This is a genomic window from Corallococcus exercitus (genome assembly GCF_042231735.1).
Lineage (GTDB): Bacteria > Myxococcota > Myxococcia > Myxococcales > Myxococcaceae > Corallococcus > Corallococcus exercitus_B.
Map to the genome: position 1 here is coordinate 5,149,066 of NZ_CP102577.1, position 115,343 is coordinate 5,264,408.

Consider the following 115,343-nt stretch of genomic DNA (forward strand, 5'->3'; position numbering starts at 1 on the left):
TCTTCGCTGGAGGCCGCACGTGGACCGCACTTCTCCTGACCTGACCCGGCTGATGGACGCGCACCTCGCGCTCATCGCCACGGACGTCGAGCGCTGGCTCGCCCTGTTCGCGGACGACGCCGTCGTCGAGTTCCCCTACGCCCCCTCGCTCGGCACGCCGTCCCGGCTGGAGGGCATTGGCGCCATCCGCGCCTACTTCGCGCCCGTCACGAAGCACTTCCAGGGGCTCACCTTCACGAACGTCCAGCGCTACCCCGGCGCGGATCCGACGACGGGCTGGATGGAGGTGCATGGCACCGCGACGCTCCAGCCCGGGGACCTCCCCTACGAACAGGACTACGTGATGCGGCTCCAGGTGCGCGACGGCCGCATCGTGCACTACCGCGAATACTGGAACCCGCTGGCCGCGCCCCGGGGCACCTTCGAGCGCTTCGGCAAGGTGCGGTCATGACGCGCGTCCTCGTCATCGGAGCGGCCGGCAACACGGGACGTCCCATCGCGGCAGGGCTCACCGCGGAGGGCTTCACGGTGCGCACCGCCACACGCGACGCGCGGCCGCCCGTCGCCGCCGCCGAGCACGTGCGATTCGACTGGACGGACCCGTCCACGCATGGGGCCGCGCTGGAAGGCGTGGACCGGATGTACGTCCTCGCGCCCGGGCTGGTGGAGGACCCGTCCGCCGTCATGATTCCCGTCCTCGAGCGCGCGCTGTCCGGCGGCGTGCGGCGGGTGGTCCTGCTCTCCGCGTCCGCCGTTCCGGAAGGAGGCCCGGGGCTGGGGCAGGTGCACGCCTTCCTGCGCAAGCATGCGCCGGAGTGGAGCGTGCTCCAGCCCTCGTGGTTCATGCAGAACTTCATCAGCCCCGTCCACCATCACCACGCCGGACTCCAGCGCGACGGCACGCTGGTGACGGCCACCGGCCAGGGACGCGTGGGCTTCGTGGACGCGGAGGACATCGCGGCGGTGGGCGTCCGGGCGCTCGCGGATGACGTGTCCCATGACACCGCGCACGTCATCACCGGGCCCCAGTCGCTGAGCTACGACGACGTCGCGGCCATCCTGTCCCGGGTATCGGGCCGCCCCATCCGGCACGTGCAAGCGACGCCGGAGGAGGCCCAGCGGCACCTCCAGGCCTCTGGCATGCCGGAGATCTACGCACGGTTTCTCACGATGCTCGACGTGCGCATCCGCGACGGAGCCGAGGACCGCGTGACGGACACCGTGCTCCGGGTCACCGGGCGGGCGCCGCGCGACTTCGAATCATTCGCTCGCGCCCACCTGGGCATCCGGCGTTGAGTCCGTGTCCGTGCGCAGTGCCTCCATGCCCACGACGCTGATGACGATGCCGGCCGTGAACACCAGGAGGGCACCGACGATCATCATGGGCAGCTTCATCCAGAAGGGCGTGCGGTCCCACGGGCGTCCCGTCAGGAGGCCCGTGAGCCCCGCGATGACATAGGCGGCGCCCAGGAAGTACGTGGGCGCCACCAGGAGCTGGGCCCATCCGCCGCCGCCCACGTCCAGCCAGACCAGTCCCTCGATGATGACGGCTCCCAGCAGCACCAGCCCCGCGCCCTTCGCCAGGGTCCACAGCGCACGGCGCCGCACGGCTCCAGGCGTGAGCGGCTCGCCGGTGCTGCCCGTCTCGGCGGACAGCCGTTGCACCCCGTCCAGCAGGAGCTGCGCTTCGAGGCCAGGCTTGCTCGGCGGAGGCTTCGTCTCGGGGCGCATGTCCCACGAATCTACCGGCCTCCGCCGCCGCACGCCTTCCTGGCACGTGCCCACCCCAGCCCTCGCTGCCCTCCCGCGACGCCAGCAGGGCCATGACACGCCGCGTCCGCCCGGGACGACACCGGGTGGACGCATGCACGCAGGCCCCACCAGCCTTCCATTGCCCCGGGGCCGGCAATGCGCCTATGGGAGGGGCATGGCTGACGTGCCTCTTACCGCAGCGGACTTCCCGCCCCCTTCCGTCGAGGAGTGGCGCCGGCTGGTGGACAAGGACCTCAAGGGCAAGCCCTTCACGGTGCTCCAGTCGCCCCTGGAGGGCGGCCTGTCCCTCCAGCCCCTCTACACGCCCCAGGACGCCCCGGCGCCCACCGAACCGCCCGGCGTCGCGCCCTATGTGCGTGGCACCCAGCCCCTGGGTCACACCGAGGGTGGCTGGCTGCTGTGCCAGGAGTACGCGGGCCCCGACGTGGCCGCGACCGCCGAGGCGCTGCGCGACGACCTGGAGCGCGGCACGCAGGGCGCCTGGCTGCTGCTGGACGCGCCCCACGGCCTGGACGTGAAGGACGAGGCCACGCTGGCGCGGCTGCTCGCGCACGTGCCCCTGGACCGCACGCCGGTGCACCTGGAGCCCACGGCGGACGTGCTCCGTCCCGCCTCCCTGCTGCTGGAGGTGCTGGCGAAGAAGGCCGGCGCCGCGAAGCAGTCCCTGCGCGGCAGCCTGGGCATCGACCCCATCGCGGCCATCGCGCGCCACGGCGCCTCGAAGGTGGACGTGGCCCGGACGCTGGCGGAGGCCGCGCCCATCATCACGTCGCTGCTCAAGGACGCCCCGGGCCTGCGCGCGCTGCTGGTGTCGTCGCGCCCCTGGGCGGACGCGGGCGCCACGTCCGTGCACGAGCTGGCGTGGAGCATCGCCACCGGCGTGGAGTACCTGCGCGAGCTGGAGCGCGCGGGCGTGTCCCCGGGTGAGGCCGCGCGGTCCATGCAGTTCGCCCTGTCCGTGGGCGGGCAGTTCTTCCCCGAGATCGCCAAGCTGCGCGCGGCGCGGCTGCTCTGGTCCAAGGTCGTCGCCGCTTCGGGCGGTGCGCCGGAGTCGCAGGCCATGGCGCTGCACGCTCGCACCGCCAGCGCCACCAAGACGCGGCGCGACCCGTGGGTGAACATCCTGCGAGGCACCGCGGAGTCCTTCGCCGCCGTCGTCGCGGGCGCGGACAGCGTGAGCACGTCTCCCTTCGACGAGCCCCTGGGCACGCCGGACGAGCTGGGCCGGCGCCTCGCGCGCAACACGCAGCTCATCCTGCGCGACGAGTCCAGCCTCAACCGCGTCGCGGACCCCGCGGGCGGCAGCTACTACCTGGAGCAGCTCACCGGCGAGTTCGCCCGCGCGGCCTGGACGGAGCTCCAGCGCATCGAAGCGCTGGGCGGCCTCTCCCGCGCCATCGCGCAGGGCGACGTGGCCCGCGTCCTCATGGAGACGCGCGCCGCGCGCGACAAGGCCGTGCGCACGCGCAAGCTCCCCATCGTGGGCGTCAGCGAGTTCCCCCACCTCCACGAGGCCCCCGTGCAGCGCGAGGCCCGCGCCGCCGCGCCCACGCGGGCCGAGGGCGCCGTCACGCCGCCGCAGCCTGTCCGCGTGGCGGAGGCCTTCGAGTCCCTGCGCGACGCGAGCGACCGCTACCACGCGGCGCACGGCGTCCGCCCCCGCGCCTTCATGGCGAACCTGGGCACCGTGGCCGAGCACACCGCGCGCTCCACGTGGATTTCCAACGTGCTCGCGGTGGGCGGCATTGAAGCCGACGAGCACCACGGCTTCGCGGACGCGAACGCCGCCGCGGAGCTGTTCGCGAAGGCGGGGACGACGCTCGCCGTCCTCTCCGGCCCGGATGCCCTCTACCCGGAGGCCGTGCCCGCCTATGTCGCGGCCCTCAAGGCGAAGGGCGCCCGCACGGTCGCCGTCGCGGGCCGCCCCGGTGAACACGAGGCCGCCTTCCGCGCGGCCGGCGTGGACCTCTTCCTCTACGCGGGAGCGGACCTGTTCCAGCTCCTGAAGACGCTGCACACGCAACTGGGAGTGGCCTGATGCGCCCCACCGTTCCGGACTTCTCCCGCGTCGCCTTCGACGCCCCTGAAACCCAGACGCCCGCGCCAGTCGTCGAAAAGCAGCGCGCGCTCGCGAGCGAGGCCACGCGCTCCGCTGAACGCTGGGACACGCCCGAGGGCATCCCGGTGAAGCCGCTCTACACGCGCGAGGACCTGGAGGGCGTGGCGCACCTGGGCTCGCTGCCGGGCCTGCCGCCCTTCGTGCGCGGCCCCTACTCCACCATGTACGTGCAGCAGCCGTGGACGGTGCGCCAGTACGCGGGCTTCTCCACGGCGGAAGCGTCCAACGCCTTCTACCGCCGCAACCTCGCGGCCGGGCAGAAGGGCCTGTCCATCGCGTTCGACCTGGCCACGCACCGCGGCTACGACAGCGACCACCCGCGCGTCGCGGGCGACGTGGGCATGGCGGGCGTCGCCATCGACTCCATCAAGGACATGCGCATCCTGTTCGACCGCATCCCGCTCGACCAGATGAGCGTGTCGATGACGATGAACGGCGCCGTCCTCCCCGTGCTCGCGCTCTACGTCGTCGCGGCCGAGGAACAGGGCGTGAAGCCCGAGCAGCTCAGCGGGACCATCCAGAACGACATCCTCAAGGAGTTCATGGTCCGCAACACGTACATCTATCCGCCCGGTCCCTCCATGCGGATCATCGGGGACATCTTCAAGTTCACGGCGGAGCGGATGCCGCGCTTCAACAGCATCAGCATCAGCGGCTACCACATGCAGGAGGCCGGCGCGACGCAGGACCTGGAGCTGGGCTACACGCTCGCGGACGGCGTGGAGTACGTGCGCGCGGGCCTCGCCGCCGGCCTGGGCGTGGACGCGTTCGCCCCGCGCCTGTCGTTCTTCTGGGCCATCGGGATGAACTTCTTCATGGAGGTGGCCAAGATGCGCGCGGCCCGCCTCCTCTGGGCCCGCCTCATCAAGGGCTTCAACCCCAAGAGCGACAAGAGCCTGGCGCTGCGCACCCACTGCCAGACGTCCGGCTGGAGCCTCACCGCGCAGGACGTCTACAACAACGTCGTGCGCACCTGCGTGGAGGCCATGGCCGCGACGCAGGGCCACACGCAGAGCCTGCACACCAACTCGCTGGATGAAGCCATCGCGCTGCCCACCGACTTCAGCGCGCGCATCGCCCGCAACACCCAGCTCTACCTCCAGCTGGAGAGCGGCACCACGCGCGTCATCGACCCGTGGGGCGGCAGCTACTACGTGGAGCGCCTCACGCACGAGCTGGCGCAGAAGGCCTGGGGCCACATCCAGGAGGTGGAGGCGCTGGGCGGCATGACCAAGGCCATTGAAGCGGGCCTGCCCAAGCTGCGCATCGAGGAGGCCGCCGCGCGCACGCAGGCGCGCATCGACTCCGGACGCCAGGCCATCATCGGCGTGAACAAGTACCCGCCGGAGCGCGCGGACAACATCGAGATCCTCAAGGTGGACAACTCCGCCGTGCGCGAGGCGCAGATTGCCCGCCTGCGCGAGCTGCGCGCGGAGCGCAACGCGGAAGAGGTCCGCCGCCGCCTGGACGCGCTCACCGAAGCCGGCCGGCGCAACGAGGGCAACCTGCTGGCGCTGGCCATCGACGCGGCGCGGGCGAAGGCCACCGTGGGCGAAATCAGCGACGCCCTGGAGAAGGTCTTCGGGCGCTACGAGGCCACGGTGCGCGGGGTGACGGGCGTGTACTCAGCGGAAGCGGGACAGGCGCAGGGCATCGCGGAGGCGCGGGCGAAGGCGGATGACTTCCTGGCGCGCTTCGGCCGCCGGCCACGCATCCTCATCGCGAAGATGGGCCAGGACGGCCACGACCGCGGGCAGAAGGTCATCGCCACGGCGTTCGCGGACCTGGGCTTCGACGTGGACATTGGCCCGCTGTTCCAGACGCCGGAGGAGTCCGCGCGCCAGGCGGTGGAGAACGACGTGCACGTGGTGGGCGCGTCGTCGCTGGCCGCGGGCCACCTCACGCTGGTGCCGCAGCTCAAGCACGCCCTCAAGGCCCTGGGCCGCGAGGACATCATGGTCGTGGTGGGCGGCGTCATCCCGCCCCAGGACTACGACGCGCTTCGCGCCGCCGGCGCCTCCGCCATCTTCGGCCCGGGCACCGTCATCGCGAAGGCCGCCATCGAGCTGCTCGACAAGCTGGCCGCCGAGCAGGAGGCGGCATGAAGCTGCTGCCCGCGGACACCTACGTGGACGGCGTGCGCGCGGGCGACAGGGCGGTGCTCGCGCGCGCCATCACGCTGGTGGAGAGCGAGCACCCGAAGCACGCCGGGCTCGCGCAGGAGGTGCTGACGAAGCTGCTGCCCCACACCGGCAGGAGCCGCCGCGTGGGCATCAGCGGCGTGCCCGGCGTGGGCAAGAGCACCTTCATCGACGCGCTGGGCATGCACCTGGTGGGAGGCGGCCACAAGGTGGCGGTGCTCGCCATTGACCCGTCCAGCAGCGTCACGGGCGGCAGCATCCTGGGCGACAAGACGCGCATGTACCGGCTGGCGCGTGAGACGTCCGCGTACATCCGTCCCAGCCCCTCCAGCGGCACGCTGGGCGGCGTCGCTCGCAAGACGCGGGAGACGCTGCTGCTCTGCGAGGCCGCGGGCTTCGACGTGGTGCTGGTGGAGACGGTGGGCGTGGGCCAGTCCGAGACGGTGGTCGCGGACCTGGTGGACTTCTACCTGGTGCTGATGCTCGCGGGCGCCGGGGACGAATTGCAGGGCATCAAGCGCGGCATCCTCGAAGTCGCGGACATGGTGGCCATCAACAAGGCGGACGGCGACAACCTGCCGCGCGCCACGCGGGCCCGCGCGGAGTACCGCGCCGCCCTGCACCTGATGCGCCCCGGCGCGGAGCCGGTGGTCACCACGTGCAGCGCCATGGAGGGCACCGGCATCGACACGCTGTGGGCCTCCGTGGTGGACGTCGTCGCGAAGCGCGAGGCCTCTGGAGAATTGCTGCACCGGCGCACCCAGCAGCAGGTGGGCTGGATGTGGGCCATGGTGCACGACGGCCTGCGAGCAGCCCTGCGGGCGCACCCCGAGGTGGCCGCCCTGGTGCCCGGATTGGAGCAGGCCGTACGCGAAGGGCGCGCGACGCCCACCTCCGCCGCACTGCGTGTGTTGGGGGCGTTCCTGCCCCAATCGCAGGCCTGACAGGCAGCGTCGTTCAAAGGGCAACGCCTGTCTCAATCGCTTGCCGGGCCAGCACCGCACTCCTAGTGTACGGCCGTGCGACACCCCCAACCGACCACCGCTCCCCAGCCGTACCGGCCCCGCCACCACGTCCGCATCGTTACGGCCGCCAGCCTCTTTGACGGACACGACGCGGCCATCAACGTGATGCGCCGCCTGATGCAGTCCTCCGGCGCGGAGATCATCCACCTGGGCCACAACCGGTCCGTGGCGGAGATTGTCGACTGCGCCATCCAGGAGGACGCCCAGGGCATCGCCCTCACGTCCTACCAGGGCGGCCACGTCGAGTACTTCAAGTACATGATTGATTTGCTGCGCGAGCGCGGCGCGAACATCAAGGTGTTCGGCGGCGGCGGCGGCACCATCCTCCCCTCGGAGATTGAGGAGCTGCACCAGTACGGTGTCGCGCGCATCTATTCCCCGGACGACGGCCGCGCCATGGGCCTGCAGGGGATGATCGACGACCTCATCTCCCAGTGTGACTTCGAGAAGCGCCCGTCCGACTTCAAGGGCCTCCTGAAGCAGCCCCTCCCGCGCGAGCCGGAGCGCATCGCGTCGCTCATCACCATCGCGGAGAACTTCGCGGACGCCGGCGAGGAGCTGCGCACCGCGCTCCAGGCCGCCAGCGTGCAGGCCCCGCGCGTCCCCGTGCTGGGCATCACCGGCACGGGCGGCGCCGGCAAATCCAGCCTCGTGGATGAGCTGGTGCGCCGCTTCCTGGCGGACTTCCCGGACAAGACCCTGGCGGTGCTCTCCGTGGATCCGTCCAAGCGCAAGTCCGGCGGCGCGCTGCTGGGCGACCGCATCCGCATGAACGCCATCGACAATCCGCGCGTCTACATGCGCTCGATGGCCACCCGCCAGAGCAACCTGGCGCTGTCCCGGCACGTCGCCCACTCGATTGAGGTCTGCAAGGCGGCGGGCTTCGACCTCATCGTGGTGGAGACCTCCGGCATCGGTCAGTCGGACACGGAAATCACCGAGCACTCGGACGTGGCGCTCTACGTGATGACGGCCGAGTACGGCGCGGCGACGCAGCTCGAGAAGATCGACATGCTCGACTTCGCGGACGTCATCGCCATCAACAAGTTCGACAAGCGCGGGTCGCTGGACGCGCTGCGCGACGTGCGCAAGCAGTGGAAGCGCAACCACAACGCCTTCACGCTGAACGACGACGCGGTGCCCGTGTACGGCACCATCGCGTCGCAGTTCAACGACCCGGGCATGAACACGCTGTACCGGGCCATCATCGACGCGCTGGTGAAGAAGACGGGCGCGACGCTGGAGAGCAAGTTCGCCCTCACGCCCGGCATGAGCGAGAAGAAGTGGATCATCCCCCCGGAGCGCACGCGCTACCTGGCGGAGATCGTCGAGGCCTGCGAGGGCTACGACGGCTTCGTGCGCGCCCAGGCCGCCATCGCCCGGCGCATGTACCAGCTGCACGGCACCATCCAGGCCCTGCGCCAGAACGTGGGCAAGAAGAAGCTCGAAATCGTCGAGCCGAAGGACGCCGCCGACGTGGTGCAGGTGACGGAGCGCGTGGAGGGTGAGCCCGCGTACCTGGGTGACCTGGTGGCGCTGTACCAGGACCTGGAGAGCCGCCTGCACGCGGACTGCCGGCGCCTGCTGGCCGAGTGGCCCGCGACGAAGAAGCGCTACGCCGCGTCCAAGTACCAGTTCCAGGTGCGCGACAAGGTCATCGAGCTGGACCTCATCAGCGAGACGCTGTCGCACCTGCGCGTGCCCAAGATTGCCCTGCCCAAGTATGAGGACTGGGGCGACATCCTGACGTGGCTCCTGCGGGAGAACGCGCCGGGCGCCTTCCCGTTCACCGCGGGCGTCTTCCCGCTCAAGCGCGAGGGCGAGGACCCCGCGCGCATGTTCGCGGGCGAGGGCGGCCCGGAGCGCACCAACAAGCGCTTCCACTACGTGTCGCGCGGCCTGCCGGCGAAGCGCCTGTCCACGGCGTTCGACTCGGTGACGCTGTACGGCGAGGACCCGGACCACCGGCCGGACATCTACGGCAAGGTGGGCAACTCGGGCGTGTCCATCGCGAACGTGGACGACGCGAAGAAGCTCTACTCCGGCTTCGACCTGGCGGACCCGTCCACGTCCGTGTCCATGACCATCAACGGCCCGGCGCCCATGCTGCTGGGCTTCTTCCTCAACGCCGCCGTGGATCAGCAGTGCGAGAAGTGGATCCGCGCCAACGGCAAGGTGGACGAGGTCGAGAAGAAGATCGACGCGCTCTACAAGGAGCGCGGCCTGCCGCGTCCACGCTACCAGGGCGAATTGCCCCAGGGCAACGACGGGCTGGGGCTGCTGCTGCTGGGTGTGTCCGGTGACGAGGTCCTGCCGGCGGACGTCTACGCGAAGATTCGCGCGTCCACGCTCCAGGCCGTGCGCGGCACGGTGCAGGCGGACATCCTCAAGGAGGACCAGGCGCAGAACACCTGCATCTTCTCCACGGAGTTCGCCCTGCGCGTGATGGGCGACATCCAGCAGTACTTCATCGACCAGAAGGTGCGGAACTTCTACTCGGTGTCCATCAGCGGGTACCACATCGCGGAGGCCGGGGCGAACCCCATCTCCCAGCTGGCCTTCACGCTGGCCAACGGCTTCACCTTCGTCGAGTACTACCTGTCGCGCGGGATGCACATCGACGACTTCGCGCCCAACCTGTCGTTCTTCTTCTCCAACGGCATGGACCCGGAATACGCGGTGCTGGGGCGCGTGGCCCGGCGCATCTGGGCCAAGGCCATCCGGGACAAGTACGGCGGCAACGACCGGTCGCAGAAGCTGAAGTATCACATCCAGACGTCCGGCCGTTCCCTGCACGCGCAGGAGATTGCCTTCAACGACATCCGCACCACGCTGCAGGCGTTGCTGGCGCTCAACGACAACTGCAACTCGTTGCACACGAACGCCTACGACGAGGCCATCACCACGCCCACCGAGGAGAGCGTCCGGCGCGCGCTGGCCATCCAGCTGGTCATCAACAAGGAGTTCGGCCTGTCGAAGAACGAGAACCCCAACCAGGGCTCGTTCATCATCGAGGAGCTGACGGACCTGGTGGAGGCGGCGGTGCTCAACGAGTTCCGCGCCATCTCCGAGCGCGGCGGCGTGCTGGGCGCCATGGAGCGCATGTACCAGCGCTCCAAGATTCAGGAGGAGTCGCTCTACTACGAGATGCAGAAGCACGACGGCACGCTGCCCATCATCGGCGTGAACACCTTCCTGGATCCGAAGGGTTCGCCCACGGTGACGCCGCCGGAGGTGATTCGCGCGACGAAGGACGAGAAGGACTACGCCATCACGTCGCGTGACGCCTTCTGGAAGCGCAACGCGAAGACGGCGCCCGCGGCGCTGGAGGCGGTGCGCCGCGCGGCCCTGGACAACGGCAACGTGTTCGGCGCGCTGATGGACGCCTGCAAGGTGTGCACGCTGGGCCAGCTGTCCCGCGCGCTGTACGAGGTGGGCGGCCAGTACCGGCGCAACATGTGACGCGAGCACCACGGTCCCGGGCAGGTGTCCCGGGACCGCGGCGCGGGTTCATCAGGGGGCGTTCGTGCCCAGGTCTTCGAGTTGGAGGGTGTAGTGGCCCTCCACCCAACGCGCCGGCACGGACAGATCGCCGTTCACGCTCACGAAGTGCGTGGCCTGGGACGCCTTGAAGACCGTCACCGTGCGGTCGCTGCCTGACGGGCCGGGGGAAGCGCTGCCCGGCGCGGTATTCCAGACCTCGCAGCGCTTGTTGCCGTCGATGGTGCATGACGCCCGGTAGGAGTGACCGGCCACGACGCCCAGGGAGAAGAAGTCCCTGTCCCCGAGGACTTCGATCTTCCCCTGCACGGACGCCGTGCCCGCCGCGAGCGCGGTGGCGACCTGCACGGTGTCCCCGTGGTCCTCCGCGCCCCTGTCCCTCAGGACGCAGGTGTATGGCTGGGGGGTGGCCTTGTCCTGCTGGTCCTGGATGGCTGCGTAGAACAGGCCTCCCGGAGACTTGAAGGCCGTGGCGGCCTGGGTCTCCTCGAAGGTGCTGTTGTCCGTGACGCCGTAGCGCTGCCCGACCGGGTTGAGGATGGAGAGGTCCCAATACGGGGTGGGGAAGGTGCAATCGAGCGCGTAGACGTTGCCCGCCACCGTCTGGAAGGAGAGCAGGTCCCGCTCTCCCCAGTGCTCACCGGCGCCCACCAGGGGCTGCTCCGAGGGCGTATAGGGCGTCGCCGTGGCGAACAGGTCGCCGTGGTCGTCCAGGCCCTTGTCCACGAAGCGGAAGACGAAGGGCTCCGGGGAGGTCTCGTCGTACTGCCACGCCTCCACGGTATAGACAGCCCCTTCCGTGAGCCCCGACCAATGCCACGCGTAGGGTGCGAAGCGGGTGCTCTGGTTGGCGCCGTAGGCAAGCGTCTTCCCCGCCCCATCCCGCATGCCCAGGACGTGGTCCCCGACACCCGCTTCGACGATGAAGTCGTAGTGGTGCCCGGCCTGGGCAATGAAGGCGAACCGGAGCGGGTCATCCATCCCGCCCCGAGGAACGCTGTGGACCTCCGTCTCCGACGGCGTCAGCAGCGTGTAGCCCTCCGGGACGACCGCCGAGCCGGCGTCCGAGCCCGCATCCGGGTCGGTGCCGGCATCGGACCCGGCGTCCACTCCGGGTCCCGCGTCAGGAGCGGGGTCGTCCTTGGAATCACAAGCGCCCAGCGCGAACAGACAGGCGCCGAGCATGAAGGCAGACAGCGGGCGTTTCAGCATTGACATGGAATGGGCCTCCCCCTCTGAGGACGCCCACCCTATGCGATGGCTGACGCTCCGCCAAACATCCCTTCCCACTCACTCTCAGTACGGGCTCGACGTGGGGCGGATGATGATTTCACTCACGTCCACGTCCGCGGGCTGGCTGATGGCGTAGCTGATGGCGCGGGCGATGGCTTCCGCCGGAATCGCGTCCTTGCGGAAGTCGCGCATGTATTCACGCGCGGCCGGGTCGCTGATGCTCTCCGCCAGCTCCGACGTGGTGACCCCTGGCGAAATCACCGTCACGCGGATGTCCGCGCCCACCTCCTGGCGCAGCCCTTCCGAAATGGCCATCACCGCGAACTTCGTGGCGCAGTACACCGCCGCCGTCGGGCTCACCGCGTGCCCGCCAATGGAAGACAGGTTGATGAACTGCCCCGCCTTCTGACGCTTCATCACCGGCAGCCCCGCCGCGATGCCGTGCAGCACGCCCCGGATGTTCACGTCGATCATCCGGTTCCACTCGTCCACCTTCAGCTCGTCCAGCTTCGACAGCGGCATCACCCCCGCGTTGTTGATGAGCACGTCCAGCCGCCCGTACTCCTTCAGCGTGAAGGCCACGAAGGCGTCCACGTCCTCGCGCTTCGTCACGTCCAACGCCTTGTAGCGAGCCTCACCGCCCTTCGACCGCAGCTCGCCCGTCAGCGCCTCCAGCCGGTCCGTCCGGCGCGCGCCCAGCACCACCTTCGCGCCCTGCGCGGCGAGCAGGCGGGCTGTCGCCTCGCCAATGCCACTGCTCGCTCCGGTGATGGCCACCACCTTGCCCTGGATGTCCGTCGTCATCGCTTTCGTCCCCTGTGGAAGGCCCGGCGCGAAAAGGGCGCCGGGGATGAACGCACCCTCTCAAGGAGCGTGGGGACGGCGGTATCCGGATGCTCGCGGACTCTTGCCCATTCCTGCACGAGCGCCCGTCCACGCCAGGGGTTAGAACGGGCGTGCATGCCGACCGCCCGCACCGACTCCGCCCCGAGCCCGCACCTGTCCGAGCTGGCGAAGCTCCTGGAGCGCCACACCCCCACGGATGGCATCCACGCCACCGCCATCCCGCGCGTGGTGCTCATCCGCGCCTCCCGGCCCTCCACGCCGCTGCACGCATTGCAGGAACCGGCGCTGTGCATCGTGGCGCAGGGCCGCAAGCAGGTGCTCCTGGGCGAGGAGCTGTATGTGTATGGCCCGGACCAGTGCCTCGTCGCGTCGGTGGACCTGCCCGTCACGGGGCAGGTGGTGGAGGCCTCGCCCGCCGCGCCCTACCTGTGCTTCCGGCTGGACCTGGAGCCCGGGCAGCTGGGCAGCCTGATGATGGAGGCGGAGCTGGACGCGCCCGGCCCAACGGACATGGTGCGGGGGCTGGCGCTCGGCCCCGTGGGCGCGCCGCTCCTGGACGCGACGGCGCGGCTGGTGCGGCTGCTGGACACGCCGCGCGACATCCCCGTGCTCGCGCCGCTCGTCATCCGCGAGATCCTCTACCGCCTGCTGTCCGGGGAGAACTCGGAACGGCTGCGGCGCATCGCCGTGGCGGACAGCCGCCGGGAGTCCGTCACCCGCGCCATCCACTGGCTCAAGGAGCACTACACCGCGCCGCTGCGCATTGAACGGCTGGCGCGCGCGGTCCACATGAGCCCGTCCGCGCTCCACCACCACTTCAAGTCCGTCACCGCGATGAGCCCGCTGCAGTACCAGAAGCAGCTGCGGCTCCAGGAGGCCCGCCGCCTGATGCTGGCGCAGGCCATGGACGCGGCGATGGCCGGCCACTCCGTGGGCTACGAGAGCCCGTCCCAGTTCAGCCGCGAGTACAGCCGGATGTTCGGTGCACCACCTTCGCGCGACATCGCGAGGCTGCGGGAGTCCCTGGGCTCCGCCCCAGCGGCGGCGCGATAGCCCCCCAGTACCAATGGCGGACGTGGCGCATCGTTTCCACGTTGTGCCCCCCTTCCGGGCCGTGGCATCCGCCATCGCGCTGGAAGGCATGCCCGTGGGGAGGCCGCGATGTCTTCTGGTGAAGGTGGTGACTGGGGGCTGAAGCACACGGCGACACGGCTCGGCTTCGAGGAGCTGGAGCAGCTGGCCCGCGAGGAGCCGTTCCGGGACTCCGCCCTGCCCCCCTCGGGCAGCGCCGTGCGGTTCCTGCGCGTGCAGCTCATGCGCATCGCCGGGCACCTGGGGGAGCTGCACCTGCCGGACTTCAAGGAGGTGGTGGGCGGCGCCCTCCAGGCCGCGGAGCGCCCCACGCCGCTGCTCTTCGTCGCCCAGCTGCGGGAGCGGCTCGCCTTCGAGCGGACCAGCTCGCGGCTCTACGCGGGCCTGCTGGTGAAGACCCATGCCCTGGGCAGCTACCCGGGCGGCCCCTCGCCGGAGCGGCTGGTGGAGCTGCACAACCAGGAGCTGGACCACCTGAACCTCATCCGCGAGTGCGTCTACCGGCTCGGGGTGGACGCGCCCCAGCTGACGACGCCCGGGGACGGGGCCGACCCGCGGACGCATGGGCTCCTGCGGGCCGTGGACGACCCGTGCGCCACGCTCCAGGACGCGCTGCGCGCGGTCCTCATCTCCGAAATCCTCAACAACGCCGGCTGGTCGCTGCTCGTGGACCTGGCCCAGGAGCTGGGCCCGCCCGACCTGGTGGACGCCTTCCGCGAGGTCCTGCGCGAGGAGCTGCTGCACCTGGAAGAAGTCACGGGCTGGGTCGCCAACCTCCCGGAGGAGGTCCGCGTCGCCAAGGCGCGCGTCTCCACGGGCTGAGGCGCTTCACGCGCTCAGGCGTGCCGCCGCTGCTGCCGCAGGGGTTCGACCTCGCGGCGCAGCCGGGCCACGGAGAGGCTCAGGAACACCAGCATCCCCACCAGCAGCCCGCCGCCGAAGGCGAGCCCCAGCAGCCACGGCTGGAACGAGCGCACCAGCCCTCCGGCGACGCCCTGGCTGAAGGCGCCACCCAGCCGCGTCAGCGCCGCGTCCCGGCAGGCCACGGCCTCGGCGCCCTGGCGCCCCTCACACTCGGGGAAGACGGCGCCCAGCTCCTGGCGCGACTGCTCCACCATGGTGCTCGCCATCCGGCCCGCGGTGGCGGACAGGCTCTGGCCCAGCGGGCCCTCTCCCTCCGGCCCCAGCTGCCGCTCCAGCTCCGCGCTCAGCCCCTTCGCGACCTGCGAGGCCAGCGCCGAGGAGTAGGTCCCGAACCCCGAGCCCCCCGTGCCGGCTCCACCCGGCAGGCCCGCTCCCGGTCCACCTGGCGCGTTCGCCACCGGCCCTCCCGGGGGCACGTCTCCCGGCGCGGTGGGCGGGGTCTCCGGCCGGGTGACGGCATCCAGCATCCCGCGCGCGGCCTGCTCCGCGTTGCGACGGGCGACGGCGTCATCCGTGGCCTGGTCCTCGGCCGTCTTCTCCTTCTTCTGCTCCTGGATGGACTCGAGGGCGCCCTCGGTGCCCTGCTTCGCCATGTCGCGCGCGATGGCGCCACAGCCTGAGCCCCCCATGAGCACGAGCATCGCCAGCCCCACGGCCCTCACGTCCCGCATCCCGGCTCTCCCCGGCGGCACGGCTCCGCCATGAGTTCAACCTAGGAATCGGTGGTGCGCCGCGTCGTGGCGGAGGGAGAGGCGCCCCTTGCCTGCCTGCTGGCCACCTACACCGGCCGCCTTCGCGCGACCCGCTCCCGCACGGTGGCGATGAAGGCGGGCTTGTCCGCGCTCCCCTTCACGCCGTCGAAGTCCAGGTCCAGGTTCTCCGCGACGGCCCGGAGGTATTCCAGACAGGGCTCGTCTTGGGGCTGGGGCGTCTTTCCTTCCGCGAACAGCGGATGGCACGTGGAGCAGTAGTTGACCACCCAGACGCGCTCGTCCTCCGGAATCTCCAATGAGACGGGATTGCCGTCGCTCAGGTCCTCTTCGAACGGCTCGATGCGCCAGACGCCCGTGGCGTCGTCGTCATCCATGAGCAGCTGCCGGTAGTTGAGGCTGGGGACGAACTCCCATTCCCCCCAGTCGTAGCCGAAGGGCTGCGTCCGCGTGCGCCGGGCGCGGCCCCGGGCCTCCTCGAAGGCGTCGGCGTCCTCGGGTGCCTCGTCGGCGGCGAAGAAGAACAGGTCCAGGATGGCCTCGTCATCGCCAAAGCCCTCCTCCTCGCACTCGTCGCCGGTCTTCTCACCGCACACGAACGACGAGGGAGGACCGCAGACGCTGCATCGGTAGTCGTGGACGCCCATGGCTGGAAGGTTAGCAGGCCGCGCCGCACGGCTCAGTCGTCGTCATCGTCGTCGTCCCAGCCGCCACCGCCACCGCCGCCCCAATCGCTGTCGTCGGTGTAGAACCGGTCCGTGATGTTGAAGGTGCACGTCAGCTCGCCGCCGTCCTCATAGCGGTAGACGAAGCGGCCCTGGGCCTCGCCATCTCCCTGGACCAACCGGTCCAGCGTCAGCGTCCCCTCCACCGGAACGCCGGACGCGGCGGGAAAGCCGTCCGTGAAGGGGCCGACGTGCGCGCGCCACTCGCGGATCCGCGACAGGTCCTCGGACACCAGCGCCTGCCCCTGCCGCAGGAGCTTCACGGTCCACGCGCCGGCCGCCACCGTGGGCTCCCCCGGCATCAGGATGTCCACCCCGAAGCCCGCGAGCTCGGGGGCGCCGTCCGGTATGTACGCCAGGCCCAGCTGCGTGCCCTGCGTCCCGTCGTAGTGGGAGTACGAGGACATCACGGCGTTCGTGTCGATGGGCCACACCACGCTCTGGGCGCCGTGGGAGCCCCGGCATTCGCCCTCGGGTTTCGGAACGGCGTCACAGGCGGTGGTGGACAGGGCGCACGCCAGCAGCGGCAGCGCGGTGCGGGACAGGGTTCGAAGCATCCGCCCATCCTAACCAGGCCCCCCACCCCTCCCGTCAGTCCCACCGCGTCATTCGCTTGCGGCGACAATCACCTCGAAGGTGCACGTCAGCGCGCCGCCGTCGGCGTAGCGGTAGACGAAGCGGCCCTCCGCGGCCGACCCCGACAGCTCGTCCAGCGTCACCGAGCCCTCCACCGGGACCCCGGGCAAGGCGAGGTAGCCGGACGCCCCGCCGATGTTCCCCACCCACCGCGTCACCAGCGACGGCTCCGCGGGCACCAGCTGTCCCTCCCGGGAGCGGAGGTCCACCGTCCGGTCCTCCTCCACCCGGGCGCCCTCCACCAGGTGGATGTCCACGCCGAAGCCCTCCAGCACCGGCTCGCCGTCCGGCGTGTAGTCCAGGTCGATGAAGGTGACCGGCAGCTCGCCCTTCGCGGAGCGGTGCACCAGCGAGGAGTCCTCCAGGAGGGGCCAGTGCACGCGCCGTCCCTGATGCGTGCCCACGCACTCGCCCGAGGCCCTGGGCAGGTTGTCGAGCCAGTAGCAGGAGGAGGCGCAGAGGGCGCAGGCCAGCAGCGGCAGCACGGTGCGCGGCGGACGGGACATGGCTCGCATCCTAGCGGCAGGACCGTGGACGCGGCGGAGCCCGGGCTCCCCGCGGTTCCTGTCATCCGCGCGTCGCGCCTGGCCGTGGCCGCGCTGACCTCCCTGTCCCTGACGCTGGGCGGTTGCGCCCGCTTCCGCCGCGCGGGCAGGTCGTCCAGCGCCTCGTGGTGAGCGTCACGGGGGATGAGGCGCCTGGCCGCGCCGCCCTCCAGGCGGTGTCGGTGCCGTGGCGGGTGGCGCCGGCCGGGAGCCCTTGGCGCCAGACCTGTCCGACAGTCGGACAGGTTCGCGCCGCCTGGCCCCCCCCAGGCGCGGCTGTCCGGCAACGCGGCAGGACCGGAGGGCACGACCCGCCGGGCCGCGTGCCTCCGTATGAGGAGGCATGCGAGCCATGGACCTCCGTCGGACGCGGTACCTGCTGGGCGCCCTGCTGTCGTGGGGCGCCGCCGCCTGCCACGGGACGGACGGCCCCGCGTCGCCGTGCGAGGGCACGGACTGCGCGGTGCCCGGGCTCGTCCGGGCGTTCGAGCAGGGCACGCCGTCCTCGGCGGTTCAGCCGCGCGCGGGCTTCGGGGGACTCAAGGTGCGGCGGGCCTCCGGACGCACCTTCGTGCTGGAGACGACGCGGGACGCGGAAGGCCGGGACACCCGCCGGCTCACCGTGTCCGCCCAGGACGGCTCCCTGCTGTGGCGGTTCGACGCCGCGGCCGGAGAGTTCCTGAGCGACTTCACCGTGCACCCGTCCGGGGAGACCACCCTGGGCGTCGAGCGCACCGGCGCGGCGGCGGAGGCCTTCGACCTGGTGCGCCTGTCCGCGGACGGGCAGGTGCTGTCGCGGCAGCCGCTGCCCGCGCCCGCGACGGTGCCCGGCTCGGACCTGGGAGGCACCCTGCCCTCCCCCGCCTTCCGCATGAAGTCGCCCTGGGTCCACGCCCTCACCGACGGCTGGCTGCGCACGGAGGCGCGCGGCGAGGACGTGGCCGTGGCCTTCCTGTCGCTCGTGGCCGTCCCGGAAGGCGGGCCGGACACCCAGGAGCTGGCGTCGGGGCTGATGACGCTCCAGTGGACGGACGGGCGCTACCGCGAGCAGTGGACCCGCGTCCTCGACGGACGTCACTCCACGCAGCCGGCCGCCTGGGCCTATGACGAGTTCCGCTGGCGCGAGGCCCCGCTCCGGCCCCTGCTCGCCGTGGACGCGGACGGCCAGCTGGTGGTGGGCCGCACCTGGAACAGCTCCCGCTGCATGGCCTCCAGCCGCACGTTCAACGACTTCACCTCCGTGCACTGCCGCTCCGGTGAAGACGTCACCAGCCCGGTGGACACCGAACGCCAGCCCTTCGCCGTGACGGCCTTCACGCCCGTGGGGACGCGCATCGGGACGCACGTCTTCGTGCCCGCCCGGGCCGCGGAGTTCGTCGTCTTCGACATGGCGGTGCGCGGCGGCGAGGTGGCGCTCGCGGGCACCGTGGTGACGGAGGGCGCGGATGGCACCGTCCCCTACTACCCGTCCGCGCCGGGCGTGCAGGACCGGATGACGCCCTACGACGGCTACCTGGGCGTGCTGTCGCTCGACTCGGGCGCCCTGCGCTTCGAGCACCGCGTGGACACGGGCCGCGCGGACCACTTCTCCGCGCTGCGCTGGACGGACGCGGGGCTCGTCGCCGTGGGTGCCTCCGGGTGGGACCGATGGGACGGCGGCATGAGCATCTCGCGCGGCGCCGGGGCCCTGCTCTCGCTCGCGTCCGCCGACGGCCAGACGGTGCGCACACGGCGGGCCGGCCCCGAGGGACAGGGCCGCCACTTCCACCTGCTGGGCGTGGACGCGGACGGGGACTCGCTGGTGGCGGTGGGGCTCGCGGAGGCGCCGATGACGCACTCCGGAGACGGCGGCCACCTGGAGGCCATGACCTTCGGCGGGCTCGGCGTGGAGCTGCGCTGAGACACGCCGGGCGCCCCCTTCCGAGGCAGGGCGCCCGGAAGGGACTTCAGTAAGCCGGCGTCACGTAGCAGAAGTCAGACAGGAAGGGGCAGTCCTGCGCGCAGCTGGACGGCGTCTCCCCGTCGCAGCACACGCTGTCGCCGCACGTGGGCCCGACGAAGCCGCAGTCCTGCGGGCAGCTGTAGAGGTCCTCCGTGCCGAAGTCGCACACGCGGTCACCGCAATAGCCGCCGGGACTGCCGCAGTCCTGCGGGCAGTTGTAGCTGTTCTCCGTGTTGGGATTGCAGACGCTGTCGCCGCAGTAGCCACCGGGGCTGCCGCAGTCCTGCGGGCAGTTGTAGCTGTTCTCCGCGCTGGGGTCGCAGATGCTGTCACCGCAGACGGCGCACAGCCCGGCGGCGGACGCGGACGCGAAGCCCATGGGCGTCACGTAGCAGAAGTCAGACAGGAAGGGGCAGTCCTGCGCGCAGCTGGACGGCGTCTCTCCGTCGCAACACACGGAGTCACCACACGTGGGGCCCAGGCCACAGTCCTGCGGACAGTTGAAGGCGGTCTCCGTGCCGGGGTCACAGATGGAGTCGCCGCAGGAACCACACAGGGCCTTCTCCTGCCGCGCCAGCGTGGGCGCGGCGGTCTCCGGCTCCACCGTCCCTCCGCACGCCAGCAGCAGGCCCGATACCAGGGTCAGAAGCCCCATCTTCATTCCGTTCATGTCCGTGTCCTTGTGTTCCAGTCTTCCGCCCTAAGCGGGCCTGAGCTTGTTAATACGGAAGGCGGGCGGCACTCAAAGACAGAGGGCCTCTGGGTGCCTCAACGACCATGGGGTGACAGCTTCACGCGCGGACACGCCGCGTGGCCCTTGAGGGGAGGGACCCGCGGCATAGGATGCCGCGCATGACGACCTCCGCCTCCGACGCCTCGCGGCTGCTGGACCTGCTGTGGGAGCGCTACGCCTCCGAAGTCCCCTTCGCGCGCACCTTCGTGGCGCTGTCCGGGGGACGCTTCCGCAACGACCACGTCGCGTTCCGCACGCTCGCGCGGCCGGAGGGAGGCATCGCCCTGTTCTCACGCGTGTTCGAGCGGTTCGGCTGGCGGCCGGCCGGCACGTACACCTTCCCGGACGCGCACCTGTCCGCCATCTACCTGGCGCACCCGGAAGGACTGCCGCGCGTCTTCCTGTCCGAATTGAAGTCGGAGGAGCTGTCGCCGCGCGCCCGCGAGCTGCTCGCCGCGCTGCCGGTGGATCCGCCGCCGCCGGAGGACGTGGAGGCGCTCGCGGCGTGGTTCACGGCGCCGCTGCCTCCGGACGAAGCCGCGCTGCTGGAGCTGGAGAAGGAGACGCAGTACGGCGCGTGGCTGCTGGCCTTCGGCCGCAAGGTGAACCACTTCACCGGCTCGGTGGACGACGTGGAGGCATGGCAGCGGCGCATGCGCGAGGCGGGCGTGCCCATGAAGGCGGACATCGAGGGCGCGCCCGGCACGTCGCTGAGGCAGACGGCCACGCACGCGGCCCCGCTGCCCCTGACGCTCCGGGGTGGAGGCACGCGCGCATGGCCGTACGCGTACTTTGAAATCGCCCAGCGCTCGGGAGGGTTCGACGGGTTCCTGGGGCCACAGGCCCGCGCGCTGTTCGACATGACGAAGCGGGGCTGAGGCCGCGCACTGGCGTGTCGGCTCCGCGATGAAGGCCTCCATCCAGGGGGTGGGGCCTTCAGGCACGGTGGAAGAGAGGGCGTGTTGCGAGGGCGGAATCGCCTCTCCACCTTGCCGCACGAGGAGGCACACCATGCCCATGTCCCGACTTTCGCTGACGCTCGCCGCGGCCGCGGCGCTTTGTTTCTCCGCCGGCTGTTCCAAGAAGGGGATGCACAAGGAGGAGTCGAAGCAGCCGATGCCCGGCTCCGCCCAGTCCACGGCGATGCCGGCCTCGACGGATCAACGCTGCCCCATGTCGGTGCCGGGCACGCAGGTCCAGACGCAGGACACGTCCGACGGCGTGGCGCTCATGTTCACCACGTCCGACCCCTCGCAGGTGGCGGACCTCCAGACGCGCGCCCGGCGGATGCTGGACGAGCAGTCCATGCGCACCAGCGCGGAGACCCCCATGGACCTGGCGCAGGAGGAGGACCTGGGCGACACCTCCCTGGAGATGCAGGACGGCCTCGATGAGAGCGGCACCGGCGGCGGTGGCGACCAGGGCATGGCCGGGGCGCCCACCGTCCCCGCCAAGGCCGTGGCGACGGACACTCCAGAGGGCGTCACCATCACCTACTCCGCCCAGAACCACATGCAGAAGCGCCAGCTCATCGACGAGGTCCACGAGACCGCCCGTCAGCTGAAGGGCGGCCACTGCCCCGGCATGTAGCCATGTGCCGGACGCCGGGACGGTGGAGACACCGTCCCGGTGGAAGGCCCTACCGGCTGAACACCACCGTGAGGTTGTTGCTGGGCATCTCCACCACGCGCTCGCGCTGGAGCCCGTGCCGCTCGGCCTCGGCCGTCACCGCGCCCAGCTCGCGCACGCCCCAGGCCGGGTCTCGCGCGCGGAGCGATTCGTCGAAGGCGAGGTTGCTCGGCGCCGTGTCCTTCCCCTCCACGAAGTAGGGACCGTACAGCACCAGCCGTCCGCCCGGCCGCAGCACGCGCGCCGCGCCCCGCATCAAGCCCTGGCAGGCCGCCCACGGCGCGATGTGGATCATGTTCACGCAGAGCATGGCGTCCGCGTGCGCCGCCGGCCACGTGTCCGAAGCCGCATCCAGCAGGCGGGCAGGCAGCACGTTGGGCAGCTCCTCCTCCACGCGCCACGCGTCGATGCTCTCCAGCGCCGCCGGGTCCCCGTCCGTCGGCTGCCAGGTCAGCCCCGGGAAGGCCCGCGCGAAGAAGGCCGCGTGCTGGCCGGTGCCGCTCGCCACCTCCAGCAGCGTGCCCGACGCGGGCAGCACCTCCCGGAGGACGGCGAGCAGGGGTTCGCGATTGCGTTCGGTGGCGGGGGCGTGGCGCTTCATGCCCCCCCTCTTCCACACCCGCGCACGCGAGGAAAGGCCGCTCGCGGAAGTTTGCAATCACAGCCAACGGACGGACCGTGCGCGCGCGGGGTCCGCAACACTTTCCGCGTCCTGCCGACAACCTCCTGCCGTACCGCCTCATCCCCCTCGCAGGAGCAACCTTGACGTTCTTCAACCGGAATGTTTCACGCATGCTGTGCTCGGTGTCGCTGTTCGCGCTCGCAGGCTGCGGGCCGCTGGACGCGGACGCCCCTTCCCTCCCCGAGCAGGAGGTCGCCACCGCCCGGCAGGCGGTGTCCACCATCGCGTACCGGAGCAGCGCCACGGCGGGCGGCAGCACGCGCACGTCGCTGAGCATCGCGAAGCCCGCGGGCACGGCGGTGGGTGACGTGCTGCTCGCGCGCATCATCAACCGCAACAACGTGGCCGCGGTGGCGACGCCGCCCGCGGGCTGGACGCTGGTGCGCTCGGACCAGAGCGCGTCGCAAATCAAGGCGTGGGTCTTCTACAAGGTGGCCACCGCCTCCGAGCCGTCCACGTACGCGTTCACCCTCGACCTCGCCAGCTACATGGCCGGCAGCATCTCCGCGTTCTCCGGCGTGGACACGGCCAACCCCATCGACGCGCAGACGGGCCAGAAGAACGGCCTCACCGCCAGCTTCAACACGCCCGCGCTCACCACCAGCACCGCCAACGGCGTCGCGGTGTGGTTCGGCTCGCAGCTGTGGACCGGCGCCGCGTGCCCGGCGAGCCCCATCGTCCCGCCCGCGGGCTTCACCGAGCCCGTGGACACCTGCCTCGTGTCCTCGTCCACGGGCGTCATCTATAACGTCGCCTACAAGGACCTGGGCGCCGCGGGCGCGCAGGGCTCGTTCAACGGCTCGTCCCCCTACGCGGAGACGAACACCGCGCAGGTCGTCGCGCTGCGCGCGGCCAACGCCTCCACGTCCTGCTCCGTGGGGGACACCTTCTCCACCGCGTACACCACGCAGGGCACCGTGACGGCCCCCGCGCTGGTGGAGCCGTCCGGCCTGGCCGCCAGCCGCCTCACGCCGGGCGTCATCTACGCGCACAACGAGGACACCACCGCCATCGTCGCCATCAGCACCGCGGACGCGAGCACCAAGGGCACCTTCAACGTGTCCAACGTGACGCCCGCGGACTGGGAGGACGTCACCAGCGGCCCGTGCCCCGCCGGCCAGTGCATCTACATGGGCGACATCGGCCGCTCGAGCGCCAACTTCCCCACGCCGCCGTCCACCTTCGCCGTCTACCGCATCCCGGAGCCCAACATCGGCGCGGGCCAGACGAGCGGCAACCTCACCGCCGAGGCCTTCCCGTTCCAGTACCCGGACACGCCCAAGGACGCGGAGACCATCATGGTCCACCCCACCACGGGCGACATCTACATCGTCACCAAGTCCTACTCAGGCGCGAGCAAGGTCTACAAGTTCCCCCAGCCGCTGCCCACGCCGGGCACCATGAGCACGCTCGTGTTCGTGGCCAACCTCCCGCTGCCCACCACCACGGACACGAACTACGGCGCGGCCACGTCCGGCGCCATCCACCCGTGCGCCAACCGCTTCCTCTTGCGCACCTACCGCAAGGTGTATGAGTTCCGCGCCGCCCCCGGCGCCGCCTTCGAGACCGCGTTCGCCGCCGCGCCCGTCTCCCTGACGGACACCGTGGAGGGCCAGGGCGAGGCCATCGAGTACGACCCGACCGGCACGGCCTATTACACGATGAGCGAGTCCCCCTCGCCCTTCAAGCTCAAGCGCGTCGTGCGCCAGTAGCGCGCAATCGCAGTCAGTACGGAGGCCGCGTCCGGCACCACGCCGGGCGCGGCCTCGCGTGCGCCGTGAGACCTTCCGGCCCGCCTCGGCATGGACAACGGAATTGATGTTATTTCTCGTTTTCCATGTATAATCGCAGTCATGCGATGCTTTCGTTCCCATCTCGCGCGCGCCGTCGCGCTGTCCTCCTTGTCCACCTCGCTGCTCCTGGCCTGCGGGACGGAAGGGAATGGGCAGTCCTCCAGCGACGCGCTGCCCGGGCAGTCGCGGGCGCTGGCGGCGACGGGCCACAAGGCGTTCCGGGTGATGACGTACAACGTGCGGGGGCCGCTGGACACGGGCGTGCGCGCGTGGCCCAACCGCAAGGCGGCGGTCCTCCAGCGCATCCTCGCGAACAACGCGGACATCGTGGGCGTGCAGGAGGCCCAGGCGCCCTCGGGCGGGCCCAGCATCCCCGCGGACCTCATCGCGGGGCTGACGGGCACGGACAAGCCCTATGGCGTCCACAACCCGGGCGGCGGCAGCCCGAAGCTCATCTTCTTCAAGAAGAGCCGCTTCGAGATTGCCCCTGAAGTGGGCCAGGGCAACGAGGCGCTCGTGAATCCCTATGCCCCCAGCGCCACGTGCTTCAGCCACGCGGAAGGAAAGAAGATCTCCTGGGTGGGCCTGCGCGACCTGACGTCGGGCCAGGTGTACTTCGTGGCCAACACGCACTTCGCCTACGCGGCGGAGTGTTCGCTGGGGCGGCTCAAGGAAGCGGAGCAGCTGGCGTCGTTCCTCGCCACGAAGCCCGGCGGGCTGCCGGTCATCGCCCTGGGGGACTTCAACTCCGACGCGCAGGGGCAGTCCACGCCGGGGGAGGCCACCATCGAGAACCTGGAGGCCGGGGCGCGGCTGTTCCGCACCGCGCGCTTCGACGGCGTGACGGGGGTGGATGACGCCACGTTCAACAACGCATGGAACGGCTCCACGTCCACGAAGTGGAACCGGCTGGACTACATCTTCCACAACGGGGGCGCGCTCACCTCGTCCGCGCCCGCCATCGACCGGACGGAGAGCGGCGGCCTCACGCCGTCGGACCACTACCCGGTGCTCGCCACCCTTCGCCCCGCCCTCTTCTCCGCGGGCTCCACCCTGTCCCCCACGCCCAGCGGCACGTCCACGGGCACGCAGCTGTTCTTCGCGGACGTCACGGGGGATGGCTGCGCGGACCGCATCACCTGGAATTACGCCGTGGGCGAGGGCGAGACGTGGGTGGCGAAGTCGAAGTGCGACGGCGGCTTCGAGGCGGCGGTGAAGAACACGGGCGCGACCAGCGGCGTCGCCACCACGCGCTTCTTCTTCGCGGACGTCACCGGCGACGGGTGCGCGGACAAGGTCCTCTGGCGGCCCAACCTGGGGGACGGCGAGGTGCGCATCTACCCCGCGAAGTGCGACGGCACCTTCGGTGACCGCGTGGCCGTCACGCAGGCGGCCAGCACCCACGACGCCACGCGCTTCTTCTTCGCGGACATCACCGGTGACGGGTGCGCGGACCTGGCGCGCTGGAACCCCACGCAGAAGTCCGGCGCGTTCGACACCTTCGTGTCGAAGTGCAACGGCACGGTGTCCTTCGGCGCCGCGGTGACGAGCACGACCGGGGCGAACACCCACTCGGGCACGCGCGTGTACTTCGCGGACGTGGACGGCGACGCCAGGGCGGACCGCGTGCTGTGGAACCCGGACCAGGAAGGGGGCCGCACGCGCGTGTACCGCTCCACCGGCGCGGGGGCCTTCGCGCTGTTCTTCCTGCACGAGGCGGGCACCAGCGGCGTGGACACGTCCCGCTTCTACTTCGCGGACGTGGACGGCGACGGCAAGGCGGACAAGGTCTTCTGGCGGCCGGGCTTCCGCGAGGGCCGCATGCAGGTCTACCCCAGCACCGGCACCAACTTCGCGGGCAGCCCGGTGATGGACAACACCGGCTACAGCAACTCGGAGAACACCGGCTTCTTCTTCGCGGACATCGACGGCCGGGACGGCGCGGACAAGGTGTACTGGAACCCCAACAACTACGACGGGGACACCAAGGTGTTCCGCGCGCTGGCACCGTAGCGCCAGCACGCGGGAAGCGGAGCGCGCTTCAGTCCTGGAGGACGGAGTAGCCGTACGCGTTCGTGGACCAGGCGTCCGGTTCGTTCCCGGTGCGGGCCTCCTTGAAGAGGTCCTGGTAGCCGTGGCCCGCGCCCAGGGAGCGGGAGGACCACTGCACGAAGTAGAGTCCTCCGGTCAGCTCCCGCAGCGGTGACACCTCCGCCGGCAGGGTGAAGGGGGTGAAGCTGCCCACGGCCGCGGGGGCGGTGACGTACCATTCGAGCGCCGTTTCACCCTGCTGGGGAATCATGCGCACCGTCACGCTGTGCACGGCGGGGTCGGCGCTCCAGCGCAGCGTCAGCCCGGAGCGCGGTCCCGAGCCGGGCGCCGCCTCCGTGCCCGGCGTGGGCGAGGTGAGCGTCACGGGCGCGGGCAGGGCCAGCCGCGTGACGCCCTCGGGAGCCAGCGGCGCGTACGCGACCACCCGCCCGGACCCGGTCCGCTCATCGCTGCCCGCCGTCGCGACCAGCTGGATCTCCACGGTGTCGAACGGCGGCGTCCGGGCCATGGCGGGGACCTCGATGGGCGTGGCACCGGTGGTGCTCGTGGTGAAGAGGTGCTCCGAGCCGAGCGTGAAGGTGGCGGCGACGCTCGAAAGCGCGCCATAAGGCTGGAGGTTCGTCACCTCCACGGGCAGCCGCTGGTCCAACGGCCGGAGGGGGATGACCAGGTCGCTGACGGTCCGTCCCTCGCCCACGGCGATGTCCCGCAGCAGCCCCACCGCCGCGGCCTGTTCGGTGCCACCGGTGACGAGCAACGCCACCTGCCCGGCGGTCTCGCTCCAGACGTCGACGCTGAAGGTGCCATCCTCCTTCACGCTGGAGATCCCCGCGAAGCCCTTCCCCACCGCGCGCACCTGCGCCGGCGCGCCCGTGAGGTTCGTCACGCGGCCGGTGAGGGTGGCCTGCCGGCTGCCCCGGAAGCCGCCCGCCAGGAGGCCAAGGCCGGAGCGGACCCACACCTCCGAGCCCTCCACCCCCAGCGTCGTGCTCGCCCACACCTTGCCGTCGCCCACCATCACGACCGTGATGTCCTGCGGTCCGGTGATGGCCGCGTCATGGAACCGCGCGATGCCGTCACGGCCCAGCGGCTGACGGAAGCGGCTGCCGTCCCCCAGCAGGACGGTGATGCCCTGCATGTCGCCGAGCCCGGCGGTGAAGTCCCACCAGTCCGAGTGGACGATGAGGGTGGCCGGGCCTTTCGTGCCCGCATCCGGAGCCGGGTCGGTCTTGTCGCCACAGGCGACGCACAGCAGCACGGCGAGTACGAACAATCGATGCAAGGAAGGTCCCCCAGGGGAAGAGTGCCGCGTTCAGGGCCGGCCCCCTGACGCACGGGCGCGAACAAGCTGACTTCGTGCGTGAAGAAAAGCACTCCGGAGGGACCTGCCCCACAAACCCATGGTCCCAGGCCGTGGGACGCGCGCAGACTCCGCGTCCGACATGCGCGCCCTGCTCCTCGCCACCGTCCTGTCCGTGGTCCTCGGCTCCGCGTCCGCGCGGGCCCAGCCCCCTGCCCGTTCCTACGTGCTGCGCCCGGCACGCGTCTTCGACGGCACCACCGCGAAGCCCCACACGGGCTGGGTGGTGGTCGTCACCGGCGAGCGCATCGTCTCGGCGGGGCCCGCGCAGGGCCTGAAGGCCCCGGAGGGGGCGGAGGTCATCGACCTGCCCGGTGCGACGCTGCTGCCCGGGCTCATCGAGGGCCACTCGCACCTGTTCCTGCATCCGTACAACGAGGCGAAGTGGGACGACCAGGTGCTCAAGGAGTCCCTGGCGCTGCGCGTGGCGCGCGCCACGAACCACGCGAAGGCGGCGCTGCTGGCGGGCTTCACCACCACGCGCGACCTGGGCACGGAGGGCGCGGGGGACGCGGACGTAGGCCTCAAGCAGGCCATCGACCAGGGCATCATCCCGGGCCCCCGCATGGTCGTCACCACGCGCGCGCTCGTCGCCACCGGCAGCTACGGCCCCAAGGGCTTCGCCTCCGAATGGACGGTGCCCCAGGGCGCGGAGGAGGCGGACGGCGTGGACGGCCTCACGCGCGCGGTGCGCGGGCAGATGGGGCGCGGCGCGGACTGGATCAAGGTCTACGGCGACTACCGCTGGGGCCCGCGCGGCGAGGCGCTCCCCACCTTCTCCCTGGAGGAGATGCGCCTCATCGTGGAGACGGCGAAGAGCGGCGGGCGTCCGGTGGCCGTGCACGCCAGCACGCCGGAGGGCATGAAGCGCGCGGTGCTAGCGGGCGCGGAGAGCATCGAGCACGGCGACGCGGGCACGCCGGAGGTCTGGAAGCTGATGGCCCAGCGGGGCGTGTTCCTGTGCCCCACGCTGGCCGCGGGCGACGCCATGCTCCAGTACCGGGGCTGGAAGCGCGGCGTGGATCCGGAGCCCGAGTCCGCGAAGAAGAAGCGCGAGGGCCTCAAGGCCGCGCTGGCGGCGGGCGTGCCCCTGTGCATGGGTGGGGACTCCGGCGTCTTCACGCACGGGGAGAACGCGCGCGAGCTGGAGCTGCTGGTGGCCAGCGGCGTGACGCCCGCGCAGGCGCTCCAGGCGGCCACCTCCGGCAACGCGCGCATGCTGCACTGGGAGGACCGCATCGGGCAGGTGAAGGCCGGGCTCTTCGCGGACCTCGTCGCCGTGGAGGGCGACCCGACGCAGGACATCACCGCCGTGCGCCGGGTGCGGCTGGTGATGAAGGGCGGCACGCTGTACCGGCGCTGAAGGCGGCGTCAGAGCGGCGTGCTCACGATGCGCACGGAGCGCTCCTCCACGAAGTGCCGGCGCACGAAGTCCTTGAGCACCGCGGGCGTGAGCGGTGGCGGCGGCCGGAGGAAGCCCAGGTCCGTGCCGCCCTCCTGACGCGGCTCCGCTGCCTCGGACGCCAGCGCGTCCGCCAGCGCCGGACCCGCGCTCGACAGTCCGTCCACCTCGCGCCGTCCCCGCTGCGCCAGCAGCTTCTGCTCGGCGGCGGCGGGCGGGCGCTTCGCCAGCGAGTCGAAGGTCTCCTGCATCAGCGACGGAAGGAGGGAGCCGTCCAGCGAGCGCGTGTACGCGAACGCCAGGAGCAGGTCGTTGCCGCGCAGGTTGAGACAGCGCACCTCCACGCCGGAGACGATGGGCTCCTTGACGTGCACCGCGAGCAGCAGCCGCAGCTCCAGCAGCGCCGCCACCGCGCGGCACGTCGCCCGCGCCTCGTGGGGGAGCGAATAGCCCAGCGTCACGAAGGTGTTGGCCGCCCGTGTCTCCTGCTCCACCGGGAAGACGGCCGCCTCCAGCGCGGGCGCCACCCGCTCCTCCGCCAGGGCCGGCGCCAGCCGGTAGCCCTCGTCCACCAGGCGGCGCGCCTCCGCCTCGGCCACGGCGCCCGTGAAGACGAGCGAGATGTTGGAGGTGAGGTACTCCGAGGCATAGAACTTCAGCACGTCCTCGCGGGCAATCCGGCCGCGCGAGTTGCGTGAGCCGATGAGCGCGTAGGCGGCGGACACGCTGGAGAAGAGGGCTCCTTCAATCTGGCTGCCCAGCAGCGAGTCCTTGAAGTGGTACGTGCTCTCCGTCTGGATGATGCCCAGCTCGCGCTCCAGCCGCTTGCCGCCGGGGAGCATGGGGCTGGTCACCATGCGCAGCATGTCCCGGGCCAGCGGGACGAACGCCGCCGCGGGCGCATCCAGCATGTACACGGTGGCGTGCGACACGGTGTGGGCATTCAACGTGCCCCCGGCCGCCTCCACGCGCGCGCGCAGCTCCAGGCCCGGCAGGTCCTGGCTGCCGTGGAACACCAGGTGCTCCACCAGGTGCGCCAGGCCCTCCTTGCCCGGCGGATCATGCGAGGCGCCGGAGCGCACCACCACGCGCAGCGACGCGGTGTCCGACGCCGGCTGGGGCACCACCAGCAGCTCCGTGCCGTCCACCAACACCTCGGACGTGACGGCCAGGGCCGCGGCGGGCGGCGACGGGGCCTGCCCGCGCGAGGCCGCGAACCCCGGGGACGCGGTGAGCAGCAGGAGCCCGAGCAGCACGGGCCTTGGGAGAGAAGGGCGATGCATGGGTTATCTCCGCCGCGTCCGGGTGCCCGCCGTGGAGCGCAGCGGCACGACGCTGGGGGTGAACAGCAGGTGGACGCGGCGCTCCTCGCCCAGCCAGCCCCGCACGGTCTGCGTGAGGGACTCCGGCGTGAGCGAGGCCAGCGCGGACTCCAGCTCCGGCGAGTACCAGGCCGGCGCGTGCACGCTCGCCGCGAGCGCGAGCCCCACCTCCGTGGGACTCCGGTCGTCCGTGCGCAGCCGCGCGAGCACCTGGGCCCGGGCCTGCGCGAACTCCTCCGCGCTCACGCGCCCCTCGCGCACCGCCCCCACCTCCTCCAGCATGAAGGGCCCCAGGTCCAGCGCGGACGGGTCCCTCGCGGGCAGCGTCAGCACCAGCTGATCCATCCACGGCGTCAGCAGCACGGACGCCTCCTGCGCGTAGCCCACGCCCAGGCGGCGGAAGCGCTGCTCCAGCCGCTGGCCCAGCAGCACGCCCACCACCCGCGCCGCCGCGGCCTGCCGCGCGTCCCCCAGCTCGATGGGATAGGCCAGCACGTTGATGTCGCTCACCGCCGGAAGCTTGAGCGTCACCGGCAACTGGGGCGACAGCCGCGTCACCGCCGACGGCGTCCCGCCCTTGTGGCGGGCCACGGTGCGCCGCAGCGCCTCCGCGTCGAAGTCCCCGGCGGCGATGACCACCGCGTTGCGCGGGCTCAACGGTCCGGAGAGGTGGGCCGCCACGTCGTGGTCGGAGAAGGACAGCACCGCCTGCGCGTTGCGTGGCACGGGGGCCTTGAAGCGCGGCTCCGGGGAGAGCACCTGCGCCAGCACCGACTCCAGGAAGTCATCCGCGACGGTGAGCGAGGGGTCCTGCCCGGTGCGCTCCAGCGCGGCCTCCAGGCGCGCGCCGTCCACCTGGGGCGACAGCACCCACGTCAGCACGCGCTGCGCGAGCCGGTCGAAGTCCTCCCGGGGCGCGCTCAGCGTGAAGCCGCTCTGGCGCAGCCCCGTCGTCAGCGTCAGCGACGCGTTCGCGCCGAACAGCTCGCGCACCAGGTCCTCGTAGCGCCCGCGCTTGTTGGCCTCCAGCATGACGTGCTGGGAGGCCCGCGTGAGCCCCACCATGCCGCCCTCGTCGAAGCGGCCCACGGAGAAGAGCACGTGCAGCGTGGCGCGCCCCGTCCCGGGGCGGGGCGCCAACACCAGGCGCGCGTGCTCCGGTGACTCTCGCGAACGCCGCACCTCGAAGGGCGCGGCCGACGCCGCGCTCCAGGCCCAGAGCAGCAGCCACCCCCATGCCCACGCCTTCATGGTGCCTCCTGGCTTGCCTGCGCGCCGACGCCTGTCGCCGGGACCGCCACGTCCGTCCCCACCTTCACGCTGGGGCCCGCCACCGTCTCCTCCACCCGCAGGCCGTTGAGCCCCGCCCGCCGCACGGTGAGCGCGTAGCGCGCGGCGCCATCCGCCGTGTCGCGCCGGGGCCAGGCGAACCGCAGCCGCTGGGCCCACCACTCCAGCGGGTGTCCGCCGTACAGCGCCTCCTCCGCACCGGACGCGGAAGGGCCCGGGGCCGCCAGCGCCCGCTTCACCATCGCCATGTCCGCCGCGGATTCCCACCGCGCCTCCGGCGCCTCCTCCTCGTCCGGCCGCGCGCCCTTCCGGGCCACGGGGCGGACGCCGTCACGCACCAGCGAAGGCCGGCCCTCCATCCACCAGGACAGGTCCAGCCGCTTGCCGCGGGCGTCGTAGGTGCTCCACTGCCCGTCCCGCAGGCCGCGCGCGTAGTGGCCCTCGACGTGGGAGGTGCCGCTCGCGAAGGCGTGGGCGTAGGGGCCGTGGAGCTGGCCCCCCGCGTACGTCCTGCGCTCCAGCACGCGCCCGCCCGGGGTCAGGTCCTCCGCCACGCCCTCCAGGCGCCCCTTGCTGAAGCGGGCGCGGACCACCACCGCCGCATCCGGCGAGGCCTCGTCGCGGGTGCGCCATTCGCCCTCGGGCAGCCCGTTCGCGTATTCACCGTCCGCGAGCAGCCGTCCCTCCCGGTCCCAGCGGAACCAGGGCCCGTGGCGCTTCCCCTTCGCGAACGCCTCCTGGAGGACCAACCGCCCCCGCGCGGTGCGCAGCCACGAGGGCCCCTCCGGCAGGTCCTGCGCCGCCACGCAGCGCGACAGCACGTGTCCGTCCGGCGAGGACTCGCGCCGAGGGGTGGCACCGGAGGGACAGGCGTCCAGGTGCCACCGCGCCGCCACGAGCCCGCCCAGGACGAGCCCCAGCAGCGCCAGCGCTCCCGCCCCGGCCCACGGGGACGGCAGCGTCAGCGCGGGACGCGAAGCCACGACCCGGGACGTCCGGGGCCGGCCATGCTGTCCCCGGCTCAACTGGTGGAGCATGCCCTCGCGCAGCCACAGCGTCCCGCAGGAGGCGCACGGCACCACCGCGACGCCCTGGAACACCACCGTCGCGCACATGCCCCCGCACGAGGCGCACTTCGCCGGCCGGCCCCCGGGCTCCTCCAGCATCCGGCGCAGGGCCTCCGCGCTCAGACCGCGCTCGGTGAAGACCTGGGCCTGCTCGCGGGCGGTCAGCAGGTCTCCGTCGCAGGAGTCGCAGTGGGCCCCCAGCCGCCCCTCGCTCCGGAACAGCGGGACCGCCGCCGGGCAGTCCGGGCAGTCATAGCCCGCCTCCTGCCGCGAGGCGTCCATGGCGGGAGCGGCCACGGCGGGCTCCGCCTCCGCGCCACCCGCCGCCGCGTCGCGCCACGTCCACCACACGGCCCGCAGGAAGGCCAGCTGCAGGCCCAGGAGCACCGCGTCCGCGCAGAGCACGGCCAGGCCCCAGCGGGGCGAGCGTGTGTGGAACTCCCCGGCGAGCAGCAGGGACACCGCGACCTGGAGCAGCACGATGGCGGGCGCGCAGACCTTCAGCGCCCCCGCGCGGGCACGCGGCAGGGCGGCCAGGACGGAGGCCAGCCGGGGCAACCCCACCGGCAGCAGGCCCGCCACCAGCCCCGCCGCCACCGACGCGTGCCGGGACGCGGGAAGGGCGCCGCGCCCCCGGAGGCCCTGCGTCCCCACCGCCAGGAACAGGGCCCAGGCCATCCAGGGCATCAGCGACGCCGCGAGCGCCCAGGGCCGGGGCGGCGCGCTCCACAGCCACGGGCCCAGCACCCAGGCCTCCAGCAGCCGGGGCATCCACTCCGGCGAGGCCAACTGCCCGAGCCGCGCCATCCCGAACGCGCCCATGAGCAGCAGGGCCAGGTCCGCGGACTTCCGCGCGTCCCTTGCGCCGTTCCCTTCGACGGGAAGCTCCGTCCGCGCCTCGCACGCGGCGCACACCTCCCCTGGCGGACGCGCGCGACCACAGCGCCCACAGGCTTCCCCCTCATTGGCTTGTGAAGACATTTCCCCTCGGGATGAGACGGCGCGCAGTCTAATCACATCCCGCCGTCACACGGAAAACCGCCCTCCCCCTCGGCACGGCACCAGGGCAGGGATTGACCCGGCGAAGCCGCCTTGCCTATACGTCCGCGCTCGGAGGGGGACGGAGCCTGGGAGCCCGAGCCCTGATGTCTTTCAGGTCTGTCTTTGATTTCAGGGAAAAAACCATGTCATTGCTCAGCATCGCCAGGCCGTGGGTCATGGGTGCCACCTGCCTGCTGGTGGCGTCAGGGGTTCACGCCCAGGGGCGGAATGCTTCGCGCGCGTCCCATTGGAAGGCATTGCCCGGCACGAGCGTGAAGGTGGGGGACTCCATGAGTGAGGGCTCCGGGAGCGTGCTGCCGGACAAGCAGGCCTTCTGCCAGGACGCGAAGGCGGTGGTCCGCACGGTGGGCAAGGGCTTCAAGCCGCTCCGGGGTCAGGCCCAGCCTGGAAACACGGAGGACCTCTCCATCTGGGAGTCCACGAAGAACGTCCAGGACCTGCGCTGCTCCGTCTACCAGACGCGCGTCCTGGGGGATTACGTCTACTGCGTCCAGACGAACCAGGAGTGCGCCGCGGCGCAGGACCGCTTCCACCTGCTCTCCAGCTACCTGATGAGCACGTGCTACCCGGGCTGGAGCTGGCAGGACTCCCGGCTGAGCTCGTGGGACCGCCATTCGCAGCGCCGGATGGTGATGGCCACCAACGACGAAGGGCTGCGCATCTCGCTGGAGATGGGCCGGGCGAAGGACTCCTACTCCCGCTGTGACGTGACGCTCACCTTCGAGCTGCTCTGAAGCACGGCGTCCGCCAGCCCCGCCAGCAGCAGCACCGGAGCCACCAGCACCGCGCCGAACCAGGCCAGCGCGTAGACGACGCCCAGGCCCATTTGCCAGGGGCCGCCCACGACGGTCCCGGACAGCACGCCCACGCACTGACGCCCCCCGCCCAGGTGCAGCAGCAGGAAGAGCGCGCCCAGGCCCAGCGCGGCCATGACGAACGGGTGACGCCTCATCGGTGTGCCTCCAGGTGCGGCGCCCGCGCGAGGCGCCAGAGGGGTCCTTCGACGAGCGCGTAGAGCAGCACCGCGTCCGCGAGCGGGTTGCCCGCCGCGAAGCGCAGGCCGGTGTCGTCGTGCACCGGGAAGGCCGCGAAGTGGAGGCTGGTGAGCAGCCCGTCCAGCGCCTCCTCGTCATCGAACGCCGCCGCGCCCACGAGCGCGAGCCCGCTGGAGCCCGCGTTCGCGTTCACCCACGGAATCGTGGGCCCGGAGTCGAGGTCCTGCACCGCCCCCGCCTCCGAGGGCCACTCCCCCGCCCACGCGAAGCCCAGCGCCTGCCCCAGGAGCGCGGCGCGGGCCCGCTGGTACTGGTCGCGCGCGAAGTCCGCGTCCACCACCTGGAGCATGTGCGCGGCGAGCCACAGCGTGGAGCCCTCCGGTCCGTCCTTCGTCACGCCGTCGTAGGTGAAGCTCGACACGAGCAGACCTGTCCGACTGTCGGACAGGTTCTCCCGCGCGGAGGCCACCCACCGGGCAAGGAGCGCACCGTGGTCCCGCCCATCCACCCTGTCCGACAGGCGCAGCGCCGCGAGCGCCACCGTGTTGCAGAAGGTCCAGCCCTCGTCGGGGTAGCTCTCCGCCGCGAGCACCGGAGCCCGCTCCAGCTGCGCGGTGATGAGGTCCACGCGCTCGCGCAGCAGCGGCGCGTAGGCCGCGCGCGGTGCCACCACCTGGCGCGCGGCGAGCATCAGCGCCAGCTCTCCGTCCACGAAGAGGCTGCGCCCGGCAGGGTCCTTGAAGGGCCCCGCGTGCACGTAGGGCAGGAAGAAGGCCTCGTGCGCGCGCTGCTCGTCGCGCAGCGTCCGGGCGATGAGCGCGTCCATGACCTCCAGGTGCTCCGCCCTCCGCCAGGGCTCGGACAGCGCGAGGTTCGCGAACGACAGCACGGAGAAGGTGCGCACCATCAGGTCCCACTCCGGGTTCGTGCGGTGGAGCACGTCGCGCTCGGGGCTCGACTCCTGGAGTGAGAACGCGCGCTGACGCGAGGCCAGGGCCGCCGCCAGCGCCTTCCGGTCGCGGGGCTGGAACACGAGGTGCAACGACGGCAGCCACACCGCCACGGCCAGCACCAGCAGCACGAGTCTGCGTCGCATGCGCGGCAGTATCGGCGCGTCGCGAGGCCACCTCCCGGGCCCATGCGCCGGACGGTCGCCTCCGCGCGCTGAACGGTCGCGATCGCGAAAGCGCCATGTCCCAGTGCGCGGGGCCCGCGTGTCTCAAGGGCCATGAAGACATCCGGATGGACGGCCCTGACCGTCGGCGTGTTCCTGGGAGGCTTTGGCCTGGCGAGGCCTCCTTCCGCGGAGGCCTGCACCAGCGTGCCATGCGCCCCGTGGTGGACCCCCTTCCCGCTGCCAGAGGACGCGGTCGTGCCCGCGAACGTTCCGGCGCTGGTGATGGTGCCGCCCGCCTGGAACACCGTTGATGCCGAAAGCCTGCGCCTGCGCACGGAGGCCGGCACCGACGTGGAGGCGAGCCTCCTGCAGGGTCCTGACGGAAGCGGAGTCCTCATTCCGGCCGCTCCGCTCGTTCCGGGAACCGGCTATCGCCTGGAGGGGCGCAGCCCGTGCCTGGGGGATTCAGAGAAGGGAGCCCCCTTGTCGGCGACGTTCACGGCGGGCCCGGCGGCCGCGCTTCCGGCGACGTCGGGGACCCTTCAAGCCGGACCCGAGCAGCACGGCTCGTTCCAGGTCTGGGGCGGCGGCTCCTGTTCGGTGGGGGTGGAGGGCAGTCAGGTGACGCTGGGCTTCACGCCCTCGCCGGAGCTGGTGCCCTTCCTGCCGTGGGTGCACTGGACGCTGGTGGTGGATGGACGGACGTGGGCCACGGCCCCGCACGGGACGGTGGCGCCGGGGGGCACCCTGCTCTTCCTGGACCGGCTCAAGTACCCGCATGCGCTGCTCACCGTGTACTCGGTCTGCGAGTTCTCGCTGGAGCAGCAGCCCCCCTCGGACCAGGGGCTCGCGCCCGGAACGCACGTGGCCCTGCTGCGCCCGGTGCTCGAACAGTCCGCCACGCCGCTGCCGGCCATGGAGGTCTCCTTCGAGCTGACGTGTCCGAAGGAAGAGCCAGCGCCTGGACCCGAGGAGCCCCGGCACGAGGGGTGCTCGCAGGCGGGCGGAGGGCTCGCGGCGTTCGGGCTCCTGGCCACGCTCCGGCTCTGGCGACGCCGTTCCTGAGCGATGTCCCACTTCGCCGGACTCCGGTGTCTGATGAAGCAAATGCACGGACACGCCTGGACATGGAGCGCGGTGGGGATGTTCCTCCTGGGGACGGGGATGCTCGCGCCCCCGTCGGCGGAGGCCTGCGCCGCGCCCAACTGCCTCATCGACGTTCGCTTCCCCCTCCCCGAGGACGGGGGAACCGTTCCCGCGAACGTCCCCGGGCTGGTGGTGAGGCCGCCGCTGCTGGAGAGCACGGATGTCTCCACCCTCCGGCTGCTCCAGTCGGATGGAACGCCGGTGCCCTTCACGTTGGCGAATGGCGAACGCCAGACGCATGTCTTGGTTCCGAAAGCGCCGCTCGTGCCGGGCACGCAGTACCGCATCGAGGCGACGGGCCTCTGCCAGTACCGGGAGACGCAATCGCAATCAGCGACCTTCACCGCGGGCCCGGAACTGCCACTGCCCACGACGCTGGGCACGTTGAGCGTGGACACGCCGAGCCGGGGGACGTTCCCGGTGTATGGGGGCTCGAACTGCGGGAGCACGCAGGAGGGCGACTCCACCATGCTGCGCTTCACGCCGTCAGCGGAGCTGGTGCCGTTCCTGCCCTGGATGCACTGGACGGTGGAGGTGGACGGCCAGCCCTGGTCCTTCAGCAATCACCACGGGCTGACGTCGACGGGCGCGGACAACTACGAGAGTCACCAGTACGAATACAACCGGCAGCTGCTGTTCCTCTACACGGTCTGCACGCAGGGCAACCCGCCGCCGCCCGGCCTGGGCCTCACGCCCGGACGCCACCAGGCCACGCTCCAAGGGACGCTGGAGCACGCGGACCTCACGCTGCCGCCACTGAGCGTGGACTTCGAGCTGAGCTGCGCCACGCAGTCCGTGGACGCGGGCACGCCGGACGTGGATCCCATCAGCAGCCCGTCCAAGGGCGGCTGCACTCAGGCGGGAGGAGGCCTGACGGTGCTGGGACTTCTCGCCACGCTGCGGCTCTGGCGCGGCCGGAGGAGATAGCCAGGGCGCCCCTCCGCGCGAAGGCCAGGCCTCGGCACCTGAGACTGCCTCCGCCGGGCGCGGCGATAGCGTGTCCTTCATGAGTCCGCGCCGTCAACGCACTATGGCTGCGAGGGCATCACACAGGGCAAGCTCACGGAATTCGTCGCGCGAAAGGCCAAATCATGTCGGAGTTCCTGAAGCACGGAGACCTGGTCGAGCATGCTTCCATGGGGCTCGGGAAGGTCATTGAGGCTGACGAGGTACACCTGCACGTCTACTTCCTGGAGCAGGAGTCGCGCTTCGCGGCCAAGCTGAAGCGCAATCTTGTGGGCTCGCTGCTTCGGCGGGCCACGAGTCACGCGCATCCCGAACTAGACGCGCTTCCACTGTTCGTTCGCGACGGCGGCCGGTACCGCCTCGAGCAGGAGGTGATGACCTTCGACCAGGCTGTCGCGCGCTTCCGTCAAGAGTTCCCGGACAGTTTCGGTGATGCGAAGTACGCGCGAGAAGAGCGCAACTACAAGTGGAAGGCGCACGAGGCGCTGACCGCGGCTTTCGGCGACGGCAAAGGTCTGCGCCTCATCGCCGAAGGGCGGGTGCGCGAGGTCGTCGAGACAGCGCTCCACACCGAGCGCAAGACCAACCTGACGCATCCCCAGTTCGAGAAGCCGCGCATTGCTGACGCACTCGCGGACCCTGATGCCGCTGCGGCCTTCTTCACTGCGCTCTTCCGCCTCGTGGAGCTGCAGCGGCCGACGCAGCCGGCGTTCGAGGAACTGGTCCGGGCGATGGATGCACTTCCGACTCCTGGTGGACCGCTTGCTCGCTGGCCCACGGTGTCCATCTTCCCGGCACTCCTGCGCCCGGATGCATTCATCTTCTTCCGCCCGACCTTCACCCAAGAGGCAGCGGCACGGTTGGCCTACGAGCTGAACTACAAGCCCGAGCCGAACTGGCTGACCTACAAGTCCGTCCTTGGCTTCGCTGACGTCCTGCTCACGAAGCTCAAGCCGCTTGGCGCCAAGGATTTTGTCGATGTGCAATCCTTCATCTACGTGACGGCCAGCGGCGCTGGGTACAACAAGTAGCCGCAGCAGCGTCAACCCTACGTCCTCGCGACTCGTCCCTGAACGTCGCCGCGGCGCGGAGGGGACGATTCGGGCGTGGACGGAGCTGTCGGAACTTCGCGCGGAAAGCTAGACATCCCCCTCCAGCCGGACCAATTGGAGCAGCCGCCGGAAGCTCGCATCGTCGCCGTCGCTCTTCCATCGGTTCGCGAAGCGACACACAACTTGTAGGTTTCCGGCCTCATAGTGGCCAGAACTATCAATGCGGTCCAGGGAGCACAGAAGCTCAGGGTCGTCGCTCTCACCGTCGTACTGCAACCGCAGGCCTGTCAGGGCGCAGAGCCCGTCCTGGGAGTCGACGAGGGCGCTGATATAGCCCTCGAGTTCGTGTTGCGAGGCGAAGCGCAGTTCCTTGTTCTTCACTGTCCGAAGCACCTGCTGTCCGTTGGAGCTCGCCGTGGTGCCAATGGCCGTCATCGCCATGCGAACCACCGCCCTGCGTTTGCCGGTGAAGGCAGTGACCGCGCCCTTGCCGGAGCCTTGAGACCTGGCCTTCCAGGATGGGCGGCGGTGCCACGGCTCAATATCGTCGCCCGCGACGAGAGCCTCGGCATATGCCGCGTTGTCGCCAGACAACTCGTGGAACGTCCCCTGGATGAACAGGAAGTCGCGGGCCCGCGGGTGGAGGGCATTCCAACGTAGTGGGCTGCCTGTCTTGGACCGATTCGACCAAGGGGTAGCAGGCTTGTGCATGAGGAAGACGCGCTCGCTCAGGTGCGACGGACGGAGCTCCGTGTCGAGGAGGACGTCTGGTGCTCCCGGCAACGTCGTCGTCCACCACAAGTCATCCTTCTCATGGTGGAGCCATAGGTCGCCATTGGTCTCCGAGATGATGGTGGCGAGATTGTACCAACGCGAGGCAACGGCCTTTGTCGGGGTGATGCCCGTGGCCGTCTTCTTCGTCGCGAGGCACCGTGCGATGTAGCCTTCACGGTCCCGCGCGAGCCACAGCGGCCGGAGGTCCTCGTCCTCGAAAGTCGCGACCGTTGAGCGCCCAAGGCATGAAGGCCAGAGCCGGTTGGCTTGACCAAAGTTGGCGATGAAGACTTTCCTCACGACTGCTCCGAAATCAGGAACCGGCAACTCGGTAGTGGACGAGTACGGCCTGGCTGTAGAAGCGAGTAGATCGAGCGGCACTACAGACCACCCCGCCATGTCCACGAACGGCTTCATTGCAGGGATACAGGATGCACCAAGTTGCGGGAGGCCATGGGCATGGCGCAGACCAACATCCATGGCACTGGCATGTTCGCGATGGTCGGGGCGCTCGCGTGCTCGGAGGCCAACCCTCGCTTGAGCGACGCGCCGATCATCGCTTCAATGCTATTGCCAGCGAGCTCCTGACGAATCGGGGAGCAACAATGTCGGCAGGGAAAGCCGCCCTCCGGCCCGCCACTGAGAGTCTCCAGCACCTTCGTTACCGTCATTCGAAGGCGGGGGGTCACAACGGTACGTTGATCGAGACTCCATCCCGACCCGTGGCCCAGTCGCGCAGGTACTTGTTGAGCTCGCCGTAGAACGACACCGACACCAGCTCGGCCACGGAGAACAGCTCGCTGAGCAGCGCACCGACATTTCCGTTGTGCGTTTCGGCCGCGGCGGCGTCGACGTACTCCTCGAGGATCGAGTAGTGCCCCGGCCGCTGCGCGACGAACCACTGGTAACGCAACGTCCCCGGTTCCTCCGCGGCGGCGGAAGCCAACGCCCGGGCAAGCCGGATGAACTCCGGCGCATGGCCAGACCGCTTCACCCGAAACTCACACTGCACCAGGAGCGTCATCCCCTGAGGATAGGGCAGCCCGGCCTCAGGCCGGGAGGAGCTCCACCGGGAGCGTCCGGGGCCCGTGGATGGTGAGCCCCGGAAGCCACTCGATGTCCGGAGAGCGCAGCCGCAGGGCCCGGATGCGCGGGACGAGCGCCTCCAGCGCGAGCCGGGCCTCCATCCGCGCGAGCTGCGCGCCCAGGCAGAAGTGGATGCCGTGGCCGAAGGAGAGGTGCTGGCTCCCCTTGTCCCGGCCGGGAAGGAAGGCCTCCGGCTGCTCGAAGACGCGCTCGTCGCGGTTGGCGCTCCCCACCAGCCCCATGACCAGGCTGCCCGCCGGAATGGCCGTCCCGGACAGCTCCACGTCCGACGTCGCGACGCGGAAGGCGAACTGCGCGGGGGGCTCGCAGCGCAGCACCTCTTCGATGAAACGGGGGATGTGCGCGCGGTCCGCCCGGGCCTGCTCCAGCTGCTCGGGATGGCGCGCGAGCAGGATGGCCGCGTTGCCGATGAGCTGCGCCGTCGTCTCCATGCCCGCGGGCAGCAGCAGGAAGAGGAAGGAGAGGACCTCCGCGTCGGTGAGCCGCTGTCCCTCCACCTCCGCGCGCAGCAGGTCGCTCACCATGTCCTCCCCCGGCTGGCGGCGACGCGCGGTGATGACGCCCCCCAGGTAGTCCTCCATCTCCTTCACGGTGTCGCGGATGCCCGCGTGCTGCGCCGGCACCGCGGAGGTGATGAGGCCCATGTTCACCGACCAGCGCTTGAACTCGGTGAAGGTGGACGGCTCCAGGCCGAGCATCCGCCCGATGATGTTGCGCGGCAGCACGAAGGAGAAGGCGTCCACCAGGTCCACCTCGCGCTGGGCGACGGCGGCCTCGGCCAGCGTCTGGGCCTCGTGGCGCACCTGGGCCTCCAGCCGCGCCATGCCGGTGGCACCGAAGGCGCGGTTGACCATGGCGCGAAGCTGCGTGTGACGCGGCGGATCCCGGGTGACCAGCGATTGCGACACCGGATTGGGCCCCAGCCAGGGCGGCTCCGCCGTCGTCGCGAGCGCTTCGGAGGAGAAGCGCTGCGCGTCCTTCTGGACGGTGCGCACGTCCTCGTACCGGGCGGCGGCGTAGGCGCCGAAGGGGGCGATGCGGCAGAGCCCGGACTCCGCGCGCATGCGCGCATACAGGGCGTGGCGCTCCGCCTCGGTGGCGGGGGCGAACAGGTCGAACGTCTGCAACGGCGTCTCCGTGGCGATGCCCCCGTGGCCCGGACGGGCGGGGGCTCCACGAAGGGATACGGACGATGCCCCCGGGACTGGCTGCGCACGGGCCCGGGGGCAACGTCAGCACTACGGCCGCAGCCGGAGGAAGAACGCGTCGCTCGTGACGGACGTGCCGTGCCAGGCGAAGGGCGAGTAGCTCACGCCGTCCACCCGGGTCGTGTCCTGCAGGGTCGCGCCCAACAGCAGCTCCCCTGTCGTGAGCGCGGTGGGCAGCGCGGGGAGCGGGAGGTGGCGTGACCAGCGGTGGGTGCCGCCCGTCGAATAGCCCGCGTAGAGGGGGCCGCCACGCAGCGTGCCGCCCCCGAAGCTCACCGGGCCGCTCGTCTGCGCCCACAGCACCACCGTGCCGGTGCGGGTGACCGTCAGCCCGTGGGCGCTGTCGCCATGCGGCGAGCCCACGTGCCTCAGCCACACGTCGGTGCCCTCCCCCGTCAAGCGCCCCAGGAACAGGTCATCCGGCGAGCCGCTGTAGTCGGTGGGCACCTGGGTGTACGTCGTGCCCGCGAAGGTGAAGGCGCCCGTGAAGGTGCCGCTGAAGAACACGTCGCCGCCGTACGGGACCACCGCCACGGTGGCGCCGTTGGCACCGGCCCAGGCGCGCGTCCACACCCGCTCGCCCTCGGCGGTGAGCCGCGCCACGAAGGGCGTGGGCCCGCTGCCGCTCGGAGCCAGCTCCGTGCCGCCCGGCGCCGAGCCGCTGAGGTAGAGGCTGCCCGCGCTGTCCGCCGCCACCTCCAGCTGAGGCAACGCATCCGAGGCCGCGAAGGTCCGCGACCACGCATGCGAGCCGTCCGCCGCGAACTTCACCAGGTACAGGGCGAGGGCCCCCTGCGACCCCGAACCGTCCGAGCGCAGCGGCCCGCCGCCGAAGTCCACCTCACCGGAGAACCGGCCCGCGACGATGGGCGCGCCCCCCGGGTCCGTGGTGAGGCCGGTGGTCTCCAACATGCCCGGCTGGCCGCTGCCGTCCGTGGAGGCGAAGGTCCGCACCCACTCCGTCATCCCGTCAGGGGTCAGCCGCGCCACGAAGAGGCGTGCCCCCGCGGCTTGCGGCAGCGGGCCCGTGCCCAGGTCCGGGGCGCCGTAGTAACGGCCCGCCACGAGCACCTGGCCCGTCGGAGCCACCGCGAGCTCCGCCGGGAGGAACTGGCCGGCATGGCCCACGCTCCACGCCACCGAGCCGTCCTCGCGGTAGCGCGTCACCGCGAAGCCCTGGATGCCCGGCAACGGGCCCCCTCCAAACGAGGGCGGGTTGGCGCTGCCATTGGACACGTACGACCCGAGCGCCACCCATCCCCCGTCAGCGGCCGCCGCCGTGGAGGCCACCCGCTCCTCGCCCCCCGCGGACACGTGCCGCGCGCCCGCCACGGTGCCGCCCACCCGGCTGAGCCCCCGGTACGCGCACGTCGAGGCCGTGTACGAGAGGACGAGCTGCGGCCGGTGGAGCGCCGCGCCCTCGCTGGAGGTGACGGTCATTCCATCCGTGCTCTGGGGCCGCAGCGCGAAGCCGTAGCGCCCGTCTCCGGTGATGGCCGCCCTCACGTCGTACTCCACCCAGGTGTCACTGCTCGCGCTGCCCTTGTCCGCCAGCGGCGTGGCGTCCACCGCCGGGCGGCCCGTCCAGTCGAAGTCACCGCCGCTCCAGTTCGTCGTCGCGTGGACCGCCGGCGCGTTCCCCGTGCCCCCCGTCGCGAAGAAGCGCAGCCGCGCGCCCGTCAGCGTGCGCCCGCCCGTGGCCACGTCGAAGGACAGGTACGCCTCGCTTTCCGGGTCGCCGTCCGACGTGAGCGCCTGGCTGTCGGCGTTGCGCCGCGTGGGCTCCGCCTGGGACACCCAGGTGTCGAAGCTGGGAGAGACGACGACCGTCTCCGGCCCCGGGCAATCCTGGACGGTGAGGACCAGCCGCGGGTTGTTGCTGCCCGGCGCGTCATTCGCCTCGATGCCCGTGCCGTCGCTCGTGGTGGAGACGAGCGTGAAGGCATAGTCGTAAAAGTTCGCCTTCACCCACGAGGACACGTCGTACTCCACCCACGTGCCCGCGGAGACCGCGCCCACGTCCGCCAGCTTCCGCGTCAGGACGGCCGGCGCCTTGTTCCAGGTGAGCGAGGAGACGCTCCAGTCCGGACGCACCCCGTAGACGGCCGGGCCGTCCTTGCTGCCATCCACCACGTACACCCGCAGCTTCGCGGAGGTGATGACCCCGTCCACGCCCGACAGGGAGAAGCGCAGGTAGGGCTGACGCCGTGGCGAGGCGTCCGCGTAGAGCGTCTGCGCGGAGGGGAAGCCGGTGTCCGGCTGGGTGGCGTCCGCCATCGTGTCCGCGTACGCCGTGAGGGTGCGCGTGGTGGTGGTCGCCGCGAGCTCGGCCTGGCCCAGGTCGGGCGCCTCGCTGGGCGCGACCGGATCCGGCCCGCCCTCCAGCTCCGCTGGCTCCCTGGGCCCGCACCCCACCACCACCAGCGCCACCGCCGCTCCCAGCCACCCGCGTCTCGTCCCCATGGGCCCCTGCTCCCGTCGAGAAACTTCCAACGGGATGCGACTGCAGGGCCAATGCCATACCTGATTGCCCATGGGCGAACAGCCTGTCCGGGGCCCGGCCGCGAGGCGTGGCAACGGCCTGCCCAGGCCGGGAGCGCCGCTTGCCGTCCGCGAGGCAGCGCGCTTCCCTCGCAGGGCACGAGGGGGTCCGCCGACCTGGATTCAACTGCCAGGACGCAAGCAGCAGCGGCTGGCGGCCGAGCGCGCCGGGGGCAGATACTTCTCTGGGCAAGGGCCGTCCGACGGTATGAAGAATGGCCATGAGCAATGAGCACACGCCCGCCGAGCCCGAGGTCATGGAGCCTACGTTCTGGCGGAAGAACGGCTGGTCGGCCAGGGTCATCAAGAACGAAGAGGATGACGGCTGGGCGGTGGAGATCCGCAAGCAGGGGCTCTCCGAGCCCGCCCTCATCAGTCCGTGGGTGATGGGCCGCGACAAGAAGAACCCCAAGCCCTTCGATGCGACGGCGTTCGCGACCTTCGTGAAGACGGCCTCGGAGGTCCTGGACCGCTCCGCGCGACAGCGCGACCAGGCCATGACCAAGAAGCTCTCCATCGCCTGGGAGGGCCGCTGGTACGAGGTCCGGCTGGAGATGGTGGCCGATGAGTATGATCCCCACGCGCTGCTGTCGGCCATCGACGACGCGGGCGCCACCGTCGCGAAGCATCGCGTGCCGGTGAACTTCAAGTTCACCCGGGACGTCGCCAACGCCTGGGTGCGCGGCGGCTTCCTCGAGCCCTGAGCGGGCTCTCCGCTTCCTCCCGCGTCAGGCGCTCCGCCGTGCCTTCCCGCGCGCTCGCGCGGCGCCCAGCGTCTGGTAGAGGCTCAGCAGCATCATCGTCACCACGCGGGACGCATCGGTCCTGGGGCCTGTCATTTCGCGCGGCGGCCAGGCCATGCCCCGCGGCGCGGGGGCCGGGGTCCCCGCGGGAGGAGCCCGAGCCACCCAGTGCTCGCCCTCCATCACGACGCGCAGGTCCAACCGGTCCTGGGAGATGCGCAGCCGCTCCAGCGTCACGTCCGGGGGCAGCCGCACCGCGTCCTTCAGCGGCTTGAGTCCGGGATAGCGCTTCGGCTTCACGCGCAACCTCACCCGCAGCCGCGTGGAGCAGGACCGCACCCGGCTCCTCGGCTTCAGCTTCAGCCCGTTCTTGCTCTCCTTCCAGCGGAACAGCTTGCGCACCCGCTCCACCGCGGTCAGGCGCAGGCGCGTGCCATCCCGGAGCCGGCCCTGGAACGCCAGCCACGGATCGACGTAGTCCTCCACGGTCCAGCGTCCCTGCTTCCGCTCGCGCACGCGCTTCGGCTCCCGGTCGGCGTCATCAAGGACCAGCCGCAGGCCCACGGGCGCGCGGGGATCCAGGTCCACCAGGAGGCGGTGGACGAGCACGATCGCCAGGTCGGAGCGGCGCTCCTGCAGGCTGTCCTTCCACAGGAGCAGCCAGAAGCCGCGGAGGCTCTGGACGAGCCACAGCGCGACCCCCACCAGCCCCAGCGTGATGAGCGGGCCGTTCCCCACGTGCTCCGCCAGCACCTCGGACCGGGACAAGAGGGACGACAGGAGGAACGCAAGGGAGACACAGCCGAGCAGCAGCCACCGGCCCTGCACGCGACGGGCACGGGAGCGGACGCGGTGGAGCTGGCCCAGGTTCTTCAGGCCCTCCAGGTCCCGGAGCAGCTCCTGCAAGGGCCCCTGGAAGAGGTAGACGCGGTGCTGGAGGAGCCGATCGGCGTTGAAGGCCACGCGGGGCAGCGTAGGGAGCGCGCTCCGCCCCGGTCAAACCACCCGGGCGCTCGCGCTCCGGGCCTGATGAAGCAAAGCCCCGGCGATCCACGCTGGACGCGGGATCGCCGAGGCTCCATGCGTCCTTACTGGACGGCGCGCAGAGTGGGCTGCTCTGGCGTCAGCTCCGTCAGGAGCCGGTCGCCCTCGGTCTCGTCGATGGGAACGAAGCGGCCGAGGTCCGCCCGGTAGGCGTGAACCTGCGCCGCCCCGATGTCGAACCACCAGCCGTGCAGCCGCAGCGTCCCCGCCGCGAGCCGGTCGCGCACGATGGGGTAGGTCTTCAGGTGCTCGAGCTGCTCGAGGACGTTCAGCTGGGAGAGGCGGTCCGCATCCGGCAGCCCCGCGCCCACCTGGGTGTTCTCCCGCAGCGCCTTGAGCGAGGGCGTTCCGTGCGCGAGCCACTGCTCCAGGTTCGGCGAGCCGTTCACGGCGCCGCCGGCCAGGATGGCCTTCATCGCGCCGCAGCTCGAGTGTCCGCAGACCACGACGTCCTCGATGGGCAGGAAGCCCAGGGAGAACTCGATCGCCGCCGCCTCCGAGCGGTCCGCCGTGGACTGTCCGTCGCCCGCCGCGGGCGGCACGAGGTTGCCCACGTTGCGCACGGTGAAGAGGTCACCGGGGTCCGTGGAGACGAGCAGGTTCGGCACCACGCGGCTGTCCGAGCAGCTGATGAAGAGGCAGTCAGGGGATTGCCCCTTCGCGAGCCTCGCGAAGGTCGCCCGGTACGAGGGCAGGGTGTGACGCTGGAAATCGAGCAGACCTCTGATGAGCTTCTTCACTGAGCACCTCCGGAAGCGAGAGACGAAGTGTGATGGACAGGGGAGGAAGGAGAGAGCGCCGCGGTAGGCCCCGTGGCGTGAGCCGCACGCGAGCTGCGCCGGCTCCAGACGTCCTCGAGCGGCTCCATGGTCACGGTGCCGCCCGTCTTGCGATGCGTGTCAGCCCAGCTCTCGAGTGCCTCGAAGCCGGAGTGGTCGAGCGTGTTCACCGCCACGTCGACCTCCACCCTGGAGCCCGACGGAATCCGCGCGAGCGCCGTCGACAGCTTCGGCACCCCGACGAACGTCAGCGCTCCGCTGATGCAGACCTGCTGGACGCCGTTGACGTCGCGGGTCTCCACGCGCACCTGGCCCAGCTGCCACAGGAGCCGGAGGATGGCCGCGCCGAGCCCCAGACCGATGCCCGCGAGCAGGTTGATGCCCACGACGCCAGCCACGGTGATGAGGTAGACCGGCAGCTCGCCGCGGTGCCGGAGCTCCCGGATGTGGGCGAGGTTCACGAGCTTCAGGCCCACGTGCACGAGCAGGCCGGCGAGCACCGTCAGCGGCACGTAGGACGCGAGGCTCCCCAGCAGGGTGATGAAGGCGAGCATCCACACGGCATGAAGCACCGCCGACCAGCGCGTCTTCGCGCCGGCGTTGATGTTCGCCGCGCTGCGCACGATGACGCCGGTGATGGGCAGACCGCCGACCAGACCGGAGAGGGTGTTCGCCACGCCCTGCGCGAGCAGCTCGCGGTCGAGGTTCGCCCGCGGGCCCGTGTGGAGCTTGTCGGTCGCCACCGCGCTCAGGAGCGACTCGGCGCTCGCCACGAGCGCGAGGGACAGCACGGCCACGATGAAGGCGCCCCACATGGACGATTCAGGAAGGGAAGGCAGCTTGATGGCGGACAGCGCATCCGCCGCCAGCTGCACCCGGGCCACGTTCGCGTTCATCACCGCCGCGACCGCGGTCCCACCCACGACCGCCACCAGCGGCCCCGGGACCTTCTTCAGCCGCCCGTTCGGCAGGAACTGCCACGCGATGAGGATGCCCAGCGTGAGGAGCCCCAGCAGCGTGGCCGGCCCATGAAGGTCGAGGATCTGCCCGGGCAGCTCCCGCAGGTTGTTCCAGGCATTGCTCTGCGGAGAGCCGCCCAGGACGATGTGGACCTGCCCCAGCACGATGAGGATGCCGATGCCCGCGAGCATCCCGTGGATCACCGCCGGCGAGATGGCGAGCGCCGAGCGCGCCACCTTCAGCCCGCCGAGCGCCACCTGCACCAGCCCCGCCGCCGCCACCGCCGCGCACGTCACGGCGAAGCCCAGCTGCTGGATGAAGCCAAACACCATGACCGCGAGGCCCGCCGCGGGGCCGCTCACGAGCAGCGGCACGCCGCCCAGCAGGCCCACCACGATGCCGCCCACGACGCCCGCGATGAGGCCCGCCATGATGGGCGCTCCGGAGGCGAGCGCGATGCCCATACAGAGGGGCAGCGCCACCAGGAACACCACCAGCGAAGCCGGCAAGTCCGAGGCGAGGATCGCCTTCAGCGAGGGCCTCTCCTCCGCTGCTTTTCCACCCGAATTCATTGCTTGAGCTCTCCTGTCATCTGCCGAACCGCAAAAGGGCTCGAAGTGACAGGGGCCTACGCAAGCGTCGTGCCGGACCGTTCCGGGGCCTTTCCTCCTGGGGCGTGGCCCGTCAGAACCGGGGGATGAAAGAAATTTGAAGCCCGCGCCTCAAGCGATGAAAGACTTTTTAAGTCCGTCACTCCGAGGGGGAGTTCTCCTCCAGGCGGCGGAGGAAGGTCGGGTAGGACAGGCCCAGTGCGCGGGCCGCCTCCATGCGCCTGCCTCCGAGCTGCTCCAGCACGTGGCGGACATAGAGCCGCTCCACCTCATCGAGCGGCCGGGGTGGGCCCGCCACGGAGAAGGCGTTGGGGTCCACCGGGGCCGGTGAGCCGCCTCCCCTGGCGAGCGACTGCAGCTCGAGCGCGGGGCCGACCTCGAGCACGAGCGCTCGCTCGAGCACGTTGCGCAGCTCCCGCACATTGCCGGGGAACGGGTAGCTCAGCAGGCGCTCCTCCGCGGCGGGAGAGAAGGGAACCGGGCGCCGGCCGAGCTCCGAGCAGAGCTCCAGCACGAGCGTCCGTGCGAGCGGCAGCACGTCCTCGCGACGCTCGCGCAAGGGGGGCACGTCCACCCGGAACACGCTGAGCCGGAAGAGGAGGTCCTCGCGAAAGCGCCCGGCGGCGACCTCCGCTTCGAGGTCCTTGTTGGTGGCCGCCACGATGCGGGCGGTGCTCGTGAGCTCCGTCGTGCCACCGAGCCGCCGGAAGGCCCCCTTGTCCAGGAACGTGAGCAGCTTCGCCTGGAGCGCGAGCGGCAGCTCCCCCACCTCGTCGAGGAAGAGGAGCCCATCGCTCGCGAGCTCCACGAGCCCGCGCCTCGCCGTCTTCGCATCCGTGAAGGCGCCGCGCTCGTGTCCGAAGAGCTCGCTCTCCATCATCGTGTCCGGAAGCGCGGCGCAGTTGATCTGCACGAAGGCCCCCTGCTTCTGGCGCAGGGCGTGGAGATGGCGGGCGAGCACCGCCTTCCCGGTCCCGGTCTCCCCGAGCAGCAGGACGGGACTGCGCGGAGTGGTGGCGATGCGCTCCAGCATCGCCAGCGTTCGCTGCATCGCCGGCGAGCGGGACTCCGCCATCCGATGCTGTCCTTCGAGGACGCTCTCGGCCTGGCGCAGCCGTTCCTGGAGCTGCAGGTCGCTGGCCGCGCGGCGCGCGCGCATCACCAGGTCGTCAATCTCGACCGGCTTGCTCAGGTAGTCGCGAGCCCCCGCCCGGATGGCCTCGACGGCGCTCTCGATGTCGCCGTGCGCGGTCACCATCAGCACGACCGTCGCCGGAAGCTGGGCACGCAGCTCGGGCAGGAAGACGAGCCCATCTCCGTCCGGCAGCCGCCTGTCCAGCACGACGAGGTCCGGCGCCTCCGCGGCGAGCGCGGCGCGGGTCTCGTGCAGCGAGCGAGCAACCCGGACGCGAAAACCTTCCTGGCTCAGCATGGAGGCCGCGAGCGAGGAGAAGGTCCTGTCGTCATCGACGAGCAGCAGGGAGGTGCTCATGAAGCCATTTTCTCAAGTGGAAGGCGAACCGTGAAGCGGCTGCCTCCGGGCACGCGGGTGTAGGAGACGCTTCCTCCATCATGCGCACGGATGGCCGTGCGCACCATCGGAAGCCCGAGCCCGATCCCCCTCGACCGGCCCACCGCGAAGGGCTCCCAGAGCCGTGGCTCGAAGGCCGGGGGCACGCCGCCCGCGTTGTCCTCCACGACGAGCACCACCTCCGCGCCCGCGCGCAGCAGCCGGACCTCGACGCGGGGCGTGGGCTGCTGGCCCGTGTCATGGGCCACGGCGCCGGCCTCGACGGCGTTGCGCATGAGGTTGTCGACAGCGGAGACCAGCAGCGTCGGGTCCCCCTTCACGAAGAGCCCCTCCTGGAGCGTGGTCTCGATGGTGACGTCCGCGGCTTCCGGCAGGAGCTTCACGGCCTGCAGCGCGTCCTGGACGAGCAGGTGCATCTCGCAGCTGCGCCGCTGCGTGGACTGGGGGGAAGCAAAGCTCAGCAATGAGCGGGCAAGGTGGCCCAGCCGGTCCGCCTGGGAGCGCAGCGCCTGGACGGGCAAGGTCGTCTCCCCTCCCTTCGCGCGGATCATGCTGAGCGCGGCCTGCATGCTGTTGAGCGCGTTCTTCACCTCGTGGGCGATGAGCGAGGAGGCCGTGCCGAGCGCCGCCATCGTCTCCTGGCGCCGCAGTTGTTCTTCGGCCGCCACCAGCGAACGGTAGGAGCGGCGCAGCAGCACCGTGAAGAGGAGGAGCACTCCGCCGAGCAGCGCGGTGTGGAAGCCGAGCTGGCCGAGGTAGCGGTTCTTGAGGACCGCGCGGTCCTGCGCCTCGTCCTCGAGCACGGCCAGCAGCATGCCGGTTCCGGGGACGAGCGCCGCCGCGCCGAGGAGCCGCGTGCTTCCGAGCGTCACGGGCCCGGGAGCGTCCACCAGCGGGCGAAGGTGGGTGGCGAGCTCCGGCTGGCGCAGCAGTGGCGGGGGCATTGCCGGGAGGAGGAGCCGGCCGCGCTCGCCGAGCAGGGCGACCATGGACTCGCTCTTCCCGCGAGGGGTGGGCAGCAGCTCGTTCGCCGTCGCGAGCTCGCCCAGGAGAAGGCCCACGACACGCTCGTCGCGCACGATGGGGACCGCGACCGCGACGAGCCCTCCGCCTTCCTCGTCCAGCAGTCCGACCGAAGCCACCCGCTCCGTCACCATCCGCCGGAACCACAGGCGCGAGGGGAGCGGAGTGCGCCCGAGCGGCATGTCCACCGGGTCGCTCCACATGCGCTCGCCGCTCAACGACACCAGCGCGACGCCTCCGGAGAAGAGCGAGGTGTGGCCAAAGGCATTCTCGAGCAGCGCGACCTCGGGTGCCGCGGCGCCATCCTCGGGCTTGAGCGCCGGGTGCTCCGCGAGCCGCTGCAGCTCCGAGCGCAGCAGTCCGAGGTGCGCGCCCAGTGCCTGGGCCTGGAGGCCCGCGCGGTCCGACAGGTGAACGAGCAGCTCGCCCTCCGCCGCCTTCACGTCCTCCCGGTAGGCCAGGAAGGGGCTCACGAAGGCGGCGCCCCAGAGGAGCATCAGACCGACCACGGCGGACCGGCCCGCTTTTCTCTGCGTGCGAAGCAGCTCGCCCGGTGGGGGCACGAGAGACGTCAGGGTGGGATGGGCCTGAGGCGACGACATGCGCCCATCATCAACACATTTCGACCCGCACAGCAGTCGCTCATGGAGGCCGCGAGAGGAATCGCTTGAGCGTCATGCCCCCGGCTGCCCGGCGAGGAGGGTGTCTGGCAGGAGGTTGAAGTTGTCGCGGCGCTCGTCGGCATGCGCCAGGCGATGGAGGAACAGGGCGACGCCTGCCGTTCCGGTGCCGAAGTCCAGGGTGAGCCGCGTGACGTCCTTCCCGGGGAAGGCGACGCCGGCCCCCTGCTTCACGCCGAACAGCGCGGTCAGCTGGCCTGCGTGCCGCGCCTGCTGCAGGTAGCTGGACTGGCCGGTGAACCGATACAGGTCCAGCAGGAAGTTGCCCAGGCCCGCCATGCCATGAAACAGCCCGGGAGTGGCGGCATAGGTCCGGGCCGCATCCGGGGCAATGCGCTCCAGCAGGCCGCGGTACCGCTCGTCCCGCGTGACGTGCCAGAAGCGCACCAGCGCGGTGCCCACCCCGGCCGTCCCCTCATACCAGTCCGGGCACGACTCCGGCGCACCGCCCGCGCCGGCCGGCCGGCGCATCATGGCCAGATGGGTGCCGGGCTCGTCCCACAGATGGGTCAGGTCGTGGTCCAGGGCCGCCGTGCCGGTCTTGAGGAACCGGCTGTCGCCAGTGGCCAGGCTCAGGTAGAGCAGGAAGAGCCCGATGCCCGCGGCGCCCTTCGCATAGCCGAGCCCCACGGCCCCATCCCGGTCGGGCCAGTAGACGCCGGCACCCTTTTCAATCCGCGTGCGCAGCAGCTGCTCGCCCACGGAGACGGCATCGTCCAGCCACTCCTGGCTCCCGGTGAGCCCGTGGAAGCGCAGGCACGCCAGCCCGTACCCGGCGGCCCCGTGGAACACGTCGGCCGCGTCCCGGAGCAGCGGGTGGTTCCGGGCGGAACGGAGGGTCTGGAGGGCGACCTCCCCCAACCCCATCTCCCAGAGTGCCCACGCCACCCCGGCGGACCCCACGTAGAGGCCAGGCGGGTACCGGTCCGGTGCGGCGGGCTCCGAGAGCATCCGTACGGTGATGGCCCCGGGCGCCGAGCCCGTCAGGCGGGCCAGGGCATACCCGATGCCCGCGGCACCGTACGCCAGGCTGAGCGGGTGGGCCGCGAGGATGGGCGAATCCGCCGGAAGCAGCCGGTCCGGGGGGCGCGGGTCGGCGCTGGCCCGCAGCGCCGTGATGGCGGCCTGGAGCGTGCCCTGGAGCGCGTCAGGCTGCGTGGGCTGGGGCTCGACAGGGGGCCGAGGCTGAGCGCCCGCCAGGCCCGCACCGGCGCGCTGGCCCAGCACCTGGAGCACCTCGGCGGCCGTGGGTCGCTGGGCGGGGTCGGGGTCCAGGCAGCGCAGAATCGTGTGTTCCAGCGCGTCGCCCAGGCCGATGCCGTCAGCGCCCAGGGCCAGGAAGGGCTGGGCCCGTGACGGGTCGAGCCGCGTCAGGGCGCCGCTCCGCGGCCAGAGCGTATCGGCCAGCAGCGTCCCCAGCACATGCAGGTCATCCGCGGGGGCCCGCCCCCCACCCGCCTCCCGGGCCGTGTCCAGGTTCCACACCCGCACCCAGTCGGCGTCCAGGTCGGTCACCACCACGTCCTCCACCGTGACCGGCCCCAGCACGAACCCGCGGGCGTGCATCTCGTCGAGCCCTGTCGCGAGGTTGGAGGCGATCTTGCGGAACTTCGCCGCGAACGCCTCCTGCCTGGCACGGGGCCCCTGCCCTCGCACCAGCGGGTTCGACGCCGCCGCGTACTCCTCCAGCGAGAGCCCGCGGATCCGCTCTTCGACCAGGAACAGGTGCTCCCATTCCCAGAAGAGGTCGAGGGGGGCGGGCGTGAAGCCCGTGTCCTGAAGCTCCTGCAGGAGCCGGTACTGCCGCTTCAGGCGCTCGACCGCGTCCAGCCCGTCCGCGTCGAGGCCCGCATGCGGCCGGGCCTCCTTGATGGTCACGGCCGCCTCGGTCTCACGGTCGAGTCCGACATAGACGCCGCCGGACACCGCCGACCGCATGACCGACCGGATCAGATAACGGCCCTTGTTGAGGCTGATGCCGTCTGACTCCTCGTCGGGCACGGCCTTGTCCGGAAACGGGTCGGAGAGCCAGGGCGGCGGGCTCCACAGGGGGGCGCGCTCATCCGGCACGAGCGTGCCGTCGGGTGCCTCGAGCATGGGCTGTCGCTCGCCGGTCACGCGCAGCACGGACACCCCGGGTCCGGGAAAGCCGCCGTACCGGTAGTGCACGACCTTCGAGTCCCGGAACCGCTTGCCTGACAGGATGTACGGCCCGTCGAACTCCCGCAGGGCGGTGTGGAGGCGCTCGAGGACCTGGTGGAACCGCGCGTCGTCCACCGGGTAGAGGCTGATCACCCGGCCGCCCGACTCCCTCGGCCAGGCCTGCCCGGTGACCCGCGTGACCACCTGGCGGTCCAGGGGGAACTGGAGCGCCACGCCGAGCTCCCCGCAGAGCGTGGCCGTGCGGTGCAGGATGGCTTCACAGTTGCTGGGAGTCGCCGAGAGCTCGACCACCCAGCCCTGCCGGGGCAGCCGGACTCCGGGCGGCTCCGACAGGTACCAGAGGTCATCCTGGCGGATGGGCCAGGTCGGGGGCAGGACGGCACGGACGACGCGCAGCAACGCATCGCCGGGGACACTCAGGTCGAATGCAGCGGGACTGCCCAAGGTTGTGGCCTCCTGTTGGTGTTACAGCGTGCCCCGGCCCACGGCCTGTCCGCCGTCCAGGGCGACGAACTGGTGCATGGTCCAGGCGGCCTGCCGGTAGGGCGAAATGGCCGCTGGCTCCGCGCTGGCATGGACGTAGACCCAGGCGTTGCGCTCCCAGGGGCTGGCGCTGGCGGCCAGCACCTGGTGCCCTCGGCGCAGATGCTCCTCCAGCGAGAGCTGCGTGTCGCCGGCCGGCTGCCGGCCATTGCGCTCGAACCACTCCGCCAGCGGCGGCGACTCCTCGGGGCGCCCGAAGAGGATCAGGTTGCTGTTGCCGTGCCGCTGGGCGGACCACTGGTCGGCCTGGACCACCGGGAAGTTGCGCCCCCAGAGGGTGGCCACCAGCCGCTGCACCTCACTGGTGGTCATGCCCGAGCGGGGCACGATCGCCAGGGTCTTCCGGCGCATCCAGTAGGGCATGAAGCAGTTGCGCATGCAGCCGGGGAAGGGCCTCGGCTCCTCCCATTCGGCCAGCAGCCGCGCCGGGTCCGCCTGGAGGCCGGTCACGACCCGGTCCACCACGTCGCCCACGTCGCACACCCCGTCGCGCTCGGCCGCGACCACCTGGGCGTAGAACCAATAGATGGGCTGGAACGGCGTTCCCAGCCGGCAATCATCGCGGGCGGGCGGAGTCTCCATGCCCTGCTGGACGAACAGGCGTGAGACAAAGGCATAAATCGTGAAGCGGCGCACGTGGGAGAACCAGTCGCGGGTGCCGCGGACGCTCGGGTCGACCCAGGACTCCACCAACCGGTACAGCTGCTGACCGGACTCGTTCACCGCCTGCCGATGCGGCTCCATCCGCCGGGACACCGCGCCGCCCAGCACGTGGTACAGCAGCCCCCGGGTCAGCTCGTGGCCGACCTGCTCCGGCCGGTTGCCGGAGGGCGGCTCACCAAAGAAGAGATGGACGTGCTCGTCCGGGCCGTGGCCGCCGCGGACGGCATACCGCTCTTCCCACGGCAGCGACCGGAGGGGCACGAAATCAATCCGCTGCGGCAGCGGAACGGCGGCATAGCGCTGCATCCAGCTCACCGCATCGGCGCCGGGCAGGTGGGCGGCCCAGGGGCGCTCGGGCGCTGGCAGGGCGCCCATGACCGTGTCGAACCCGGAGAGCCGCCAGTGGTCCCGCAGGGCCGAGGCATAGGCGGCCAGCAACGCCTGGGGGTCGCGCGGCAGTCCCAGCGGCTGAGCCAGCGGATCCACCGGGACCTTCGCGACCAGCGCGTCCGGGTAGGGATTGACTTGCTTGAACTCAGGGAACGGCCCGTGGTGCAGCCCCAGTTGCAGGGCTTCGTTGGTGCCGAAGCCGTTGGCCTGCAGCAGCTGGGTCATCTGGACGGCCGGGTGATCCATGGGGGGCTGCGACTGCCGCCACGCCTCACAGAGCGCGCCGACTTCAGGACGCAGCTGCCGGCTCAAGCCGGCCAGCCCGAACTGGGCACCGATGTATTCGAGGTGAGCAATCGTTGTCAGAACGGGTGTCAACATGGGTTCTTCGTCACCTCAAGACGACCGGGCCGGTAGGAAATATCATGCAACACCCGGTCGGCCCCTGCCAGCGGCCCTCCGCCCCCTTGAGATTGCTGAGCGTCCCAGGCCGTCCCCGCTGGGCTCCGAACGCCGGCCCGCCCGGAGGCGGGTGACCTCAGAGGTGCTCGCGGATGGCCTGGTACCAGCGCTCCGCCATCTTCTCCTCACCGATGAGATTCGGATGGACCCCGTCATACGTGTCCGTGGAGGGGGTGAAGTCGGTCCACTGGTCCACCACGTAGACAGGCGACTCCTCCGTGCTCTTGGCCGCGGCCAGCAAAGGCATGCGCTGGTTGAGGGACTGGAGCTTCAGCGCCAGCATGGCGCCCGCGGTGGGGATGACCTGGGCCAGGAACACCTTCACCCGCGGGTTCACCACGCGCAGCCGGTCGATGATCTGCTCCAGCTCCGACACGGTGCTGTCCTCTGTCTGGTCATGGTACGTGTCGTTGGTGCCCAGGTGGATGAGCACCAGGTCGGGACGCGTGCTCGCGGCCCAGTTGGAGATGTTCGCGAGCACCTGATCCGTCCGCCAGCTCCAGTGGCCCTCATGGTCGCGATCGAACGAGGCCGAGGAGCAGGTGTTCTCCCCCAGGTAGCCCGTCGACAGGGTGCCCACGAAGTCCGCCCTGTAGCCCCTCCGGATCAGCTTCCGCCAGAGCTGGCACCGGTAGCTGCCGTACCCTGCCGCCCCCTGGGTGATGGAGTCGCCCAGCGGCATCACCTTCTTCGGCGACAGCACGACGCCCCCCGCCGCCTCCGTGCGCACCTCCTCCGGCGAGTCCCCCTCCAGTGACTCTTCTTCCAGTGGACCGCTGCAGCCGAGCATTGCCAGCAGCGCCACGCCCAGCGCGCACCACACCTGATTCATCCTCCGATGCATCAGAAGCCCCCCTCCAGGAAGTCCTGCTCATGAATCCCATCAAATGCAGAATCGCAATCAACCCTGTTTCAATGGAATACCGCCATTCCTGGAACGAGGCAGGGATGTAGAATTGAAGCCACTTCGCGTGCGCCGGCTGCTCGCGGTGTTGCTCCCGGGCACTGCGCTCGCATCGCGGTGCGCGCCTTCTCGTACGGGGTGAAGCTCCACCCACCGCACGTCAGCACGGTGGACAAGCCCCGGCGGACGGCGGTGATGTTCAGCCAGCGGAAGCGGAGGCGGGCTGCCGGTACTCCCCCGCAATGGCGACGCCGCCAGCCCCCCCATGAGAGGGGCGCTGGCGGCGAGCGCTTTTCAGATTACTGGATGGCGGTGACGACCTGGGCCTGGCAGGTCATGGGGTCGACGAAGGTCTGCGACGTGCTGAGCGAGCAGAGGGCGCCCTGGTTGCCGAAGGCGGCCTGGTTGATGGTGCCCGAGCAGACGCCGTTGGTGACGGTGAGCGTCAGGATCCAGCGGCACGTCTTCGCGGCGCCGGTCGGATCCGCCGGGTTGGTCGTGTAGTAGTAGAGCTGGGTCAGCGGCGTCAGCAGGGGGGTGATCATCTGGAAATAGCCCGAGAAGGCGGGCGGCGCGACGGGGGGCAGCGGGGAGGGCGGCAGCGGATTGGGCGTGCCCGTCACGGAGTAGCCGGCGAAGGTGTTCACGCCGGTCCAGTTGGAGATGTAGAAGTCGTTGATGGTGGTCGCCGGGCGCAGCGACGGGTTTCCTTCCAGGCGGCCCGAGGGAAGCTGGAAGGTCTCCTCCTGAACGACGCTCACGTAGTCGTGGCGCGCGGAGAGGAGGTCTTCGACGCCGTACTGCTCGGCGAGCGCGACCGACGGCATGAGGGACAGCAGGGAGGCGGCCAGGAAACGCTTCACGTTGCTCGTCATGGGTCTTGTCCTGTGGTGTCTGGTGTTGGCCGGAGCCAATTCCTTTCTAAAATTGGGATTATCTGCAAATCAAATCGAGTCTTGAAATTCTGAAAATTCCAGCAGATGCAAAGGTTTTCCATCCGGTTGACTGCCCATGCCCGGAGTGCGCCTCTAGGGGATTCCCCCAGGGTCGTCCGGGTGTGATGTGATTGACCCGCCCTGGGTCTATCGGCGGGAGGGCGGCCAGGCATTGCATGTCCGCGCTCGGCTTGTCGGAACGAAGGGGCATCAGCAGCTGCCCGGGGGACGTGACGCGCGTTACCCGGCCCGCTATGTCCTTGCGGCGTGAGCACTCCCCTCCTCACCCTGTTGGCCCTCCTGGGCTTCGCCGCGAACTCGCTGCTGTGCCGCGCGGCCCTCTCGGATGGCGCGGCGCGCAGCATCGACGCGGGGTCGTTCACGCTGGTGAGGCTTGCGTCGGGAGCGCTGGTGCTCGCGCTGCTGCTGCGGCTCCGGCGGGGCGGCCGCGGGGCGCCGGGGCACGGGAGCTGGGCCTCCGCGCTCGCGCTCTTCATATACGCGGCCGGCTTCAGCTTCGCGTACGTGCGCATCGGGGCGGGCGTGGGCGCCCTGCTGCTCTTCGGCTGCGTGCAGCTCACCATGCTCACGGCAGGGCTCGCGCGCGGTGAGCGGCCGCGCGCGCTCGAGTGGGTGGGGCTCGCGGTGGCGCTCGCGGGGTTCGCGGGGCTCACGCTTCCTGGAGCGAGCGCGCCGGATGCGCTCGGCGCGGGGCTCATGGCCGCGGCGGGCGTGGCGTGGGGCATCTACAGCCTGCGGGGGCGTGGGAGCACGGATCCTCTCGCGGCGACGGCCGGCAACTTCGTGCGCGGCGTGCCGCTGGCCCTGGCACTCGTGGTGCTCACCCGCGCGCTGGACGCGGCCCCCCACCCGTCGCCGAAGGGGCTGCTGCTCGCGGTCACCTCAGGCGCGCTCGCCTCGGGCGTGGGCTACAGCCTCTGGTACGCAGCGCTGCCCCACCTGAGCAGCGCGCGCGCGGCGGTGGTGCAGCTGTGCGTCCCGGTCATCGCGGCGGTGGGCGCGGTGCTGCTGCTCACGGAGCCCCTCACCCAGCGGCTGCTCCTGGGCGGCACCGCGCTGCTCGCGGGCGTCCTGCTGAGCCTCCATGCAAAGCAGCGGCCGCCGGCGAATTACTGACATGGGACAGCGGAATTGTCGCGCAATCCCAAACATCGGGGCCGCTCCGCGCGCAGCTTTCCAATGGCATCATGATTCCCTGACAAACCTTGACCCGCATTCTCGTATGCTGTTGCATCAGCGTCTCACCTCGAAAAGGAGTGCCACATGATTCTCCGTGGGTTCGCGATGTTCGCCGTCGTCTCCATCTTCGGAATGGGCTGCGGTGGCGCTGAAGTGACGGACGGTGCCGAGAGCGGGATGCAGCAGCCCGCTCAGGCGTCCTCCGAGCTCCTCAGCAGCTGTGAGACGCTCCAGACCCGCCGCTGTACTCCGGGCGCGGAGACGGGCTGCCAGTGGGCCAATGGCACCTTTGGCGAGTGCTTCTGTCAGGAGATCCCCGCCAACAAGTGGGTCTGCCTGAGCAACTGACGTTCCTGTGGCAACCGCCTCTGACGGGGAATTCCTGTCAGAGGCGGAACAGGCTCACTCAATGGCTGGCGGCTCGGGCTCCAGGAGGTGCGGGGGCTCTGACTCTCCTTCGTCCCGGAGCCGGAGCACGCGGTCGATGCGCGCGGCGGCGCTGATGAGGCCGAGGTGGCTGAAGGCCTGTGGGAAGTTCCCCAGCTGCTCGCGCGTCAGCGGGTGGATCTCCTCCGCCAGCAGGCCCAGGTGGTTCGACGCCTCCGCGTGCGCGACGAAGACGTCCTCGGCCTCCTGGATGCGATTGGCCAGCGCCAGCGCCTCCGCCAGCCAGAAGCCGCAGAGGATGAAGCCTCCCTCCGGCCCCCCTACCCCGTCATCCATCCGGTACCGGCGCAGGAACGGGCCCGCGCCCAGCTCCGCGCGCAGCCAGTCCAGCGTCCTCAGGATGAACGGCTCCGTCCCCCGGAAGCAGCCCACGATGGGCAGCAGCAGCAGCGCGGCGTCCGGCTCGTTGCCTCCGTAGACTCCGACGAAGTGCTTGCGCGCCGGATCCACGCCGTTCTGCAGGATGTCCGCCCGGATGACGTCCGCCAGGGCGGCACTGGACTGCTCCAGGGCCGTCTCCCCGAAGAGCCGTGCCAGGTGCTGTCCCCGGCGCAGGGCCAGCCACCCCATGAGCTTCGAGTGGACGTTGTGCCGCATCTCCCGGCGCGGCTCCCAGATGCCGTGGTCGGGCTCGCTCCAGCGGCGGGCGGTGGTCTGGATGACCGAGCGGAGCAGCCTCCAGGTGCGCAGCGGCAGCCGCCCGCCGGAGCGCTCGTAGAGGTACGCCGCGTCGAGCAGCGCGCCCGCGGTGTCGAACTGGAACTGGTCCCTGGCATCGTTCCCCAGCCGCACCGGCCGCGAGCCCTGGAAGCCGGCCAGGTGGTCCAGCTCCCGCTCCGGCGGCACGGAGGCACCGTCCAGCGTGTACATCACCTGGAGCGGGTCACCGCGCTGCAACGTGTCGCGCACGAAGTAGAAGAACTCGCGCGACTCCCCCAGGAAGCCGAGGAGGTTGGTGGCGCGCACCGCCATCGCGGAGTCGCGGACCCAGCTGAAGCGGTAGTCCCAGTTGCGAGGCCCTCCAATCCACTCGGGGAGCGACGTGGTGGGCGCGGCCACCATCGCGCCCGTGGGGCCGTACATCAGCAGCTTCAGCGCCAGCGCGGAGCGCAGCACGTGGTGCCGCCACGGCCCTTCGTAGTGGAGCTGTTGCGCCCACTCGCGCCAGGCCTGGCGCGTATCCCTCAGGTGGTCGAAGGGCCGGTACGCGGCCAGCGGCTCCGGCCGGTCGGAGTCCCATGACAGGATCATCCAGCGCCGCTCGCCCGGCCCCATCCGGATGCGCGTCTGGAGGCCCGTGTCTCCCCGGCAGGGCTGGCCGCGCAGCTCATCGCAGGGCCGCCACTCCGCCTCCCCGCTGAGCACGGCGACCAGCCGCTCCCCTCCCGACCCTCGGGCGACCAGGCCGTGCTCCTCCCGCTCCACGCGCGTCCGCGACGCCCCGTAACCGAAGCGCGGGTCGAAGACGACGTTCAGCTCCACCGGGCCTTCCAGGCACTCGATGCGCCGGTGCACCTCGTGGACGGTGGAGCGCGGGTCGTTGGTCCACGGCATGTAGTCGATGATGCGGATGGCCCCCTTGCGCTCGAAGCGGAACAGCGTCTCCAGGACGTTGGTATCCGGGTCGTAGCGCTGCAGGCTCTCGAAGGGCCACACGACGGGGGTGATGCCGGTGATGCCACCCTTCTCGTCATCGAGGATGCCCGCGAAGACGCTCGGGCTGTCGAAGCGGGGGAAGCAGAGCCAGTCGATGACGCCGTCCGGACGGACGAGCGCACAGGAGCTTCCATCGCCAATCACCCCGCGGCCCGCGAGGGGGACCTCCCGGTAGGACGCCGGGTTGGTGAAACGGAAGGGGCGGGCCATCCGCCTGGCGGCGCTGTAGAGGTCCATGAGCAGGCGTGTCGCGGGACAGGAGCGCGACCTCCCGCCCTCAAAGTAGCGACCCCCGCGGCGGCCACACCCGGCACCCCACCCACGCAGGGGGCCCCTCCCTGCCTCCGCTCCAGCTCGCTCCTCTGCCCCTCACTCAGCTCCAGCCGGCGCATGCAGGTTCAACCCGCGACACCGACGAATTCACCCGAGCCGTGAATCAGACCGCCGCCTTCAGCGTGCGGTAGTCGATGACGTTCGGGAGCTTCCCCGTGCGATGACTCCGCGGAATCTCCCCCGGCTTCTTCGGCGCGATGGTGACGCGCAGCTGGCCCGCCTGCATGTCGTGTTGGATGGCGGGAAACCGCGCGGTCATCACCTCCAGGGCCCGCGAGGGCTCCAGCCGCTCGGCCTCCACGTTGAGGACCATGTGCGTGATGTGCCCTTCTGCCTCCAAGACCGCTTGGATGACCGACGCACCCTCGGCGTAGAGCGGCTCGCAGAGTTCGTGGAACCACACGTGCACGCTCGGGGCGAGCTTCATGAAATCGCCGCCGCGTCCCACGAACTCGAACCTGCGCGCTTCCTGGCCACAAGCGCAGGGGCCTTCCACCCAACGGCCGAGGTCCCCGATGTCGTAGCGCACGAGTGGAAACGACGTGCGGTAGAGCGATGTCAGGACAATCCTCCCCACCTCGCCCGGCCCCGATGGCCCGCCGTCGTCGTCGACAATCTCCACATGGTTGAAGTCATCCATCACATGATGGACCGTGCCCGTGCAGTGCTCGCACTGCACGCCGTACATCAGCGCATCCACCGATGCCATGATGGACGAGAACCGCTCGACGCCGAAGGCCTTGCGCAACCAGCTCGCGTCCTCACGTACCAGTCCCGTGCCACCATAGAGGACGAGCGGAATCTTGAGCTCCGGCGCCAGCTCGTGCGCTTTGCGCAGGGTCGACATGAAGGCGGTGGGCTGGATGAACATGGCCCTGGGCTTGAACTGCCTCGCGACACGCACGAAGAACTCAGGAGAGACATGACTCCCCACGGGAAGGCTGCGCGCATTCGCCGCGAGCAGCTCATGCTCCAGGGTGATGAGCCCACCGTAGAGCTCCCCGGCCGCGAGGCAATTGAGCACCTGGTCGCCGGGCCTCACGCCCACCGTTCGGAGCATCGCGACGCCCGCACGCACCATGCGGCGCATCTCGTTGCCCGAATAGATGGCGTATTTGGGGTCTCCCGTGGTGCCGCCCGTTTGCAGGACGAGCCCGCCAGGTTCGACCTCCGCCTGCAATAGCATCGGGTCCGTGGCCGAGAGCCTCTTGTACTCTGCCTGGGTGGTGATGGGGATCGCGCTCAGCGCACCGCGCTCCGCACTGCCCGCGGAGATGACGTCACGATAGTAAGGCGCCTTGCGCGCGGTCTTGAGAAGTCTTTGCAGAGTATGCATTGTTGTTTCCATTGTTGGCGGAGAGGGTATGGGTGTGTTCCGGTCACCCGGCCGGTTGATTCGCGGGTTCAGGGGGGACCTCGGGCTCGGCGATGGGTTCTCCCAGCAGCGTCTCGCCGTCGAAGTTGCGACGGTGCAGCATGAGGGTGATGGAGAGGTAGACCGTGGCGAGCGCCGCGATGCCCCCCAGCCCCACGGCCTCGCTGACCCCGAGCCCTATCGACGTCGCCCACACGGAACCCGCCGTGACGAGCGAGATGACCAGAAAGCGAAAGCCTGAGATGCGCCCTCGCTGCTCGGCCGGCATGCGGCCAAAGAGCTTCGAGTTGAGCAGGGCAGTGGATGCGCCAATCACCCCACCGAGTACGAAGAACGCCACCAGCGCCATGCGCCAGTCCTGGGTGGAGGCCGCGACCGCGAGCGAGGCAACTTGAAGGGCTTGAAAGAGCGGGAGGTACTTCTCGCGCAGATAGGTCTTCAAAAGAAGGAATGAGAAGAGCGCACCGCCGGCGAACGCGCCGTCAAGAACCGATAACCACACCGAGTTCCCGCCGAAGCGGCTGTTGACGATGGGCACCAGGGTGAGGTTGACGCAGGCCATGACGGGGAGGTCTCCCGTCGAGAGCAGGATGTGGCTGAGAAGCCCCCGCTTCTTCGAGAGTGTGACGCCCAGCTGGTACCAGTCACGCACCACCTGGACGAGCCCCAGGGCCTTGGCCGTGCCACGCGCGGGCCGTGGCACGCCGAGCGAGATGAAGAGCGCCGCCGTTACGCAGAAGAGCAGTGCGTCCGCGACGAACACCGCCGCCGTGCTCATCCTGATGAGCATGACGCCCACGAGTCCCACGCCAATGAGCTGGCCCACCTGCAGGAGCGTCATGAACAGCGCGGAGAACCCCGCCTGTTCCTCCTTGGGCACGACCGCCGGCACGATGGCGAAGGTCGACGTGCGATAGAACTGGGAGCTGATCTTGATCAGGATCGAAAGGCCGGTGATCAGCACGACCTGGCTCTGCATGCCCGACAGGGCCGCGATGACCACCAGCACAGCCGCGCGGAAGATGCCGGCGAGCATGCTCACGCGACGTGCCGACATCTTGTCTACGATGGGCCCCGCGTAGATTTGCGTGAATACCCCCAGGACATACTCGAAGCCCAACACGAGCGCGAACGCGCCGACCGCGCCCGTCTTGTCGTAGAGGTACTTGCCGAGCGCCAACGTGTGCATGCCATCGGCGATGTTGGCGAGGAGCGTCGCCGAGAGGAGCTTGTGCGAGTCCTTGAACTTGAAGTGTCCGGCCATCAACCGCCCCCCTTTCACACCGGAATGACTCTCACTTCGTCGCAGATTCTGCGCACGAGCGTTTCCACCTCGCGGCTGTCCTGTCCCTGGACGATGCCCGCGGTCGCCACTTCCCAGTACTGGTGGGTCACGGACTTGAGGAGCGGGCGCTCTTCGTGCGTCACGGCGAGCTTCACGATGTTGCTGGAGCCGGCCATCCAATCCGGAAACTCGACGCGGGCATGAGCGCTCTCGAGCTGGTGCCCTGGGATGCAGAACCAGCCGAACCACGGTCCCGAGTCCTTGAGGAACGGTGTGCTCCGTGGCTCGCCATCGTCGGGAATGCCGAGCAGCCGCCGTTGCTTGCGCAGGAGGACCTTGATCTCCTCGGACGGGATGTGAAGCCCCGTGCTGGCCTCGGTGGTTGGGATGATGTCGCCGCCACCGGCGCGGTTGGCCACTTCCATGAAGACGAGGCCGCGCGGGCCCTCGATCACTTCGAGGTGGAAGGCGCCGTCCGTGATCCCCACCGCCCGCAGGCTCGCCGTGAAGAAGGCGCGGTAGTCCTCCGAAAGCTTGAACTGCATGGAGCCCAAAGGCTTCCCGCCGACATACTCCAGCGGAGTGTTGATGTAGCGGCTTGCGACCATGAGGAGCGGCGCCCCGCCCTCCGACACACCGTCGACGTGAAGAATCGTGCCTTCGACGTACTCCTCCAGATCGCCATCCTGGAAGTACGTGTCCGCCTCGGGCGAGGTCAGGAGGAAGTCGATGGCTTCCTGCGGCGACTCGAACCGGTGCACGCCAACGCTGGACGCGCCAAGGATGGGCTTGAGGATCGTCCGGCCCTGCCACGCCAGGGAGTCGCGGAGCGAGGCGAGTCGGCCGCGGTCCATGCCGCGCAGGTCCACGAAGTCTGGCGCACGAACCCCCGCGCCGCGCACGAGCGTCTTCATGAGGACCTTGTCCTTGTACTTGAGGAGCTCCTCGTAGCGCGGGCCCGGAACGTTCAGGTGCGCGCGCACTCTTCCGGCCTCGTGGAGATCGAACTCCGAAAGGGCCATGACCCACTCATAGCCATCCTCGGGCGACACCTCGCGGCAGATCTCGGTACTGCGGCTCTCGATGCCAGGAATCACGATGCGCGTGGCCGGCAGCCCGGGCGGAAGGTCCGCCATGCGGTGTGGCGCGCCGATATAGGTGATGTCGTGCGCGTCGTGGTCGAGCGCGCGGTGGTATTCCATCTTCCGGTACGGCACCGTGTGCATGACAAGAATCTTCATGAGGGGGGGTCTCTCCAAAAGGTTTCAGAAGGTGATCAACGATGCGCCCCACGAGAAGCCCACGGCGCTGGAGACCGTGACGATGTTCGCCCCGGGCTGGAACAGGCCATGGTCCAGACCTCGACGCAGGGCGAAGGCGACATCCGTTGTTCCCAGATGCCCGCAGGTCTCGTAGCTCAAGCAGGACTGCTCCTCACGAAGGCCCAAGCGCTCCAGGGTCTCCGTCACCAGGCGGTGGTCGCCCTGGTTCATGAAGAGAAAGTCGATGTCTTCGCGCCCCAGCTTCGTCTCGCGAAGAAGCCGCTCCACGAGCGAGGTGATGTAGCGCGTGTACTGGCCGTGCAGGCTTTCAGGGTGCTGGATGCGCGTGTATTGAATGCTCTGGCGAACCTGCTCGGACCCCAGCGCCCGTGAGCCGCCCCAGGAAAGCCTGTAGGCATCGACGTAAGCGGAGTCCGTCGCCAGAACGGTACGCACGAGTCGCATGCGTGGCGCGTCGCGGTCGCAAAGCAACGCGCTCGCCGCATCGGCGAAGTTGAACATACTCCGGGCTTCCGGGTCGGCAGGGTCGACATAGCGCGAGAGCGTGTCGGCGCACACGATGAGCGCGCGCCGATATGAGGGGTTTGCCGCCATGAGGCCATCCACGAGGTGCAACGCGAGGTTGAGCGAGTTGCATGCGTTGCCGACCTCGAAGCAGTACGCATTCGTGGCACCCAGCGCGGCTTGCACCTTGGCCGCGGGCGACCAGAAGAGGTAGTCCGTGAGCCCGGTCGAGGCATACACAATCAAGTCCACCGACGCGGGCTCGAACGGGGCCTGGCGCTGGAGGTCTTCCACCGCCGCAAGCGCCAGGTCGAGTGGATGCTGCTCCCTCGCGACAGGCTTCTCCTTGAGCCTGAGTTGCTCCCGGAAGAAGGCGAGCGGGATCCCCGAACTCGCCGCCAGTTCCTCCGCCGAGACTTTCGTCGGCGGAAGCACCAGACCAATGCCTCGTATGCCCAAGCCCATGGACTCCCTCTTCACTCGACCGTGATGCGGAACATCGTCCGCGGGATGTTCGGGTCCGTCGGTGCCGCCGCATGGATGAGCGAGGGGTTGTCCCAGAGGAGGATGTCGCCGACGCGCCACTGGTGGCGGTACACCCTGTCCTCGCTCGTCATGTACTCGTGCAGATACGCCAGCAGGTCGGCGTTTTCCTGCGCGTCGAGGCCATTGATCCTCAGGGTGTAGCCTTCGCTTACGAAGAGCGCGGGCCGCCCCGTGAGTGGATGCCGCCGGACGACCGGATGCTCGACGTCGGGCACCTTGACCTTGAGCTGCTCGTTGATTTCATGGAGCGAGAAGCCGACGTCGGCGGCCGTGGCCTTGTAGCGTTTCCGGATCGTGTGGACGGCCGTCTTGTTGTGCAGCTTCGCCTTGAGGCTGCCGTCGAGCTCGTCCCAGGCCCTGTACGCCGAGGAGAACAGCGTGTCGCCGCCCGAGGGTGGGACCTTGATGCTGTAGAGCATCGTCGTGTTCGCGGGACTCTGGATATAGGACGAGTCCGAGTGCCAGAAGCTTCCGACGCGTGCCACGCCCAGTGGCTTGCCGTCCACCGTCTCGTTGGAGGTGATCAATATCTCCTTGAACTCCGGATGAAGGTAGTTGGAGAGCAGGAACGGTTTGATCGTGCCAAGGCCGCGGGCAAAGTCGACGAGCTCCCGCGCCGAAAGCTCCTGGCCGCGGATGAGGAGCAGCTGGTGCTCCAGAAGAAGCTGCCTGAGTTCGTCACCGGCCTCCTGGGCATGGCGCACGTCGAGGCCCAGGACTTCAGCGCCGAAGTGATTGTTCAGGGCGATTGTGGTGAGGTCCACGGTGGATTTCCTCTCGCGCGGCTTCAGCTTGCGCAGGCGTGGGTGGGGTTGGACATGACGTCGGCCAGCGCGTCGACGAACGCGCGGACGTCATCGGGAGAGTGCTCCGAGGACACGATGACGCGCAGGCGCTCCTGCCCCTTGTTGACGCTGGGGAAGTTGATCGGCTGCACGTACATGCCGTACTTGCCGAGCAAGCCGTTGCAGATCATCTTGCACTTGAACGCATCACCGATCAGGACAGGGACGATGTGACTCTGGCTGTCCATGACCGGAAGCCCTCGCTGCAGCAGCCCCTGCTTGAGCAGGGCAACGTTCCTGAAGAGGTTCGTGCGCTCCGTATTGCTTTGACGCAGATGGCGCACCGCGGCCAGATTGCCGGCAAGCAGCATTGGTGGAAGCGAGGTCGTGAAGATGAAGCCAGGCGCCACCAGGCGGATGGCATCGATGAGCTCGGCCCTTCCCGCGATGTAGCCGCCCGTGCCGCCGTAGGCTTTGCCGAAGCCGCCCTGGATGATGTCGATCTCCCCGGCCATACGGCAGTCCTCGGCCACTCCTGCGCCACTCTCGCCGAAGACACCTACGCCGTGGATCTCATCGAGATAGATCATGGCGTTGTAGCGGTGCTTGAGGCGAACGATGTCGGCGAGGGGCGCCACGTGGCCGTCCATCGAGTAGATGGACTCGATCACGATCATCTTCGGCGCGGCGTAGGGAAGCGCCTGGAGCTTGCGCTCCATGTCTTCGATGGAGTTGTGCTCGAAGATGACCTTGCGCAGCTTGCTCTTGCGGATGCCTTCGATGATCGAGCGGTGGTTCTTCTCATCTGAAAGAAGAATCAGCTCCGGCATGAGCTTGGCGAGGGCGCCGAGCGTCTCTTCATTGGCCACGTAGCCCGTGCTGAAGAGGAGGGCAGCCTCCTTGCCGTGCAGGCGCGCCATCTCCTCTTCCAGCGCGGCGTGGTACACCGTCGTGCCCGAAATGTTGCGCGAGCCGCCCGAGCCCAGACCGCACTTGGAGAGTGTTTGCTCCGCTGCCTCGAGCACGAGGGGATGGCGACTCATCCCCAGGTAGTCGTTCGAGCAGAAGACGTTGATGCGGTGCACACCCTCTATTTCGTGCGTGAAGGCATACGGGTAGGCTTCGTTATCGCGGTGCAACGGGAGGAAGTCTCTGTAGGCTCCTTCCGCGCGCAGGCGCTCGATGAGACCGCGGGCGGCTCTTGCCATCACTTCATCGGTAGAGTCGTGCGGCTTGTGCGCGGACGCGAAGGTGGCTTCATCGCGAGAAAATGACATCCTTGCCTTCTTGTTCAGGGTGGTTTCGCATCCGGGGGCGATGGGTGTGGCCTGGAGATAGGGGCGGACCACTCGCCTCTGGTCGTGAGCCATGCCTGCGACCCCGCAAAGCCAGGGGGCCGCTCACTTGCGGACGAGCAGTTCCTTGTTGATGAGTTTTCCCCGCTGACGCGCCTGGCTCAGGCACTCCAGTAGTTAGAAGTGCCGGGGGGAAAATGTGACGGCTCGGGCGCCCTGGCTGGGGCCGGTGGACGAGCGCATCACAGGTGAGCAGGCGGCCCGCCCACCGCATGGGCAGAGAGCTCGCCCATGCCAGAGGTCAGAAGGGCTGGTCGCGGGAGGGACGGCCCTCAACGGGCATCCCCCGCACAGCTCCCAGCGAGCGCTGCACATGGACTCAGGCCGCTTCGATGCGGACGCAGGACGTGCCTACTCCCCGCTGTTCCGGACGGTGGGGGCCCGCAGGGGTGTGATGAAGCCCGAGTAGGCCATCCGGTTCGGTGAGCAGCGCCCGGGGTTGGTCACCTTGTCCGGCGTGGCGTTGCCCGTCATGGCGGTGATGACCTCCTGCGGCGCGGAGGTGGGATGGGCCTCCAGGAAGAGCGCGACGATGCCGGTGACATGCGGGGCGGCCATCGACGTGCCGCTCAGCGCTCGGGTCGCCATGTCATCGCTGGCCCAGGCCGAGAGGATGCCCTCGCCGGGCGCGAAGACGTCCACGCAGTCGCCATGGTTGGAGAAGGACGCCCGCCGGTCCACGCTGGTGGTGGCCCCCACGGTGATGGCCTCGGCGGTGCGCGCGGGAGAGCGCTTGCACGCGTCCTGGTTCTCGTTGCCCGCCGCCAGCACATACGTCACGCCCAACGCGATGGAGCGGCGCACGGCATCGTCGAGCACCGCGTCTGCCCCGCCGCCCAGGCTCATGTTGGCCACCGCCGGGGACTGGTGGTGCTCGGTCACCCAGTCCACGCCCGCCACCGCGCCCGCCGTCGTCCCGGAGCCCTCGCAGTCCAGCACGCGCACGGCGTGCAGCGACGCGCTCTTGGCAATGCCATACACATTGCCGCCCACCGTGGCGGCCACATGGGTGCCATGGCCGTTGCAGTCCACGCCGTCGCGGCCGTCGTCGACGGCATCGAAGACGATGTCCGCCCGCCCGGCGAAGTCCTGGTGCGTGGGGCGCAGGCCCGTGTCGATGACGTACACGTGCACCCCCCGGCCCTGCGTCTGGTACTGGTAGAGCTGATTGAGCGGCAGGTCGCGCTGGTCGACGCGGTCAATCCCCCACGTCGCATCGGACTGGCTCCCGGCAAGCGTCACCACGCCATTCTGTTGCACGTACTCCACCTCGGGCGCGGAGGACATGGCACGGGCCTGCGCCTCGCTCATGCGCGCGGCGAAGCCCCGCAGGGCGTGCGCGTACACGTGGAAGGCCTTGCCGCCGAAGCGCTCGGTCAGGAGCCGCGCGACCACCACCGGCGTCGGCGCGGCGTCCCCTTCCCGGGGCTCCTTGAGCACGACGACGTACTCACCGGGGACCGGCTTCGCGACCCTGAGGAACTTCTCGCGCACGGGTGTCTGGACGGACGCGGAGCCACGGCAGGGCGTGTCATCGGGTGGCGGGATGGGATTGCCCGCGCTCTGGCACGCCGACAGCAGGAACAGCACGCAGGCGGACGCGACCGTCCGCGACAGGAGCTTCAGCGACATGGGTTCCCCCCGGGGGTGGCACTGGCACGGCCTTCCCAGTGAAGTAAACGCCTTCTGACCCAAAGCGGTCCCTGCCCCGCGGGGCCGCGAAACGTACGCTGTAGGAAGAGGGTGCTGGCGTCCCTGACGGCTCCCGGTGGGGTGCGTGCCCTCCTGGAGCACCTGGGACCGTCCACGCTGCCTGGGAGGCGCGGAGACACGTCCTGCGCGAACGCAACCGCGTCCCAATCCACGCCGTCACGGGTTAGATTCCGCGCCGTGCCTTCCGACACCATGCCGTGCGCCGGGGATATCGCGCAGGTCCGTCACCGCCAGTACCTCGTCGAAGAAGTGATCGCCCCCGAGGGTGTCCGCGAGGACCACACCCTGGTCCGCCTCACCTGCCTCGACGACGATGCCCAGGGTCGCTCGCTCTCCGTGCTCTGGGAGCGCGAACTCGGCGCGCGCGTCATCCGCCCCGCGCAGGGCGGGCTTGGGACGCCCACGGGGCTCGACGAGCCGCGCCGCTTCGCCGCCTATCTCCATGCACTCAAGTGGAGCTCCGTGACGGCCACGGACGCCCGGCTCTTCCAGGCCCCCTTCCGTGCCGGCATCCACCTGCTCGACCACCAGCTCTCCCCCCTCAAGAAGGCGCTCGAGCTTCCTCGCGTCAACCTGTTCATCGCGGACGACGTGGGCCTCGGGAAGACCATCGAAGCGGGACTCGTGATGCAGGAGCTGATGCTCCGCCAGCGTGTGGACCGGGTGCTCATCGTCTGCCCCGCGTCCGTGACGCTTCAGTGGCGTGATGAGATGGAGAAGCGCTTCGGCCTCCATTTCGAGATCTTCAACAGCGAGTTCGTCTCGCGGCGCCGCCAGGAGCGCGGCTTCCAGGTTCCCGTCTGGGGCACTCACTCGCGATTCATCGTGTCGTACCAGACGCTGCGTCGCAGCGAGTACTTCGAGCCGCTCAAGACGCTGCTGGAGGAGAAGGGCCGCCACAAGGCGATGCTGGTGCTCGACGAGGCGCATGTCGTCGCACCAGCTTCCGCCAGCCGGTACGCCGTCGACACCGAGACGACCCGCAGCATCCGCTCGCTGGCGGACCACTTCGAGCACCGCCTCTTCCTGTCCGCCACGCCCCACAACGGCCACTCCAACAGCTTCTCCGCGCTGCTGGAGATGCTCGACCCCCAGCGCTTCACCCGGGGCACCCGCGTGCGGGAGTCGCAACTGGCGCCGGTGATGGTGCGCCGGCTGAAGAGCGACCTGCGCGCACTGGGCACCGCGCAGCAGTACCCCGAGCGGCAGGTGCTGGGCGTGCGCCTGACCCATTCCGCGGGGCGCTGGAGCGCCGAGTGGCCCGGCCCCGATGGGAAGACCTTCGAGCGCCGCGTCGACCTCGGCGAGGGGTCCACCGCCGAGCTGGACCTCGCCACGAAGCTCGCCCGCTACACGCAGCTCATGGCTCCTGGCTCGACGAAAGGCCGGCTCGTCTTCATCAACCTGCAGAAGCGCCTCCTCTCCAGCGTGGAGGCCTTCCACCGCACGCTGTCCGTCCACGCCGCTGCCTTCGGGGCGGGCGCCCTGGCTCCGGGAAGCCGCGAGGCCCCTGGCGACACGCTCCCCGAGGAGTACGGCGAGACGGACGAATCCCTGGAGCTGGCCTTCGAGGAGGACATCCGCGAGGCCAGTGAGGGCCTGCCGGTGGACATCCAGGCGCGCCAGCTCCTCGACGACATGCTGCACGTGAGCGCGAAGCACCGCACCGGGCGGGACGCGAAGCTGCTCGCGCTGCTCCAGTGGATTCGCGAACACCTGTGCCCGCTCACCCGGGGCGCCAACTGGAAGCCCCGCCGCGTCATCGTCTTCACGGAGTACGGCGACACGCTTCGCTACCTCAAGGAGCAGCTCACCGCCGCCTTCGAGGGGACGCACCGCGGGGAGGAGCGCATCCGCACCATGACCGGCGGGCTCGACGACGCGAAGCGCGCAGAGGTCCAGGAGGCCTTCAACGGCCCGCTGGACGAGTTCCCCGTGCGCGTCCTGCTCGCGACCGACGCGGCCCGCGAAGGCATCAACCTCCAGGGGCACTGCGCCGACCTCTTCCACTTCGACCTCCCCTGGAACCCCTCACGCCTCGAACAACGCAATGGCCGCATCGACCGCACGCTGCAACCAGAGCCCGTCGTGCGCTGCGGCTATTTCATCTACGCCCAACGCACCGAGGACGCGGTGCTCGACACCGTGGCTCGCAAGGTGGACACCATCGCCCGCGAGCTGGGCAGCCTGGGCAGCGTCCTGATGGACCAACTGCACGAAGCCCTCTCCTCGGGCATCACCCAGGACACGCTCGAAAGCCTCGAGCGGGCCGCGACCTCCACCGGCACGGAGGTGGCGAAGCGGGAGCTGGAGTCGCAGCGGGAGCTGCAGGCCCTGCGCAAGGAGCTCGACGCCATCGGGGAGATCCGCGACCGCAGTCGTAAGGTGATGGACTTCGATTCCGCCCTCTTGCGTGACGCGCTGGACGTGGGCTTCGAGCTGGCGGGTTCGACCCGGCTCGTACGCGAGGCCGTCACCGAGGAAGGAAAGCCGCTGGAGGCCTGGAAGGTGCCTGCCCTACCCGCGTCCTGGAGCCGGACGCTCGACAGCATCCGTCCCCGCCGGGAGAAGGACGAAGCGCCATGGGTGTGGCGCAAGCGCCCGCTCTCGCCCGTGGTCTTCGAGGCGCCCCAGGGCGTGGCCAGCAAGCTCGCGCACCTGCACCTGTCCCATCCCATCGTGCAGCGCGTGCTCCAGCGCTACCTGGCGCAGGGCTTCTCCGCGAACGACCTGAGCCGCGTGACGGTGGTGAACAGCAAGCGCGACGCCGTGGCGCGCGTCATCGTCTTCGGGCGGCTCTCGCTCTTCGGCGCGGGAGCGGCGCGGCTCCATGACGAGGTGGTCTCCGTGTCCGCGAAGTGGCTCGACGGCGGCGGCAGGGGGCACCTGAAGCCCTTCGGCGAAGAGGCGGACCGTCGGGTCATCGAACAGCTCGAGGTCACGCTGGCCGAGGCACCCGAGCTGTCGGCGACCTCCAGCGCGGTCCAGGCCCGGCTCCTGGCCAGTGCGTCTTCTGACTTCGCGGCGCTCTGGCCTTCCGTCGAAGAGGAGTCGTCGCGGCTGGAGAAGGCCGCGCGCAAGCTGCTGGCCCAGCGCGGTGCGAGCGAGGCGAAGGCGCTGACGCAGATCCTCCTGACGCAGCGGGAGACCATCCAGGAGGCGCTGGGGGCACAGCTGGAGCTCAAGCTCACCGTCAAGGACGAGCTTGAGCAACAGCGGCGCGACAGGGGCCACCTGGAGCAGCGCCTCGCGGCCCTGGCGAAGGAGCTCGACGAGCAGCCGGAGTCGCTGAAGGCCACCTATGACGTGCGGCTGGCCCGGCTGACGCCGGTGGGAATGGTGTACCTGTGGCCGAGTTCGCGATGAAAACCGGGCGGGAAGCAAGCGTGAGGGCAGTCCATGAGTGACGTCGAACGCCGCTACCACGAGACGTGGCTGGGCATGGCGCAGCCCATCGAGGGGCTGGTGGTGTCGGTGCCGGTGCTGGAGGACGCGCAGTGCATGCAGCGGCTGCCCGTGACGGAGCAGCACAAGCTCATCGCGCTGGCCGGCACGGAGTCGCCCCGCGTGAGCGACGTGCCGCGCTTCCTGCGCGAAGTGCTGGGCTACCCCGACGGCGCCTTCGTCACGGCGTTCCCGGAGGACTTGCGGCTGGACATCGTGGAGGGGCAACAGACCCTCGTGCCCACGCGGGGGCTCCTGCGGCGTGGCCCGCCGCCACCGAAGCCGGAAGGCCTCCCTGACGACTCCACGCCCACCAGCCGGGCCGGCGAGGGCTTCGTCCTGCTGACGTGGGAGCTTCCGCCGGGCCTCGACCTGGACGCGAAGGAGGCCGTCACCGGCGCCTGGTTCTACGGCCCCACCGCGAAGTTCGAGCGGCTGCTCCGCGCGGCCCGGGTACCGGTGGGCCTGCTCTTCAACGGCGTCTCCGTGCGCCTCGTGTACGCGCCCCATGGCGAATCCACGGGCCACCTCACCTTCCGCTTCGCGGACCTCGTCACCGCCAGCGGCCGGCCGCTCTTCGACGCCATGGTGATGCTGCTGCACGCGCGGCGGCTCTTCGGCGTGTTGCCTGAACACCAGCTCCCCGCGCTGCTTGAACAGTCCCGCCGCCGTCAGGCCAACGTCACCGAGGCGCTGGCGGAGCAGGTGCTCGAAGCGCTGAACCTGCTCCTCGCGGGCTTCGAGTCCGCCGCCGAGCGCGACGGCACGAAGTCGCTGGACGACGCCCTCGCGCGTGGGGAGGACCACGTGTACGGCGGGCTCCTCTCGACGCTCCTGCGGCTCGTATTCGTCCTGTACGCGGAGGACCGGGGGCTGCTCCCCGTGGACCAGGAGCCCTACGCCGAGGACCTGTCGGTGAAGGCGCTGTACGAGCAGCTGCTTGAAGATGCCGGCCAGCATCCCGATGCGATGAACCGGCGCTTCGGCGCGTGGCCGCGGCTGCTTGCGCTGTTCCGCTGCATCTTCTTCGGCGCCTCGCACGGGAAGCTGCACATGCCGTCGCGACGCGGGCAGCTCTTCAACCCGGAGGCGTTCCCCTTCCTGGAGGGCTGGAGCGTCGGGGGCGCGCCGGTGGAGGCGCGGGCCCGGGCGGAGGTGAAGCCGCCGTCCGTGGATGACGAGACCGTCTACCGGGTGCTGGAAAGGCTCATCGTCCTGGAAGGCCAGCGGCTCAGCTACCAGTCGCTCGACGTGGAGCAGATCGGCTCCGTGTACGAGGCGCTGATGGGCTTCCACGTGAAGCGACTGACGGGCGCCGGCGTGTGCCTCAAGCCATCCAGGGTCTGGGTTTCCGCCGACGAGGTGCTGGAGCAGCCCGCGAGCCGTCGCGGTGCGTGGCTGGAGGACGAGGGCGGGCTGGATGCGAAGGCGGCGAAGGCCGCCGCGAAGGCCCTGGAGCAGGCGAAGACCGAGGCGGACGTCCTGACGGCGTTGGAGCCGTACCGGGTCAAGGGCATCGACACGCGCCGGCCGTTGCAGCTCGTGTTGCAGCCCGGGGCCGAGCGCCGCCGCACCAGCAGCCACTACACCCCGCGCAGCCTCTCGGCGCCCATCGTGCGCCGCGCGCTGGAGCCGTTGCTGAAGGCGATGGGGGAGCAGCCGGCGTCCGAGCGGCTGCTCAACCTGAAGATCTGCGACCCGGCCATGGGCTCCGGCGCGTTCCTTGTCGAGGCCTGCCGCTTCCTCGCGGATCAGGTCGTCGCCGCGTGGACGCGCGAGGGTGTGCTGAACGGCGCCCCCAAGGACGAGGACGTGGTGATGCGCGCGCGCCGGTTGGTGGCGCAGCGCTGCCTGTACGGGGTGGACAAGAACCCCTGGGCGGTGAACCTCGCGAAGCTGTCGCTGTGGCTGGTGACGCTGGCGAAGGGGGAGCCGTTCACCTTCCTGGACCACGCGCTGAAGTGTGGCGACTCGCTCGTCGGGCTCGACCTGGAGCAGATCCGCGCGTTCCACTGGGATACGGGGAAGCAGAAGCAGTACGACCTGGCGCAAGCGGTCTTCACGAAGGCGCTCTCGGTGGCGCTCGCGAAGCGGCAGGCCATCCTCCAGCTCGCGCTCGACCTGGAGCAGCCTGCGGTGAAGCGGCCGATGCAGCTCGGGCTGGATCCGGCCAGACAGAAGGAGAACCTGCTCCGCGACGCCGACGAGGCGCTAGAGCCGGTGAAGCGCATCGCCGATGCTTGCGTGGGGGCGTTCTTCGCCGGTGATTCGGACAAGGAGCGTAAGAAGGAGCGCGTCCGGCGGCTCGATGCGCTCGGTGCATGGCTCGCGACGGCGGAGGGTGGGGTGCCCCCGCCCATGCCGGAGGCTGTGCGAGGGTTGTCATCCCCTGGCTGGGCGTTCCACTGGCCGCTTGAGTTCCCGGAGGTGTTCCACGGGAAGCGGCCGGATCCGCTCGACAAGGAGCAGAGCAACAAAGTGGCGTGGGTGGATGGCTTCGTCGGCAACCCGCCTTTCGCAGGAAAGAACGGCATCAGCGATGCGGGTGGAGAAGGCTACCTCCCGTGGCTGCAAATGATTCACGAAGGCGCGCATGGCAACGCCGACCTTGCCGCGCACTTCTTCCGCCGCGCCTTCCATCTGCTCGGCGCGCACGGGACCATTGGTTTCATTGCCACCAATACCATTGCACAGGGAGACACGCGGGCCACTGGGCTCAAGTTCCTGGTAGACCATGGCGCCCAGCTCTACGAGGCCGTGCGGTCGATGAAATGGCCGGTGCCCGGGGCCAACGTCGCGGTGTCGGTGGTGCATGTGGCGAAGGGCCATGTCTCCGACTTTCCTCTGGAGCCACGGCTTGATGGCCACCCCGTGGACCACCTGAACTCACGGCTGCGCGGCAAGCCGGAGCAACCTGATCCAGTGGCGCTCAATGCCAATGAGAGCAAGAGCTTTCAGGGCAGCATCGTCCTCGGCATGGGCTTCGTGCTCAGCCCACAGCAGCGAGCGGAGCTGGTCGCGAAGAACCCGAAGAATGCCGAACGTCTCTTCCGCTATATCGGCGGAGAGGAAATCAACTCCGACCCCGACCCTCGGCTCGAAAGACACGTCATCAACTTCGGGCAGATGGAATTGGAGGAAGCCGAGCAGTGGCCGGACCTGCTTCGCCTTGTGCGAGAGCTGGTGAAGCCCGAGAGGGACAAGGTAAAAGACAAAGGCGCGAAGCAGTTCTGGTGGCAGTTCATCCGGCCTCGTCCTGAACTCTACCAAGCCCTCCGCCCCCTCGACCGCTGCCTCGCAACCAGCATCGTCTCGAAGCACCTGATGTTCAGTTGGCTGGCAAGCGCCAACGTTTTCTCGCACAAGGCACAGGTGTTTCCGGTCACTCATGACCGTTACTTGACGCTACTCCAGTCGCGCATCCACGAGGTCTGGGCACGGCTTCTCTCGTCAACAATGCGAGTGGACCTCAACTACTCCGCCTCCGACTGCTTCGAAACCTTCCCCTTCCCCCCAGAACTGGCATTCACCGAACTCGACGCCCTGGGAGCACAACTCGACACCGAACGCCGCGCGTACATGACGGCGAACGGCGTGGGCCTGACAACGACATACAACCGACTGAAGGACGACACCGTGACGGACCCAGCGGTGCAGTCCCTGCGCACGCTACACGAGGCGGTGGACCGCGCGGTGCTCGACGCCTATGGATGGACCGGCGTGCAGGTGCCCCCGTACTGCGGCGCCACCACGGCCCAGCTTGAAGCCTTCGAAGACGACGTCCTCGACCGCCTCTTCGACCTGAACGCCCAGCGCGCCCGCGAAGAAGCCCTCCTCGGCGCCGCCACCGCCAAAGCCAGGAAGCCGCGCGCGAAGAAGACCGCCTGACTTGCACGGGAAGACGACCATGCCCCATCACCAGGCCACCCGCTGGAAGTCCGCGCGCCTGTTATGGGCCAGTGCCCTGCTCATGGCCTGTGCCAGCGGCCCCCACCGCTCCGCCCGCGAGGACTTGCGCCTCGACACAGAGACCGTCGCGAGCGTCCGCCATGCCGCGGCCCTGTCCGCGAGGATCACCACCACCACTGCCACCCGGGCCGCAGCCTCCGAGTTCATCCAACGCGTCCCACTCCTGCTCACCCTGCTGAAGAGTGACAACGCGGTGGGGGAACTCGAAGAGCGCCTCGCGGAGTGCGCCCGGCTGGCCGAACGACAGGTCAACGCCCGCTTCTTCGGCAACCGTCCCCCGACACGCGAGGAGTGCGGCGAGGAGGTGGAGCAGGACGGCTGCGTCAAACCCATCACCCGGGCCATGCAGCTCGGCCTCCAGAAGCACGTGCTCGCCCTCCAGTGCGCCCGCGAGGTGCTGGAAGAACGATGGCCCGCGCCCTTCAGCATCGAGCAGCGCTATCGCTACTATCCGAATGCCGGAATCCTGGAGACCATCAGCCGCGAGCAGGAAGCGCGCCTCATCGCCCAGGGCTGTACCCGTGAACTCTGGCGCACCCTCAAACCCGACCTCGTCCTTCATGCGGACCGCAACCTGCTCAAGGCCGCGCTCACCCTGGACTTCAAGTTCCCCTGCCCTGCCTCCAATGAGCCGCGATGGACACCCTATGGAGAGCACAGTGCCTATGCCGGCAGGAAGCAGGGCGACCTCTACAAAAAGGCATTGGGAGGAGAGGCCATGCTCATCTCGCCCAGGAAGGGAGTCACTCCGTGAGAGAAAACCTTCCCGTCATCCGGCTGCGGTACAGGGACGGCAGCATCGCGGCCCGCGACGGCGTTGTCCTGTCCTTCTTCCTCCACCGGGACCACCAGGAGGTGGCCCCCGCCGTGTGGCGCGCCCTGCAAATCTATCTTCGTGCAGTCCCTGCCAATTCACTGAACTGGTATGACTCGGATGATGGCGACACGGCCCGACTCGACGACAAGGGTTGGGAGGTCATCCGCGAACGGTTGCTTGAACGTACATGGGGAACCGCCTGGACCGCCGAGTTGTCGGGGAATGACAGCCAGACCGATGGCTACCATTTCGAGTACTACGGCCGGAAGCTCGATGCGCCCACAGGGTTCATCAAGACGGATCCCACCACCGGGGTGTCCTTCGCCGTCCCTACCGAGTACCTGCTGGAGCATGGCCCGGACGCGCTGCGCGCCCTGGCCTTCAAGCTCGCGTGGGAGCTGCCCTTCAGCTTCGGCTATGCCAGCCTGGCCGTCGTCGCGGCACGCGCCAACTGGGTCGCATCTCAGGGGAACGACCTTGCCGTCCTGCTCGACCGATACCTGGGCGTGGACCGCTACTTCGTGGAGGAGATCAGCGACTACATCGGCACCGGCGCCCGGGGGGCCTCTTGGCTCACCTTCCTCGGCCAGCCCTTGCTCGGGCAGCTCGGCGGCGTCGAGGGCCTGCGGCGCGCACTGCCCTTCCCCGAAGTCGCCCTCCTGTCCCTGGACAGCCAACGCCTGATGATTTCCCTGGGCGAGTGGCCTGACGCCATCGACACCCACAAGGGCCCCATCCCCCCGCAGTACCGGGCGCTGGCGAAAGTCCTGGAGCCCTTTCTCTACAAGGACCGCGACCACGGCGTCCCCCCGGAGGAGACCTTCATGCACCAATGGCTCCGCCGCCTCTGCCGGTGAGCTCTCCCGCCCGGGTGACATCTTGCGAGGAATACGGCGTAGACTCGACGCGAAATGACGACGTCGAGCGGTGGCGCTGGGGCGGTGCGGTCGCACCTTATCGATGCACTGGAAGCGGAACTCGTGGGGCCCTTCCGCAAACCTCCGGGAGCCGCGGTGTCGGACGCGCCGGAGGTGCTCCGCGTCTCTCCGTCGCGCTGGTACCTCACGGGCTTCCTCGTCCCCCTGGACCAGGGGGAAATCGAGGACGAGCCCGACGAAGAGGACGACGAGCTGGGTGCGGGCGACGACGTGGACGACGAGGAGGCGTCCAAGGCGGACCCGACCGTCAAGAAGGTGCGCCACCTTCCGGCCTCCATGGGGCTGACGGTCTTCACCCCGCCCGCGACCCGGCAGCTCACGGCGCACGTCTGCTGGGCCGACTACCAGCAGATCGAGGTGGGGGACCGCAAGCACTGGAGCCGCAAGTTCCACCAGCGCACCCTCCCCGTGCCCATGGACGACGCGGCGCTTCGCCTGGGGGTGGAGGTCCCGGACAGCCGGGGCCTGCGGCTGGAAGGCCGCGTGGAGAAGACCCCTGACGGGAACCTCGCCGCCGCCGTCTTCCTCGTGAACGCGCGCCCGGCTGCCCCCACCAGCAACGCGCGCGACACGGCCTATGCCTTCCAGACCCACCTCGCGCTGGAGTGCGCCGAGGGCTTCATCGGCCGCCAGGATTCGAGCGACGAAGAGAGCCCGGATCGCGATGACCGCGTGAACGACCTCCAGTTCCGCGACCAGCGGGAGTGGGCGGTGGGCCACGGCGTGTCCGTGCGCGTGGACGCGGCGGCCCTGCCCGTGCGGCGCGTGGAGACGGACTGGCTGCCGCGCGTCGAGGTGCTGCCGGTGGAGGCCCGCAAGCTGACCGACGACATCGTCGGGATGGAAAAGCTCGCCACGCTCGCGACCCCCGCGGAGGCGGAGGTGGCGCTGCTCCCCCTGGTAGAGGCCTACCGGAAATGGATCGGAGAACAGGCGTCCATCGACGTGGGCAGCATCCACCGGCAGGAGACGCGGGATGACCTCGTGCGCCGCGCGTACCTCGCGGCCAGCCGCATCGAGGAAGGCATCCGGTTGCTGGTACGAGAGCCGCTCGCCTTCGACGCCTTCCGCTGGATGAACAGCGTGATGGCGCAGGCCGAGCGCAAGGCACGACCGGACCGCGCCCCCGGGTGGCGCCTCTTCCAGTTGGCCTTCATCCTGTTGAACCTCCCGTCCGTGGAGGACGAGGCGCACGCCGACCGCGAGCAGGTGGAGCTCATCTTCTTCCCCACCGGCGGAGGAAAGACGCAGGCCTACCTGGGCCTCATCGCCTTCACGCTGCTGCTGCGCCGCCTGCGCGGGCAGTCGCGTGACGACAAGGGCCTGGGGGTGGCGGTGCTGCTGCGCTACACGCTGCGGCTGCTCACACTCGACCAGCTCGGCCGCGCCGCGACGCTCATCTGCGCGCTGGACGTGCTGCGCCAGCAGGAGCCGAAGCGACTGGGGGACGTCCGCTTCTCCATTGGCCTGTGGGTCGGCCGCTCCGCCACGGCCAACACGCTGGAGCAGGTCGCAACCCAGCTCACCGACTACAAGAACGACAACAGTGTCCGGGCCCAGTCACCCTTCCCGCTCGCGACATGTCCCTGGTGTGGCGCCGACTTCGAACGGGACTGCTTCATCCTGCGGCCGTCCAAGACGAAGCCCGACGAGGTGCTGGTCGGCTGCGCGAACATCGAGTGCGCCTTCAACCTGGGCCGCAACCCGGAAGGGCTGCCGGTGCTCTTCGTGGACGAGCAGATCTACCGGGAGCTGCCGTGCTTCCTCGTCGCGACCGTGGACAAGTTCGCGCTGCTGCCCTGGCGGGGTGAGACGGGCCTCCTCTTCGGCCGGGCCCTGGGCCGCACCGGCAAGCGCTTCGTGGGGCCCTGCGATGCCGCGCCCGCGCTGAGAGCGGCCCTCGTGAAGCTGCCAGGGGGGCTGCGGCCTCCGGAGCTCATCGTGCAAGATGAGCTGCACCTCATCTCCGGCCCCCTGGGCTCCATGGTGGGGCTCTACGAGGGGGCGGTGCTGACGCTGGCGCCCCGGGCCAAGCTGGTGGCCTCCACCGCGACGGTGCGCCGCTCCGAGCAGCAGGTGGGCCGCCTCTATGGGCGGACCGTGGCGCTCTTCCCGCCGCCCGGCGTGAATGCCTCGGAGACGTTCTTCGCCTCCGTGGGAAAGAAGGGCGCCCGCCAGTACCTGGGGGTCGCCGCGCCGGGCCGGGCCATGAAGGCCACCCTCCTGCGCGTCTACGTCAGCGTGCTCGCCGCCGCCGCGCGCGGCGAACAACTTCAAGGCAAGGCGGATGCCGACCCGTACCTGACGCTCGTGGGCTACTTCAACAGTCTGCGGGAGCTGGGCGGCATGCGCCGGCTCGTCGAGGACGAAGTGCGGCGGCAGGTGATGAACCGGGTCCAGCGCCGGCCAGAGGACTTCGGCAAGGAGGCCCCCCACCCCTGGTACGAGGGGCGGACCCTCCGCGGTGAGCCCATCGAGCTGACCAGCCGGGAGAAGACCGCGGACATCAAGGCCGCGAAGAACCGGCTGGACCTCACGCACGACCAGCCCCAGGGCATCGACGTCGTGCTCGCCAGCAACATGATCTCCGTGGGCGTGGACATCGACCGGCTGGGGCTCATGGTCGTGGCCGGTCAACCCAAGACGACCAGCGAGTACATCCAGGCATCCAGCCGAGTGGGCCGCAACGCGGACAAGCCAGGTCTCGTGGTGACGTGCCTCAACGCCGCCCGGCCGCGTGACCGCAGTCACTACGAGCGCTTCGGGAAGTACCACGAGTCGTTCTACCGCGCCGTCGAGGCCACCTCGGTGACGCCCTTCTCCGCCCCGGCGCTCGACCGTGGGCTCGCGGGCGTGGTGGTGGCATTGGGCCGGCTGCTGAACACCGCCATGACCGCCCCCCTCGAGTGGAAGTCACTCCAGGCGCACCGGAGCGAGCTGGAGGCGAAGCTGGAGGAGCTCGCGAAGCGCGCCGGACGGAACCTGCCCAAGGAGGAGTCCGAGCGCGCCAGCGGCATCGTGATGCAGCGCGCACGCAGCCTGCTGGACTCGTGGCACACCCTCATCGAGCAGGCGAAAAAGGACGCCGCCCAGCGCGCGTACTCACGTCTGGACCCGGAAGGGAAGGGCTACAGGGCGCTGCTGCGCACCGCCCTGGACAACCCCGATGACGCCCCCACGCAGGACGAACTCAAATTCGAGGCGCCCCTGTCCATGCGCGACGTGGAGCCCGCCGTGCACTTGTGGATCCAGAGGCAGCCGCTCGGCGGCTACCGAGCCCCGAAGGCAGCGAAGGAGGAGGTGACGGATGGCGAACCCTAGGAAGTGGTCGAAGGCCCGGTCGACGAAGCCCCCGGACGGCCGCATCCGCCAGAGCCAGGTGGTGTCCACCTTCGGTCCGGGCAGCATGCTGGACCTGGTGGATGACGCCGTGCTGGTGGGCGGGCTGGACTTCTGGCGGCTCAAGGGAAGCGGGGAGATCGTCAACGAGCCGCGGCTCCTGGAGATCGTGGAGCCGCTCTTCCAGCGCAACAAGTGGCCGCTCAGCAAGGAGGCCCCCTTCCGCAAGCCACCCGCGGGTGACGAGCGGGAGGCGTCGGAGGGCTGCGGCATCCAGGTGTATGAGTTCCCGCGCTGGTTCGTCTGTCAGAACCCCCGGTGCCGGGCCATGGTCAAGGCGAACAGCCTGGAGCGGGTGAACCAGACGTACCGTCATCGGTGTCCGGGCGTGGAGTCGAAGCCGGAGCGCTGCGTGCCCGTGCGCTTCGTCGCGGCCTGTCGGCGCGGCCACCTCGCGGACATCGACTGGCCCTGGTGGATGCACGAGCACGCGCCCTGCGACGCCCCCCAACTGAAGCTGGAGGAAGGCGTCTCTGCGGACTTCAACGACATCCAGGTGTCCTGCACGACGTGCGGCAAGCGTCGGCGTCTGGTGGACATGACAGTGAAGGACCAGCAGCACCGCTGCGGGGGCGAGCGGCCCTGGCTGGGTCTTGAGGCGAAGGAGCGCTGCGAGGAGAAACAGCGACTGCTGATCCGGACCGCCAGCAATGGCTACTTCGCGCAGACCACGAGCGCCATCACCATCCCCGAACCGGAATCGCTCCAGCGCAAGGTCCGGTCCGTCTGGAGCGTGCTGCAGGTCGCCACCGCGGAAGTGCTCCCCGCCTTCCGCAACATCCCCAACGTGAAGGAGGCCCTGGGGGACGCCACGAACGAGGCGGTACTTGAGGCCATCACAGCGGAGCGGGAGAACAGGCCCGAAGATGTGCCGGAGATCCGGACCGCCGAGTGGCTCCAATTCCTCTCACAGCCCGAGGAGAAGCCCGGCGAGATGCCGAAGGACCGCTCCGAGCTCTTCTGGGCCCGGCGCATCGCACGGCCCAAGGGGCTACCGTCCCAGGTCGAGCGCGTGGTGCTGGCAAGGCGGCTCCGCGAGGTGCAGGCGCAGGTCGGCTTCACCCGCCTGGAACCGCTGACCAAGGACCTCCAGGGCCGCTACGACCTGGAGGTGGAACTCGCGCCCCTGTCGTTGCACCGGGACTGGGTGCCCGTCACGGAGATGCAGGGAGAGGGCGTGCTGTTGGTGCTCAGCGAAGAGCAAGTGCACAAATGGGAGCTCTCCGAACCCGTGCTGAGGCGAACCCAGGTGCTGTTCAAGGCATGGGAGCGTTGGCAGAAGCATTCAAAGTCGAAGCTCCCCTTCCCGGGCGTCCGGCTCTACCTGCTCCACTCATTGGCGCACCTGTTGATGACGGAGGTGGCACTGGAGTGTGGCTATCCCGCCAGCTCCATCCGCGAGCGGCTGTATTGCGCGCCGCATGACGCGGCCGTTCCCATGGCGGGCATCCTGTTGATGACGGGCACCACGGGGACGGAGGGCACCTTGGGCGGGCTGGTGGAGGAAGGCCGGCGCCTGGGGCGGCACGTCTCACGGGCATGGGAGGCCGCCCGCCTGTGCTCCAATGACCCGGTCTGCGCGCACCACGACCCGGTCGGCCGCGACGACCGCAACCTGGAGGGTGCCGCCTGCCATAGCTGTCTCTTCGTTCCCGAGTGCTCCTGCGAGCGCTTCAACCAGTACCTCGACCGCGTCCTCGTCGTGCCCACGCTAGGTCACGAGGACGTCGCCTTCTTGAAAACGCCGTGAACCTGAGCCGCTTCTCGACTTCAGACCTGGAGCGGCTCCAAGCGGCGCTCGCGGGCCACCGGCTCTCGTTTCCCCTGTCGCGCCTGGGAATCCAGGGCGAGGGGTTGGAGCTGCTCGCGGACGAAGCGCTGGCGTTGAATGCGCTCGGGCGCGACGCGGCCCTCGCCGTGCTGGACGCGGTCCTCGCCGAGCGGCGCAATGGCACTCGGCGGCCCGAGCTGGTCTGGACGGGTCCGGAGTCCCGCTGGAGCGGGGCCCGGGACACCGCCGTGGTGCTGGCTGACCTGTTCCGCGGGGCCACGACCACCGTCCTGCTGGCGGGGTTCGCGTTCGACCACGCGGCGGACGTGCTGAGGCCTCTTCACGAAGCCATGCAGCGGGGTGTGAGCTGCCGACTCTTCGCCGACGCCCCTGTCGCCACCGGGTTCCTGCGAGAGCACTGGCCGTTTGGCCCGCCCTTCCCGGAGCGCTACGGCTTCGCGCCCGCGAAGGGCGTCTTCGCCAGCCTGCATGCGAAGTGCGTCGTGGTGGACGGGCGCCGGGTCTTCGTCACGTCCGCGAACTTCACCGACCGCGGTCAGACGCGAAACGTCGAAGTGGGCGTGCTGCTCGACGATGCCCATCTGGCCGCGGTGCTGGAAGCCCAATTCTTCACGGGTGGATGGTTCACCCGGGTTTCTTGAAGGGTGCCCCCTTCAGCTCGGGGTGCTCGAAACGTCCGTTGGCGTCGCGGCCTGCGTCTCCGTGTGACGGGGCAGCCAGACGTTCCCTCACGCGGGGCGGAGCTGAAGCCGGAAGAGGCAGGTGAGCCGCCTTTGGCAGCGACGAGGCAGGAGCGCACGCCGCCGCTGGATGGGGCCGGGCTGCTCAAGCAGGAGCTTCGCGCTGGACGTGTTCGCGTGCGGCAGGTGTGGAGGCAGGCTTGAGGGGCCATCCCCGGGGCCACGTTGGGATCCACGCGGTGTCAGTCGCGACGCCTCCCTGCCGTCTTGAAGCCTGACACGGCGGCCGTGGTCCCCCAGGCGCTCTTCGGCTAGGGTGCTCCTCGTCCCCGGAGCCCATGAGATGTCTTTGAGAACACGTTCGCTGTCTGCCTTTCTCGTTTCTTGGTGTCTGTTCATGGGCTCGGGGTGCGAGTCCACTCCGGATGAGCCGCTTCCCCTGCCGGACGCGGGCTCGAGCGTGGATGCGGGAGGCGACGCGGGGCCGGATGCCGGTGTGGACGCGGGGTCGGGTGCGGACGCGGGGGCCGATGCGGGCCCGGACGACGGGACGCCCGAGCAGCCCCCTCCGCCGGGCGTTCCGGAGGGCCACACGTTCCTGCGCCCGTCCGCGACGCGCGTTCACACCGTGGCGTGGACGGACCCCCAGGTCACGCTCCGCTTCGCCTTCCTGGGACAGGCCGGGCGGCACTACGACTTCCTCATCGAGGCGTACCAGCGGCGCATCATCATGACGTTGAAGGACCCGTCCGGAGCCGTCCTCGAACGCCGGGAAGGCGGCGTCGCGATTCCGCCCCTGACCACGCACTGGTCGGGGTTCACCCTGGAGGGCTTCTACACGCTGGAGGTCTCGACGGAGCCGTTCGAGTTCCCCCGGGACCTGGTCTTCCGCCTGGTGGATCAAGGGCCGGACGCGCACGGTGACCTGCTCACCACGGCAGCCCCCTGGGCCCCCTCGGAGCAGCCCCTGGTGGGGCAGGGAGAGCACCCGGGGGAGCGCGACGTGTTCTCGTTCTCCACCGTGGCGGGCCACGTCTATTCGTTGGGCTGCGACTTCTCGCACCAGGGCTGGTGGCTGTCCTTCTTTGATCCGGTCCTGGACTACGGCGTCAGCTGGGTGAACGGCGCGGACTTCACGGAGCTGCAGGCCTCCACGGCCTTCAAGGCCCCAGCGGAGCGGTTCGTCGCCATCGTCCAGGCCAACAACTCCCTGGGGGCCCCGTCCCCTTCCGCCTACCAGTGCCGGCTGAAGGACGAAGGAGCGGAGGACCACGGTGAGCGCATGGAGACCGCGACCACGCTCGCCGAGGGGACGGTGTCCGTCGAGGGGCGGCTCGACTTCCGTACGGACTTCGACGTCTTCGCGCTGAGCGTCCAGCCCGGACACCACTACCGCGCGACCTGCGCCCCCGGCGCCACGCCGCCCGACTGTCGGGTCCTCGCGGCGGCGCCGGGCGGCGAGTTCGAGGGGTTCAACGACATCGTCCTGGCCTTCAAGACGGAAGGAACCTCCCACTACGTGGGGGTGCAGGGGGACCTGATCCTGCGGGCGCGGTGGACGTCCGCCCCCTACACGCTCCGGTTCGAGGACCTGGGCCTGGACGACCACGGCGACACGCGGCAGACCGCGACGCCGCTGACCGGACCGTCGCAGACCGTCACCGTGCACATCTCTGAGTTCATCGACGAGGACTACCTCTCCTTCGAGGCCGTCGCCGGGGGGCGCTATCGCCTCAGCGGCGACTGGAGGGACACGTCCACCGGAGCGCAGCTGTTCTCAACGCTCTACGATGCGCAGGGGCGCTCCATCCGGGCACCCGGGCAGCACGTCGGCTCGCGCTGGGTGAAGGAGTTCACCCTGCCCACGGCGGGAACCTATTACTTCGCGATGAGCGTCTCCCTGCAAGAGAGCTTCATCGACCACACGGTCCTCTTCGAGGTCCTGGACCCCTGACATGCCCATTCCAAGAACCCCTGTCATGAACGTGAAGCAGCAGTGGCTGTCTGTCTTCCTCCTGTCCGCCGGGCTCGTCCTCGGTGCGGGCTGTGATTCCACGCCGGAGCCTCCGCCGCTCGTGCTCGACGCCGGCACGGACGCGGGGGCGGATGCGGGCGTGGACGCCGGTCCGGATGCGGGGAGTGAGCCGGAGCCGGACGCGGGGAGCGTCGCCTGCGCGGACGACGGGCCGGTCGGGGACGCGGGCGTGCCGGATGGCGCCACGCTGCTGACGCCCTCGGACGAAGTGCACACCCTCACCTGGCCACCCGGAGGGGGCGTTCCGCTGCACTTCGCCTTCGTCGCCCAGGGATGCCGGCACTACGACCTCACGGTGGAGCCGGGGAGCCTGGGGTACTCGGTGGTCCTGCGGGATGCCGCCGGCACGCGGCTCGACTCCGCCGACCAGTACAGCGACGACACCAGCTTTCCCCCCAGCCCGCGGCACTGGTCCGGGCTGAAGCACGGCGCCGTGCACACGTTCTATCTGCTCCCGAACACCAGCCAGCCTCGCGTGCCGTTCCAGTTCCGCCTGGTGGACCGCGGGCCGGACGACCACGGGGACCTGTTCCTCCGGGCGACACCCTGGACGCCGTCGGAGAAGCCCTTCACGGGCTACACCGAGCACTGGCGCGAGCGGGACCTGCTGTCGTTCGAGACCACCGTGGACCACGTCTACGCGCTCGGCTGCGCCTTCCCGAACCCGTCCTGGGAGTTGCGGATCCTCGACAGCCAGCAGAAGACCCAGGGCAGCGCGTATGACCCCAACGACCGGGAGACCGAAGGCGAGGCCCGCATCAAATCCCTGGGAGGCACCTACGTTGCCTCCATCCAGGGCAACTCCTTCGATGATCCGTCCCGCCCCTACACCTGCGTCCTGAACGACCTGGGGCCGGACGACCACGGGGACACCCCGGAAGCGGCCACCCCGGTGCCGGCGGGCACCGCGTCCGTGCAGGGGAAGGTCCAAGCGCCCGGAGACCGCGACGTCTTCGCCCTGTCCGTCCAGCCCGGGCACCACTACCAGGTGTCCTTCACCCTCACGGGGCAGAGCCAGGGCTCGATCCAGGATGCGGCGCCGGGGGGCCCGTTCGGCACCCATCCCGCTTCCGCGGGCATCCCCACCTCGACGTCCTTCAAGGCGTCCCAGGCGACGCACTTCGTGCAGATGACGGGCGCGCCCGCGCTCAACGCGAAGTACGTGACGGGGAACTACACGCTCCAGGTGGAAGACCAGGGCCTGGACGACCACGGGGACACCCTGGACACGGCGACGCCCATTCCGGACGGTCCCCAGACGCTGTCCTTCCGGATCGCCAACGTCATCGACCATGACGTCTACACGTTCCAGGCCATCGCCGGACGGCGCTACCAGCTCGACTGTCCCTGGAAGGTGTCGGGCGCGAAGCACCGGCCGTCGGTGGGCTTCCTGGACGCGAAGGGGGCGCGCCAGGCGTCCACCCTGGAGGAGCGGGACGACGTGCGCTGGCAGGCCGTCTACACCGCGCCCCAGAGCGACACCTACGCGCTCGAGTTCCGGACGGACTCCATCACGTCGCCGGGGACGGTGCTGGGCGACATGGCCTGTCGCTTCGAGGCCCTGGCCCCCTGAGGCACACCACGCCCCGTGAAGAACAGCGTCACTCAATGGCTGGCGGCTCGGGCTCCAGCAGGTGCGGGGGCTCTGACTGTCCTTCGTCCCGGAGCCGGAGCACGCGGTCAATGCGCGCGGCGGCGCTGATGAGGCCGAGGTAGCTGAAGGCCTGTGGGAAGTTCCCCAGCTGCTCGCGCGTCAGCGGGTGGATCTCCTCCGCCAGCAGTCCCAGGTGGTTCGACGCCTCCGCGTGCGCGACGAAGACGTCCTCGGCCTCCTGGATGCGATTGGCCAGCGCCAGCCAGAAGCCACAGAGGATGAAGCCTCCCTCCGGCCCCCCTACCCCGTCATCCATCCGGTACCGGCGCAAGAACGGGCCCGCGCCCAGCTCCGCGCGCAGCCACTCGAGCGTCCGCAGGATGAACGGCTCCGTCCCCCGGAAGCAGCCCACGATGGGCAGCAGCAGCAGCGCGGCGTCCGGCTCGTTGCCTCCTTAGACTCCGACGAAGTGCTTGCGCGCCGGGTCCACGCCGTTCTGCGGGATGTCCGCCCGGATGACGTCCGCCAGGGCGGCGCTGGACTGCTCCAGCGCCGTCTCCCCGAAGAGCCGTGCCAGGTGCTGTCCCCGGCGCAGGGCCAGCCACCCCATGAGCTTCGAGTGGACGTTGTGCCGCATCTCCCGGCGCGGCTCCCAGATGCCGTGGTCGGGCTCGCTCCAGCGGCGGGCGGTGGTCTGGATGACCGAACGCAGCAGCCTCCAGGTGCGCAGCGGCAGCCGCCCGCCGGAGCGCTCGTAGAGGTACGCCGCGTCGAGCAGCGCGCCCGCGGTGTCGCGCGTGGACAGTGGAGCGCGGGTCGTTGGTCCACGGCATGTAGTCGATGATGCGGATGGCCCCCTTGCGCTCGAAGCGGAACAGCGTCTCCAGGACGTTGGTGTCCGGGTCGTAGCGCTGCAGGCTCTCGAAGGGCCACACGACGGGGTGATGCCCGTGATGCCACCCTTCTCGTCATCGAGGATGCCCGCGAAGACGCTCGGGCTGCCGAAGCGGGGGAAGCAGAGCCAGTCGATGACGCCGTCCGGCCGGACGAGCGCGCAGGAGCTTCCATCGCCAATCACCCCGCGGCCCGCCAGGGGGACCTCCCGGTAGGACGCCGGGTTGGTGAAACGGAAGGGGCGGGCCATCCGCCTGGCGGCGCTGTAGAGGTCCATGAGCAGGCGTGTCGCAGGGCAGGAGCGCGACCTCCCGCCCTCAAAGTAGCGACCCCCGCGGCGGCCGCACCCGGCACCCCACCCACGCAGGGGCCCCCTCCCCGCCCCCTCCGTCCCGCCCCGTAGACCCTTCCTGGAAGCAACGGAGGGCCTGACCGATCCCCATTGGCGTGGTGCGCGACAGCGAGACGCTCAAGCGAGGACGTGCTCCAAGTGAAGGACCTGCAGGGCATCGAACTACGGCCGGACATGCGGCTGTCGAAGCAGCAGCTCTTCATCTCCAGCGGACACACCCCACAAAAACCCACACTGCGGTCATCGCCCACGGACGTCAGCCCACGTGGCCTTGGGTCGGCCCAAGCGCGCAAGGACGCCACGCTTCGCCAGGAGGTACGCATAAGCAGGTCTGCGCGGGCCTCCTGCGCAATCAGCAATGGGATGGCGGTATCGGCGGAGTACGAAGGGCCACTTTCGATCCCTGGTCTCAGGAGCAACACGGCCGCCGAGCGACAGCGCCCAGCCCAGGAGCCCCAGGGCCTCCGCGGAGCCTCGCTTCATGTCCGCGCCCGGGCGCATGCGGCGGAGGGCATCGAGGTGCGGGGGCAAGGGGCAGAGAGCCATTCGCGCGGGAGAAGGCGTCAGGAGCCATCCCGGGAGCCAGCCTTTCGGAGGAGTTCCATTTCGCCCCACCCGGGTCCAATCCTGCTCAAACCTTGCCGCTTCCCTCTGAGCGCAGACACGGCAGTCATTGACCACCCGGGTCAGACAAAATTCATCTTTACAGAAATTCACGAATTTCAGATATGTGGCCGGGAATTGATTGAGCAGTACAGATCTGCTCAATCGCACTCAACCAGGCCATGCATGGCCATGGAGGTAGCATGGATGTTCGTTTGTTGATGGGGCCTGTGGGCGCTGTCCTGGCGGTCGGCTGTGGCGGTGCGGGAGTGGATGGAGATCCGGCCCTGGCGACCCTTGGGCAAAAGCTGGAGTTGTTTCGATACTCGGCGACCGCCACGGCGAGCGCGACCAACGAAAACTCCGCCCTGTTCCCGCTCTTCCTGTCCGCGAATGAGACGGTCATGATCGGCACCTGTGGCCTCACGGAGGCGACTCCCGACCCCTTGGGCGGAAACATCCTCCGACTCCAGGAGCCGTCAGGAGCATCCGTGACGTCCTGGGGGGTCTTCTCCCCCGGGAGCGGATGCCTCGTGCCGTCGCGCATCTCGTACACCGCCCCCTCCTCGGGGACCTATACGGTCTGGGCAGGCTGCTCCGCCAACACCGCATGCAGCGGCACGGTCGCGGTTTCCCGGCGCAAGGGCGTGACGCCCTACAGCGCGAGCATTACGAACTCAGCCCGTCAGAACACTTTCAACAAGCAATATTACTTTGACGGAGGTGAAACCATCCGCGTGAGCACCTGTGAGAGCAATGCCCTAGGGGCTTCCGTAGGCAATGGCAATACCTACCTGCGGCTCTTCCAGCAGGTCGCGGGCGTCTACTTCGAAGTGGCCAGCAATGATGACGCCGCAGGATGCGGCTCCGCCTCGGAGCTGATCTACACGGCTCCCGCAGCTGGCAATTACCAGGTGCGCGCAGGGTGTGCTGGAAACACGGCCTGCAGCGCTAATTTCGCTGTCTACAGTGAGTAGTGGGACCCGACTCTCACCCAGGAGAATTCCATGAGCACCATGCAAGGATTTCGCAAGTCAATCCTCGTTGTCGCGGGACTCACGTGGGCCTGTAGCGCACAAGGCGACAGTGGCGCGGAGCAGCCGGTCCCCCAGCCACAGCAGGAGGCTCCCCAGGAAGCGCAGCCAGCCGCCGGAACCTATTTCCTCGCGGTGGATGCCAGCACCTACAAGGCCGGGGCGGCAGTCAACGTCGCGTGGTCCGCGCCGGCCACCCACTCCACGGGAGACTGGGTGGGGCTCTTCAAGGTGGGAGACTCCGGTGGCGCCTGGCTATCCCGGAAGTACGTCTCCTCCGGAGCCTCCGGACTGCTGACGTTCTCCGCACCCGCCCAGAGCGGGACCTACGAACTGCGCTACATGCCGGAAGGCAGCACGGCCAGCGCCAGCATCAGCACCCCATTCACCGTCAGCCTGACGGCAGGAAACATCGTCCTGTTCAGCAATTACGAGGGTGGAATCTTCACCCTGGTGATCGACCAGAACCTGCCCAACATCCAGGTTGGTATCGTCTCATATCATCCGACCGCTGTGACATTGACGGGCCCTTACGTTGGAAACGTAAGCAGCGTCCAGGTCCGTTCCTACTTGAGTGGCTCGTCCGTACAAGGCATTGATGCCAGCAGGGTGACGTTGTTGCCGGCGGAACCGGTGACAGTCGAGCAGGCCTATGCGAGTAGCCAGATCATCTGCAGCACTGGCCTGCGCATCAACACCTGGTCCAACAGCTGCAATACGACCACCCAGATCGAGGAATACTTCATGTCGAAGTTTGGTGAAGTATCGCTCTTGACGCATATGACAGGGTATCAAGCTTTCACCGGTTCCATTCCGCTGTCGAAGGCGCGGCTGAACATGGTGGTCGTCCGCGAGACGCCGAACTTCGATGTCGCCGTCGCCGCCGGGCAGCCTTCCGGGGTGGTGAGCCTCACCGTGGACGTGAATGCCACTGTGGGCTCGGCCTCCCCGCTCCGGCCCGCGCTGACCACCGGGGCGCTCGCTGCCGGCTCCATGGTACGAATCAACAACTACGCCAACATCATAGGTGCAGGTGGCGCTGGTGGTTCGGGAGGCAATGGTGGCGGAGGAGGCCAGCCGCGAACCTGCAGCCGTGATGGCCAGGCTGGAGGAGCCGCCATCGTGCTCACGGTTCCCACCACTCTCAACAATAGGGGCAACATCTGGGGCGGAGGCGGTGGCGGCGGTGGCGGTTCGGGCTGCAATGTCAACGCCGGTGGAGGCGGGGGCGCAGGGTTTGCTGGCGGTGCTGGAGGCGCAGGGGCGTCCAGTCTCAGCCCCGCGGAGGAGCTGGCTTTCTGTGGCCAGGACAATGGCGCCCGCTCGGGTGTCGCGGGACGCCCGGGAAGCACCACGGGTGGCGAGGGAGGCAAGACGGGCGACCAGGGCGGCAACGGCGGGATGGGGCCAGGGTCGTTCACCATGGTAGGCGGCGATGGTGGGGGCTATGGTCAGCCCGGTCAGCCACCCTCGGCCTGTGTGTTTCCTTCCTCGGGCGGTGCCGCGGGTGCGGCCATCAAGCGGAATGGCTTCACCGTGAACGTCTCTGACGGTTTGTATGACACTGGCGGTGGGCGCCTGCGGGGGCCCGTCCTCCCGTAGCCTCCCAGGGATGGCGCTTCGCGGGTCTGCCGCGAAGAACGAATGGCCCGGCCCCTGTCTGATTCGCAGGCGGGCCGGGCCGTCCGGGACACGGCTCCGAATGTCCTTCATCCGGCCGCAAGCCCCCGGGGCACCGTGGACTCGCGGCGAGGCATGTAGGCGGGATATTGGCCATGTGGAGAGTGAGGGCTGGAGCGGAGGAGCCGAGCAGTGCCGCTGGCGGGGGGCCGCCGGAGCAGTGAGCCAAGCGGGTGGAAAAACCGCTTGAGCCCCATGGGTTACACGCCGGCCCAGGCGGCCCGCCCATGAGGTGCGCGGCAGGGGCTTGGCGATCGCGCAGATGATCCCCGCCGCAGCGGTCCCTGGCGAGCAGGAGGCACTATCGGCGGGGACCTCCCACGAAAAGCGTCAGCGTGCCCCTGGGCTCGATTGGGCCGGCCTCCTCAAACGCACGTTCTCGCGCGCGGCGTCTCACCCGCCCTCCTGGCGCCCGCCTCAACCCCACTGCGTCCGCTCAGCAGGGGGGCCAGTCCTTTCCCATCCTCGTCCCAGCCTCCACGAGTGACCGTCACCGCCCCTGATACCAGTTGATGCCCGCCAGCAGATTGAAGGCCAGGCCCTTGCGTGTCCCCTCCGGGACACTCGCGGTGCCGTAGTGGCCTCGGCCCTGGACGTCCACGACGAAGCGCCCCGCTCTGAAGACCTCGAAGCCGGTCCCGAGCGTCACGGACGGGCCCAGGTGGAACTTCCCCTCGTCCTTGCTCTTCACATCGTAGAAGGCGGGCGCATCGAGCGTCAGTCCGACGCCGCCCATCACCCACCACCGGTCCATCAGCCAGAACTGGAGGGAGGGAATGGCGCCTTCGAAGCCCCGGTCCCGCTCCCTGCCGGCCCCCGTGTATCGGTAGATGCTGCCGGGAAGGTGCAGGACCAGCGCGGTGTCGTGCCGGAGCATGGCGCCAATCTTCAGGTTCGGAAACGACGCGGAGAGCTCCATCCGGGCTGGCACCGCGCCCACCGCGGTCCGGATGGAGGAGACTCCGAACGCCGCTCCGAGCACGAGCCCACTTCTTCCCTCCTCCGCCCTGACACGCGTGGACCCGGCAACGCTGACGCACAGGAAAAGCCACACCCACGCTGACCTCATGACTGCCTCCTCTTCCGGCGCGAGCGGCATTGCCGGCATGAAATGTAAATACGACTAACATCCGGGGATGAAAAGGAGCGGACAGCACACCGCTTCCGCTCCAGGGCACGACGATCCATGTTAGTCACACTCACATCGATAACATCTGCTCCACTGGGTGAGCAAGCAAGAAGGAGGTCGGCGGTGGCGCGCAGGAGCAGCAAGACGGAACCGGAGCGCAAGGCGGACGACGCCTACCATCACGGACAGCTACGGACAGCGCTCCTGCAGGCGGCACTGGAGACGATCGCCGCGCGCGGCGTGGACGCCGTGAAGATGAACGAGCTCGCGCGCCGCACGGGGGTCTCCGTGGCGGCTCCCTTCCGGCACTTTCCCAACCGGCAGGCCCTGCTGGTCGCGCTCGCGGAAGACGCCGCACAGCGGGTGCAGGCGCGGATGGAGGCAGCGGCCCACGCCCACGAGGATCCGACCGAGGCCCACCGCGCGCGCGGGGTGGCCTACGTCCGGTTCGCGGTAGAGGAGCCCGCCTACTTCGCCGTGCTCAGCCGGGCCGAGGTGATCGCCGCATCCCCCGTCCTGCAGCGGATGTCAGCGATGAACATCGAGGCAATGGACGTGATCCTCGGGAGACGGCGGGGCGGAGAAGCAACGCCCACGCTCGTGCGCCGCACGTCGGGCGCCCTCGCGGCCCAGGCACTCACCTTCGGGCTGGCCCGCATGATCGTCGAGGGACTGCTCGGTGACATCACCCCCGAGCAGGCGGAGCGTCTTGCCTACGAGGTCACCGGGGTGCTGGGGGAAGGGCTGTAATTCCTCCGTCACCGTCAGACCCGTTGCCGGTGGGCTCCGCCGGAAGCGGTGGAACCGTCTACCCGACTCCGCGCGAAGGGCATGTGGGAGCCGGGGGGCCGCGACTCGCCCGGCCGGTCCGCGATGCCCTCCGCGAGCTGAGCGTTGGCTCAGTTGCCCGGGAACGCGGACTTCATGCCCGTCCTGCGCTCGCGCCCAGGGTGACGAGCAGCTCGTCCAGTTGCTGGAACGTCTCGACCAGCGCCTCCGCCGCCCCGCCGGCAGCGTCGAGAGCTTCCTTCGAGGGGTAGAGCTCGCTCACGACCAGCAGCGTCTTGCCCTCTTTTTCCTCGAAGGTCACCGTGGTGACGGACGCATTGTCACCACCTTCCTCATTGGTCCAGACGAGGCGCGAGTGCGGTGTCACTTCGGTGTACGTACCGAAGAACGCCATCCCCTGGCCGAACACCAGACGGTACTTGCCCCCGGTACGAACATCCATCTCGCAGGAAACCAGGGTCATTCCCATCGACTTCGGCACCCACCACTTCTTGAACAGCTCAGGCTGTGTCCACGCCTCGAACACGATGCGTGCCGGAGCATCAAAGGTTCGCGTGACGACGGTCTCACGCTCGGACTTCCGTTCCACGGTCGTGCGGTTCTTCATGGGTGTGGGCTCACTCTCTCTTCTTGCGTCCATCGGCCTGTTCCTTCCGTTTCAATTCCTCGACAACCTTGTCCAACTCGTCGAAGCGGGCGTCCCAGCGCTGGCGGTACCTCTCGAGCCATGCCATCTCTTCCTCCAGTCGGCGCGGGCCGATCTTGCAGGTCCGCACGCGCCCGACCTTCTCCGTGATCACGAGCCCGGCCCGCTCCAGGACACCGACGTGCTTCTTCATGCCCGTGAGGGTCATGTTGAACTTCTCGGCGAGGTCCGTGATCGAGGCCTCCGCACGCCCGAGCTGCTCCAGAACACCGCGTCGAGTGGCGTCGGAGAGCGCGGCGAACGAAGCATCGAGGCCGGCATCTACACACTGAACCATATGGTTCAGTGTCTAGCAGGCGGATAGCTGGCACGCAAGGGTGGTCAGGGCGCCGCAAGGGCCTGAGCTGGGCCTGTGGCTTGCCTTGAACGCCTCAACACCCCGCTGCCTGGGGTGGCCCTCGCGCCGGGGCCAGCCTCGCACCTGCAGTGGCCAGGCCCAGGTGCTTCACAATCGCGCGCACCCCTCGTGCTCCCTTCACGGCCCGCCAACACCCTCAAGCCGGTCTCCACACCTCACGCAGGTGAACACATCCAGGACGAACGTCCTGCTTGAGCAGCCCGGCCCCGTTCACTTGTCGCAGGACGATAGTCGCGTTCGATCGCACATGGACACGCTTCGACGTGCATCGCTGGAGGGTCACGCTTCGAGTGCTCGAGAACGATCTCATCCTGCGGCTTTGCCGGCTGGATGATGACGACCGCCGCTGTGCACCTCGCAGATGCCTCGTTCTGAGGTGGCGCTCGGGGCGGCCCGATCCGCTGGGTTCTGGTCGTGGCCCTGCCTCGCCCTGGAGGATGAAGCTCTTTCCCGCTGGGGGGCTTGATGAGGGGACACCGCTCCGTCGCGCTACTCCTGCTGGTTTGGCTGACAGGCTGTGCCTCTGGGCGCGTGGTGCGCTTGGAAACGGGCCAGGGGCCGCCGGTTGTCTTCACACCTCACAGCGGCGAAGCCGGACCGGTGGAGCTGGAGCGGCGTGAGTTCAAAGCGGCCGTGGCGAGGCTGGCGCGGGGCGTGAGGCTCCCGGCCAATCCCCAGCAGGCCGCGCGGCGCCTGATGGGGGTGGACGCCCGGGGCGGCACGTACCTCTTTGATCCGCGCACCCGGCGAATGACACCAATGGAGGGGGCTGCACTGGCCTCCGACATGCCGCCAGCGGAGGTGGAGCTGACGCGGGCATATCTGCGTTGGTGCGAGCGCACCGGGCGCAAGGGCGACTGTCTGCGTTTGCTGGCGGAGAGTCCCACCGTCACTGGAGACGGGCGCTATGCGCTGGCCATGGCCATGGCTCAAGGGGTTGTCCTGGAAGAAATGCTGGATGCCTTCAAAGGCATGGCCGACCCGCACGCGGCGCTCTCGGCGGCGCTCTGGACCATGACCTTCTATCTGGTCCTCTGGTCGGTGCCCGAGCCTGCGTCCAAGGGCCTGGCTGCCGCGATGACGGCGACAGCCATTGTCTATCTCGGGGTGGACACCTTCTGGACGCTGATCGCGGGCTTCAAACGGCTGGTGGAAGAGGCGGACCGGGCCACCACGTTTGAGGAGCTCCGCGATGTGGGTGAGGGCTACGGCAAGGTGATGGGTCGGAACGCGGCGCGAGCCTTCGCGCTGCTGGCGACGGTGGCCATCGGCAACACGGCCGCGGGTTTCGCCTCGAAGGTGCCAACACTGCCCGGTTCCGCCCAGGCGGCGGCGGTGGCTGGGGGCCGCGCGGGTATCCGCCTTGCCGCCGTGGGCGAAGTGGGAGCGGTGGCGGTGACGGGCGAGGCCGTCACGGTGGCACTCGCCCCCAATGCGGTGGCCATGACGGCACGGGCCATGGGGGGCACTGCTGCCGCCCCGGTGGATGCGGAGGGCCACGACCACCACATCGCCACGAACAAGTGGTGGAAAGCCACGAACAATGAAGGCCCGTGGTCACCCCGGTTTCAGGAGATCTTCGACAGGGCGGGCATGTCGCTGGACGACCCAGCCAACATCGTCCGCGTCAAAGGTCACAAGGGGCCCCACCCACTGGCGTACCATCAACGCATCTTCCGGCGCCTGGACGCAGCAACGCGAAACTGCCGCACGATGGAGCAGTGCCGCGAAGTGCTGACAGCGGAACTCGACAAGTTGGCGCAGGACATTGCCGCTCCCGGCACCATCCTCAACAGACTGGTGACGGGAGCATAGGGGCGACACAATGGTCCGCATGCCCAAGCGTTACTTCGACCTGAGCGACGACATGAGCATTCCAGGCCGGTGGCTGCTCGGCGTCCCTGCTGACCTTGAAGGCAGAGCGTTGAGTGAACCATGGGTGTTCACTGACGGGACTCCTATTGACGCTCCGGGCCGCTTGATGCTCCCGATGTATCTTCCCGGAACAGCGCTCGACTTCTCGCTAGCAGCCCGCTCAACACCGGTAGTCCACGCCAAGGTGGCATCCGTCTTCGCGGACCTTGCTCCCGATGACGTGCAGCTCTTTCCCGTAGAGGTCGCGGGCCAGTCTGAGCAGTTCTGCATTCTCGTGGCAACCAAGCTGATTCGCTGCATTGACGACAAGGCCACCGAGGAGATCCTGATGTGGACGCCGGAGGACGGGCGCCCGGAGAAGGTTGGAGAGTACCGCGATGTTTGGGGAATGCGGATTGACGCTTCGCTGGTAGGTGACGCGAAGGTGTTCCGCACCTGGGGCTGGCCCATCGCGTTGATCGTCCGAGAGGAAATCCGCGACGCACTTGAGCGCATGGGCGCCACGGGAACGAAGTTTGAAGAGGTTTAGAGCCTATTTCGGCAGGGAAGAAGGTCGGCCACCTGCCGGGTTGAAGAGGCCAGAGACCGGCTGCTGCTCATCTCCGCGCTGGCGCAGGTGCTGCTGACGCTGCTGGGCGCCGCGGGCGAGGCACTCGGCTACGACAAGCACTTGAAGGTGAACACCGCGAAGCCTTCGGGCTTATCTAATTCAGATGAGGGGATGCCTCAGGCCACCCTCCGCTCGTGACAAACGCTCCAGCGCCAGCGTCATCGCCATGTTGGTCGAGGATCTCCAGCAGCGCCCGAGCAGGGCACGGCACGGCCCCGGGGCCCCCGCTTGGATGCGGGAGCCCCGAGGAACGGCGGCCTACTTGCGGAGCTTGAACAGCAGCACGTCGGAGCGCCGGGACTGCGGCGTGTACCAGGTGCCGTCCATCTCGAGCGCCTCCTTCAGGTTGCCCGCCACCACGACGCCGTCCGGGGAGGACGCGAGGTGGAGCCCATACACGGACGTGAGCCCCAGCACGCGGACCCACCGGGACTCCAGCCCGGGACCGAAGGCCGCCAGCGTGGGCCGGGGCAGTTCGCCCTGCCGCCAACCGACGTCGCCCAGCCCGACGAGGTTCCCCGCGCCGGACTGGGTCGTCACGATGTTCCCGGCCCCGTCCACCACCATGTCCGTGAACCCGGAGTGCGCGAACTGCCGTAAGCCCACGTCCCCACCCGCCGCGGTGAGCACGCCCACGAATGCATCCCGGGTCCCTTCGTATTCCTCCGGCTCGCGGCTGACGTACTGCTGACCTGCGAACGACAGGTACCCGTTGAAGTTCCCGGTGAAGGCGATGCGCTGGTCGGGCAGCACGCCCACGGAGGTCACCTCGCCGTACCGCACGCTCATCACCCGCGCCCAGCCGAAGTCGCCCCCCACTCCATACCGGGCGACGAAGCCTCCGCGCTCCGCGACGGTGCCGCCACCGAAGTCGGTGTTGCTGCCCGCGTGGCCGCCCACGAGGACTCCCTCGCTGGCGTCCACGGCGACGCTGTTGGCTCGCGTGCCCACCAGGGACGTCCCGACCAGCGCGCGCGACCAGAGGTGCGCGCCGTCCCACTGGAGCTTCAGAACGTAGGAGTTCGGGTACGTGTCGTCGTACGGGAACGCCTTGCCCGAATACAGCGGCCCATTGCCGAAGTCCGTGTAGCCCCAGAACGTGCCGACGACCACCGCGCTGCCGTGCGCATCCGTGGCCAGGTCGAGCACCTCCATCGGGTTGTCGTAGTAATTCTCCGGATCGCTCGGGTCACCGAACCAGGCCCGGAAGCCGCGCGTCCAGTCCACCGTGCCGTCAGGCGTGAGCTTCATCACCACCATGCCGGAGCCCTGGGGCAGCGGCCCCTTGCCCAGGTCCGGTGCCCCGTTGTAGCTGCCCGCGACCAGCACGTTGCCCACCGTGGTCACCACCACCTTCTCCAACAGCACTCCCGCCTGCGGGAAGGAGCGCGTCCACGCGACGGCGCCATCCGCCCGGTGCAGGGTGACGGTGTGGCCCGACGGGACGGCCGGTGTCCCCGTGCCGTAGAGCCGGGTGACGACCGCGAACCCGCCATCCGGCGCGGGCGCCACGTGCCGAGGGGCCTCCGCCCGCGCGCCTCCGTCCTGACGCACCCAGGCCGTGGTCCCCGACGGCTTCGTGCCCCGGTACGAGCAGAACGGACTGCTCTCATACGTGACGACCAGCCGGGGCGCGCCCCCGATGATGTGGCGCGCTTCCGCGTCCGTGGAGACGAAGCCCACGCTGTTGGTGCTGTCCGGCAGCAGCGCGAACGCGTACGTCCCCGAGGCCGTGACGGTGTTCGTCACGTCCAGTTCCACCCACGCATCCCGCGCGACGGCCCCCAGGTCCACCAGCGGCTCGCCCACTGGCGCCGGGCGGTGGTTCCAGTCCGTCGTCGCCCCGTCGAACGTCGACGCCCGGTAGAGCCGGGGCCCGTTGCCCGTGCCATCAATGGCATACAGGCGCAGCGCCACCCGCTGGACGCGCTCCGGCCGCAGCTGGACATCAAAGCGGAGGAAGGCCTCCGCGCGGGGATCCCCGTCCACCCGCAGCGAGGCGTGGTGCTGGAACTTCTGGTCCGGCGCATCCGCCGCGGCGTAGGTGTCGTGCAGCGCGCTGACGGGGACCTCGACGTACTCCGTGCGGGTCAGGCACGCGTCCGCCGGGGCCGTCTTCGCCGCGCCCGTCCAGACGAGCAGCCGGGGACGCAGCGACGCATCCGCGCTCTCCCGCGAGTAGAACGTCACGCCGTCGCTGGAGGTCGGGTACAGCCCGAACGTCACGTCCCCGTTGCCACGCACCAGGTCCGTCACGTCGTAGTCCACCCAGCTCCCCGTCGCGAGCCCCTGCGCGTCCTCCACCGGGCTGCCCGTGCGGGCCGGCCGCGAGCTCCACGTGACGCTGGCCTCGCTCCACGGCAGCCCCGTCAGCGCGTACACGGCCGGGCCGTCATCCGACCCCGAGCTCACGTACAGGCGCAGCACCGCGCGCTGCACGGCCTCCGTCAGCCCCTGCACCGGGAAGCGCAGGTAGGCCTCCTGCATGGGGGCGCTGTCCACCTTGAACGTCGTGGCGCCGCCCTGGGCCGTGCCCGGGCTCTCCGCGTCAACGAACGTGTCGCCGCTCGCGCTGAAGGAGACCGGCGCGCCGGAGAGCGTGAGCGGCGCGGGCGGCGGCGGCGGGTTGTCCGCGGCGGACTCCACTGTGAGGACGAGCTGCGGCTTGTACTCGAAGGACTCGCTCGACCCGAACGTGAGGCTGTCCGTGCCCTTCGCCGAGAGGAGGAAGTCGACGCTGTAGTAGCGGCTGGGGATGTACATGCCCGACACGTCGAGTTCCACCCAGGTCCCGCTCCTCACGGGCCCCTCGCTCGAAGTGAGCCAGGAGTCGCTCCAGTACGGCCGGGTGTTCCACGTCACGCTTTCGTCCCAGATGTGCACGCCCGGCGAGTCGTGCACGGCGACGCCCTGGGCCGCGTTGTTCATCGCGAACAGGCGCAGCCTCGCGGACGTCACCGTCCCGGCAACGGGGAGCTCGGCCCCGGAGAAGCGCAGGTACGTCAGCGCCTCGGGGGTTCGCGAGACCTTCAAGGTGGAGGAAGCGCCGAAGCTCGTGTTCGGGGACGCGGCCTCCACATGCGCGTCCTCCGTGGGCGTCAGGACGACCGTCCGCGTCGTGAGCGCCGCGCGCTCCGTGCTGACGGTCTCCGCCCCTGGCTCACGTGAATCTTCTTCCGCTGTCAGTGGCGTGCCGCACCCACTCAGGGTCGCGAGCGCCATTCCCATTCCCCACAACATCCCTGCGACTGTCATCCGTCTCACGCTGACTCTCCCTCTGGGACCACGAGGGGAGGACATGAGCAACAGGTGAGCCAGACATTGGGGCCGTGGCCGCTCCTGGTGGGAGGGCAAGGACGATGAACGTCGTGAGCAAGGTGCTTGAGAATCCCGTGGCGGGCTTCGTGCGCTAGACAGCCTCCTTCCGAGAATCCAGGCTTCATCCTGCCTGGACCCGCGAAGGAGCCTTGATGCGTTTGACCCTGCTGAAATCCTGTCTCACGGTGTTGCTGTTCTGTGTCACCGCCTGCGGTGGAAGCCCGGGGCCCGAGACGCCTGCCGCCGAGGAAGCGGGCGAGCACGTCCAGTCCGTGCTGTCCCCGCCGGCACCACCGGCCAGCGGAAACATCGTGGACAGCACCGCGTACCTGGGCCCGGTGTCCCTGCCCGGTGCGGTGCAAGCCCAGTTCACCACCAATCCCCAGGCGTTCTCCTTCAGCTTCCAGGCCCCCGCCGGCAAGACGCTGCGGCTGGAGGTCACGCACCTGGGCAGCTCCATGTACCTGGACACGGGCCTCTTCGTGTACGGCCCCAAGGACGCGAGCGGCAGCTACGGCGCCACCCCCGTCGCCCAGGACGATGACTCCGGATATGGACAGCTCAGCAAGATCGCCGCACTCACGCTCGCCCAGGGCGGCGAATACCTGGCGGTGGTGAGCACGGGCACCGGCGCGGGCAAACGGTTCCGCCTGGAGCTGGGGGACCCCGCGGCGGCGCCGGCCAGCTACACGCTCCACCTGGGAGAGGAAGCGCTTCCGCCCGACATCCACGCGCTGGAGCGCGAGGCCTACTGGGGCTGCGATGGCGGCTGTGACGGCGAGCTGCACGTCTACGCCTTCCCGTGGAGCTACGCGGGCGAGCCCACGCTCGCCATGGCCACGCGCACCGCCCAGGTGCAGCAGCTCCTCGCGGACTACTGGCTCTCCCCCACCGGCGTCATTCCGTACGCGGACCTGGAGCCGCGCATGGAGATCGCCTACCAGCGGCTGCACCCGGCGCTGCTCTCCACCTACGGGAACGGGACGGAGGACGTGCGGGTCGCCACGTACGAGAGCGGCTACGGCGGCGGCATCTTCCGCCTCTTCGTCATCCTCTTTCCCCAGTCCCACAAGGTCGTGACGCTCTGGCAGGACCACTGGTTCTAGGCACCCGCGGCCGGGCCTCCCTGGGGTAGGGTGCGCGCGCGATGGCGCTCCCTCTCGTCCACATCTACTGCGACGGCGCCTGTTCGCCGAACCCCGGCCTGGGAGGCTGGGGGGCCATCCTCATCGCTCCCGAGCGCAAGGACTACCGCAAGGAGCTCCAGGGCTCGGAGGCGGACTCCACCAACAACCGGATGGAGCTGACCGCGGCGCTCGTCGCGCTGAAGGCCCTGAAGATGCCGTGCCGCGTCCAGGTATTCACCGACTCGAAGTACGTGTGCAACGCCTTCGAGGCGAAGTGGCTGGACTCGTGGCAGGCCAATGGCTGGCGTACGTCGGGCAAGAAGCCCGTGTCCAACGCGGACCTGTGGCGCGAGCTGCTGGAAGCCGTCCGCGCCCATCAGGTGACCTGGCACTGGGTGCGGGGCCACTCGGATGACGTGGAGAACAACCGCGCGGATGCGCTGGCCGTGGCGGCCCGGCTCGAACTGGCGGCCCGGCTCGGACGGTAGAGAGGTCCCCGCGCCATCATCCCCGAGCCCCCGCCCGCCCCTGCCGCCCCTCACTCGCGGATCAGATCATGGACGGGCTTCCCGTCCTGCCCCACGCCATCCAGCCGCACGAAGTCGACCGAGAAGGGCCAGGACGTCTTCACGAAGACGTGCTCCAGCCGGGCGACGCTGTTGCCCATCTTCGTCCACGCCTGGACCTGGCATTTGCCGTCGACCCGCGCGGTGGTGATGTCGATGGGGCGCGAGGGAAAGGCCCGCAGGCGCACCCGCACCCGCCAGCCCTCCGCGGTGGTTTCGACCGGCTGCGGGTCCTCCAGTCCATACACGGGCTGCTCGACCTCCAGCAGGTCCTCCACCTCCGAGGCCCCGCGCTCCAACATCCGCCAGTACACCTGCACGGGACGCGTCCCCACGGGGCGGCAGGCCTCGTCCAGGCGCAGGGCGTAGTGGACCTGGTTCCGGTTCTCGCTCCGGGTCAGGAAGAAGGCGGACTGCGCTGGGAGGGGCTCTCCGGCCGCGGAGGCCAGGGTCGCGACGGACGTCAGCGCGACGGCGGCGAGGTTGCTGAGCCCGAATCGAGAAAACACAGGGGTCCCCCTTGCATGGCGGAGTGACGGCGGTCGCCCGTGGGGGCCGTCTCGGGATGACGAACACCCCTGGCCCCTGGAACTGTCACTCGGCCAGCACACTATTTCACCGAACGCGACGCAGGCTACTTCGGGTGCTGCGCTTCGCAGGGGAGGCGGAGATTCGCCGCATCGGCCATCGCACCGGGATTCTTCCACGCGGCGGAAGAGTCCCTGCCGGGCGGTGGGGATTCAGTCAGCGGACGCCGCCTCATACATCTCTCCTCGACGCCCAGACCAGGGCCGACGGCGGCACTTCGGCTCGCCGTAGCAACGAGGAAAGCTCATGAACTCCCACCAGAAGGTCGCCATCATCACGGGCGCATCGCAGGGCATCGGGGCAGGGCTCGTCGAGGGTTACCGGGGCCGCGGCTACCGCGTCGTCGCGACCTCCCGCTCCATCAAGCAGGGCAGCGACCCGGAAGTGCTCGCCGTCGCGGGCGACATCGGCGATGCCTCTACCGCCGAGCGCGTGGTCAACGAGGCCATTGCGCGCTTCGGGCGCATCGACACGCTGGTCAACAACGCCGGCATCTTCATCGCCAAGCCGTTCACGGACTACACGGCCGACGACTTCACCGCGATGCTCAAGACCAACCTCGGTGGCTTCTTCCACCTCACGCAGCGCGCCCTCGTGCAGATGGTGAAGCAGGGCTCCGGCCACATCGTCAGCATCACCACGCCCTTCGTGAACCAGGCCATCGCGGGCGTTCCGACGGGGCTCGCGAACCTCACCAAGGGCGGCATCAGCTCCGTGACCCGCGAGCTCGCGGTCGAGTTCGCCGGGAGGGGGATCCGCGTCAACGCCGTCGCCCCGGGCTTCATCAAGACCCCCATCCACGCGCCGGAGTCCCACGCGTTCTTCGCCACCTTGAACCCCGCGAAGCGCATGGGCGAGGTCAGCGACGTCACGGATGCGGTGCTCTACCTCGAGGGTGCCAGCTACGCGACGGGGGAGATCCTCTACGTCGACGGCGGCCAGAACGCCGGTCGCTAAGGGAGCCTGCCATGCCCATCGTCACCATCCAGATCACCCGTGAGGGCTCCGGCCCCGGCCGGGACTCCGTCACGCCCGAGGAGAAGGCCCGCCTGATTGCAGGCACCAGTCAGCTCCTGCTCGACGTGCTGAACAAGCCCCTCGACTCGACCTACGTGGTCATCCAGGAGGTCGAATTGGAGGACTGGGGCTGGGGCGGCTTGCCGGCGCTCGAGTTCCGCAAGCGGCGCGCCGCGGGCACGTCGTGAATCCCCTCAGCCCAGGAAGGCCTGGGCCTGTACGGAGAGCCTCGAGAACTCGGCGCGCAGGCGTGGCACCGCGAAGTCCATGAAGGCGCGGACCTTGGGCACCGAGATGCGACCCTGCGGAGTGAGGAGGTGCACGGGGAGGGCTGCCGGCTCGGCGTTGCGCAGGAGGACCTTCAGCGAGCCATCCTGGACGCGCTCCGCCACATGGTACGTGTAGAGCCGGGTCACGCCATGTCCGCCCACCGCGGACGCGAGCGCGGCCCGCACGCTGTTGACCACGAGCCGCGGCTTGAAGTGCACGGAGCGGGAGACGGCACTCCCGGCGGCTGGCGGAAACACCCACGCATCGTGCCCGAAGTGCGTCGTGGTGATGATCCGGTGCCTGCCCAGGTCCGCCGGCTCGAGGATGGGCGGATGCCCGGCGAGGTAGCGCGGCGATGCCACGACGACCCGCTTCACGTCGCCCCCGACACGGACGGCGACGAGGGAGGAGTCGGGCAGCTCGGCGACGCGCATCGCGACATCGATGCCTTCCTCGACGAGGCTGGCGTACCGGTCGAGCAGGACGAGGTTCACCGAGACCTCGGGGTAGGCCTCCAGGTAGGCGTCGAGGATGGGCCGCAGGATCTCCTCGCCGCTGATGGGTGGCGCGCTGATCGTGAGCGTCCCCCGCGGAGCGACGCGCTCGCCCGCGGCGCTCAGCTCGGCCTCCTCGAGATCCGCCAGGATGCGGCGACACGCGGACGCATAGCGCTCACCTGCCTCGCTGAGCTTGAGCGTGCGGGTGGTGCGGTGCAGCAGCTCGGCGCCAATGTGTTGCTCCAGCAACGCGATGGCACGGCTCACGGCGGCTGGCGAGCGCGCGAGCCGGCGGCCGGCGCCCGCCAGGCTGCCCTCGTCGAGCGCCGCGACAAACACCTTCATCGCCTCGATGCGATCCATGTCCCCTCTTCCGCGGCGCAGGATGCCCCTCATCCGTGGGGGCCCCGCGGCGAGCGGGTGACGGTGTACCGCAGGTCACCCCGGGCCTCCACGCAAGGACGGGTGGGTCACAGTGCGTCCTGCTTGGGGCTTCCTATCGCCTTGTCTTGGAGCCGGGTGCCACGTCGATGTGCCCCTTGCAGCCCTATCGGGTACACCCCTGCTCAAGCCGCCTTCCCCTGAAGAGGCGGCAGGCGACGGGCCACTGCTACTGCGGACTCAACACCCCGCGTTCTGGGTGGCCCCCGCGCTGGGGCCAGTCTCCCAAGCAGCGTGGGCAGGTACAGGTGCTCCAGGAGAGTACGCACCCCACCGGAAGCCGTCAGATACGCCAGCACCCTTAAGCCTGCCTCCACACCTGCCGCACGAGAACACGTCCAGCGCGAAGCTCCTGCTTGAGCAACCCGGCCCCATCCAGACGCGGCGTGCGCTCCTTCCGCCACGCGGACTACCGCGAGCGCTGCCGCGTGGAATGTCTCTTCAATCGCCTGAAGCAGCGCCGGCGCGTGGCGACGCGCTACGAGAAGCGCGCCGCCAACTCCCTGGCGATGGTTCTCATCGCCGCCATCCGTCACTGGCTCTAGTTTGCGGACACGGTCTAGACTGAAGCGATGTGGCGCCGGTATCCCCAGTGGCTCGATGCGGGCGAAACCGACGGAGATCCGCTCGGGGCGCCGATGCTGTGGCCCGACGGGCGTCACATCGCCGCGAACGGGCGCGGGCGCATCTTCCTCTGGAGTCTGGCGACCGGTGAGTGCACGCGGGTCCTGAAGACGGGCGCCATCTGTCGGAATGGAGAGCCCTGGTTCCGGCTGGCGGGTGAAGCCGAGCTGGGCCGCGTGCTCGAGGCGTACAAGATCCGCGGCCTGGCCGTCTGGGACTCCAAGGACTGGCGACGCGTGCAGACCTTCGAGGGCCACGGAGAGGAGGTCCAGGCCGCAGCGGTCGTCAGCGAGGACCGCGTCGTCTCCATCAGCGCCGACAGCAGCGCGCGGCTGTGGGACGCATGGACGGGCGAGAACCTGCGCACGCTGGAGACCGGACCGCTCTACGCGCTCGCGCATGCACCCGCCCGGGGCCTCGTCGCCGTGGGCGGAAGCAACGGCGCCGTGCACCTGCTCGAAGCCCTCACGCTCAACGTCCGCGCCCTCTTCCACCTGCGCATGGCCACCGCGCGCCATGAGCCCCTCGGCGCCGAGCGAAAGGAGCAGCTCGGCATCGTGCGGAACCGCCCGTCGCACACCCTCCGGGCGCTGGCCTGGCACCCCGACGGAGAGCACCTCCTCTGCGGGTCCTGGGACTTCGTGGCCCGCATGTTCCACAGCAGCACCGGACGCGTCGTGCGGCAATGGCAGGGCCATGCGGACGGGGTGGACTTCGTCGCGGTGGAGCCCTCGCGCGGGCTGCTGTGCACCGGGAGCTCCGATGGCACCGTGCGCGTCTGGTCGCTCGACTCCACCGAGTGCCTCGCCGTGCACGACGTCGGCCACGCCGACCTGGGCGGCCTGCTGGTGCACGACCGGACGCTCTACGTGACGTGTCAGCGGGAGCTGTTGTCGGTGCCTCTGGACTAGCGCAGCGCCTTCCCTCCGGGGGAGCTGTTCAATGGCGCGTTCGGCTTCCGTGAAGCCATCGCCTCCTGGGAGGCCACCACGCCCACGGGCACCTGGGTGGAGACGCTCGTGCGCGTGCAGGTGGGCGGCGCCTGGACGAAGTGGTTCAGCCTGGGTGTCTGGGCTTCGGACGCCTCCACGGTGCAGCGCCACTCGGCGGACTCGCAGGCGGACACCGTGGCGAGGGTGTCCATCGACACGCTCATCGTCACCGCGAAGAAATGACTGGTATTACGGCGGTCACGGCAACTGGCCCTTCAACACCGCGTACGCGGCGGGCCAGGGCTTCCAGGCGCACGTGGCGCGCTTCACGAGCTTCGCTCAGCTGGAGCCGTGGCTCTCCGCGGGAGTGCCCGTCATCCTCAGCGTCGCGTGGGGCAAGGGCGAGCTGACCGGCGCGCCCATCCCCTCCACCGCGGGCCACCTCCTCGTGCTCGCGGGCTTCGACGCGGTGGGCAACCCCGTGGTGAACGACCCGGCGGCCGCCAGTGACACCGCCGTGCGGCGCACCTACTACCGTTCGGAGCTGGAGCCGCTGTGGCTCTCCCGCTCCGGAGGCACCGCCTACCTCGTCTACCCCCGGGACTGGCCGGTGCCCGCGCTGTAGCGGCGACTCCCGCAGGTAGCTCCTCCGCGCGCATCTCGTCCGGGTCCTTGTCGCCACCCCAGCCGAAGCCCAGGATGTCGTGGTCGAAAAGGAAGTGGATGAACTCCTCCGTCCGAATGAGCGTGAGCTTCCATGAACCGTTCCTCCTTTCGCTGGGCCCTGGTGCTGGGGTTGCTGTCCTGCGTCGCCTGCGATGAAGCCCCACCGGAAAAGGGAGGAAGCATCGACACCGACACCCAGGCGCCTTCGGTCCCCGAGGCACCGGGCGCCAGCGCCGTGTCGGCTTCACAGCTCTCCCTCACCTGGACCCCCAGCACCGACAACGTAGGGGTGACGGGCTATCGCATCGAACGGTGCCAGGGTGCGGGCTGCCTGGACTTCGCGCCTGCGGGCACCGTGAGCGCGCCGCCGTTCGCGGACACCGACCTTCCCGCCAGCACCGCCTTCGGCTACCGGGTGCTGGCCACCGACGCGGCGGGCAATACCAGTGAGGCCTCCGCCACCGCTCGCGCCACCACGCTCGCCAGCGGAGGAGGCGGCGGTGCCAACGCCACGGTGGTGGGAGCGACGAGCCTCCCCTTCCCCACCCTGCACCATCTGACGGTCGAGTGGGCGTTCAGCGGGGATGCCAATGCCAATGGCGTGGTGACGGTTCGCTACAGAGCCTCGGGCACCCTCCCCTGGCGCGAAGCAATGCCCCTGCGCCGCGTTCCGGCGGGCAGCAACGAGGGCTTCAGCTGGACAAGCCGCCATTCCGGCAGCGTGTTCGACCTCCAGCCCGGGACGTCCTACGAGCTGGAGCTCACCCTCACGGACCCCGACGGCGGGACGACCACGCGCACCGCGACCGCGACCACGCGCCCGCTGCCAGTCCCCATGGCGAACGCCCCCATCAAGGCGGTGACCCCCGCCACCTTCACCAGCGTCGCCGCGGGCGCGCAGCCGGGCGACATCCTCCTGCTGGGCGCGGGCACGTACCCTGGCTTTGATTGGTCCCGGAGCGGCACCGAAGGAAAGCCCATCGTCCTCCGGGGTGGCTCGGGGGTGGTGATCAACGGCGCCATCAACCTCTTCACCCAGGCCTACGTCCACCTGGAGGGGCTCACCGTCAACGGCCGCATCCGCTTCAACGGCTCAAAGCATGTCGCCATCCAGCGCTGCACGGTCAACGCCAGCAGCACCTACGGCGGCGACGGCATCGTGACCTATGCCCGCGCGGAGAACGCATACATCGCGGACAACGTGGTGACGGGCCTGACGCAGTGGGCGGAGGCCTCGCTCGGCGCCAGCGGAGACAACCTGGGCGAGGGCATCGTCGTCACCGGCCCGGGCCACGTCATCCTGCACAACCGCGTGACGGGGTTCCGGGATGGCATCTCCCTGTTGGAGGACGACGAGGCCGTAGACCAGTACAGCATCGACATCCTGAACAATGACTTGAGCGGAAACGCGGACGACGGCATCGAGGCGGACTTCTGCTTCCACAACTGCCGCATCGTCCGCAACCGGCTGACCCACAACTTCATCGCGCTGTCCTCCCAGCCGGGCCTGGGCGGTCCCACGTACTTCGTCCGCAATGCCATCTACAACGCCGTCCACGTGGCCTTCAAACTCTACCGGGGCAGCACCGGGGACGTGCTGCTCCACAACACGGTGGTGAAGAACGGAGACGCGTTCGGCATCTACGCGGGGCGGCCCGTGGCGGGGCTCTACGCTCGCAACAACCTCTTCCTGGGGGGCGCGGGGGGCACCTTCAATGGATACAGCAGCGGCACGGGGCGGGTGTTGCACGTTCCCGACCTGGTGGTCGAAAGCTCCAGCCTGGACCACGACGGCCTGGGCTCCACCACGGGCACCCTCACGGGCCGCCTGGGCGGCACAACGTTCAGCAGCCTCCAGGCCCTGCGCACCAGCACCACCGAACAGCACGCGGTGCAGGTGGACCTCACGGCGTTCTCCACCGCGGTGGCGTACCCCTCCGCACCGCTGACACTCTCCCCGACGCCGGACCTGCGCATCCGCGCGGACTCCGCCGCGGCGAACGCCGGCCAGCCCCTCTCGAACATCAACGACGGCTTCGCCGGGCTGGCGCCAGACCTGGGGGCCTTCGAGGCGGGCTCGGAGCTGCCCATCCACGGCCCACGTTGAGCGAGGGCTTCAGGCGCCGTATGCAGTTCACACATCAGAAGGAAGCCACATGCGTTCGACCTCCGCCCCATGCAGTCCCTCGCTTCACGCCTCGTGGCGATACGGGACGGGGCTCGTGCTGGCCCTCTGCCTCGTGGTGGCGCCCGGCTGCGGCGAGGACGACGTGGCTCCGCGGCCGCCCTCCGACTTCCAGCCTGACACCGCGGCGCTGGATGTCCTTCCCGGCGTGTATCCCAACGCCGTCGACCTGTCGGGGACGGGAAGCCTCGACGTCGCGGTGCTGGGGGATGAGACCTTGGCCGCCGAAGAGCTGTTGGCCGACGAGGCCACGCTGTCGGCCCCGGAAGGCAAGACGAAGGTGCGGGCACTGGCAGCCGGCACCGCGCGGGATGTGGATGGGGATGGCCGCCTGGATGCCATCCTGAGCTTCTCCCTGCCCGAGTTGAAGGCGGCGGGCGTCCTGACGCCTCAGACGGCCCAGGTCGTCTTCAGCGCTCGGACGCGCGGCGGTGCCACCGTCAGCGCGCGGGATTCGGTCCATGACGTCAACCACCCGGTGGTGCGGTTCCCGCCGCCCACCGGCCCCCTCGCGGTGGGGACGTGGGAGGACGCCTGGACCGATGAGGCGCGAGAGGAGACGCTCACCCCCGCGGCTGGCGACAAGCGCGAGCTGAAGGTGCGCTTCTGGTACCCCGCGCGGGCCCGCCCCCAGGCCCAACCCGCCTCCTACTTCCTCACGTGGCGCGAGGGTGAGCTTGTCGCGAGCAAGGAAGGGCTGCCGTCGGCGCTCTTCAGCTTCTTCTTCGCCAGTTCCGTTCGCGGCGTGCCCCTGGCCGACGGGGAAGAGCGGTTCCCCGTGCTGCTCTTCTCCCACGGCTACGGCACGGCGACAGCGCTGTACAGCGGGGCCGCGGAGGAGCTGGCCAGCCAGGGCTACGTGGTGGTGGCCATCTCCCATCCCCGGGGAGGCAGCCCGCTGGTCTTCCCGGACGGACGCGTGGTGGATGAGCTCGTCGAGCTCTCCCCTTTCGACCCCGACCAGAACACGCGCGTCCAGGACACCTGGGCGGCGGACGCGCGGTTCGTGCTCGACCGGCTGACGGCGCTGGACTCCAGCGACCCGGCGGGGCGGTTCACCGGCAGGCTGGACCTGGGCCGCATCGGCGCGTTCGGCCATTCCTTCGGCGGCTCGGCGGCGGCGGAGGTCTGCCGCACGGATGCACGCGTCCATGCGGGACTCAACCTGGACGGCACCTTCCACGGGAACCTGGAGGTGCAGGTCCAGGTCCCGTTCCTCGTGATGAACAGCGAGGACGCGGAGGGCGACTCCAGCCGGGGCCGCTTCTTCCAGCATCTGGGCGCCATGGGCTACGACCTGGACCTCCAGGGGGCCGGCCACTTCACCTTCAGCGACCTCGTGCTCGCCCTGCCCCTGATCCGCTTCTATTCACCGCAGGCGACCGCCAGCGAGTACGCACTGGGCACGCTCGACGGGCCGCGCTCCTTCACCCTGGTGAATACCTACGTGCGCGCCTTCTTCGACAAGCACGTGCGCGCACGCCCCACGCCCCTGCTGGACGGGCCCTCCGCCGAGCACCCGGAGGTGGAGCTCGTCGTGCACCTGCCTTGATGGGCGCCCGCCCCCCGAAGCGCGCTCCCGTGGGGAGATGTTCAATGCCGTCCATTCGCCCAGGTCCGCAGGGGGGCATCCTCCGCGGGAACTGCTGTCGTGGTCCGCCCTCACATCCCCGGGAGCCTCCATGACGCAGTCCAGGACGGCCGTACTCGCGCTGATCATCACCCTCGCGCTCGCCCCCCCAGTGGCCATGGCGGGCCAGAGCGCCTCCACCCGCTGGGCGGCGAGCCGAGGGGACTTCCTCACCTGGCAGCTCAGCGGCGTGGCCCGCGCGGCGGATGGCTCGCTCCAGCTGCTTCCGGGCCAGTCCTGGTCCGGCACCGACCCCTACGGGCCGGGCGGCTACTACGGCGGCACCTATTACAACGGCGGCTCCTTCTTCCAGGGCGAGGCCACGAGCCCCATCGTCTCCAGCGCGTTCGGCTTCCGTGAAGCCATCGCCTCCTGGGAGGCCACCACGCCCACGGGCACCTGGGTGGAGACGCTCGTGCGCGTGCAGGTGGGCGGCGCCTGGACGAAGTGGTTCAGCCTGGGTGTCTGGGCTTCGGACGCCTCCACGGTGCAGCGCCACTCGGCGGACTCGCAGGCGGACACCGTGGCGAGGGTGTCCATCGACACGCTCATCGTCACCGCGAAGAAGAGCGCCGCGACCGCGTGGCAGGTGAAGACGCGGCTGTTCAGCGCGAACGGCGTGGCCACGCCCGTGCTGCACGCCAGCGCGCTCACCACCTCCACCTCGCCGGAGACGCGGCCCACCGTGCCCGCGGGCAACCCGGCCCGCTGGAACCAGGTGCTCGCCGTGCCGCGCTGCTCGCAGATGGTCTACCCGGACGGCGGCGAGGTCTGGTGCAGCCCCACGTCCACGGCGATGGTGCTCCAGTACTGGACGGCGGACACGCGGGGCTGCGAGGCGAACGTGCGCGCGGCTGTCGCGGGTGTGCATGACTGGTATTACGGCGGTCACGGCAACTGGCCCTTCAACACCGCGTACGCGGCGGGCCAGGGCTTCCAGGCGCACGTGGCGCGCTTCACGAGCTTCGCGCAGCTGGAGCCGTGGCTCTCCGCGGGAGTGCCCGTCATCCTCAGCGTCGCGTGGGGCAAGGGCGAGCTGACTGGCGCGCCCATCCCCTCCACCGCGGGCCACCTCCTCGTGCTCTCGGGCTTCGACGCGGTGGGCAACCCCGTGGTGAACGACCCGGCGGCCGCCAGTGACACCGCCGTGCGGCGCACCTACTACCGTTCGGAGCTGGAGCCGCTGTGGCTCTCGCGCTCCGGAGGCACCGCCTACCTCGTCTACCCCCGGGACTGGCCGGTGCCCGCGCTGTAGCGGCTACCTCCGCGCGGCGCGGAGGTCCTCTCCGTCATCGGGTTACGCGGAAGCACGTATTTACCCCCAATCACAATCCCCGGAGACTGACGCGGCAGTCCACCGAAGGGAGCTGTCCATGCGTACCGTGCTCAAGTCGCTGCTCGCCTCCACCTTGCTCCTGGCCCTCGTGCCGCTGCCGGCCGCCGCGGCTCAATGCCATGGCTATTGTGGCTGCGACGCGCCCTGCGACCTCCGCTGCAATGTCGGCGCCGTCAGCACCACCTGCGGCGCCGAGCAACTCTGCATCGACTACTGCCGCGCCCCCAGCGCGCAGCAGGCCTCCGTGAGCGAGGAGATGGAGGCGTCCGACGACGCGGCGCCCGTCTGCGAGGAGCCGCAAGCGTCCGAGTCCGCACCCTCCGCCGAGAGCTGAGCGCGCCCGAGACTCAACCCAGACATGGCTGTGAGGGATTGCGCAATCCCTCACTCCGCCTGGAAAGGTGCTGGGCGCGGATCAGCCCCACCGCGCCTTTCACTCTGGATAGGATGCGCCCATGCTCCTTTCCAAGAACGACTTCCTTCCGGAGCATCGCTTCGAGAACGGGCGCTCCGGCGAGGAGGCCGCATCGCGGGCCTCCGCCTTCCTGGTGCCCGGCCTCTGGAACATCGACCTCGGCGAAATCGACCACGACGAACTCTTCGAGCGCATCCGGCGGAACGAACCGGTCTTCACCGAAACGAAGAAGCACCCTGGAATGGAGAGCGCATGAGCCCGCCGGACCACCCGCCCCTCGACACCGTGGCCATCGTCGCCAGCGTCAAGGCCACGGCCGAAAAGACCTGGAAGGAGTCCATGGAGACAAAGCAGGGGAATCCAGCCGACGCCGGGTTCATCAGCTGGGATACCCGCCTCAGCGACCCGCTTCCCATGACGTGGCCGCTCGTGGAGCCGACGTTTGCCTTCTACGCGTACGCGAGAGGCATGAATCCCATGCGCCTGCGGGACGGGGAGTTCGTCGGCCCTACCTGGGCCCGAATCACCTGGTCGGCGCAGGGCCAGAAGCTGGAGCTCACCCGCCTGGACACCCGGCTCACGTCTCACGGAGTCCAGGGCGTACGGCCAC

At 69.7% G+C, this 115,343-nt stretch carries 91 protein-coding genes and 3 pseudogenes (1 of these 94 running past the window's edge); 50 read left to right on the top strand and 44 right to left on the bottom strand.

What is annotated here, in order from left to right; all coding sequences use genetic code 11:
• The first annotated feature begins 19 nt into the window (after positions 1-19).
• Together NR792_RS20060 and NR792_RS20065 are read left to right on the top strand one after the other, a co-directional pair.
• Positions 20-451, top strand: coding sequence for a nuclear transport factor 2 family protein (locus NR792_RS20060; RefSeq protein ID WP_375754266.1), 432 nt, complete (start codon positions 20-22; stop codon positions 449-451).
• Entirely contained in the window at positions 448-1,296 is an 849-nt protein-coding gene (locus NR792_RS20065) for an NmrA family NAD(P)-binding protein (protein ID WP_375754267.1), read from the top strand. Before NR792_RS20060 ends, NR792_RS20065 begins: the two co-directional genes overlap by 4 nt.
• Here the strand turns inward: NR792_RS20065 and NR792_RS20070 are convergent.
• Positions 1,261-1,731 carry a hypothetical protein gene (locus tag NR792_RS20070; RefSeq protein ID WP_375754268.1) on the bottom strand — a complete coding sequence of 157 codons (471 nt, stop codon included), beginning with the start codon at positions 1,729-1,731 and terminating at the stop codon, positions 1,261-1,263. The two genes, NR792_RS20065 and NR792_RS20070, sit on opposite strands and share 36 nt — an antisense overlap.
• A 196-nt stretch (positions 1,732-1,927) precedes the next feature.
• On the opposite strand from NR792_RS20070, the gene NR792_RS20075 reads away from it, so the two are divergent.
• The 4 genes from NR792_RS20075 (at position 1,928) to NR792_RS20090 (ending at position 10,520) form a co-directional block, all read left to right on the top strand.
• On the top strand, positions 1,928-3,811 hold the full coding sequence (locus NR792_RS20075) for a methylmalonyl-CoA mutase family protein (RefSeq protein ID WP_375754269.1): 1,884 nt from the start codon (positions 1,928-1,930) through the stop codon (positions 3,809-3,811).
• Positions 3,811-5,997: a methylmalonyl-CoA mutase gene (gene scpA, locus NR792_RS20080; protein ID WP_375754270.1), complete on the top strand. Its 2,187-nt coding sequence runs from the start codon at positions 3,811-3,813 to the stop codon at positions 5,995-5,997. The genes NR792_RS20075 and scpA overlap by 1 nt, the downstream gene beginning before the upstream one ends.
• Positions 5,994-6,977: a methylmalonyl Co-A mutase-associated GTPase MeaB gene (gene meaB, locus NR792_RS20085; protein WP_375754271.1), complete on the top strand. Its 984-nt coding sequence runs from the start codon at positions 5,994-5,996 to the stop codon at positions 6,975-6,977. The genes scpA and meaB overlap by 4 nt, the downstream gene beginning before the upstream one ends.
• A gap of 75 nt (positions 6,978-7,052) precedes the next feature.
• Positions 7,053-10,520, top strand: a complete 3,468-nt coding sequence (locus tag NR792_RS20090) for a methylmalonyl-CoA mutase family protein (protein ID WP_375754272.1) — start codon at positions 7,053-7,055, stop codon at positions 10,518-10,520.
• Positions 10,521-10,571: 51 nt separating this feature from the next.
• Here NR792_RS20090 and NR792_RS20095 read toward each other — a convergent pair whose 3' ends face one another.
• Both NR792_RS20095 and NR792_RS20100 read right to left on the bottom strand, forming a co-directional pair.
• Positions 10,572-11,777, bottom strand: a complete 1,206-nt coding sequence (locus tag NR792_RS20095; protein ID WP_375754273.1) for a hypothetical protein — start codon at positions 11,775-11,777, stop codon at positions 10,572-10,574.
• A 78-nt stretch (positions 11,778-11,855) separates the two neighbouring features.
• Positions 11,856-12,596: an SDR family oxidoreductase gene (locus tag NR792_RS20100; RefSeq protein ID WP_375754274.1), complete on the bottom strand. Its 741-nt coding sequence runs from the start codon at positions 12,594-12,596 to the stop codon at positions 11,856-11,858.
• Between the two features lie 156 nt (positions 12,597-12,752).
• Between NR792_RS20100 and NR792_RS20105 the strand changes: the two genes are divergently transcribed.
• On the top strand, positions 12,753-13,691 hold the full coding sequence (locus NR792_RS20105; RefSeq protein ID WP_375754275.1) for an AraC family transcriptional regulator N-terminal domain-containing protein: 939 nt from the start codon (positions 12,753-12,755) through the stop codon (positions 13,689-13,691).
• Positions 13,692-13,799: 108 nt separating this feature from the next.
• Positions 13,800-14,552, top strand: coding sequence for a hypothetical protein (locus NR792_RS20110; RefSeq protein WP_375754276.1), 753 nt, complete (start codon positions 13,800-13,802; stop codon positions 14,550-14,552).
• Positions 14,553-14,566: 14 nt separating this feature from the next.
• Here the strand turns inward: NR792_RS20110 and NR792_RS20115 are convergent, their stop codons facing one another.
• The 4 genes from NR792_RS20115 to NR792_RS20130 all read right to left on the bottom strand — a co-directional run bounded on the left by NR792_RS20115 (position 14,567) and on the right by NR792_RS20130 (position 17,231).
• Positions 14,567-15,325 (bottom strand): hypothetical protein, encoded by a 759-nt coding sequence (locus NR792_RS20115; RefSeq protein ID WP_375754277.1) that lies wholly within the window; start codon positions 15,323-15,325, stop codon positions 14,567-14,569.
• A gap of 107 nt (positions 15,326-15,432) precedes the next feature.
• Positions 15,433-16,011 (bottom strand): hypothetical protein, encoded by a 579-nt coding sequence (locus tag NR792_RS20120; protein WP_375754278.1) that lies wholly within the window; start codon positions 16,009-16,011, stop codon positions 15,433-15,435.
• 32 nt (positions 16,012-16,043) lie between these two features.
• Complete coding sequence (locus NR792_RS20125) at positions 16,044-16,646, bottom strand: hypothetical protein (RefSeq protein WP_375754279.1); 603 nt, start codon at positions 16,644-16,646, stop codon at positions 16,044-16,046.
• 48 nt (positions 16,647-16,694) lie between these two features.
• Positions 16,695-17,231, bottom strand: coding sequence for a hypothetical protein (locus tag NR792_RS20130; protein ID WP_375754280.1), 537 nt, complete (start codon positions 17,229-17,231; stop codon positions 16,695-16,697).
• Between the two features lie 391 nt (positions 17,232-17,622).
• Here NR792_RS20130 and NR792_RS20135 point away from each other — a divergent pair, with 391 nt between their 5' ends.
• Complete coding sequence (locus tag NR792_RS20135) at positions 17,623-19,170, top strand: hypothetical protein (protein WP_375754281.1); 1,548 nt, start codon at positions 17,623-17,625, stop codon at positions 19,168-19,170.
• A 46-nt stretch (positions 19,171-19,216) separates the two neighbouring features.
• Here NR792_RS20135 and NR792_RS20140 read toward each other — a convergent pair whose 3' ends face one another.
• Positions 19,217-19,882, bottom strand: coding sequence for a hypothetical protein (locus NR792_RS20140; RefSeq protein ID WP_375754282.1), 666 nt, complete (start codon positions 19,880-19,882; stop codon positions 19,217-19,219).
• Between the two features lie 182 nt (positions 19,883-20,064).
• On the opposite strand from NR792_RS20140, the gene NR792_RS20145 reads away from it, so the two are divergent.
• The gene (locus NR792_RS20145) at positions 20,065-20,823 is read left to right on the top strand and encodes a DUF1338 domain-containing protein (protein WP_375754283.1); all 759 of its coding nucleotides are present in this window, start codon (positions 20,065-20,067) and stop codon (positions 20,821-20,823) included.
• Between the two features lie 139 nt (positions 20,824-20,962).
• Positions 20,963-21,535, top strand: coding sequence for a hypothetical protein (locus tag NR792_RS20150; protein WP_375754284.1), 573 nt, complete (start codon positions 20,963-20,965; stop codon positions 21,533-21,535).
• 49 nt (positions 21,536-21,584) lie between these two features.
• Here the strand turns inward: NR792_RS20150 and NR792_RS20155 are convergent, their stop codons facing one another.
• Positions 21,585-22,175, bottom strand: a complete 591-nt coding sequence (locus NR792_RS20155; RefSeq protein WP_375754285.1) for a DUF938 domain-containing protein — start codon at positions 22,173-22,175, stop codon at positions 21,585-21,587.
• A 161-nt stretch (positions 22,176-22,336) separates the two neighbouring features.
• Between NR792_RS20155 and NR792_RS20160 the strand changes: the two genes are divergently transcribed.
• Both NR792_RS20160 and NR792_RS20165 read left to right on the top strand, forming a co-directional pair.
• On the top strand, positions 22,337-23,968 hold the full coding sequence (locus NR792_RS20160; protein ID WP_375754286.1) for a cell wall anchor protein: 1,632 nt from the start codon (positions 22,337-22,339) through the stop codon (positions 23,966-23,968).
• A 141-nt stretch (positions 23,969-24,109) separates the two neighbouring features.
• Complete coding sequence (locus tag NR792_RS20165; RefSeq protein WP_375754287.1) at positions 24,110-26,062, top strand: endonuclease/exonuclease/phosphatase family protein; 1,953 nt, start codon at positions 24,110-24,112, stop codon at positions 26,060-26,062.
• A 28-nt stretch (positions 26,063-26,090) separates the two neighbouring features.
• On the opposite strand, the gene NR792_RS20170 is transcribed toward NR792_RS20165, so the two are convergent.
• Positions 26,091-27,383 (bottom strand): hypothetical protein, encoded by a 1,293-nt coding sequence (locus tag NR792_RS20170; protein WP_375754288.1) that lies wholly within the window; start codon positions 27,381-27,383, stop codon positions 26,091-26,093.
• 160 nt (positions 27,384-27,543) lie between these two features.
• On the opposite strand from NR792_RS20170, the gene NR792_RS20175 reads away from it, so the two are divergent.
• Positions 27,544-28,824 (top strand): amidohydrolase family protein, encoded by a 1,281-nt coding sequence (locus NR792_RS20175; protein ID WP_375754289.1) that lies wholly within the window; start codon positions 27,544-27,546, stop codon positions 28,822-28,824.
• A gap of 8 nt (positions 28,825-28,832) precedes the next feature.
• Here NR792_RS20175 and NR792_RS20180 read toward each other — a convergent pair whose 3' ends face one another.
• Genes NR792_RS20180 through NR792_RS20190 form a run of 3 tightly spaced genes read right to left on the bottom strand, consistent with a single transcriptional unit; the run spans position 28,833 to position 33,457 of the window.
• Positions 28,833-30,146, bottom strand: a complete 1,314-nt coding sequence (locus tag NR792_RS20180; protein WP_375754290.1) for a M16 family metallopeptidase — start codon at positions 30,144-30,146, stop codon at positions 28,833-28,835.
• A gap of 3 nt (positions 30,147-30,149) precedes the next feature.
• Positions 30,150-31,436, bottom strand: coding sequence for an insulinase family protein (locus NR792_RS20185; protein WP_375754291.1), 1,287 nt, complete (start codon positions 31,434-31,436; stop codon positions 30,150-30,152).
• Entirely contained in the window at positions 31,433-33,457 is a 2,025-nt protein-coding gene (locus NR792_RS20190; protein ID WP_375754292.1) for a hypothetical protein, read from the bottom strand. The genes NR792_RS20185 and NR792_RS20190 overlap by 4 nt, the downstream gene beginning before the upstream one ends.
• A 416-nt stretch (positions 33,458-33,873) precedes the next feature.
• Between NR792_RS20190 and NR792_RS20195 the strand changes: the two genes are divergently transcribed.
• Positions 33,874-34,338 (top strand): hypothetical protein, encoded by a 465-nt coding sequence (locus NR792_RS20195; RefSeq protein ID WP_375754293.1) that lies wholly within the window; start codon positions 33,874-33,876, stop codon positions 34,336-34,338.
• Here NR792_RS20195 and NR792_RS20200 read toward each other — a convergent pair.
• Both NR792_RS20200 and NR792_RS20205 read right to left on the bottom strand, forming a co-directional pair.
• The gene (locus NR792_RS20200) at positions 34,296-34,556 is read right to left on the bottom strand and encodes a hypothetical protein (RefSeq protein ID WP_375754294.1); all 261 of its coding nucleotides are present in this window, start codon (positions 34,554-34,556) and stop codon (positions 34,296-34,298) included. The genes NR792_RS20195 and NR792_RS20200 overlap by 43 nt on opposite strands.
• Complete coding sequence (locus NR792_RS20205) at positions 34,553-35,695, bottom strand: hypothetical protein (protein WP_375754295.1); 1,143 nt, start codon at positions 35,693-35,695, stop codon at positions 34,553-34,555. Before NR792_RS20205 ends, NR792_RS20200 begins: the two co-directional genes overlap by 4 nt.
• 132 nt (positions 35,696-35,827) lie before the next feature.
• Here NR792_RS20205 and NR792_RS20210 point away from each other — a divergent pair, with 132 nt between their 5' ends.
• From NR792_RS20210 to NR792_RS20220, 3 genes are all read left to right on the top strand, one after another.
• Positions 35,828-36,781, top strand: a complete 954-nt coding sequence (locus NR792_RS20210) for a hypothetical protein (protein ID WP_375754296.1) — start codon at positions 35,828-35,830, stop codon at positions 36,779-36,781.
• Positions 36,782-36,859: 78 nt separating this feature from the next.
• Entirely contained in the window at positions 36,860-37,789 is a 930-nt protein-coding gene (locus NR792_RS20215) for a hypothetical protein (protein WP_375754297.1), read from the top strand.
• 164 nt (positions 37,790-37,953) lie between these two features.
• Positions 37,954-38,859, top strand: a complete 906-nt coding sequence (locus NR792_RS20220) for a hypothetical protein (RefSeq protein ID WP_375754298.1) — start codon at positions 37,954-37,956, stop codon at positions 38,857-38,859.
• Between the two features lie 108 nt (positions 38,860-38,967).
• Here NR792_RS20220 and NR792_RS20225 read toward each other — a convergent pair whose 3' ends face one another.
• From NR792_RS20225 to NR792_RS20240, 4 genes are all read right to left on the bottom strand, one after another.
• Positions 38,968-40,071, bottom strand: a complete 1,104-nt coding sequence (locus NR792_RS20225) for a hypothetical protein (RefSeq protein WP_375754299.1) — start codon at positions 40,069-40,071, stop codon at positions 38,968-38,970.
• A 268-nt stretch (positions 40,072-40,339) separates the two neighbouring features.
• Positions 40,340-40,678 carry a putative quinol monooxygenase gene (locus NR792_RS20230; RefSeq protein ID WP_375754300.1) on the bottom strand — a complete coding sequence of 113 codons (339 nt, stop codon included), beginning with the start codon at positions 40,676-40,678 and terminating at the stop codon, positions 40,340-40,342.
• Positions 40,679-40,703: 25 nt separating this feature from the next.
• Positions 40,704-41,888 (bottom strand): cytochrome P450, encoded by a 1,185-nt coding sequence (locus NR792_RS20235; RefSeq protein ID WP_375754301.1) that lies wholly within the window; start codon positions 41,886-41,888, stop codon positions 40,704-40,706.
• A 111-nt stretch (positions 41,889-41,999) separates the two neighbouring features.
• Entirely contained in the window at positions 42,000-44,432 is a 2,433-nt protein-coding gene (locus NR792_RS20240) for a DNRLRE domain-containing protein (protein WP_375754302.1), read from the bottom strand.
• A 299-nt stretch (positions 44,433-44,731) separates the two neighbouring features.
• Here NR792_RS20240 and NR792_RS20245 point away from each other — a divergent pair, with 299 nt between their 5' ends.
• Entirely contained in the window at positions 44,732-45,214 is a 483-nt protein-coding gene (locus NR792_RS20245) for a hypothetical protein (RefSeq protein ID WP_375754303.1), read from the top strand.
• A 24-nt stretch (positions 45,215-45,238) separates the two neighbouring features.
• On the opposite strand, the gene NR792_RS20250 is transcribed toward NR792_RS20245, so the two are convergent.
• From NR792_RS20250 to NR792_RS20290, 9 genes are all read right to left on the bottom strand, one after another.
• Positions 45,239-46,216, bottom strand: coding sequence for a hypothetical protein (locus tag NR792_RS20250; RefSeq protein ID WP_375754304.1), 978 nt, complete (start codon positions 46,214-46,216; stop codon positions 45,239-45,241).
• 125 nt (positions 46,217-46,341) lie between these two features.
• Positions 46,342-47,037: a carbonic anhydrase gene (locus NR792_RS20255; RefSeq protein WP_375754305.1), complete on the bottom strand. Its 696-nt coding sequence runs from the start codon at positions 47,035-47,037 to the stop codon at positions 46,342-46,344.
• Entirely contained in the window at positions 47,034-48,608 is a 1,575-nt protein-coding gene (locus tag NR792_RS20260; protein WP_375754306.1) for a SulP family inorganic anion transporter, read from the bottom strand. Before NR792_RS20260 ends, NR792_RS20255 begins: the two co-directional genes overlap by 4 nt.
• Positions 48,609-48,786: 178 nt before the next feature.
• Positions 48,787-50,139, bottom strand: a complete 1,353-nt coding sequence (locus NR792_RS20265; protein WP_375754307.1) for a sigma-54-dependent transcriptional regulator — start codon at positions 50,137-50,139, stop codon at positions 48,787-48,789.
• Positions 50,136-51,698 (bottom strand): ATP-binding protein, encoded by a 1,563-nt coding sequence (locus tag NR792_RS20270; RefSeq protein ID WP_375754308.1) that lies wholly within the window; start codon positions 51,696-51,698, stop codon positions 50,136-50,138. The genes NR792_RS20265 and NR792_RS20270 overlap by 4 nt, the downstream gene beginning before the upstream one ends.
• 177 nt (positions 51,699-51,875) lie before the next feature.
• A complete protein-coding gene (gene lanKC / locus NR792_RS20275) occupies positions 51,876-54,488 on the bottom strand; it encodes a class III lanthionine synthetase LanKC (RefSeq protein WP_375754309.1) in 2,613 nt (870 codons plus the stop codon).
• 21 nt (positions 54,489-54,509) lie between these two features.
• Complete coding sequence (locus NR792_RS20280; RefSeq protein ID WP_375754310.1) at positions 54,510-56,021, bottom strand: hypothetical protein; 1,512 nt, start codon at positions 56,019-56,021, stop codon at positions 54,510-54,512.
• 157 nt (positions 56,022-56,178) lie between these two features.
• Positions 56,179-56,946, bottom strand: a complete 768-nt coding sequence (locus NR792_RS20285) for an SGNH/GDSL hydrolase family protein (RefSeq protein ID WP_375754311.1) — start codon at positions 56,944-56,946, stop codon at positions 56,179-56,181.
• A gap of 359 nt (positions 56,947-57,305) precedes the next feature.
• Positions 57,306-57,881 carry a hypothetical protein gene (locus NR792_RS20290; protein WP_375754312.1) on the bottom strand — a complete coding sequence of 192 codons (576 nt, stop codon included), beginning with the start codon at positions 57,879-57,881 and terminating at the stop codon, positions 57,306-57,308.
• 327 nt (positions 57,882-58,208) lie between these two features.
• Between NR792_RS20290 and NR792_RS20295 the strand changes: the two genes are divergently transcribed.
• Positions 58,209-59,078, top strand: coding sequence for a DMT family transporter (locus NR792_RS20295; RefSeq protein WP_375754313.1), 870 nt, complete (start codon positions 58,209-58,211; stop codon positions 59,076-59,078).
• Between the two features lie 147 nt (positions 59,079-59,225).
• On the top strand, positions 59,226-59,489 hold the full coding sequence (locus NR792_RS20300) for a hypothetical protein (protein WP_375754314.1): 264 nt from the start codon (positions 59,226-59,228) through the stop codon (positions 59,487-59,489).
• Positions 59,490-59,543: 54 nt separating this feature from the next.
• Here NR792_RS20300 and NR792_RS20305 read toward each other — a convergent pair whose 3' ends face one another.
• The 8 genes from NR792_RS20305 to NR792_RS20340 all read right to left on the bottom strand — a co-directional run bounded on the left by NR792_RS20305 (position 59,544) and on the right by NR792_RS20340 (position 70,342).
• On the bottom strand, positions 59,544-61,481 hold the full coding sequence (locus tag NR792_RS20305) for a glycoside hydrolase family 15 protein (protein ID WP_375754315.1): 1,938 nt from the start codon (positions 61,479-61,481) through the stop codon (positions 59,544-59,546).
• 199 nt (positions 61,482-61,680) lie between these two features.
• Entirely contained in the window at positions 61,681-62,913 is a 1,233-nt protein-coding gene (locus NR792_RS20310; protein ID WP_375754316.1) for a phenylacetate--CoA ligase family protein, read from the bottom strand.
• 43 nt (positions 62,914-62,956) lie between these two features.
• The gene (locus NR792_RS20315) at positions 62,957-64,216 is read right to left on the bottom strand and encodes an MFS transporter (RefSeq protein WP_375754317.1); all 1,260 of its coding nucleotides are present in this window, start codon (positions 64,214-64,216) and stop codon (positions 62,957-62,959) included.
• A gap of 14 nt (positions 64,217-64,230) precedes the next feature.
• A complete protein-coding gene (locus NR792_RS20320) occupies positions 64,231-65,478 on the bottom strand; it encodes an acetyl-CoA carboxylase biotin carboxylase subunit family protein (protein WP_375754318.1) in 1,248 nt (415 codons plus the stop codon).
• 24 nt (positions 65,479-65,502) lie between these two features.
• Positions 65,503-66,489: a 3-oxoacyl-ACP synthase III family protein gene (locus NR792_RS20325; RefSeq protein ID WP_375754319.1), complete on the bottom strand. Its 987-nt coding sequence runs from the start codon at positions 66,487-66,489 to the stop codon at positions 65,503-65,505.
• Positions 66,490-66,500: 11 nt separating this feature from the next.
• Positions 66,501-67,334 carry a TauD/TfdA dioxygenase family protein gene (locus NR792_RS20330; RefSeq protein WP_375754320.1) on the bottom strand — a complete coding sequence of 278 codons (834 nt, stop codon included), beginning with the start codon at positions 67,332-67,334 and terminating at the stop codon, positions 66,501-66,503.
• A 23-nt stretch (positions 67,335-67,357) separates the two neighbouring features.
• Positions 67,358-68,725: a 5-aminolevulinate synthase gene (gene hemA / locus NR792_RS20335; RefSeq protein ID WP_375754321.1), complete on the bottom strand. Its 1,368-nt coding sequence runs from the start codon at positions 68,723-68,725 to the stop codon at positions 67,358-67,360.
• Between the two features lie 336 nt (positions 68,726-69,061).
• Positions 69,062-70,342: a S8 family peptidase gene (locus NR792_RS20340; protein WP_375754322.1), complete on the bottom strand. Its 1,281-nt coding sequence runs from the start codon at positions 70,340-70,342 to the stop codon at positions 69,062-69,064.
• Between the two features lie 258 nt (positions 70,343-70,600).
• Between NR792_RS20340 and drmD the strand changes: the two genes are divergently transcribed.
• The 9 genes from drmD (at position 70,601) to NR792_RS20385 (ending at position 89,070) form a co-directional block, all read left to right on the top strand.
• A complete protein-coding gene (gene drmD, locus NR792_RS20345) occupies positions 70,601-73,789 on the top strand; it encodes a DISARM system SNF2-like helicase DrmD (RefSeq protein ID WP_375754323.1) in 3,189 nt (1,062 codons plus the stop codon).
• 33 nt (positions 73,790-73,822) lie between these two features.
• Positions 73,823-77,755 carry a DNA methyltransferase gene (locus NR792_RS20350; RefSeq protein ID WP_375754324.1) on the top strand — a complete coding sequence of 1,311 codons (3,933 nt, stop codon included), beginning with the start codon at positions 73,823-73,825 and terminating at the stop codon, positions 77,753-77,755.
• Between the two features lie 19 nt (positions 77,756-77,774).
• Complete coding sequence (locus NR792_RS20355; RefSeq protein ID WP_375754325.1) at positions 77,775-78,590, top strand: hypothetical protein; 816 nt, start codon at positions 77,775-77,777, stop codon at positions 78,588-78,590.
• Positions 78,587-79,510, top strand: a complete 924-nt coding sequence (locus tag NR792_RS20360; RefSeq protein ID WP_375754326.1) for a type VI immunity family protein — start codon at positions 78,587-78,589, stop codon at positions 79,508-79,510. The genes NR792_RS20355 and NR792_RS20360 overlap by 4 nt, the downstream gene beginning before the upstream one ends.
• 84 nt (positions 79,511-79,594) lie before the next feature.
• Positions 79,595-82,912 carry a DISARM system helicase DrmA gene (gene drmA / locus NR792_RS20365; RefSeq protein WP_375754327.1) on the top strand — a complete coding sequence of 1,106 codons (3,318 nt, stop codon included), beginning with the start codon at positions 79,595-79,597 and terminating at the stop codon, positions 82,910-82,912.
• A complete protein-coding gene (gene drmB / locus NR792_RS20370) occupies positions 82,899-84,740 on the top strand; it encodes a DrmB family protein (protein ID WP_375754328.1) in 1,842 nt (613 codons plus the stop codon). The genes drmA and drmB overlap by 14 nt, the downstream gene beginning before the upstream one ends.
• A complete protein-coding gene (gene drmC / locus NR792_RS20375; RefSeq protein WP_375754329.1) occupies positions 84,737-85,423 on the top strand; it encodes a DISARM system phospholipase D-like protein DrmC in 687 nt (228 codons plus the stop codon). Before drmB ends, drmC begins: the two co-directional genes overlap by 4 nt.
• Before the next feature lie 436 nt (positions 85,424-85,859).
• Entirely contained in the window at positions 85,860-87,416 is a 1,557-nt protein-coding gene (locus NR792_RS20380; protein WP_375754330.1) for a PPC domain-containing protein, read from the top strand.
• 25 nt (positions 87,417-87,441) lie between these two features.
• Complete coding sequence (locus NR792_RS20385; protein WP_375754331.1) at positions 87,442-89,070, top strand: hypothetical protein; 1,629 nt, start codon at positions 87,442-87,444, stop codon at positions 89,068-89,070.
• Positions 89,071-89,098: 28 nt separating this feature from the next.
• Here NR792_RS20385 and NR792_RS20390 read toward each other — a convergent pair whose 3' ends face one another.
• Positions 89,099-89,503 (bottom strand): glycoside hydrolase family 15 protein, encoded by a 405-nt coding sequence (locus tag NR792_RS20390; protein ID WP_375754332.1) that lies wholly within the window; start codon positions 89,501-89,503, stop codon positions 89,099-89,101.
• A gap of 42 nt (positions 89,504-89,545) precedes the next feature.
• On the bottom strand, positions 89,546-90,262 hold the full coding sequence (locus NR792_RS20395; protein WP_375754333.1) for a glycoside hydrolase family 15 protein: 717 nt from the start codon (positions 90,260-90,262) through the stop codon (positions 89,546-89,548).
• Positions 90,263-91,143: 881 nt separating this feature from the next.
• Between NR792_RS20395 and NR792_RS20400 the strand changes: the two genes are divergently transcribed.
• Positions 91,144-91,917, top strand: coding sequence for a hypothetical protein (locus NR792_RS20400; RefSeq protein WP_375754334.1), 774 nt, complete (start codon positions 91,144-91,146; stop codon positions 91,915-91,917).
• A 30-nt stretch (positions 91,918-91,947) separates the two neighbouring features.
• The gene (locus NR792_RS20405) at positions 91,948-93,576 is read left to right on the top strand and encodes a hypothetical protein (RefSeq protein WP_375754335.1); all 1,629 of its coding nucleotides are present in this window, start codon (positions 91,948-91,950) and stop codon (positions 93,574-93,576) included.
• Between the two features lie 568 nt (positions 93,577-94,144).
• Here the strand turns inward: NR792_RS20405 and NR792_RS20410 are convergent.
• Positions 94,145-94,636 (bottom strand): hypothetical protein, encoded by a 492-nt coding sequence (locus tag NR792_RS20410; RefSeq protein ID WP_375754336.1) that lies wholly within the window; start codon positions 94,634-94,636, stop codon positions 94,145-94,147.
• Between the two features lie 270 nt (positions 94,637-94,906).
• On the opposite strand from NR792_RS20410, the gene NR792_RS20415 reads away from it, so the two are divergent.
• Positions 94,907-95,533, top strand: coding sequence for a TetR/AcrR family transcriptional regulator (locus NR792_RS20415; protein WP_375754337.1), 627 nt, complete (start codon positions 94,907-94,909; stop codon positions 95,531-95,533).
• A 172-nt stretch (positions 95,534-95,705) separates the two neighbouring features.
• Here NR792_RS20415 and NR792_RS20420 read toward each other — a convergent pair whose 3' ends face one another.
• A complete protein-coding gene (locus tag NR792_RS20420) occupies positions 95,706-96,179 on the bottom strand; it encodes an SRPBCC family protein (RefSeq protein ID WP_375754338.1) in 474 nt (157 codons plus the stop codon).
• Positions 96,180-96,189: 10 nt separating this feature from the next.
• On the bottom strand, positions 96,190-96,555 hold the full coding sequence (locus NR792_RS20425; RefSeq protein WP_375754339.1) for an ArsR/SmtB family transcription factor: 366 nt from the start codon (positions 96,553-96,555) through the stop codon (positions 96,190-96,192).
• Positions 96,556-97,167: 612 nt separating this feature from the next.
• On the opposite strand from NR792_RS20425, the gene NR792_RS20430 reads away from it, so the two are divergent.
• The 3 genes and pseudogenes from NR792_RS20430 to NR792_RS20440 form a co-directional block, all read left to right on the top strand.
• The gene (locus tag NR792_RS20430) at positions 97,168-98,451 is read left to right on the top strand and encodes an AHH domain-containing protein (RefSeq protein WP_375754340.1); all 1,284 of its coding nucleotides are present in this window, start codon (positions 97,168-97,170) and stop codon (positions 98,449-98,451) included.
• 19 nt (positions 98,452-98,470) lie between these two features.
• Positions 98,471-99,040: a hypothetical protein gene (locus NR792_RS20435; protein ID WP_375754341.1), complete on the top strand. Its 570-nt coding sequence runs from the start codon at positions 98,471-98,473 to the stop codon at positions 99,038-99,040.
• A gap of 51 nt (positions 99,041-99,091) precedes the next feature.
• A pseudogene (locus tag NR792_RS20440) lies at positions 99,092-99,235 on the top strand (IS4 family transposase); the annotation flags it as partial.
• Between the two features lie 144 nt (positions 99,236-99,379).
• Here NR792_RS20440 and NR792_RS20445 read toward each other — a convergent pair.
• A complete protein-coding gene (locus tag NR792_RS20445) occupies positions 99,380-102,343 on the bottom strand; it encodes a DNRLRE domain-containing protein (RefSeq protein ID WP_375754342.1) in 2,964 nt (987 codons plus the stop codon).
• A gap of 248 nt (positions 102,344-102,591) precedes the next feature.
• Between NR792_RS20445 and NR792_RS20450 the strand changes: the two genes are divergently transcribed.
• Both NR792_RS20450 and rnhA read left to right on the top strand, forming a co-directional pair.
• Positions 102,592-103,545 carry a hypothetical protein gene (locus NR792_RS20450; RefSeq protein ID WP_375754343.1) on the top strand — a complete coding sequence of 318 codons (954 nt, stop codon included), beginning with the start codon at positions 102,592-102,594 and terminating at the stop codon, positions 103,543-103,545.
• A gap of 41 nt (positions 103,546-103,586) precedes the next feature.
• Positions 103,587-104,054, top strand: a complete 468-nt coding sequence (gene rnhA, locus NR792_RS20455) for a ribonuclease HI (RefSeq protein WP_375754344.1) — start codon at positions 103,587-103,589, stop codon at positions 104,052-104,054.
• A gap of 50 nt (positions 104,055-104,104) precedes the next feature.
• Here rnhA and NR792_RS20460 read toward each other — a convergent pair whose 3' ends face one another.
• Positions 104,105-104,641: a DUF4833 domain-containing protein gene (locus NR792_RS20460; RefSeq protein ID WP_375754345.1), complete on the bottom strand. Its 537-nt coding sequence runs from the start codon at positions 104,639-104,641 to the stop codon at positions 104,105-104,107.
• 325 nt (positions 104,642-104,966) lie between these two features.
• Here NR792_RS20460 and NR792_RS20465 point away from each other — a divergent pair, with 325 nt between their 5' ends.
• A complete protein-coding gene (locus tag NR792_RS20465) occupies positions 104,967-105,677 on the top strand; it encodes an SDR family NAD(P)-dependent oxidoreductase (protein WP_375754346.1) in 711 nt (236 codons plus the stop codon).
• A gap of 11 nt (positions 105,678-105,688) precedes the next feature.
• Positions 105,689-105,925: a 4-oxalocrotonate tautomerase family protein gene (locus tag NR792_RS20470; protein WP_120556902.1), complete on the top strand. Its 237-nt coding sequence runs from the start codon at positions 105,689-105,691 to the stop codon at positions 105,923-105,925.
• Between the two features lie 6 nt (positions 105,926-105,931).
• Here NR792_RS20470 and NR792_RS20475 read toward each other — a convergent pair whose 3' ends face one another.
• A complete protein-coding gene (locus tag NR792_RS20475; RefSeq protein ID WP_375754347.1) occupies positions 105,932-106,867 on the bottom strand; it encodes a LysR family transcriptional regulator in 936 nt (311 codons plus the stop codon).
• Between the two features lie 473 nt (positions 106,868-107,340).
• On the opposite strand from NR792_RS20475, the pseudogene NR792_RS20480 reads away from it, so the two are divergent.
• From NR792_RS20480 to NR792_RS20525, 10 genes and pseudogenes are all read left to right on the top strand, one after another.
• Positions 107,341-107,490 (top strand): annotated as a pseudogene (locus tag NR792_RS20480) (transposase); the annotation flags it as partial.
• A gap of 27 nt (positions 107,491-107,517) precedes the next feature.
• Positions 107,518-108,480, top strand: a complete 963-nt coding sequence (locus tag NR792_RS20485; RefSeq protein WP_375754348.1) for a WD40 repeat domain-containing protein — start codon at positions 107,518-107,520, stop codon at positions 108,478-108,480.
• Positions 108,481-108,576: 96 nt separating this feature from the next.
• A complete protein-coding gene (locus tag NR792_RS20490) occupies positions 108,577-108,744 on the top strand; it encodes a hypothetical protein (RefSeq protein WP_375754349.1) in 168 nt (55 codons plus the stop codon).
• Between the two features lie 43 nt (positions 108,745-108,787).
• Positions 108,788-109,126: pseudogene (locus tag NR792_RS20495) on the top strand (C39 family peptidase); the annotation flags it as partial.
• A gap of 132 nt (positions 109,127-109,258) precedes the next feature.
• A complete protein-coding gene (locus NR792_RS20500; RefSeq protein ID WP_375754350.1) occupies positions 109,259-111,274 on the top strand; it encodes a right-handed parallel beta-helix repeat-containing protein in 2,016 nt (671 codons plus the stop codon).
• A gap of 49 nt (positions 111,275-111,323) precedes the next feature.
• Entirely contained in the window at positions 111,324-112,904 is a 1,581-nt protein-coding gene (locus NR792_RS20505; RefSeq protein WP_375754351.1) for an alpha/beta hydrolase family protein, read from the top strand.
• Positions 112,905-113,034: 130 nt separating this feature from the next.
• Positions 113,035-114,237: a peptidase C39 family protein gene (locus NR792_RS20510; protein WP_375754352.1), complete on the top strand. Its 1,203-nt coding sequence runs from the start codon at positions 113,035-113,037 to the stop codon at positions 114,235-114,237.
• Positions 114,238-114,355: 118 nt separating this feature from the next.
• Entirely contained in the window at positions 114,356-114,652 is a 297-nt protein-coding gene (locus tag NR792_RS20515) for a hypothetical protein (protein WP_375754353.1), read from the top strand.
• 121 nt (positions 114,653-114,773) lie between these two features.
• Positions 114,774-114,989, top strand: a complete 216-nt coding sequence (locus NR792_RS20520; RefSeq protein ID WP_375754355.1) for a hypothetical protein — start codon at positions 114,774-114,776, stop codon at positions 114,987-114,989.
• Positions 114,986-115,343, top strand: the 5' portion of a protein-coding gene (locus NR792_RS20525; RefSeq protein WP_375754356.1) for a hypothetical protein. 185 nt of this gene lie beyond the right edge of the window; the window shows 358 of its 543 coding nt (coding positions 1-358); it begins with the start codon at positions 114,986-114,988; its stop codon lies beyond the right edge, outside the window. Before NR792_RS20520 ends, NR792_RS20525 begins: the two co-directional genes overlap by 4 nt.

Excerpts from the sequence above, each read along its gene's own strand:
- NR792_RS20065 (WP_375754267.1), top strand. The coding sequence starts at position 448 with ATGACGCGCGTCCTCGTCATCGGAGCGGCCGGCAACACGGGACGTCCC.
- NR792_RS20070 (WP_375754268.1), bottom strand. The coding sequence starts at position 1,731 with ATGCGCCCCGAGACGAAGCCTCCGCCGAGCAAGCCTGGCCTCGAAGCG.
- NR792_RS20075 (WP_375754269.1), top strand. The coding sequence starts at position 1,928 with ATGGCTGACGTGCCTCTTACCGCAGCGGACTTCCCGCCCCCTTCCGTC.
- scpA (WP_375754270.1), top strand. The coding sequence starts at position 3,811 with ATGCGCCCCACCGTTCCGGACTTCTCCCGCGTCGCCTTCGACGCCCCT.
- meaB (WP_375754271.1), top strand. The coding sequence starts at position 5,994 with ATGAAGCTGCTGCCCGCGGACACCTACGTGGACGGCGTGCGCGCGGGC.
- NR792_RS20095 (WP_375754273.1), bottom strand. The coding sequence starts at position 11,777 with ATGTCAATGCTGAAACGCCCGCTGTCTGCCTTCATGCTCGGCGCCTGT.
- NR792_RS20100 (WP_375754274.1), bottom strand. The coding sequence starts at position 12,596 with ATGACGACGGACATCCAGGGCAAGGTGGTGGCCATCACCGGAGCGAGC.
- NR792_RS20105 (WP_375754275.1), top strand. The coding sequence starts at position 12,753 with ATGCCGACCGCCCGCACCGACTCCGCCCCGAGCCCGCACCTGTCCGAG.
- NR792_RS20110 (WP_375754276.1), top strand. The coding sequence starts at position 13,800 with ATGTCTTCTGGTGAAGGTGGTGACTGGGGGCTGAAGCACACGGCGACA.
- NR792_RS20115 (WP_375754277.1), bottom strand. The coding sequence starts at position 15,325 with ATGCGGGACGTGAGGGCCGTGGGGCTGGCGATGCTCGTGCTCATGGGG.
- NR792_RS20120 (WP_375754278.1), bottom strand. The coding sequence starts at position 16,011 with ATGGGCGTCCACGACTACCGATGCAGCGTCTGCGGTCCTCCCTCGTCG.
- NR792_RS20125 (WP_375754279.1), bottom strand. The coding sequence starts at position 16,646 with ATGCTTCGAACCCTGTCCCGCACCGCGCTGCCGCTGCTGGCGTGCGCC.
- NR792_RS20130 (WP_375754280.1), bottom strand. The coding sequence starts at position 17,231 with ATGTCCCGTCCGCCGCGCACCGTGCTGCCGCTGCTGGCCTGCGCCCTC.
- NR792_RS20135 (WP_375754281.1), top strand. The coding sequence starts at position 17,623 with ATGGACCTCCGTCGGACGCGGTACCTGCTGGGCGCCCTGCTGTCGTGG.
- NR792_RS20140 (WP_375754282.1), bottom strand. The coding sequence starts at position 19,882 with ATGAACGGAATGAAGATGGGGCTTCTGACCCTGGTATCGGGCCTGCTG.
- NR792_RS20145 (WP_375754283.1), top strand. The coding sequence starts at position 20,065 with ATGACGACCTCCGCCTCCGACGCCTCGCGGCTGCTGGACCTGCTGTGG.
- NR792_RS20150 (WP_375754284.1), top strand. The coding sequence starts at position 20,963 with ATGTCCCGACTTTCGCTGACGCTCGCCGCGGCCGCGGCGCTTTGTTTC.
- NR792_RS20155 (WP_375754285.1), bottom strand. The coding sequence starts at position 22,175 with ATGAAGCGCCACGCCCCCGCCACCGAACGCAATCGCGAACCCCTGCTC.
- NR792_RS20165 (WP_375754287.1), top strand. The coding sequence starts at position 24,110 with ATGCGATGCTTTCGTTCCCATCTCGCGCGCGCCGTCGCGCTGTCCTCC.
- NR792_RS20175 (WP_375754289.1), top strand. The coding sequence starts at position 27,544 with ATGCGCGCCCTGCTCCTCGCCACCGTCCTGTCCGTGGTCCTCGGCTCC.
- NR792_RS20180 (WP_375754290.1), bottom strand. The coding sequence starts at position 30,146 with ATGCATCGCCCTTCTCTCCCAAGGCCCGTGCTGCTCGGGCTCCTGCTG.
- NR792_RS20185 (WP_375754291.1), bottom strand. The coding sequence starts at position 31,436 with ATGAAGGCGTGGGCATGGGGGTGGCTGCTGCTCTGGGCCTGGAGCGCG.
- NR792_RS20195 (WP_375754293.1), top strand. The coding sequence starts at position 33,874 with ATGAGTGAGGGCTCCGGGAGCGTGCTGCCGGACAAGCAGGCCTTCTGC.
- NR792_RS20200 (WP_375754294.1), bottom strand. The coding sequence starts at position 34,556 with ATGAGGCGTCACCCGTTCGTCATGGCCGCGCTGGGCCTGGGCGCGCTC.
- NR792_RS20205 (WP_375754295.1), bottom strand. The coding sequence starts at position 35,695 with ATGCGACGCAGACTCGTGCTGCTGGTGCTGGCCGTGGCGGTGTGGCTG.
- NR792_RS20210 (WP_375754296.1), top strand. The coding sequence starts at position 35,828 with ATGAAGACATCCGGATGGACGGCCCTGACCGTCGGCGTGTTCCTGGGA.
- NR792_RS20215 (WP_375754297.1), top strand. The coding sequence starts at position 36,860 with ATGTTCCTCCTGGGGACGGGGATGCTCGCGCCCCCGTCGGCGGAGGCC.
- NR792_RS20220 (WP_375754298.1), top strand. The coding sequence starts at position 37,954 with ATGTCGGAGTTCCTGAAGCACGGAGACCTGGTCGAGCATGCTTCCATG.
- NR792_RS20225 (WP_375754299.1), bottom strand. The coding sequence starts at position 40,071 with ATGAAGCCGTTCGTGGACATGGCGGGGTGGTCTGTAGTGCCGCTCGAT.
- NR792_RS20230 (WP_375754300.1), bottom strand. The coding sequence starts at position 40,678 with ATGACGCTCCTGGTGCAGTGTGAGTTTCGGGTGAAGCGGTCTGGCCAT.
- NR792_RS20240 (WP_375754302.1), bottom strand. The coding sequence starts at position 44,432 with ATGGGGACGAGACGCGGGTGGCTGGGAGCGGCGGTGGCGCTGGTGGTG.
- NR792_RS20245 (WP_375754303.1), top strand. The coding sequence starts at position 44,732 with ATGAGCAATGAGCACACGCCCGCCGAGCCCGAGGTCATGGAGCCTACG.
- NR792_RS20260 (WP_375754306.1), bottom strand. The coding sequence starts at position 48,608 with ATGAATTCGGGTGGAAAAGCAGCGGAGGAGAGGCCCTCGCTGAAGGCG.
- NR792_RS20265 (WP_375754307.1), bottom strand. The coding sequence starts at position 50,139 with ATGAGCACCTCCCTGCTGCTCGTCGATGACGACAGGACCTTCTCCTCG.
- NR792_RS20270 (WP_375754308.1), bottom strand. The coding sequence starts at position 51,698 with ATGCTCCTCTGGGGCGCCGCCTTCGTGAGCCCCTTCCTGGCCTACCGG.
- NR792_RS20280 (WP_375754310.1), bottom strand. The coding sequence starts at position 56,021 with ATGTTGACACCCGTTCTGACAACGATTGCTCACCTCGAATACATCGGT.
- NR792_RS20285 (WP_375754311.1), bottom strand. The coding sequence starts at position 56,946 with ATGCATCGGAGGATGAATCAGGTGTGGTGCGCGCTGGGCGTGGCGCTG.
- NR792_RS20290 (WP_375754312.1), bottom strand. The coding sequence starts at position 57,881 with ATGACGAGCAACGTGAAGCGTTTCCTGGCCGCCTCCCTGCTGTCCCTC.
- NR792_RS20300 (WP_375754314.1), top strand. The coding sequence starts at position 59,226 with ATGATTCTCCGTGGGTTCGCGATGTTCGCCGTCGTCTCCATCTTCGGA.
- NR792_RS20305 (WP_375754315.1), bottom strand. The coding sequence starts at position 61,481 with ATGGACCTCTACAGCGCCGCCAGGCGGATGGCCCGCCCCTTCCGTTTC.
- NR792_RS20310 (WP_375754316.1), bottom strand. The coding sequence starts at position 62,913 with ATGCATACTCTGCAAAGACTTCTCAAGACCGCGCGCAAGGCGCCTTAC.
- NR792_RS20315 (WP_375754317.1), bottom strand. The coding sequence starts at position 64,216 with ATGGCCGGACACTTCAAGTTCAAGGACTCGCACAAGCTCCTCTCGGCG.
- NR792_RS20320 (WP_375754318.1), bottom strand. The coding sequence starts at position 65,478 with ATGAAGATTCTTGTCATGCACACGGTGCCGTACCGGAAGATGGAATAC.
- NR792_RS20325 (WP_375754319.1), bottom strand. The coding sequence starts at position 66,489 with ATGGGCTTGGGCATACGAGGCATTGGTCTGGTGCTTCCGCCGACGAAA.
- hemA (WP_375754321.1), bottom strand. The coding sequence starts at position 68,725 with ATGGCTCACGACCAGAGGCGAGTGGTCCGCCCCTATCTCCAGGCCACA.
- NR792_RS20340 (WP_375754322.1), bottom strand. The coding sequence starts at position 70,342 with ATGTCGCTGAAGCTCCTGTCGCGGACGGTCGCGTCCGCCTGCGTGCTG.
- NR792_RS20350 (WP_375754324.1), top strand. The coding sequence starts at position 73,823 with ATGAGTGACGTCGAACGCCGCTACCACGAGACGTGGCTGGGCATGGCG.
- NR792_RS20355 (WP_375754325.1), top strand. The coding sequence starts at position 77,775 with ATGCCCCATCACCAGGCCACCCGCTGGAAGTCCGCGCGCCTGTTATGG.
- drmB (WP_375754328.1), top strand. The coding sequence starts at position 82,899 with ATGGCGAACCCTAGGAAGTGGTCGAAGGCCCGGTCGACGAAGCCCCCG.
- NR792_RS20380 (WP_375754330.1), top strand. The coding sequence starts at position 85,860 with ATGGGCTCGGGGTGCGAGTCCACTCCGGATGAGCCGCTTCCCCTGCCG.
- NR792_RS20385 (WP_375754331.1), top strand. The coding sequence starts at position 87,442 with ATGAACGTGAAGCAGCAGTGGCTGTCTGTCTTCCTCCTGTCCGCCGGG.
- NR792_RS20395 (WP_375754333.1), bottom strand. The coding sequence starts at position 90,262 with ATGGACCTCTACAGCGCCGCCAGGCGGATGGCCCGCCCCTTCCGTTTC.
- NR792_RS20400 (WP_375754334.1), top strand. The coding sequence starts at position 91,144 with ATGGATGTTCGTTTGTTGATGGGGCCTGTGGGCGCTGTCCTGGCGGTC.
- NR792_RS20405 (WP_375754335.1), top strand. The coding sequence starts at position 91,948 with ATGAGCACCATGCAAGGATTTCGCAAGTCAATCCTCGTTGTCGCGGGA.
- NR792_RS20420 (WP_375754338.1), bottom strand. The coding sequence starts at position 96,179 with ATGAAGAACCGCACGACCGTGGAACGGAAGTCCGAGCGTGAGACCGTC.
- NR792_RS20425 (WP_375754339.1), bottom strand. The coding sequence starts at position 96,555 with ATGGTTCAGTGTGTAGATGCCGGCCTCGATGCTTCGTTCGCCGCGCTC.
- NR792_RS20435 (WP_375754341.1), top strand. The coding sequence starts at position 98,471 with ATGCCCAAGCGTTACTTCGACCTGAGCGACGACATGAGCATTCCAGGC.
- NR792_RS20445 (WP_375754342.1), bottom strand. The coding sequence starts at position 102,343 with ATGGCGCTCGCGACCCTGAGTGGGTGCGGCACGCCACTGACAGCGGAA.
- NR792_RS20450 (WP_375754343.1), top strand. The coding sequence starts at position 102,592 with ATGCGTTTGACCCTGCTGAAATCCTGTCTCACGGTGTTGCTGTTCTGT.
- rnhA (WP_375754344.1), top strand. The coding sequence starts at position 103,587 with ATGGCGCTCCCTCTCGTCCACATCTACTGCGACGGCGCCTGTTCGCCG.
- NR792_RS20465 (WP_375754346.1), top strand. The coding sequence starts at position 104,967 with ATGAACTCCCACCAGAAGGTCGCCATCATCACGGGCGCATCGCAGGGC.
- NR792_RS20470 (WP_120556902.1), top strand. The coding sequence starts at position 105,689 with ATGCCCATCGTCACCATCCAGATCACCCGTGAGGGCTCCGGCCCCGGC.
- NR792_RS20475 (WP_375754347.1), bottom strand. The coding sequence starts at position 106,867 with ATGGATCGCATCGAGGCGATGAAGGTGTTTGTCGCGGCGCTCGACGAG.
- NR792_RS20485 (WP_375754348.1), top strand. The coding sequence starts at position 107,518 with ATGTGGCGCCGGTATCCCCAGTGGCTCGATGCGGGCGAAACCGACGGA.
- NR792_RS20500 (WP_375754350.1), top strand. The coding sequence starts at position 109,259 with ATGAACCGTTCCTCCTTTCGCTGGGCCCTGGTGCTGGGGTTGCTGTCC.
- NR792_RS20505 (WP_375754351.1), top strand. The coding sequence starts at position 111,324 with ATGCGTTCGACCTCCGCCCCATGCAGTCCCTCGCTTCACGCCTCGTGG.
- NR792_RS20510 (WP_375754352.1), top strand. The coding sequence starts at position 113,035 with ATGACGCAGTCCAGGACGGCCGTACTCGCGCTGATCATCACCCTCGCG.
- NR792_RS20515 (WP_375754353.1), top strand. The coding sequence starts at position 114,356 with ATGCGTACCGTGCTCAAGTCGCTGCTCGCCTCCACCTTGCTCCTGGCC.
- NR792_RS20520 (WP_375754355.1), top strand. The coding sequence starts at position 114,774 with ATGCTCCTTTCCAAGAACGACTTCCTTCCGGAGCATCGCTTCGAGAAC.